Source organism: Streptomyces sp. LZ34 (genome assembly GCF_053890475.1).
The window spans coordinates 8,099,826-8,211,884 of sequence record NZ_CM132680.1; the positions used below are offsets into that span (position 1 = coordinate 8,099,826).

Annotated in this window: 99 protein-coding genes, 2 tRNA genes and 2 pseudogenes (1 of these 103 cut by a window edge); 45 read left to right on the forward strand and 58 right to left on the reverse strand. The window is 72.4% G+C overall.

The genetic code is table 11. From position 1 onward, the window contains the following. Both ACWY4P_RS34105 and ACWY4P_RS34110 read left to right on the forward strand, forming a co-directional pair. Positions 1-619, forward strand: partial view of a 4'-phosphopantetheinyl transferase family protein gene (locus tag ACWY4P_RS34105; RefSeq protein ID WP_456204390.1) — the 3' portion only. 86 nt of this gene lie to the left of the window's left edge; the window shows 619 of its 705 coding nt (coding positions 87-705); its start codon lies off the left edge, out of view; it ends in the stop codon at positions 617-619. 21 nt (positions 620-640) lie between these two features. Further along, the gene (locus ACWY4P_RS34110) at positions 641-1,246 is read left to right on the forward strand and encodes a response regulator transcription factor (RefSeq protein WP_404746610.1); all 606 of its coding nucleotides are present in this window, start codon (positions 641-643) and stop codon (positions 1,244-1,246) included. 37 nt (positions 1,247-1,283) lie between these two features. Here ACWY4P_RS34110 and ACWY4P_RS34115 read toward each other — a convergent pair whose 3' ends face one another. From ACWY4P_RS34115 to ACWY4P_RS34125, 3 genes are all read right to left on the reverse strand, one after another. Then, positions 1,284-2,525: a sensor histidine kinase gene (locus ACWY4P_RS34115; RefSeq protein WP_456204391.1), complete on the reverse strand. Its 1,242-nt coding sequence runs from the start codon at positions 2,523-2,525 to the stop codon at positions 1,284-1,286. A 218-nt stretch (positions 2,526-2,743) separates the two neighbouring features. Continuing rightward, complete coding sequence (locus ACWY4P_RS34120; protein ID WP_456204392.1) at positions 2,744-5,164, reverse strand: TOMM precursor leader peptide-binding protein; 2,421 nt, start codon at positions 5,162-5,164, stop codon at positions 2,744-2,746. Further along, positions 5,113-5,277 (reverse strand): hypothetical protein, encoded by a 165-nt coding sequence (locus ACWY4P_RS34125; RefSeq protein WP_456204393.1) that lies wholly within the window; start codon positions 5,275-5,277, stop codon positions 5,113-5,115. The genes ACWY4P_RS34120 and ACWY4P_RS34125 overlap by 52 nt, the downstream gene beginning before the upstream one ends. A 253-nt stretch (positions 5,278-5,530) precedes the next feature. Here ACWY4P_RS34125 and ACWY4P_RS34130 point away from each other — a divergent pair, with 253 nt between their 5' ends. The 6 genes from ACWY4P_RS34130 to ACWY4P_RS34155 all read left to right on the forward strand — a co-directional run bounded on the left by ACWY4P_RS34130 (position 5,531) and on the right by ACWY4P_RS34155 (position 11,681). After that, a complete protein-coding gene (locus ACWY4P_RS34130) occupies positions 5,531-6,355 on the forward strand; it encodes an AfsR/SARP family transcriptional regulator (RefSeq protein WP_456204394.1) in 825 nt (274 codons plus the stop codon). Between the two features lie 257 nt (positions 6,356-6,612). Continuing rightward, positions 6,613-7,389, forward strand: coding sequence for a cyclase family protein (locus tag ACWY4P_RS34135; protein ID WP_456204395.1), 777 nt, complete (start codon positions 6,613-6,615; stop codon positions 7,387-7,389). A 133-nt stretch (positions 7,390-7,522) separates the two neighbouring features. Next, a complete protein-coding gene (locus ACWY4P_RS34140) occupies positions 7,523-8,842 on the forward strand; it encodes a beta-ketoacyl-[acyl-carrier-protein] synthase family protein (RefSeq protein WP_456204396.1) in 1,320 nt (439 codons plus the stop codon). Further along, a complete protein-coding gene (locus ACWY4P_RS34145) occupies positions 8,839-10,068 on the forward strand; it encodes a ketosynthase chain-length factor (RefSeq protein WP_456204397.1) in 1,230 nt (409 codons plus the stop codon). Before ACWY4P_RS34140 ends, ACWY4P_RS34145 begins: the two co-directional genes overlap by 4 nt. A gap of 114 nt (positions 10,069-10,182) precedes the next feature. Next, positions 10,183-10,467: an acyl carrier protein gene (locus ACWY4P_RS34150; RefSeq protein ID WP_319694271.1), complete on the forward strand. Its 285-nt coding sequence runs from the start codon at positions 10,183-10,185 to the stop codon at positions 10,465-10,467. Between the two features lie 11 nt (positions 10,468-10,478). After that, positions 10,479-11,681 carry a nucleotide disphospho-sugar-binding domain-containing protein gene (locus ACWY4P_RS34155; protein ID WP_456204398.1) on the forward strand — a complete coding sequence of 401 codons (1,203 nt, stop codon included), beginning with the start codon at positions 10,479-10,481 and terminating at the stop codon, positions 11,679-11,681. A 37-nt stretch (positions 11,682-11,718) separates the two neighbouring features. On the opposite strand, the gene ACWY4P_RS34160 is transcribed toward ACWY4P_RS34155, so the two are convergent. Then, positions 11,719-12,615, reverse strand: a complete 897-nt coding sequence (locus ACWY4P_RS34160) for a helix-turn-helix transcriptional regulator (protein WP_456204399.1) — start codon at positions 12,613-12,615, stop codon at positions 11,719-11,721. Between the two features lie 99 nt (positions 12,616-12,714). Between ACWY4P_RS34160 and ACWY4P_RS34165 the strand changes: the two genes are divergently transcribed. Further along, a complete protein-coding gene (locus ACWY4P_RS34165) occupies positions 12,715-13,509 on the forward strand; it encodes an NAD(P)H-dependent oxidoreductase (protein WP_456204400.1) in 795 nt (264 codons plus the stop codon). Positions 13,510-13,521: 12 nt separating this feature from the next. Here the strand turns inward: ACWY4P_RS34165 and ACWY4P_RS34170 are convergent, their stop codons facing one another. Both ACWY4P_RS34170 and ACWY4P_RS34175 read right to left on the reverse strand, forming a co-directional pair. Continuing rightward, on the reverse strand, positions 13,522-14,736 hold the full coding sequence (locus ACWY4P_RS34170) for a nucleotide disphospho-sugar-binding domain-containing protein (protein ID WP_456204401.1): 1,215 nt from the start codon (positions 14,734-14,736) through the stop codon (positions 13,522-13,524). A 4-nt stretch (positions 14,737-14,740) separates the two neighbouring features. Then, positions 14,741-15,208, reverse strand: coding sequence for a nuclear transport factor 2 family protein (locus ACWY4P_RS34175; RefSeq protein WP_456204402.1), 468 nt, complete (start codon positions 15,206-15,208; stop codon positions 14,741-14,743). 211 nt (positions 15,209-15,419) lie between these two features. On the opposite strand from ACWY4P_RS34175, the gene ACWY4P_RS34180 reads away from it, so the two are divergent. Genes ACWY4P_RS34180 through ACWY4P_RS34205 form a run of 6 tightly spaced genes read left to right on the forward strand, consistent with a single transcriptional unit; the run spans position 15,420 to position 22,121 of the window. Then, positions 15,420-16,205, forward strand: a complete 786-nt coding sequence (locus ACWY4P_RS34180) for an SDR family NAD(P)-dependent oxidoreductase (RefSeq protein WP_456204403.1) — start codon at positions 15,420-15,422, stop codon at positions 16,203-16,205. 12 nt (positions 16,206-16,217) lie between these two features. Beyond that, positions 16,218-17,189: an aromatase/cyclase gene (locus tag ACWY4P_RS34185; protein ID WP_456204404.1), complete on the forward strand. Its 972-nt coding sequence runs from the start codon at positions 16,218-16,220 to the stop codon at positions 17,187-17,189. Further along, positions 17,182-19,437 (forward strand): AMP-binding protein, encoded by a 2,256-nt coding sequence (locus ACWY4P_RS34190; RefSeq protein ID WP_456204405.1) that lies wholly within the window; start codon positions 17,182-17,184, stop codon positions 19,435-19,437. Before ACWY4P_RS34185 ends, ACWY4P_RS34190 begins: the two co-directional genes overlap by 8 nt. Beyond that, positions 19,427-20,200 (forward strand): SDR family oxidoreductase, encoded by a 774-nt coding sequence (locus tag ACWY4P_RS34195; protein WP_456204406.1) that lies wholly within the window; start codon positions 19,427-19,429, stop codon positions 20,198-20,200. The genes ACWY4P_RS34190 and ACWY4P_RS34195 overlap by 11 nt, the downstream gene beginning before the upstream one ends. A gap of 32 nt (positions 20,201-20,232) precedes the next feature. Next, positions 20,233-21,513 carry an FAD-dependent monooxygenase gene (locus ACWY4P_RS34200; protein ID WP_456204407.1) on the forward strand — a complete coding sequence of 427 codons (1,281 nt, stop codon included), beginning with the start codon at positions 20,233-20,235 and terminating at the stop codon, positions 21,511-21,513. After that, complete coding sequence (locus ACWY4P_RS34205) at positions 21,480-22,121, forward strand: antibiotic biosynthesis monooxygenase family protein (RefSeq protein WP_456204408.1); 642 nt, start codon at positions 21,480-21,482, stop codon at positions 22,119-22,121. Before ACWY4P_RS34200 ends, ACWY4P_RS34205 begins: the two co-directional genes overlap by 34 nt. Positions 22,122-22,190: 69 nt before the next feature. Here the strand turns inward: ACWY4P_RS34205 and ACWY4P_RS34210 are convergent, their stop codons facing one another. Genes ACWY4P_RS34210 through ACWY4P_RS34235 form a run of 6 tightly spaced genes read right to left on the reverse strand, consistent with a single transcriptional unit; the run spans position 22,191 to position 29,086 of the window. After that, positions 22,191-23,378 carry a nucleotide disphospho-sugar-binding domain-containing protein gene (locus tag ACWY4P_RS34210; RefSeq protein ID WP_456204409.1) on the reverse strand — a complete coding sequence of 396 codons (1,188 nt, stop codon included), beginning with the start codon at positions 23,376-23,378 and terminating at the stop codon, positions 22,191-22,193. Positions 23,379-23,387: 9 nt separating this feature from the next. Continuing rightward, positions 23,388-24,971, reverse strand: a complete 1,584-nt coding sequence (locus tag ACWY4P_RS34215; protein WP_456204410.1) for an MFS transporter — start codon at positions 24,969-24,971, stop codon at positions 23,388-23,390. Then, positions 24,968-26,191, reverse strand: a complete 1,224-nt coding sequence (locus ACWY4P_RS34220) for a nucleotide disphospho-sugar-binding domain-containing protein (protein WP_456204411.1) — start codon at positions 26,189-26,191, stop codon at positions 24,968-24,970. Before ACWY4P_RS34220 ends, ACWY4P_RS34215 begins: the two co-directional genes overlap by 4 nt. Beyond that, positions 26,179-26,490, reverse strand: a complete 312-nt coding sequence (locus tag ACWY4P_RS34225) for a phosphopantetheine-binding protein (RefSeq protein ID WP_456204412.1) — start codon at positions 26,488-26,490, stop codon at positions 26,179-26,181. Before ACWY4P_RS34225 ends, ACWY4P_RS34220 begins: the two co-directional genes overlap by 13 nt. 23 nt (positions 26,491-26,513) lie before the next feature. Beyond that, positions 26,514-28,064 carry a class I adenylate-forming enzyme family protein gene (locus tag ACWY4P_RS34230; RefSeq protein WP_456204413.1) on the reverse strand — a complete coding sequence of 517 codons (1,551 nt, stop codon included), beginning with the start codon at positions 28,062-28,064 and terminating at the stop codon, positions 26,514-26,516. After that, positions 28,055-29,086, reverse strand: a complete 1,032-nt coding sequence (locus ACWY4P_RS34235; RefSeq protein ID WP_456204414.1) for a ketoacyl-ACP synthase III family protein — start codon at positions 29,084-29,086, stop codon at positions 28,055-28,057. The genes ACWY4P_RS34230 and ACWY4P_RS34235 overlap by 10 nt, the downstream gene beginning before the upstream one ends. 178 nt (positions 29,087-29,264) lie before the next feature. On the opposite strand from ACWY4P_RS34235, the gene ACWY4P_RS34240 reads away from it, so the two are divergent. The 5 genes from ACWY4P_RS34240 (at position 29,265) to ACWY4P_RS34260 (ending at position 35,254) form a co-directional block, all read left to right on the forward strand. Further along, positions 29,265-30,377 (forward strand): glucose-1-phosphate thymidylyltransferase, encoded by a 1,113-nt coding sequence (locus tag ACWY4P_RS34240; RefSeq protein WP_456204415.1) that lies wholly within the window; start codon positions 29,265-29,267, stop codon positions 30,375-30,377. Then, positions 30,374-31,342, forward strand: coding sequence for a dTDP-glucose 4,6-dehydratase (gene rfbB, locus ACWY4P_RS34245; protein ID WP_456204416.1), 969 nt, complete (start codon positions 30,374-30,376; stop codon positions 31,340-31,342). Before ACWY4P_RS34240 ends, rfbB begins: the two co-directional genes overlap by 4 nt. Next, a complete protein-coding gene (locus tag ACWY4P_RS34250) occupies positions 31,339-33,108 on the forward strand; it encodes an FAD-dependent oxidoreductase (RefSeq protein WP_456204417.1) in 1,770 nt (589 codons plus the stop codon). Before rfbB ends, ACWY4P_RS34250 begins: the two co-directional genes overlap by 4 nt. After that, positions 33,108-34,385 (forward strand): nucleotide disphospho-sugar-binding domain-containing protein, encoded by a 1,278-nt coding sequence (locus tag ACWY4P_RS34255; RefSeq protein WP_456204418.1) that lies wholly within the window; start codon positions 33,108-33,110, stop codon positions 34,383-34,385. Before ACWY4P_RS34250 ends, ACWY4P_RS34255 begins: the two co-directional genes overlap by 1 nt. Positions 34,386-34,474: 89 nt before the next feature. Beyond that, complete coding sequence (locus ACWY4P_RS34260; protein WP_456204419.1) at positions 34,475-35,254, forward strand: NAD-dependent epimerase/dehydratase family protein; 780 nt, start codon at positions 34,475-34,477, stop codon at positions 35,252-35,254. Here the strand turns inward: ACWY4P_RS34260 and ACWY4P_RS34265 are convergent. Beyond that, positions 35,173-35,838 (reverse strand): dTDP-4-dehydrorhamnose 3,5-epimerase family protein, encoded by a 666-nt coding sequence (locus tag ACWY4P_RS34265; RefSeq protein WP_456204420.1) that lies wholly within the window; start codon positions 35,836-35,838, stop codon positions 35,173-35,175. The two genes, ACWY4P_RS34260 and ACWY4P_RS34265, sit on opposite strands and share 82 nt — an antisense overlap. A gap of 101 nt (positions 35,839-35,939) precedes the next feature. On the opposite strand from ACWY4P_RS34265, the gene ACWY4P_RS34270 reads away from it, so the two are divergent. The 6 genes from ACWY4P_RS34270 to ACWY4P_RS34295 all read left to right on the forward strand — a co-directional run bounded on the left by ACWY4P_RS34270 (position 35,940) and on the right by ACWY4P_RS34295 (position 42,922). Beyond that, the gene (locus tag ACWY4P_RS34270; protein ID WP_456204421.1) at positions 35,940-37,019 is read left to right on the forward strand and encodes an NAD-dependent epimerase/dehydratase family protein; all 1,080 of its coding nucleotides are present in this window, start codon (positions 35,940-35,942) and stop codon (positions 37,017-37,019) included. Between the two features lie 52 nt (positions 37,020-37,071). After that, complete coding sequence (gene rfbH / locus ACWY4P_RS34275) at positions 37,072-38,448, forward strand: lipopolysaccharide biosynthesis protein RfbH (protein WP_456204422.1); 1,377 nt, start codon at positions 37,072-37,074, stop codon at positions 38,446-38,448. After that, positions 38,448-39,215: an SDR family NAD(P)-dependent oxidoreductase gene (locus ACWY4P_RS34280; protein WP_456213155.1), complete on the forward strand. Its 768-nt coding sequence runs from the start codon at positions 38,448-38,450 to the stop codon at positions 39,213-39,215. The genes rfbH and ACWY4P_RS34280 overlap by 1 nt, the downstream gene beginning before the upstream one ends. Before the next feature lie 44 nt (positions 39,216-39,259). After that, positions 39,260-40,426, forward strand: coding sequence for a nucleotide disphospho-sugar-binding domain-containing protein (locus tag ACWY4P_RS34285; RefSeq protein WP_456204423.1), 1,167 nt, complete (start codon positions 39,260-39,262; stop codon positions 40,424-40,426). 73 nt (positions 40,427-40,499) lie between these two features. Then, a complete protein-coding gene (locus ACWY4P_RS34290) occupies positions 40,500-41,924 on the forward strand; it encodes an NDP-hexose 2,3-dehydratase family protein (RefSeq protein ID WP_456204424.1) in 1,425 nt (474 codons plus the stop codon). Beyond that, positions 41,921-42,922, forward strand: coding sequence for a Gfo/Idh/MocA family protein (locus ACWY4P_RS34295; protein WP_456204425.1), 1,002 nt, complete (start codon positions 41,921-41,923; stop codon positions 42,920-42,922). The genes ACWY4P_RS34290 and ACWY4P_RS34295 overlap by 4 nt, the downstream gene beginning before the upstream one ends. Positions 42,923-42,968: 46 nt before the next feature. Here ACWY4P_RS34295 and ACWY4P_RS34300 read toward each other — a convergent pair. The 7 genes from ACWY4P_RS34300 to ACWY4P_RS34330 form a co-directional block, all read right to left on the reverse strand. Further along, positions 42,969-43,042 (reverse strand) — tRNA-Lys (locus ACWY4P_RS34300). Between the two features lie 56 nt (positions 43,043-43,098). Beyond that, complete coding sequence (locus ACWY4P_RS34305; protein ID WP_456204426.1) at positions 43,099-43,665, reverse strand: bifunctional DNA primase/polymerase; 567 nt, start codon at positions 43,663-43,665, stop codon at positions 43,099-43,101. A gap of 151 nt (positions 43,666-43,816) precedes the next feature. Further along, a complete protein-coding gene (locus tag ACWY4P_RS34310; protein WP_456204427.1) occupies positions 43,817-44,182 on the reverse strand; it encodes a hypothetical protein in 366 nt (121 codons plus the stop codon). Positions 44,183-44,632: 450 nt separating this feature from the next. Beyond that, complete coding sequence (locus ACWY4P_RS34315; protein ID WP_456213156.1) at positions 44,633-46,000, reverse strand: AAA domain-containing protein; 1,368 nt, start codon at positions 45,998-46,000, stop codon at positions 44,633-44,635. A gap of 35 nt (positions 46,001-46,035) precedes the next feature. Next, complete coding sequence (locus ACWY4P_RS34320; RefSeq protein ID WP_456204428.1) at positions 46,036-47,664, reverse strand: hypothetical protein; 1,629 nt, start codon at positions 47,662-47,664, stop codon at positions 46,036-46,038. Beyond that, positions 47,655-48,833: a hypothetical protein gene (locus ACWY4P_RS34325; protein ID WP_456213157.1), complete on the reverse strand. Its 1,179-nt coding sequence runs from the start codon at positions 48,831-48,833 to the stop codon at positions 47,655-47,657. The genes ACWY4P_RS34320 and ACWY4P_RS34325 overlap by 10 nt, the downstream gene beginning before the upstream one ends. Positions 48,834-48,855: 22 nt before the next feature. After that, positions 48,856-49,851, reverse strand: coding sequence for a phosphatase PAP2 family protein (locus tag ACWY4P_RS34330; protein WP_456204429.1), 996 nt, complete (start codon positions 49,849-49,851; stop codon positions 48,856-48,858). Positions 49,852-50,140: 289 nt separating this feature from the next. On the opposite strand from ACWY4P_RS34330, the gene ACWY4P_RS34335 reads away from it, so the two are divergent. Next, the gene (locus ACWY4P_RS34335; RefSeq protein ID WP_456204430.1) at positions 50,141-50,734 is read left to right on the forward strand and encodes a histidine phosphatase family protein; all 594 of its coding nucleotides are present in this window, start codon (positions 50,141-50,143) and stop codon (positions 50,732-50,734) included. Between the two features lie 137 nt (positions 50,735-50,871). Here the strand turns inward: ACWY4P_RS34335 and ACWY4P_RS34340 are convergent, their stop codons facing one another. Then, entirely contained in the window at positions 50,872-52,281 is a 1,410-nt protein-coding gene (locus tag ACWY4P_RS34340; protein WP_456204431.1) for a hypothetical protein, read from the reverse strand. Positions 52,282-52,548: 267 nt separating this feature from the next. Between ACWY4P_RS34340 and ACWY4P_RS34345 the strand changes: the two genes are divergently transcribed. Together ACWY4P_RS34345 and ACWY4P_RS34350 are read left to right on the forward strand one after the other, a co-directional pair. Then, positions 52,549-52,935: a hypothetical protein gene (locus tag ACWY4P_RS34345; protein WP_456204432.1), complete on the forward strand. Its 387-nt coding sequence runs from the start codon at positions 52,549-52,551 to the stop codon at positions 52,933-52,935. 80 nt (positions 52,936-53,015) lie between these two features. Further along, the gene (locus tag ACWY4P_RS34350) at positions 53,016-53,912 is read left to right on the forward strand and encodes a spermidine synthase (RefSeq protein ID WP_456213158.1); all 897 of its coding nucleotides are present in this window, start codon (positions 53,016-53,018) and stop codon (positions 53,910-53,912) included. A gap of 31 nt (positions 53,913-53,943) precedes the next feature. Here ACWY4P_RS34350 and ACWY4P_RS34355 read toward each other — a convergent pair whose 3' ends face one another. After that, a complete protein-coding gene (locus ACWY4P_RS34355) occupies positions 53,944-54,816 on the reverse strand; it encodes an NAD(P)-dependent oxidoreductase (RefSeq protein ID WP_456204433.1) in 873 nt (290 codons plus the stop codon). Between the two features lie 176 nt (positions 54,817-54,992). On the opposite strand from ACWY4P_RS34355, the gene ACWY4P_RS34360 reads away from it, so the two are divergent. Next, positions 54,993-55,871, forward strand: a complete 879-nt coding sequence (locus tag ACWY4P_RS34360) for a helix-turn-helix transcriptional regulator (RefSeq protein WP_456204434.1) — start codon at positions 54,993-54,995, stop codon at positions 55,869-55,871. Here ACWY4P_RS34360 and qcrB read toward each other — a convergent pair. Continuing rightward, positions 55,865-57,535 carry a cytochrome bc1 complex cytochrome b subunit gene (gene qcrB / locus ACWY4P_RS34365; RefSeq protein ID WP_456204435.1) on the reverse strand — a complete coding sequence of 557 codons (1,671 nt, stop codon included), beginning with the start codon at positions 57,533-57,535 and terminating at the stop codon, positions 55,865-55,867. The genes ACWY4P_RS34360 and qcrB overlap by 7 nt on opposite strands. Positions 57,536-57,741: 206 nt before the next feature. On the opposite strand from qcrB, the gene ACWY4P_RS34370 reads away from it, so the two are divergent. From ACWY4P_RS34370 to ACWY4P_RS34385, 4 genes are read left to right on the forward strand one after another with little or no spacing between them, the layout of a single operon-like run. After that, positions 57,742-58,746 (forward strand): ABC transporter ATP-binding protein, encoded by a 1,005-nt coding sequence (locus tag ACWY4P_RS34370; RefSeq protein ID WP_456204436.1) that lies wholly within the window; start codon positions 57,742-57,744, stop codon positions 58,744-58,746. 1 nt (position 58,747) lies between these two features. Beyond that, positions 58,748-59,494: an ABC transporter permease gene (locus ACWY4P_RS34375; RefSeq protein WP_456204437.1), complete on the forward strand. Its 747-nt coding sequence runs from the start codon at positions 58,748-58,750 to the stop codon at positions 59,492-59,494. Between the two features lie 41 nt (positions 59,495-59,535). After that, positions 59,536-60,828 (forward strand): sensor histidine kinase, encoded by a 1,293-nt coding sequence (locus ACWY4P_RS34380; protein WP_456204438.1) that lies wholly within the window; start codon positions 59,536-59,538, stop codon positions 60,826-60,828. Beyond that, positions 60,821-61,462 (forward strand): response regulator, encoded by a 642-nt coding sequence (locus ACWY4P_RS34385; protein ID WP_456204439.1) that lies wholly within the window; start codon positions 60,821-60,823, stop codon positions 61,460-61,462. The genes ACWY4P_RS34380 and ACWY4P_RS34385 overlap by 8 nt, the downstream gene beginning before the upstream one ends. 22 nt (positions 61,463-61,484) lie before the next feature. On the opposite strand, the gene ACWY4P_RS34390 is transcribed toward ACWY4P_RS34385, so the two are convergent. The 4 genes from ACWY4P_RS34390 to ACWY4P_RS34405 all read right to left on the reverse strand — a co-directional run bounded on the left by ACWY4P_RS34390 (position 61,485) and on the right by ACWY4P_RS34405 (position 66,285). Continuing rightward, positions 61,485-62,891: a GH1 family beta-glucosidase gene (locus tag ACWY4P_RS34390; protein WP_456204440.1), complete on the reverse strand. Its 1,407-nt coding sequence runs from the start codon at positions 62,889-62,891 to the stop codon at positions 61,485-61,487. A gap of 87 nt (positions 62,892-62,978) precedes the next feature. Further along, the gene (locus ACWY4P_RS34395; RefSeq protein ID WP_456204441.1) at positions 62,979-63,896 is read right to left on the reverse strand and encodes a carbohydrate ABC transporter permease; all 918 of its coding nucleotides are present in this window, start codon (positions 63,894-63,896) and stop codon (positions 62,979-62,981) included. A gap of 18 nt (positions 63,897-63,914) precedes the next feature. Beyond that, positions 63,915-64,940 (reverse strand): carbohydrate ABC transporter permease, encoded by a 1,026-nt coding sequence (locus ACWY4P_RS34400; protein ID WP_456204442.1) that lies wholly within the window; start codon positions 64,938-64,940, stop codon positions 63,915-63,917. Positions 64,941-64,947: 7 nt separating this feature from the next. Then, positions 64,948-66,285, reverse strand: coding sequence for an ABC transporter substrate-binding protein (locus ACWY4P_RS34405; protein WP_456204443.1), 1,338 nt, complete (start codon positions 66,283-66,285; stop codon positions 64,948-64,950). Positions 66,286-66,565: 280 nt separating this feature from the next. Here ACWY4P_RS34405 and ACWY4P_RS34410 point away from each other — a divergent pair, with 280 nt between their 5' ends. After that, complete coding sequence (locus tag ACWY4P_RS34410) at positions 66,566-67,612, forward strand: LacI family DNA-binding transcriptional regulator (RefSeq protein WP_456204444.1); 1,047 nt, start codon at positions 66,566-66,568, stop codon at positions 67,610-67,612. An 803-nt stretch (positions 67,613-68,415) separates the two neighbouring features. Here ACWY4P_RS34410 and ACWY4P_RS34415 read toward each other — a convergent pair. The 4 genes and pseudogenes from ACWY4P_RS34415 to ACWY4P_RS34430 form a co-directional block, all read right to left on the reverse strand. Continuing rightward, entirely contained in the window at positions 68,416-68,733 is a 318-nt protein-coding gene (locus ACWY4P_RS34415; protein WP_456204445.1) for a hypothetical protein, read from the reverse strand. Positions 68,734-68,821: 88 nt separating this feature from the next. Beyond that, positions 68,822-69,274: pseudogene (locus tag ACWY4P_RS34420) on the reverse strand (hydroxymethylbilane synthase); the annotation flags it as partial. Positions 69,275-69,441: 167 nt separating this feature from the next. Beyond that, on the reverse strand, positions 69,442-70,842 hold the full coding sequence (locus tag ACWY4P_RS34425; protein ID WP_456204446.1) for a glycoside hydrolase family 6 protein: 1,401 nt from the start codon (positions 70,840-70,842) through the stop codon (positions 69,442-69,444). Then, complete coding sequence (locus ACWY4P_RS34430) at positions 70,839-71,981, reverse strand: glycoside hydrolase family 5 protein (RefSeq protein ID WP_456204447.1); 1,143 nt, start codon at positions 71,979-71,981, stop codon at positions 70,839-70,841. Before ACWY4P_RS34430 ends, ACWY4P_RS34425 begins: the two co-directional genes overlap by 4 nt. Before the next feature lie 372 nt (positions 71,982-72,353). Here ACWY4P_RS34430 and ACWY4P_RS34435 point away from each other — a divergent pair, with 372 nt between their 5' ends. Beyond that, positions 72,354-75,245 (forward strand): glycoside hydrolase family 48 protein, encoded by a 2,892-nt coding sequence (locus ACWY4P_RS34435; protein WP_456204448.1) that lies wholly within the window; start codon positions 72,354-72,356, stop codon positions 75,243-75,245. A 51-nt stretch (positions 75,246-75,296) separates the two neighbouring features. On the opposite strand, the gene ACWY4P_RS34440 is transcribed toward ACWY4P_RS34435, so the two are convergent. From ACWY4P_RS34440 to ACWY4P_RS34460, 5 genes and pseudogenes are all read right to left on the reverse strand, one after another. Next, entirely contained in the window at positions 75,297-76,301 is a 1,005-nt protein-coding gene (locus ACWY4P_RS34440; RefSeq protein WP_456204449.1) for a glycosyltransferase family 2 protein, read from the reverse strand. After that, on the reverse strand, positions 76,298-76,687 hold the full coding sequence (locus ACWY4P_RS34445) for a hypothetical protein (protein WP_456204450.1): 390 nt from the start codon (positions 76,685-76,687) through the stop codon (positions 76,298-76,300). Before ACWY4P_RS34445 ends, ACWY4P_RS34440 begins: the two co-directional genes overlap by 4 nt. A gap of 100 nt (positions 76,688-76,787) precedes the next feature. Further along, positions 76,788-79,226, reverse strand: coding sequence for a glycosyltransferase (locus tag ACWY4P_RS34450; protein ID WP_456204451.1), 2,439 nt, complete (start codon positions 79,224-79,226; stop codon positions 76,788-76,790). 125 nt (positions 79,227-79,351) lie between these two features. Further along, positions 79,352-80,788 (reverse strand): hypothetical protein, encoded by a 1,437-nt coding sequence (locus tag ACWY4P_RS34455; protein WP_456204452.1) that lies wholly within the window; start codon positions 80,786-80,788, stop codon positions 79,352-79,354. A 78-nt stretch (positions 80,789-80,866) separates the two neighbouring features. Further along, positions 80,867-81,652: pseudogene (locus ACWY4P_RS34460) on the reverse strand (N,N-dimethylformamidase beta subunit family domain-containing protein); the annotation flags it as partial. Positions 81,653-82,008: 356 nt separating this feature from the next. On the opposite strand from ACWY4P_RS34460, the gene ACWY4P_RS34465 reads away from it, so the two are divergent. Next, positions 82,009-82,332, forward strand: a complete 324-nt coding sequence (locus tag ACWY4P_RS34465; RefSeq protein WP_456204453.1) for a hypothetical protein — start codon at positions 82,009-82,011, stop codon at positions 82,330-82,332. Between the two features lie 58 nt (positions 82,333-82,390). On the opposite strand, the gene ACWY4P_RS34470 is transcribed toward ACWY4P_RS34465, so the two are convergent. Further along, positions 82,391-83,368, reverse strand: a complete 978-nt coding sequence (locus ACWY4P_RS34470; protein ID WP_456204454.1) for a hypothetical protein — start codon at positions 83,366-83,368, stop codon at positions 82,391-82,393. A gap of 445 nt (positions 83,369-83,813) precedes the next feature. Here ACWY4P_RS34470 and ACWY4P_RS34475 point away from each other — a divergent pair, with 445 nt between their 5' ends. Further along, positions 83,814-83,954, forward strand: coding sequence for a helix-turn-helix domain-containing protein (locus tag ACWY4P_RS34475; protein WP_456204455.1), 141 nt, complete (start codon positions 83,814-83,816; stop codon positions 83,952-83,954). Between the two features lie 51 nt (positions 83,955-84,005). On the opposite strand, the gene ACWY4P_RS34480 is transcribed toward ACWY4P_RS34475, so the two are convergent. From ACWY4P_RS34480 to ACWY4P_RS34500, 5 genes are all read right to left on the reverse strand, one after another. Continuing rightward, the gene (locus tag ACWY4P_RS34480; protein WP_456204456.1) at positions 84,006-84,179 is read right to left on the reverse strand and encodes a hypothetical protein; all 174 of its coding nucleotides are present in this window, start codon (positions 84,177-84,179) and stop codon (positions 84,006-84,008) included. A gap of 126 nt (positions 84,180-84,305) precedes the next feature. Continuing rightward, positions 84,306-85,082, reverse strand: a complete 777-nt coding sequence (locus ACWY4P_RS34485) for a methyltransferase domain-containing protein (protein WP_456204457.1) — start codon at positions 85,080-85,082, stop codon at positions 84,306-84,308. Positions 85,083-85,403: 321 nt separating this feature from the next. Continuing rightward, entirely contained in the window at positions 85,404-85,598 is a 195-nt protein-coding gene (locus ACWY4P_RS34490) for a hypothetical protein (RefSeq protein ID WP_456204458.1), read from the reverse strand. Continuing rightward, positions 85,595-86,011 carry a hypothetical protein gene (locus ACWY4P_RS34495; protein WP_456204459.1) on the reverse strand — a complete coding sequence of 139 codons (417 nt, stop codon included), beginning with the start codon at positions 86,009-86,011 and terminating at the stop codon, positions 85,595-85,597. The genes ACWY4P_RS34490 and ACWY4P_RS34495 overlap by 4 nt, the downstream gene beginning before the upstream one ends. Beyond that, a complete protein-coding gene (locus ACWY4P_RS34500; RefSeq protein ID WP_456204460.1) occupies positions 86,008-86,253 on the reverse strand; it encodes a hypothetical protein in 246 nt (81 codons plus the stop codon). The genes ACWY4P_RS34495 and ACWY4P_RS34500 overlap by 4 nt, the downstream gene beginning before the upstream one ends. 36 nt (positions 86,254-86,289) lie before the next feature. Between ACWY4P_RS34500 and ACWY4P_RS34505 the strand changes: the two genes are divergently transcribed. Further along, entirely contained in the window at positions 86,290-86,775 is a 486-nt protein-coding gene (locus ACWY4P_RS34505; RefSeq protein ID WP_456204461.1) for a hypothetical protein, read from the forward strand. A gap of 24 nt (positions 86,776-86,799) precedes the next feature. Next, positions 86,800-88,143: a hypothetical protein gene (locus ACWY4P_RS34510; RefSeq protein ID WP_456204462.1), complete on the forward strand. Its 1,344-nt coding sequence runs from the start codon at positions 86,800-86,802 to the stop codon at positions 88,141-88,143. A gap of 39 nt (positions 88,144-88,182) precedes the next feature. Here the strand turns inward: ACWY4P_RS34510 and ACWY4P_RS34515 are convergent, their stop codons facing one another. From ACWY4P_RS34515 to ACWY4P_RS34535, 5 genes are all read right to left on the reverse strand, one after another. Beyond that, positions 88,183-89,112 carry a tetratricopeptide repeat protein gene (locus ACWY4P_RS34515; protein ID WP_456204463.1) on the reverse strand — a complete coding sequence of 310 codons (930 nt, stop codon included), beginning with the start codon at positions 89,110-89,112 and terminating at the stop codon, positions 88,183-88,185. A gap of 156 nt (positions 89,113-89,268) precedes the next feature. After that, positions 89,269-89,341 (reverse strand) — tRNA-His (locus ACWY4P_RS34520). A 97-nt stretch (positions 89,342-89,438) separates the two neighbouring features. Next, positions 89,439-90,047: an oligoribonuclease gene (gene orn, locus ACWY4P_RS34525; RefSeq protein ID WP_456204464.1), complete on the reverse strand. Its 609-nt coding sequence runs from the start codon at positions 90,045-90,047 to the stop codon at positions 89,439-89,441. 5 nt (positions 90,048-90,052) lie between these two features. After that, positions 90,053-91,369 (reverse strand): helix-turn-helix domain-containing protein, encoded by a 1,317-nt coding sequence (locus ACWY4P_RS34530; protein ID WP_456204465.1) that lies wholly within the window; start codon positions 91,367-91,369, stop codon positions 90,053-90,055. 438 nt (positions 91,370-91,807) lie between these two features. Continuing rightward, positions 91,808-92,134 (reverse strand): hypothetical protein, encoded by a 327-nt coding sequence (locus tag ACWY4P_RS34535; RefSeq protein ID WP_456204466.1) that lies wholly within the window; start codon positions 92,132-92,134, stop codon positions 91,808-91,810. A 450-nt stretch (positions 92,135-92,584) separates the two neighbouring features. On the opposite strand from ACWY4P_RS34535, the gene ACWY4P_RS34540 reads away from it, so the two are divergent. Beyond that, the gene (locus ACWY4P_RS34540; protein ID WP_456204467.1) at positions 92,585-93,106 is read left to right on the forward strand and encodes a universal stress protein; all 522 of its coding nucleotides are present in this window, start codon (positions 92,585-92,587) and stop codon (positions 93,104-93,106) included. 371 nt (positions 93,107-93,477) lie between these two features. Here ACWY4P_RS34540 and glmS read toward each other — a convergent pair whose 3' ends face one another. The 3 genes from glmS to ACWY4P_RS34555 form a co-directional block, all read right to left on the reverse strand. Beyond that, positions 93,478-95,319 (reverse strand): glutamine--fructose-6-phosphate transaminase (isomerizing), encoded by a 1,842-nt coding sequence (glmS, locus tag ACWY4P_RS34545; RefSeq protein WP_456204468.1) that lies wholly within the window; start codon positions 95,317-95,319, stop codon positions 93,478-93,480. A gap of 42 nt (positions 95,320-95,361) precedes the next feature. Continuing rightward, entirely contained in the window at positions 95,362-95,637 is a 276-nt protein-coding gene (locus ACWY4P_RS34550) for a hypothetical protein (protein ID WP_319694380.1), read from the reverse strand. Positions 95,638-95,712: 75 nt separating this feature from the next. Next, positions 95,713-96,663 (reverse strand): DUF4429 domain-containing protein, encoded by a 951-nt coding sequence (locus ACWY4P_RS34555; protein ID WP_456204469.1) that lies wholly within the window; start codon positions 96,661-96,663, stop codon positions 95,713-95,715. Positions 96,664-96,772: 109 nt separating this feature from the next. Between ACWY4P_RS34555 and ACWY4P_RS34560 the strand changes: the two genes are divergently transcribed. After that, positions 96,773-98,419 (forward strand): beta-N-acetylhexosaminidase, encoded by a 1,647-nt coding sequence (locus ACWY4P_RS34560; protein ID WP_456204470.1) that lies wholly within the window; start codon positions 96,773-96,775, stop codon positions 98,417-98,419. Between the two features lie 66 nt (positions 98,420-98,485). Here ACWY4P_RS34560 and ACWY4P_RS34565 read toward each other — a convergent pair whose 3' ends face one another. The 5 genes from ACWY4P_RS34565 to ACWY4P_RS34585 form a co-directional block, all read right to left on the reverse strand. Further along, a complete protein-coding gene (locus tag ACWY4P_RS34565) occupies positions 98,486-99,652 on the reverse strand; it encodes an acyl-CoA dehydrogenase family protein (RefSeq protein ID WP_456204471.1) in 1,167 nt (388 codons plus the stop codon). Further along, positions 99,649-101,073 carry an RNA-guided endonuclease IscB gene (gene iscB / locus ACWY4P_RS34570; protein ID WP_456204472.1) on the reverse strand — a complete coding sequence of 475 codons (1,425 nt, stop codon included), beginning with the start codon at positions 101,071-101,073 and terminating at the stop codon, positions 99,649-99,651. The genes ACWY4P_RS34565 and iscB overlap by 4 nt, the downstream gene beginning before the upstream one ends. 293 nt (positions 101,074-101,366) lie before the next feature. Further along, positions 101,367-102,311, reverse strand: a complete 945-nt coding sequence (locus ACWY4P_RS34575; protein WP_456204473.1) for a hydroxymethylglutaryl-CoA lyase — start codon at positions 102,309-102,311, stop codon at positions 101,367-101,369. Continuing rightward, positions 102,311-104,437 carry an ATP-binding protein gene (locus ACWY4P_RS34580; protein ID WP_456204474.1) on the reverse strand — a complete coding sequence of 709 codons (2,127 nt, stop codon included), beginning with the start codon at positions 104,435-104,437 and terminating at the stop codon, positions 102,311-102,313. Before ACWY4P_RS34580 ends, ACWY4P_RS34575 begins: the two co-directional genes overlap by 1 nt. A gap of 30 nt (positions 104,438-104,467) precedes the next feature. Beyond that, a complete protein-coding gene (locus ACWY4P_RS34585) occupies positions 104,468-106,120 on the reverse strand; it encodes a carboxyl transferase domain-containing protein (protein WP_456204475.1) in 1,653 nt (550 codons plus the stop codon). A gap of 133 nt (positions 106,121-106,253) precedes the next feature. Between ACWY4P_RS34585 and ACWY4P_RS34590 the strand changes: the two genes are divergently transcribed. The 3 genes from ACWY4P_RS34590 to ACWY4P_RS34600 all read left to right on the forward strand — a co-directional run bounded on the left by ACWY4P_RS34590 (position 106,254) and on the right by ACWY4P_RS34600 (position 109,095). Beyond that, a complete protein-coding gene (locus tag ACWY4P_RS34590; RefSeq protein WP_456204476.1) occupies positions 106,254-106,868 on the forward strand; it encodes an SACE_7040 family transcriptional regulator in 615 nt (204 codons plus the stop codon). Positions 106,869-106,957: 89 nt separating this feature from the next. Continuing rightward, positions 106,958-108,115, forward strand: a complete 1,158-nt coding sequence (locus ACWY4P_RS34595; protein ID WP_456204477.1) for an acyl-CoA dehydrogenase family protein — start codon at positions 106,958-106,960, stop codon at positions 108,113-108,115. A 56-nt stretch (positions 108,116-108,171) separates the two neighbouring features. Then, a complete protein-coding gene (locus ACWY4P_RS34600) occupies positions 108,172-109,095 on the forward strand; it encodes an acyl-CoA thioesterase (protein WP_456204478.1) in 924 nt (307 codons plus the stop codon). A 27-nt stretch (positions 109,096-109,122) separates the two neighbouring features. On the opposite strand, the gene ACWY4P_RS34605 is transcribed toward ACWY4P_RS34600, so the two are convergent. From ACWY4P_RS34605 to ACWY4P_RS34615, 3 genes are all read right to left on the reverse strand, one after another. Further along, the gene (locus ACWY4P_RS34605) at positions 109,123-109,932 is read right to left on the reverse strand and encodes a phosphatase (protein ID WP_456204479.1); all 810 of its coding nucleotides are present in this window, start codon (positions 109,930-109,932) and stop codon (positions 109,123-109,125) included. A gap of 57 nt (positions 109,933-109,989) precedes the next feature. Next, positions 109,990-111,417: a DEAD/DEAH box helicase gene (locus tag ACWY4P_RS34610; protein WP_456204480.1), complete on the reverse strand. Its 1,428-nt coding sequence runs from the start codon at positions 111,415-111,417 to the stop codon at positions 109,990-109,992. 259 nt (positions 111,418-111,676) lie between these two features. Continuing rightward, positions 111,677-111,880 carry a cold-shock protein gene (locus ACWY4P_RS34615; RefSeq protein ID WP_456204481.1) on the reverse strand — a complete coding sequence of 68 codons (204 nt, stop codon included), beginning with the start codon at positions 111,878-111,880 and terminating at the stop codon, positions 111,677-111,679. Between the last annotated feature and the right edge of the window lie 179 nt (positions 111,881-112,059).

Consider the following 112,059-nt stretch of genomic DNA (forward strand, 5'->3'; position numbering starts at 1 on the left):
ACGCTTCGTGGCCTCGCGGCTGCTGCTGAAACACCTCGTCGCGGCGGTGTCGGGCGCCACGCCCGAGGCGGTGTGCCTCGCGTACGAGCCGGGCGGGCGGCCGTACGCCAGCTGCGTGGGGACCGGCCGGGTGGAAGTGAGCCTCAGCCACACCGGGGAGCTGCTCGTCGCGGGCGTCAGCCGGCGCGGCCGCATCGGTGTGGACGTCGAGGCGGCTGGGCGGCCGATGCGGTACGCCGATGTGGGCCGGCGGCTGTGCGCCCCCGCCGAGCGCGCGGCGCTGGCCGGTCTCGCGGAACCGGAGCGCGAGCGGGCGTTGCTGCGGCTGTGGACATTGAAAGAGGCATATACGAAAGCGCTGGGGCGCGGAATGCGACTGGCATTCGCCGAATTCGAGTTCGGTGTCGTCGTATCGTCCGGCGTATCGGGCGGCGGATGGCGGTTCGCCGTTTCTGACGTGGGCAACGGTCATCCGACAAGCGGCCACCCGGCAGGAAGTCATCTTATAAGCTCGGTGTGGTGGCAGCACGAGTGTTCGGTGGGCGGATTCGGCCGAGAATTGGTGGAGCGGCCGAGAAGATTTGGGAATAATCGTATGCGGGCATACGACGGGGGTTGAGCAGGCAGGGGCAGGGGCGACGTGGTCAGAGTGCTGATAGCCGAAGACATGCACATGCTGCGCAAGGCACTTGTCGCACTGCTGGAATTCGAGCCGGACATCGAGGTCGTCGCCGAGTTCTCAAGCGGCGCCGAAATCCTGCCGCGTGCGAAGGAGCTCCGCCCTGATGTCGCGGTCCTCGACATCGACCTTCCCGGCATGGACGGCCTGACCGCCGCCGGCGAGCTGCACACCGCCGTGCCCGAGTGCCGGACGATGATGCTCACCAGCCTTGGCAGGCCCGGCAATCTGCGCCGCGCCCTGGCGGCCCATGTCTCGGGCTTTCTGCTCAAGGACAGCACCCCGGACAAGCTGTGCGACGCCATCCGCGCGGTCGCGAAGGGCGAGCGGGTCATCGACCCGCAGCTCGTCCTCGCCGCCCTGGACGACAAGCCGCAGCCGCTGACCCCGCGCGAGCTGGAAGTGCTGCTGCTGGCCTCGCAGGGGGAGGGCTCCGCGCAGATCGCGGCCCGGCTCTACCTGTCCGTGGGTACGGTGCGCAACTATCTGACGTCCGTCGTCACCAAGCTCAACGCGCGGAACCGGGTGGATGCCATCCGGATCGCCCGCGAGGCCGGCTGGCTGTGACGGCGACGCCACCGCGCAGGCTGTGACGGCGACGCCGCTACGCCGTCACAGCCGAGCCGTACTCGTCCTCCGTACCCCGCTCGCGCCCCTCCGGGGCTGAATCCACGGGCAGTTCGAGCTCGGCCCGGAGCTCGAACCAGCCATCGTCCCGTACGCCCGCGCGCAGCCGCCCGCCCAGATTCTCCAGCCGGACCCTGAGGTTGCCGATTCCGCTGCCGCCGTCCGACCTGTCGGAGCTGTCCGCGCGCAGAATGGTCGAGGGCTTGCCCACCCCGTCGTTGGCGAGCGTCAGCCGGACGGTCCGGTCGGTGCGCCGCGCCTCGATCGTGCAGTGCTCCGCCTTGCTGTGCCGCAGCACATTGGTCAGCCCTTCCCGCAACACGCTGGCCAGCACGGTGTCCACCAGGCCGGGCAGCTCCCCGCAGTCGACCTCGGCCGTGGTGCTGATGCCGACCGCGCCCAGCATGGACTTGGCCGTTCCGGCCTCCGCGGACAGCGACATGTTGCGGTATCCGCTGGCCACCGCCCGTACGTCCGCGAGTGCTTGGCGCGAGGTCTCCAGGATCTCGGAGAGCTCCTGCTGGGCGCGGGAGTCCTGCGGTGGCACCAGGCGGTGGACGAGTTCGCACTTGAGGGTGATGGTGGACAGGCTGTAGCCGAGCAGGTCATGCAGATCGCGGGCGAACCGCAGCCGCTCCTGGGCCACCGCCAGGCGGGCCAGCTCGGCCCGCGACCGGGACACCTCGGCGACCAGCCCGGACAGCCGCGAGAGGCCGAAGACCACCAGGCCGGTCAGGGCGGTGGAGACGGTGGTGTACGCGACCTCGCCCCACCCGAACCCCACCTGGAACAGCAGCACATCGGTGCACCCCATGATGGCGGCGAAGGCCACCCAGGACAGCGGGGGACCCAGCACCAGCAGCGAGGAACCCGCCAGGAACCCCGGCATGCCGAGCCAGGCGTGCTTGAACACCGCGAAGGGGAGGAAGGTCAGCAGCGCCTGTAGCCCCAGCGTCCAGTGCCGGGCCCCACTGAGCCTGGGCGCGAGCCCGGGGAAGGAGTGCGTCAGCTGAAGCCCCAACAGGGCGGCCAGTACGGGGAGCAGCGCCAGCATCAGCAGCGCGGCGTCCAGGGCCCGTCCCGACGGGCGCGCGTCGACCACGTAGGTGACCGCGACGCAGAAGTAGCCCACGAGCACCACCGCCGTGATCACCACGGCCAGGCGCGGCGCGAGATCGTCGCGGTAACGAGCCGAGTCGCTCCCGGCATCGTCGGGCAAGGGAGTGCCCTGCACTCGTCCTCCGGATGGTCGGGCCGGATTGGGTAACTTGCCCGAGAGTATCCGATCTTTTCCGGCCGTGGAGAGGTGACGTAGAACGCTGACAGTACACAGAGGGTTACTTGAGCTCACAGTCGATCACAGTCGATCAAAGTCGCCGGCAGAGGATGACAGGGGATGGCAGCGGATGGCAGGGGATGACAGGGCATGGCAAGGGATTACAGAAAAAGGGGGACGGGATTGAGACGGTGGTAGGGGGTCGGTTCGGCCAGCCGCCCCAGGGCCACCGGCGTATGGAAGAGCCGACCGGGCGCGAAGCGGGCCCAGTGCGGGCGCAGCCCGGGCACCAGCACCTTCGCGACGGGCAGCCCGACGTCCGGCCGCGTCTGGTCCAGTACGAGCAGCTCCATGCCCCGCCCGCGGACCGACTCGACTATGAGGTCCAGGGCGTCGGCGCCGTCCGGACCGGGTATGCCCGCGCCCTCCGCCACCGCCCCTGACGGGGCCAGATAGGGCTGGTTGGCGACGGTCGCGGTGCGGAACCAGCGCAGCGCCTCCGGGTCGGCCGTCACGCCGTACCCGCCGCCGTCCGCGCGGGCCTCGACCACGGGGGGCAGCATCTGGTTGAGCTCGGTCAGGGCGTGACGCAGCGCGGTGTGCCGGTCGAAGTGGGCGCCGAAGCCCAGGGTGATGTCCTCGGTGGGCTTGTCGGTGCGGCGGGAGACGGCCGCCACCACGGGGATGCCGAAGTCGGAGGTGAGGTCGAGCGCCCACACCTCGCGCCGCAGTCGGGCGTGGACGCGGCGCAGTTCGGCGATCCACGGGTCGTCGTAGGCGTCGAGGTCGAGCGCCGGCTGGCGCGTGCGGTTGTACCACCACAGGGCGACCGCGTCCCGCTCCACCAGCTCCAGGAAGCCCCGCAGCACCGCGTCGGCCAGACTGCCCCCGGCGGCCGCGCCGTTGGAGTCGGCCCGGCAGTAACGCCGCCCGGCCGGCTGGGGCGTGCCGTAGTACAGCAAGGCGGTGGGCAGCAGCCGGTGCCGCTGTGCGGTGAGCGACCACACCGGCGTCCAGTCGAGCTCCGCCCGCTCGTCGAACGGATCGCAGACCCGGTGGCGCGCGGAGGTGCCCCGGTCGCTGAACTGCCGTGGGTCGAAGAGCTGCACCGCGTCCGGGTGCACGGCGTCGTCGGGGTCCAGATCGCGGTAGCGGGCGCGCTGCCGGGGCTCGTCCCCCTGGAAGTGGCCGCTGTAGTGCTCCAGCGCCTCGCACAGCGCGCTCGCCTGGGCCTGCTCGGAGGTCATGCCCTTGCCGTGGGCGGCGGTGCGCAGCCCGGCCCGTACGGCGTCGAGGCCGGGGGACGCCCCAGGGCCGGCGGTGGCGGCGGGGCGGCCGGGGCCGGCGGTGGCGGCGGGGGTGAGGTCGACGGTGGCGTACGCGGGGTGCCTGGCGTGGAAGCAGTTGAGGAAGGCGGGCCCGCGCGGGTCTCGGTCGATCTCGCTCACCAGCCCGGTCACGGGGCTGATCAGATGCCCGTACGTCTCCATGATCCGCCACGGTGGGCTGTCGGCGATCTGCCACGGGGTGTCGCTGTCGCGCGCGGCCAGGGTCAGGGGCGCCCGTATCCGCGCCGCGACCAACCGCGGGTCGCCGCAGGCGGGGCACTGAGGGCGGCGGCTCACCGCGTGGTGTTCCAGGGCGGAGGTGAGGGTGTCCAGCGTGCACAGCGCCCGCTGCCCCGGATGGCGGTGCCCGGCCAGCCAGGTGGCCGCTTCCAGCGCGGCCAGCTGGAGCGCGGCGGCGCGGCTGGCGGCCAGCGACGCGGGCGGGCGCGGCACCGGGCCCTGACGGCCGAGTCTGTGCTGGAGGTGTGCTTCGGCCTGTCGTCGCCGCCACAGCCGGTCGGCCAGGCAGGACCAGCACGGGTCGTCCTGGGCGCCGAGGAACGGGCCGATCCACGCCGTCGTGCCGACCGGTTTGACCGGCAACCAGCGGCGGCCGGACGCCCGGTGCTCGGCGTCGAGCGCCGCGAGGCGTGGATCGAGGTAGTCGTCACACACCACAAGAGTGAGATAGGCGTCGTCGTGTTGACGCTTCTCGATTTGACATGCCCCGTGTCTCTCTCCGTCTCCCTCCACGGCGCGGATGCCCGCCGCCCGCAGCGCTTGGACGGCCTCGTCCCGCTCGGTGCAGCCGAGGGCCACGGGGGCCACCACGGCGGACTGGAGGCCGCCGGCGCAGGGCGCCCTCGGGATGGCGGCGGGGGCCGGGGCGGGGGCGGCGGTCACGCCGGCCAGCCCCCAGTACGCGTCCTCGGGGCGTGGGTGGCGTCCGCGCTCACACACCAGCCCCGCCTCGCACAGCCGGGCGATGACGCGGGCGACCAGCGCGGCGGCATCGGTGGGATCGGTGCGTACGTCGGCCTCGGCGAGGATGCGCTCCAGGTCCCTGGAGCCGTCGAGCAAGGGGGCGAGCGTCTCGGCCGTCCGTCCGTGCAGCGCCGTGACGCCGCGCTCCGAGACGAGGTAGACGGCCTCGCCCGGCACCTGCTCGACCCGTAGGTGCGGAGAGAAGCCCAATGTGCCCATCAGCCGGCGCTGATGGTGCAGATGCAGATTCCCGGCGCGGGCGCGGGCCATGCCTCGGCGGAGAGGTCCTCGATGACCAAGTCGTCGACGCCCAGGTCGGCGGGGCCGGGGCCCGCGGCGCACAGCGCCGAGGGACTCGCGGGGATGGGTGATGTGTCGGTCATTGGGGCTCTCCTCAGGGTGAGAGGCGGTCCTGGCAAGGAGTCTGCGATGACGGATCCACGGCTTGCCAGTGCTTTCCTCATAACCAGGGTGTGAACTTGTCATGACCTCCGCCTCACAGGACTCATGCACGGTTCGGGAGTCCGGCACTGGCCGTGCCCACCACCCACACGCGAGGCTCATATGTGCCTCACTGGCAGGGCCGCGCGGCCACAGAGGCACCTGATGGACCGTCTGACGGAGGTGTACAGGACCATGGAAATCAAGGTGTTGGGGCCGCTGAGCGTCGAGGCCTGCGGTCAGTCGATCGTGCCCAGCGCGGGCAAGCCGCGGCAGATCCTCGCACTGCTTTCCGTGTACGCCAACCAGATGCTTCCGGTGCCCACCCTTATGGAGGAAATCTGGGGCGCGCAGATGCCGCGCAGCGCGCTGACCACGCTACAGACGTACATCCTTCAGCTCCGGCGCAGACTGGCCGCGGCGTACGGCCCGCAGGCGCCCGAGGCCTCGAAGAACGTGCTGGCCACGCGGTACGGCGGATATGTGCTGGAGGCCCAGCCGGGCGCGGTGGACATCCACGAGTACGACCGGCTGGTGGCCGCCGGGCGGGACGCGCTCGACACCGGTGACGACGTCGAGGCCTCCTTTCTGTTCCGCGAGGCGCTGGCCGTCTGGCGCGGTCCCGCCCTCGTGGACGTGCGCGTCGGACCGATCCTGGAGATCGAGCTGGCCCGGCTGGAGGAGAGCCGGCTGGGGGTCCTGGAGCGTCGGATCGAGGCCGACCTACGCCTCGGCCGCCACGCGGAACTCCTCACCGAACTCACCGAACTGACGGCCCGACATCCGCTCCACGAAGGGCTGCACGCCCAGTGCATGGCCGCCCTGTACCGGTCCGGCCGTCCGTGGCAGGCGCTGGAGGTGTACCAGGGGCTGCGCGGCCGACTCGTCGAGGACCTGGGGCTCGAACCCTCCCCGCGGCTGCAGAAGCTACAGCAGGCGGTGCTCGCCTCGGACCCCGCACTGGACCTGGATCTGGGCGTGCAACTGCGCCGCCCCGTGCTCGACCTGTTCGCCGCGTAGGCCCCAGCCGCTCCCCCTCGTCCCTCAGCTCTCAGCCCTCAGTTCGTTTCCGCACCGCACCATCGCACCTCCCCTGGACGCCCGGCGCCGCCCTTCTTGCCGGGTCGGCTACGGCTCCGCTCCCCGACACCCCCCGCGCGGGAGAGCGGAGCCGTAGTGCTGTCCGCGCCCGTTTCCGGCCGTTCCAGCCGTATTCCAGGCGCTCCTGACACCGTCCCGGCGATGACCTCGCCCAACGCCAGTCATAGGGGGCCGCATTGCGCATCATCGACCTGTCGACACCGGTGGACGCCTCCGGCTGGGAGCCGGATCCGCTGGTCCACGAGATCATGACGCCGGCCGATGCGGCCCGCCACATGAGCGAGGAGATGCGCGAACACTTCGGCATCGAGTTCGACCCGTCCGAACTGCCGGGCCAGGAGCTGCTCTCCCTGGACACGCTCACCCTGACCAGCCACACCGGCACACACGTCGACGCCCCCGCGCACTACGGCTCCACCGGAGCGTACGGAGTGCCCCGCACCATCGACCAGATGCCCCTCGACTGGTTTCTGCGCCCGGCCCATGTCCTGGACATCACCGCCGCGGATCCGGAAACCCGCACCGTCGGCGTCCCGCACCTCGAGAAGGAACTGGCCCGCATCGGCTGCCGGCCGCAGCCGCTGGACATCGTCCTGCTGCGCACCGGCGCCTCCCGGTGGGTCGGCACATCCAGCTACTTCACGGAGTTCACCGGCCTCGACGGGCCCGCCACCGACTTTCTGCTCGACCTGGGTGTCCGCGTCATCGGCACCGACGCGTTCAGCCTCGATGCCCCGTTCTGCGACATGATCCGCCGCTACCACGCCACCGGCGACCAGTCGGTGCTGTGGCCCGCCCACTTCGCCGGCCGCCGTCGCGAGTACTGCCAGGTCGAGCGGCTGGCGCGGCTGGAAACCCTGCCGCCCACCGGGTTCCGGGTCGTCTGCTTCCCCGTGAAGATCGCGGGCGCGGGCGCCGGCTGGACCCGGGCGGTGGCATTGCTGGACGAGTGAGGCGCGCGCCACCCACCGTCGCGGCGCTCCGTCCCGAGTCGAGCGCGGGTTGAGAGCGGGGCGGCACTGTCGCAGCCGAAGGGCGCGCCGCTGTCGAAAAGGCGGCACCGAGCAGGAAGGTCGAACCGACGTGATGCATCAGCGCGTTATCGATCGACGGGGGAGGCGTCGGGTGGCGATCACCGGGATAGGCGTGGTGGCCCCGGGCGGCGTGGGGGCCAAGGAGTTCTGGTCGCTGCTGACCGAGGGCCGCACCGCCACCCGCGCCATCTCCCTCTTCGACGCCACCCGCTTCCGCTCCCGGATCGCCGCCGAGGCCGACTTCGATCCGCACCATGAGGGCCTGACCCCGCAAGAGGTACGCCGGATGGACCGCGCCACGCAGTTCGCGGTGGTCGCGGCCCGGGAGGCGGTGTCCGACAGCGGCCTCGAGGCGGCCGGGGCGCTGGCCACCGCCGGGCCCGATCCGTACCGCGCGGGTGTCACCGTCGGCAGTGCGGTCGGCGCCACCACCAGCCTGGACACCGAGTACCGGGTGGTCAGCGACGGCGGTGCGAAGTGGCTCGTCGACTACACCTACGCGGTGCCGCACCTCTTCGACCACTTCGTGCCCAGCTCCTTCGCCGCCGAGGTCGCCTGGGCCGTGGGAGCCCAGGGACCGGCGTCCGTGGTCTCCACCGGCTGCACCTCGGGCCTGGACGCGGTCGGCCACGCCGTCGAACTGATCAGGGAAGGCAGCGCCGACATCATGGTCGCGGGGGCCACCGACGCGCCCATCTCCCCGATCACGGTCGCCTGCTTCGACGCCATCAAGGCCACCTCGCCGCGCAACGACGACCCCGAGCACGCCTCGCGCCCCTTCGACCGCACCCGCAACGGCTTTGTGCTGGGCGAGGGTTCCGCGCTCTTCGTCCTCGAGGAGCTGGGTCTGGCGCGCCGCCGAGGCGCCCATGTCTACGCGGAGATCGTGGGCTTCGCGTCCCGCTGCAACGCGTACCACATGACCGGGCTGCGCCCCGACGGCCGGGAGATGGCCGAGGCCATCCGCGTCGCCCTCGACGAGGCCCGGCTGCCGGTGACGGCCGTCGACTACATCAACGCCCATGGCTCCGGCACCAAGCAGAACGACCGCCACGAGACCGCCGCCTTCAAGCGCGCCCTCGGCGAGCACGCCCGGGCCACGCCCATCAGCTCGATCAAGTCGATGGTCGGCCACTCGCTGGGCGCCATCGGCTCCCTGGAGATCGCCGCCAGCGCCCTGGCCATCGAGCACGGTGTCGTACCGCCCACCGCCAACCTCCACGAGCCCGACCCCGAGTGCGACCTCGACTACACCCCGCTCGTCGCCCGCGAGCAGCGCATCGACACGGTGCTGAGCGTGGGGAGCGGGTTCGGTGGTTTCCAGAGCGCGATGGTGCTGGCCCGCGAGGGGCTGGAGAGGGGTACGTGGTGAGCGCCGTGGCCGTGTTCACCGGCATCGGCGTCGCCGCGCCCAACGGCCTGTCGACCCCGGTGTGGTGGAAGGCCACCCTGAACGGCGAGAGCGGCATCCGCCCCGTCAGCCGCTTCGACGCCTCCGGCTACCCGGCCCGGCTCGCGGGCGAGGTGCCCGGCTTCGACGCCGCCGAACACATCCCGAACCGCCTGCTCCCGCAGACCGACCACATGACCCGCCTCGCTCTGGCCGCGGCCCAGGAGGCGTTCGACGACGCGGACACCGACCCCGCCCAGCTCCCCGAGTACGCTGCCGGGGTCGTCACCGCCAGCTCGGCCGGCGGCTTCGAGTTCGGCCAGCGCGAGCTGGAGGCGCTGTGGAGCAAGGGCGGGCAGTACGTCAGCGCGTATCAGTCCTTCGCCTGGTTCTACGCCGTCAACACCGGCCAGATCTCCATCCGGCACGGGCTGCGCGGGCCCAGCGGCGTCCTCGTCACCGAGCAGGCGGGCGGCCTCGACGCGGTGGCCCAGGCCCGCCGGCGGCTCCGCGGCGGCAGTCGGCTCATCGTCACCGGCGGTGTGGACGGGGCGATCTGCCCATGGGGCTGGACGGCGCAGCTCGCGGGCGGCCGGCTCAGCCTCGCCGACGACCCCACCCGCGCCTTTGTGCCCTTCGACGCCGCCGCCCGTGGCTATGTGCCGGGCGAGGGCGGGGCGATCCTGATCCTGGAGGAGGCCGCCGAGGCCCGCGCCCGCGGCGCCCGCGTGTACGGCGAACTGGCCGGTTACGCCGCCACCTTCGACGCGAAGCCCGGCCGCGACACCCGCGGTGTCCCCGGACTGCGCCGCGCCGTCGAACTCGCCCTCGCCGACGCCCGCCTCGCCCCCCACGACATCGACGTCGTCTTCGCCGACGCCTCCGGCGTACCCGACCTCGACCGGGCCGAGGCGGAGGCCATCACCGCCGTCTTCGGGCCCCGGCGGGTGCCGGTCACCGCGCCCAAGACCATGACGGGGCGGCTGTACGCGGGAGGGGCCGCCCTCGACCTCGCCGCCGCCCTGCTCGCGATCCGCGACGCGCTCATCCCGCCGACCGTGAACGTCACCCGGCTCGCCGAGGGTCTCGAGCTCGACCTGGTGACCGCGGAGCCGCGCCCCTGCCCCGTACGCGCCGCTCTGGTGCTGGCCCGCGGCCGCGGCGGCTTCAACGCCGCAGCGGTGGTCGTCGGGGCCCAACCCCACTGATCACAGCCCCCACCGAGCGCGGCCCACCGTTCGCAGCCCCCACTGTTCGCGGCCTGTTCGCGGCCCGCTGTTCGCAGCCCACTGATCGCAGCCCCAAGAGAGAGGCACCACGAGATGACCCAGATGACCCAGATGACGCTGTCCGAGCTGACCACCCTCCTGCGCGAGTGCGCCGGCGAGGACGAGACCGTCGACCTCGACGGAGACGTGCTCGACACCCCCTTCACCGACCTCAACTACGACTCCCTCGCGGTCCTCCAGACCGTGGGCCGCATCGAGCGGGAATACGGCGTTCTGCTGGCCGACGACACGGTCGCCGAAGCGTCCACGCCCCGGCTGCTCCTTCAGTACGTCAACGCGGGCCTGACCGAGGCGCGCACCCGCCCCGCCCAGGCCTAGGGGGCACTGTCATGCGCGTACTCATCGTCGTCACCCCGGTCAGCAGCCACCTTCAGCCGCTCGTCCCCCTGGCCTGGGCGCTCGCGGGCGCGGGCCATGAGGTGATGTGCGCCGGGGAGCCCGGGGCCGTGGAGGCGGCGCGCTCCGCCGGCCTGCACACCCTCGCCATCGAGACCAAGCCGCTGCCCGCCGACGCCCCGCCCCCGGCTCCGGCCCGGCCCACGGGCGGGGCGCCCGCGGCGGTGTGGGAACCCGACTGGGAGGCGCTCGCGGTCCGCTGGCGGGCCCGGGTCGGCCGGGTGCTCGACGGATATCTGAGGTTCGCCCGTGAATGGCGCCCCCACCTCGTGTTATCCGACCCGGTCGAGTTCTGCGGGCCGATCGTCGCCGGCGCCTTGGGCGTTCCGTCGGTGGTCCACCGCTGGGGCACCGACATCCTGACCACGCTGGCCCGCGGCCCCGCCCGTACCGCGCTGCGGTCCGTGTGCGAGCGGGCGGGGACCCCCGGGGGGCTGCTGCCCGACCCCGATCTGCTGCTCGACCCCTGTCCGCCGCTGCTGCGCCACCCCCGGGCGGCCCCGGCCAGGCCGGTGCGCTTCGTGCCGTACAACGGCCCGGGCAGCTACCCCGCCTGGGGGCTGCCGCACTCGCCGGAGCGGCGGACCATATGTGTGTCGTTCAGCACTCAGACGATCGAGCAGTCGGGGATGGCCACCCTGGAGGCCACGGCCTGGGCGTTCGAGGGGCTGGAGGGGGTACGGGGCGTGTTCACCCTGCCCCGGGCGCGCGCCGAGGAGCTGGGAACGCTGCCCGCCAACGTACGGGTGATCGAGCCCACCCCGCTGTCGCAGCTCCTGACGCGCTGTACGGCCCTGGTCCACCACGGCGGATCCGGCACCGGGCTGACGGCTCTGCACCACGGCCTGCCCCAGCTCGTCCTGGCCCCGCCGCTGCCCAGCCTCGGCGTCTACGCAGAACAGATCGCGGCCTGCGGCGCCGGCCGGTCGCTCGACCCCGGTGAGCAGCGGGACCCCGAGGTGATCCGTACGGCGCTCCGCGAGCTGCTGGACGACCGGTCCTACCGGGCGGCGGCGGGCCGGGTACGCGACGAGATGGCCGCCATGCCGGCCCCCGCCGAGGTGGTCGCCGAGCTGGAGGAGCTGGCCGGGGCGCGCGTCGCCGCGTCGCGGGTCGCCCGTTCGCGCGCGGCCTGAGGACGCACGGCATCCGGCGCGGGCCTGAGGGCGGGACTCACGTGGCCACCGGCACTTCACGTACGGCGGTGGCCAGCCGGGCGAGGGCGGTGGCCTCCCGGCTGCCTTCCTCGGCGCCGAAGACATGCACCATCAGGCCCGTCTCGCCGGGCGTGGCGGGCACGTGCAGCGTCTCGTAGTTCAGGGTGAGCAGCCCGGCCACGGGGTGCCGCAGCCGCTTGCGGCCCGCCCCGCACATCACGACCTCGCCGGTGGCCCAGACGCGCCGGAAGTCGGCGCTGTGCGTGGACAGGTCGGTGATGAGCGTGGCCAGGTCCGCGTCGTCGGGGTAGCGGCCCGCGGAGACCCGCAGCTGGCCCACGCTCTCCGCCGCCCGGTCCTCCCATTCGGGGAAGACGGTCCGGGACGCGGGGTCGAGGAAGAAGTACCTGGCCTGGTTCCGGTCGCGGCGGCCCTGGTCGGCCAGGCCGCCGATCAGTTCGCCGCCCAGGTCGTTCCAGGCGAGCACGTCGAGGCGGTGGTTCGTCACAAAGGCCGGGACGTGGGCCATGGCGTCGAGGACCTGCCGCAGCAGGGGGCTGACCCGGGCCTCGGGCGGGGGCCCGCCCCTCGTGCCGGCCAGGGTGGCGAGGTGCCTGCGCTCCGCCGCGTCGAGGCCGAGGGCCCTCGCGAGCGCGTCGAGCACCTCGGGGGACGGCTGGGTGGCGCGGCCCTGTTCGAGGCGGACGTAGTAGTCCACGCTGATCCCGGCGAGCTGCGCCAGCTCCTCGCGGCGCAGCCCGCGCACGCGCCGGCGCCCGCCGCCGGCGATTCCGACGTGCTCCGGCGCGACGCGCGCCCGGCGGGCGCGCAGAAAGCCGCCGAGCGCCCGCCGGGTGTCCCCGACCCCGTCGATGCGGTTGTCCACGCTGTCCCTGCCGCCCACGCTGTCCATGCGTTCCAGTATGGGTGGCCCTCGCAATACCAGGATTGCCGTTCCGCCGGTAACACAGGGTGCTGGCTACGGTGCCGCGCCCGGGAGAGCGTGGTGCGCATGACCGAAGCCACGCCGCAGCGGCGGAAGAAGATCCTGATCGTCAGCGCCCACCCGGAGCCCCGCTCGCTCAACGCCTCCCTGACCTCGTTCGCGGCCGAGGAGCTGCGGGCCGCGGGGCATGAGGTGCGGGTGTCCGACCTCTACGCGATGAAGTGGAAGGCGCAGGTGGACGCCGACGACTTCCCCGACCACACCGCGGACCGGCGGCTGGATGTGCTGACGGCGTCGGGGGAGGCCACGCTGGCGGGGCGGCTGTCGCCGGACATCGCGGCGGAGCAGGAGAAGGTGCGCTGGTCGGACGCGGTGATCCTGCAGTTCCCGATGTGGTGGTTCTCGGTGCCCGCGATCCTGAAGGGCTGGATCGACCGGGTGTTCACCTTCGAGTTCGCCCATGGCCCGGCCGTCCCCCCGCCGTACAGCGAGGGTGTCCTGGCGGGGCGGCGGGCGCTGGTGTCGGTGACGGTCGGTGCCCGGGAGTCGGCGTTCGCCGACCGGGGCATCCACGGGCAGCTGTCGGACGTTCTCTTCCCGCTCCAGCACGGCCTGTTCTGGTTCACGGGCATGGCGCCGCTCGAACCGTTCGCGCTGTACGACTCGCTCGACGTGTCGGAGGAGCGGTTCGAGGCGGTGAAGCGGGAGTACGGGCAGCGGCTGGACCGCCTCTTCACGGACGAGCCGGTCCCGTTCCGGACCCTCACCGGGGGCGACTACGGCCGCGACATGCGCCTGCTGCCGGGCGTGGAGGCGCCCGGGACGAGCGGTCTTGACATCCACGCCCGCCCGCGTGGCTGAGCGCGCCAGGGTCTAGGCCGCCGCTGCCTCCTCCAGGGCGGTGACGCGGTCGGCGGGGCTGGGCATGCGCAGCATGTCCGTACGGAGGCGGGCGGCGGCGCGGGCGTGGCGGGGGTCGTCCACCAGGGCCTCGACCGCCTCGCTGACGGCGACGGGGTCGGACTGTCGTGCGGGCGGCAGGATGAGCCCGGCGCCATGGCGGTGCAGGCGTTCGCCGATCTCGGCGGTGACCGGGATCTGGGGCAGCACCAGCTGTGGGGTTCCGGCCGCGGCCGCCGTGAGGCCGGTGCCCGAGCCGCCGTGGTGGACCACGGCCGCGCAGGTGGGCAGCAGCTCGGACATGGGGAGGCCCACCGCGACACGCGCCTTCTCCGGAGCCGCGGTCAGCTTCCGCGCCTGGTCGGCGCTGATCGCCAGCACCACCTCCAGGCCCCGGCCGGCCAGGGCGTCGGCGGTCCGGGTCAGCAAGGGGGACAGGGCGCCGGGGCGGACCTTGTGTCCGGAGACCCCCGCCGTGATGCACACCCGCGGCCGGGCGCGCTCCTCCAGCACCCAGCGCTCCACGTCCCCCGGGCCGTTGTACGGGACGTAGCGCACATCGAGCCGGGGGCGTGGCGCCGGGTCGGGGAGCCGCAGCACGGGCGGGAAGGGGTCGAACCAGGCGGTGGGGCCGGAGCGCGGGGGCACGCCATGGCGCTCGAAGAGACGCGGGTAGCCCGGCAGCGGGCGGGCGCCCAGCTCGTGGTGTTCCACGCGCATGACGGTGGCCGTGCCCCAGCCGTGCCCGTAGGCGGGGACACCGAGCGCGGCGGCGGCCACCGTGCCCGCGAAGCACAGCGCGTCGTGGACGACCACATCGGGCCGCCAGTGGCGGGCGAAGGCGAGGAGGTCCTCGGCCATCGCGTCCGCGACCATGAGCTGCTTGTCGGCCAGCGCGCGGAGCACCGCGTGCTGGGTGTCGTCCAGCAGCCCGGGCCGCGACGCCCAGCCCTCCGGCCAGCGGCCGGGGCTGCGCCAGGGCGCGAGGTCCGCGCGGCTCCTGATCTGCTCCACGGCGACGTCCCGGCCGACGGGCACCCCGGTCAGCCCGGCGCGCGCCGCCGACGCCATGCACGAGGGCGGGGCGGCGAGCCGTACCTCGTGCCCGGCGGCCCGGCAGGCCCAGGCCAGCGGCACCAGGCTGAACAGATGGCCCGGCTCGGCCCATGTGGCGAACAGCACCCGCATGTGATCAGTCCAGGTCGTCGCGGTGGACCCGGCGGTCGAGCACCAGCCATCGGCCGTTCCGCCGTACCAGCAGGTCCGCGCAGGTGGTGGACGCCCGCAGCACGGACTGCCCGGCGCGCGGGGTCTCGAGGACCTGGGCGTACGAGCGGACGAAGACGGTGTGCTCGTCCTTCGGTTCGAGCGAGAGCATGCCCAGCCAGTGGCGGCGCCGGACGCCTCGCGCGGCGAAGTCGTCGGTGGCCTGCCGGGCGCCGGCGGCGATGGCCGCCCGGCCGGTGAACGGCTCGGGGTGGGCGTTGGCGGCGAAGACGCCGTCCTCGGCGAAGGTCTCCGCCCAGGCCTCGGCCTCGCCGTCGTCGAGCAGCTGCATCTGGCGGGCGTAGAACTGCTGGATCTCCGCGTACAGCTCGGCGGGGCCGGCCGGGCTTGCGGGGCCTGCTGGTGCGGTGGCGGGGCGTGCCGCGACGGTCATGGCGGTCCCTCTCTCCCTCATGCGCTCGCTTCCGGTGTGCTTCCGGTGTGCTTCCCGGTGTGTCGCGCAGCAGCGTCGCCGCGGGCCCTCGTACGCCCCTTGACGGGCGGTCGAACGGCCCGCTCGACCGCCGTGCGATCGAGGATCGAGAGCCCCCGGTCACTCTTCGGTGCAGACAACGCAACCAAGGAGCCCGGGGAGGACGACGCGCATGACGAGCGACGAGCGGCGGGTGGCACTGGTCACGGGAGGCACGAGCGGAATCGGTCTCGCGGTGGCGCGGGGCCTGGCGGCGGCGGACTTCGCGGTCTTCATCTGCGCGCGGACCGCCGAGTCCCTGGAGATGACCGTCAAGGAGCTGCGGGCCGCGGGCCACGAGGCCGACGGCGTCCCCGCCGACGTGAGCAGGCGGAAGGACGTACGCGACCTGGTGGCGGCCGCGACCGGGCGGTACGGCCGGATCGACGTCCTGGTCAACAACGCCGGGCGCAGCGGCGGCGGCGAGACGGTCGGGCTGGCCGACGAGCTGTGGTACGACGTGATCGACACCAACCTCAACGGCGTCTTCCTCACCACGCGCGAGGTGCTGGCCGAGGGCGGGATGCGGGAGCGCGGCTGGGGGCGGATCGTCAACATCGCGTCCACCGGCGGCAAGCAGGGCGTCGTGCTCGGCGCCCCGTACTCGGCCTCCAAGCACGGCGTGGTCGGCTTCACCAAGGCGGTCGGCCTCGAGCTGGCCAAGACCGGCATCACGGTCAACGCGGTCTGCCCCGGGTATGTCGAGACGCCGATGGCCGAGCGCGTCCGCCAGGGGTACGCGGCGGTGTACGACACCACCGAGCAGGCCATCCTCGAACGCTTCCAGGCCAAGATCCCGCTCGGCCGCTACTCCACGCCACAGGAGGTGGCGGGCCTGGTCGGCTATCTGGTCACCGACACCGCCGCGTCCATCACCGCCCAGGCGCTCAACGTCTGCGGCGGGCTGGGGAATTACTGAGGAGCGCGTGCCGTGACCACCACCGAGACATACCTCACCACACACGCCATCACCGTGCTGGCGCCGGCCCGCACCGTGTACGGCATCGTCGCCGACGTCGCCGACTGGCCCCAGCGCTTCGCCCCCAATGTGCACGTCGAACACCTGGAGCGGACGCCCGGCGGCGAGCGGCTCCGGATCTGGGCCACCGCGGGCAGCGTGGTGAAGAACTGGACATCGCGCCGCGAGCTGGACCCGGACGGGCTGCGCGTCACCTTCCGGCAGGAGGTGTCCGCGCCGCCGGTGGCGGCCATGGGGGGCGAGTGGATCGTCACCGCCCATGGCGAGAACGTGTCCCGGCTGGAGCTGCGCCATGACTTCCGCGCGGTCGACGACGACCCGTCGGGTGTCCGCTGGATCACCGCGGCGGTGGACCGCAACAGTGAGTCCGAGCTGGCGGCGGTCAAGGTGCTGGCCGAACTCGGCGACCAGTTAGGGCAGTTGGAGTTCTCGTTCGAGGACACGGTGTTCACGTCGGGTGACGCCGCGCTGGTGTACGACTACCTGTACCGCGCCGATCTGTGGCCCGAGCGGCTGCCGCACGTGTCCCGGCTCGACCTCAAGGAGGACCCGGCTGACGACGCGGCCGAGCCACGTGTCCAGGTGATGGCGATGGACACCCGTACCGCGGACGGCTCGGTGCACACCACCGAGTCCGTACGGGTCTGCTTCGGGCCGGACCGCATCGTCTACAAGCAGACCACCGTGCCCGCGCTGATGACCGCGCACACCGGGAGCTGGACGATCACCCCGGCGGGTGACGGGGTGGCCGTCACCTCCCGGCACACCGTGATCCTCAACCCGGCGGCGGTGGAGCGGGTGCTCGGCCCGGACAAGACCGTCGCCGACGCCCGGACGTATGTGCAGCGCGCGCTGAGCACGAACAGCACCACGACGCTGCGCCACGCGCGGGCGTTCGCGGAGGCGGCGGCCACTCGTGGGTGAGGGGAGCGGCGGGGCCGGGGCGGTCGGCGGGACCGAGCGGCTCGACGGGCTGCCGGCCGAGGCGGCCCGGGCCCATCCCGCGCGGACCGCGCTGGTGTGGGGCGGAGACGCCCCGGGCCGCGGGGCGGCGGCGCTGGACTTCGCGGGTCTCGACCTGCGGGTGTCGCGCGCCGCGTACGCCATGCGCCGGCTGCTGCCGGGGCGGCAGAGCGCGTCGGTGGCGGTCGCCTCCGTCCTGCACCCGGACTTCGCCGTGGCCTACTACGCGGCCGCGCGCAGCGGAAACGTGGTGGCGGTCGTCAATCCGCTGCTGCGCGAGGAGGCGCTGCTGCACACCCTGTCGGTGAGCGAGGCGCGGCTGGCGTTCGTGGACGCCGGGCTGTACGCGCGGCTCGCCCCGGTGCGCGACCGGCTGCGCGCGCTGCGGGAGGTGGTGCTGATCGGCCCGGTCGCGCCGGGGGCCCACTCGGACGTACCGCGCCTGGACGATGTACTGGAGAGGCGGACGCTCGCCGGGCCGCCCGGCGCGGTGGGCCCGGACGACGTGGTGTGTGTCCAGTTCACCAGCGGGACGACGGGACTGCCCAAGGCCGTCCGGCTCACCCATCGCAACCTGGTCGTCAACGCGGCGCAGGTCGCCGAGGCACACCGCGTCGGCCACGGCTCGGTCGCCCTCAACCACCTGCCCACCTACCACCCCATGCACCTCAACTCGGCCGTGTTCGCGGGCGCCACGCAGGTGTTGTGCGCCGCGCCGGACCCGATCGACGCGGTCGAGGCGGCCAACCGGCACTCCGCCACGCACTTCTACAGCCTCCCGGTCCGCCTCGCCCGGCTCGCCGCCGACCCCGCCAGCAGCGCGGCCGGGATGGAGCTCGCGACCGTGCGGCAGATCGCGTCCGGCGGGTCGGCGCTGCCGGTGCGGGACGCGGCGCGGCTGGCCGAGCGGTTCGGGGTGCCGGTGTTCCAGGGATACGGGCTCGCCGAGACCTCCCCGCTGACCCACAGCGACGACCCCGGCCACCCGGTGCCCGGCTCGGTGGGCCGCCCGGTGGCGGGGACCGAGTGCCGGGTCGTGGACGTCGAGCGCCGTACGGTGTCGGCGCCCGGCGAGGCGGGAGAGGTGCAGGTGCGCGGCCCGCAGGTGATGAAGGGCTACCTCGGCGGCCCGGACGGCACCGGCCTGGAGGACGGCGGCTGGTTCTCCACCGGCGATGTCGGCCGGATCGACGGGGAGGGGCGGCTGTTCCTGGTCGACCGGCTCGGGGACACGTTCAAGTGCGACAACTTCCTCGTCGCGCCGACGGAGATCGAGCAGGTGCTGCTCGGCCACGAACTGGTCCGGGAGGCCGTGGTCTTCGGCCTGCCGGACGCGGCGCGGGGCGCGCTCGCCGCCGCGCTGGTGGTGCTCCGGCCGGGTGCGGACGAGCCGGCCGCCATCGCGGCGGCCGTGGCCGATCAGCTCCCGTACTACCAGCGGCTTCACCACATCGAGGCGGTGGACGCCATCCCGCGCAACGCGAACGGAAAGGTGCGGCGTCGCGCCCTGCGCGACGCCCTCCTCGCGCGCCTCCAGCCGCGAACCCCCGCCCACGCCACTGTCCGAACCCAGGAAGGCCGTACCGTGGACCACCCGACCGGTCTGTTCACCGTCATCAACACCTTCACGCTCAAGGACCACGGCCGAGCCGATGAGTTCGAGCGGCGCTTTCTCGACCATGTGGCGTGGATGCGCGCCCAGGAGGGCTTCGACTCGCACCAGGCGGTGCGGCTGGTGGAGCGGCCCGGGGTGTACGTCAACCTCGGCCGCTGGCGCTCGCCCGAGTTCTTCCAGCGGGTGCGGGGCAGCGAGGTGTTCCAGGCACACGCCAAGCAGTTCCACGAACTGGTGGAGGTGGACGCCGACCCGTCCCGCAACGTGCTGCGTACGGGCGGCGATGTCGCGGAGGGCGCGCCGGTGGTGGTCGTCGAACGGCTGGGCGTTGAGGGGGCTGGGCTCAGCCTGGACGCGTTCGACGACTCCTACCGGGAGTACGCCCGTGTCCTGACGGCACGGCCGGGCTTTCTGCACGCCGACTTCAGCCGGTCGCTGACGAGGCCCGGCAGCTACACCTTCGTCACCTGGTGGTCGGATGCGGACGCCTGGCGAGCGGCCCGCGCCGACGCCCCGGCCTTCGGCACGGCCGAGTGCGCCGTGCACCTCGCCGCGCGGGCCGCGGCCCCGAAAGCGGCAGACCGTGTTGGTTGAGGCGGCCGAACCGGCGACGCTGGGGCTTGACGGGAAGGTCGCGCTGGTGACGGGGGCGACGCGCGGCGTCGGGTTCGCGGTGGCCCACAAGCTGGCCGCCGCGGGCGCCCAGGTGATCCTCGACTACGCGCACAGCGAGGCGGACGCCGAGCGCGCGCTCCGCGACCTGTCGGGCCTCAAGGGCAGCGCGATCGCCCGGCGGGCGGATGTGACCAGCCCCGAGCAGCTGCACGCGCTGCTGGCCGCGGTGCGCGAGCGGTACGGCCGGCTGGACATCTTCGTGCACAGCGTCGCGTCCTGGCACCCGATGCCGGCGGTCGGGGCGCGCCCCGAGGACGTACGGGCCGACCTCTCGGCCGCCCTGGACCCGCTGCTGTACGGCGCCTCCGCGATCGCCGAGCTGATGGCGGGCGGGCCCGGGCGGATCGTCGCGGTGTCCAGCAGCGGGGCCCACCGGGCCGTGCCGCGCTATGTCGGCCCCGGCATCGCCAAGGCGGCGCTGGAGAGCCTGGTGGGCTATCTCGCCGTGGAGCTGGCGGGCCGCCACATCGCGGTCAACGCGGTCGCCACCGCGAAGCTCGACAAGGGTCCTGACACCCCCGACCCGGCGACCGCCGCGGCCCTGGCCGCGCGCACGCCCGGCGGCCGGCTGACCACGCCGCGGGACGTCGCCGATGTGGTGGCCCTGCTGTGCACGGCGGAGGCGGGCTGGATCCAGGGCCAGGTGATCACCGCGGACGGCGGCCTGGGGCTGCGCGCGTGAGCGCACCCGCGGTGGGTCAGAAGGGAGCGCAGGTGGCGGAGGAGGAGTTCGACACCGATGTGTGCGTGGTCGGCGGCGGCCCGGCGGGGCTGGTCCTGGCGCTGCTGATGCTGCGCTCGGGGGTGCGGGTGACGGTGGTGGAGCGCTCCCGTACGCACCACCGGGAGTTCCGCGGCGAGATCCTCCAGCCCGGCGCGATGGCGCTGCTGGACGACCTCGGCGTGCTGGCCGGGGCCCGGGCGCGCGGCGGACACGAGCACGACCGGTTCCGCCTGGTCGAGGGGGACCGCGTGCTGCTGGAGGCCGACTACCGGCTGCTGCCCGCTCCGTACGACCACCTGCTGTCCATCCCGCAGGCGCATGTGCTGGACGAACTGCTCGCGCACTGCCTTCGCTTCACCGGTTTCCGGTGGCTGGACGGGCGGCGGGTCGGCGGCCTGGTACGCCGCGAGGGGCGCGTCGCCGGCGTCACCTCCGCCGGCCCGGCGGGCCCGTGCACCGTACGGGCCCGGGTGGTCGTCGGCGCGGACGGCCGCTACTCGCGGATCCGGCGGCTGGCGGGCATCGGGGCGGGCCGCACGGAGGCGTTCGACCACGATGTGCTGTGGTTCAAGCTCAAGGAGAGCAAGAACGCAGGTATCGAGCCGCCCCTCCGCGATGTGCGGGTGTTCCGCGCCGACGGCAGCCCCGTGCTCGTCTACGCCTCGTGGCCCGACCGCATCCAGATCGGCTGGACCCTGCCGCACCAGGGCTATCGCGACATCGCCGGGCAGGGCCTGGACCACGTCAGGGACGAGCTGTGCCGCGCCGTGCCGCCGTACGCCCACCTCATCCGCGAACAGATCCGCTCGCAGCGCGACCTCAGCCTGCTGGACGTCTTCTCGTCGCGGGCCGAGCGCTGGGCCGCCGACGGGCTGGTGCTGATCGGCGACGCCGCCCACACCCACAGCCCGATCGGCGCCCAGGGCATCAACCTCGCCGTCCAGGACGCGGTGGTGCTGCACCCGGTCCTGGTCGGCGCGCTGGCCGCGGGCGACACCGGCGCGGCCCGCCTCGGGGCCTTCGAGGAGCGCCGGAGCCCCGACATCGCGGCCGTCATGCGGCTACAGGCCCTGCAGAGCAGGGCGATGCTCTCGCAGGGCGCCTTCGCCACCCGGGTGCGCCCCCGGCTCGCGCGGGTGCTGCGGCACACCCCGCTCTACCGCAAGGTCCTCCACCGCATCGCGTACGGCAATCCGTCGATCCGTATCTCGGACGGCTCGGAAGAAAGGGTTATGTCATGCCGGAGAAGAAGCACGGCCCCGCCCCTGTGACGGTGGTCGCCCGCTTTGTGCTGACGGACCGGCACAAGCAGGACACGGACGCCTTCGCGGAGGCATTCGACGGCTACCGCGAATACATGACGACCCAGCACGGTTTTCTGCGCACCTCGCTGCTGCGGTCGCCGGACCACTCCGACCGGCATGTCATCGTCACCGAGTGGCGGGACAACTCGGCCTACAAGGCCGCCGTCATGGTCCCGGACTTCCTGCTGCTCACGGCCGCGGGGCTGATGGAACTCGCCGACCTGGTCAACGACCACGGCCCGGTGCTGGCCTCGGCCTCCGCTACGGAGGCGGACGCGGCCGAGGCAGATGCGGCGGGGGTGGCCGGCGACGGGGCCGGGCAGTTCTGCGTGGTGACCTCCCATGAGCCGGGCGACGGGGACCCGCTGCCGGCCCGGCTCGACACCGCGTCCCGCCGCGCGGGCTTCGTCTCCGGCTCGGTCATCGCCTCCGACCGCCGCAAGGGCGGCCATGTGAGCCTGGTGCGCCTGCGGGACGCCGAGGCGGCGCGGGCCGCCGTGACGGGGCCGGACGCGGAGTTCTACGAGGTGATCGCGGAGGCCTCCATGGCCGGCGCGGCCGGCCGCGTGGCCTGAGCAGGGACCGCTGAGGGCCGGCCCCCCCCGCGGGGGCCGGCCCTCATCCGTCGTGCGGTCGCTGCCGCTTCAGACCGGCTGCAACTCGGCCAGCCGCTCCAGGTCGGCGACCACCCGCGACGGCACCGGCATCCGCTCCATGTCCTGCCGCAGCTCCCCGGCCGCCTTGCCGTAGCCGGGCTCGGACAGCAGCGTGGTCAGGGCCTCGCGCAGTACCTCGGGGTCGTCCTGGCGGGCCGCGTCGTCGATGGTGATGCCCGCGCCCACCGTCGCCAGCCGGTCGCCGGTGGCGAACATGCAGGCCAGTTGCGGCAGGACGAGCTGCGGCAGGCCGAAGGCCGAGGCGGTGAGCGCGGTGCCCGCCCCGCCGTGGTGGATCACCGCCGCACAGCTGCCGAGGAACAGATGCAGCGGGGTGGGGTCGATGATCCGTACGTTGTCCGGGACCGGGCCCAGCTCCGCGCGGTATTCCTCCTCGACGGTCGCGACGGCCTCGAGGTCGGGCAGCCCCTCGAAGGCGCGCAGCACCTGCCGCAGATGCGGGACGCCGTTGAGAACGAGGGTGCGCAGTCCCATGGAGACGGCCACCCGCCGGGGCCGGGAGCCCGCCCCGGCGATGTTCTCGTCGCGCAGCCAGTCCGGCATGACACCGCTGCCGTTGGCGGGTACGTAACGGATCGGGGTGCCCGGCTCCGCCGTCGGGAGCTGGAGCGCGGGCGGGCAGGGGTCCAGCAGCACGGTGGGGTCGGGCAGCCCGTCCAGGCCGAGGCGCTCGCACACCCCCTGGAGGGCCAGGCGCGCCGCCGGGCGGGCGGGGCGGGTGTACGGATCGACGCCCCAGCGGTAGTGCGCCACCGGCACGCCCAGCACCCCGCCGAGGATCGGCGCGGTGTACTCCAGCAGATCGGAGACGATTAGGTCCGGGCGGTAGGCGCGGGCGAAGTCGAGGTAGTCCGGCAGCAGGTACTTGGTGTGCACCATCCACATCCGGGCCGCGCCGGCCACCTGCTCCGACGCCGGGCGGCCGAGCGACTCGACGAGCCGCTTGCCCTCCGGGAGGCCGCCGAGCAGCAGGTCGTCGACGTGGAACCAGTCGCCGATGCTCACGGCGCTCAGCCCCGCCGAACGGGCCGGGCCCATCACATCCGGCTGCCCGGCCACCAGCACCTCGTGGCCCGCACTGCGCAGCGCCCACGCCAGGGGCACCAGGGGGGCGAAGTGGGAGGACACGGGAGTGGACATCATCAGGACGCGCATCTGGTCTCCTCAGGTGGACGGTTGCGGGGCGTCCGCGGTGGAGGTGGTGGAGGTGGGTGTGGGTGTGGGTGTGGTGGCGGGCCGGGGGCCGGGGGCGCTCAGCCGTACGTCCGGGATGAGGAGCGCGAGCACGAGACCGGCCAGCATCACGCCGGCGGCGCACCGGAACACCGTGTCGGTGGCCAGTACGTAGGCGTGCACCGTGTGCGCCGTCCCCGGGTTGCCGGAGTAGCGGTGCTCCAGGACCGCGCCGAGCACCGCGACGCCGCACGCCTTGCCCAGCATCAGGAAGAACCGGGTGCCGGTGGTGACGACGCCGAGGCTGCCGGGCGGCGCGGCCGCCTGGGCCGTCTGCAGGACGACCTGCACGACCCCGCCGAGCCCGATGCCGAGCAGCACCAGCAGCAGCCCGAGCGTCAGGCCCGAGGTGTGGGCGTCGACCGTGCCGAACAGGGCCAGGGCGAGCGCCGCGACGCCGGTGTTCACGACGAGCAGCGGCTTGTAGCGGCCGAGCCGGGTGATCACCATCCCGGACACGCCCATGACGACCATCACCCCCGCGGCCACCGGGGCCAGCCGCAGCCCCGCGTCACCCGCCGGCACGCCGCGGGCGATCTGCAGATAGGCGACGATGAACAAGGGGGAGGCCAGCACCGCGAAGCCGCCGATGAACTGCAGCGGGGCGGCGATCCGGAACACCGGGTCACGGAAGAGCGACATCGGCAGAATCGGTTCCGGCACCCGCGTCTCCCACCAGCAGAACAGGACGAGCAGCGCGGTGCTCGCCGCGCCCAGCGCGAGGATCGGCGCGGAGGACCAGGCGTAGTGCCCCCCGCCCCACTCGGCCACCAGCAGCAGCCCGGTGGCACCCGCCGTGACCAGCGCCGCGCCCGTCACGTCCACGCGGCGGCCGGTGGCGCGGTGCGGCAGCCGCAGGGTGGCCAGGGTGATGGCGACGGAGACGGCGCCCAGCGGCAGGTTGACGTAGAAGATCCAGCGCCAGGACAGATGCTGGGTCAGAAAGCCCCCGAGCAGCGGACCGGCGAGGATGCCGAGGGCCACCAGCCCGCCGCCCATGCCCATGCCCCCGCCGCCGCTGCCCTGCCGGGGCGGGTAGACGGTGGCGAGGATGATCAACGTCAGGCTCATCAGCCCGCCCCCGCCCAGGCCCTGTAGGGCGCGGAAGGCGATCAACTCGCCCATGTGGGTGGCGGTTCCGCACAGCGCCGAGCCGAGGAGGAAGACCAGGACGGAGAAGAGATAGACCCGCCGGGGGCCGAGCGTGTCGCTGAGCTTCCCGTACAGCGGCTGCGACGCGGTCGCGGCCAGGGCGTAGGCGGTGATCAGCCAGGGGATGGCGCCGACGCCGCCAGCCGGATCCAGGTCCTTTGCGATCGGCCAGGCGGCGGTGGCCACGATGTTCTCGTCGAGCAGCGACAGCAGCATGGTCAGCAGGGCACCCAGCGAGAAGAGCTGGATCTGCCCCTCGGTCATCGCGGGCCCCTCGGTCATCGCGGGCCCCTCGGTCATCGCGGACCGGTCGGGCTGCGGGGGTGGGTCGGGCTTCGCCAGCGGGTCGGGCCCCGTGCTCATGACGCGGCGGCCAGGGCCGGGGCTTGGGCAGGGGCCGGGCCGGTGGCTGTCGCGACGAGCTGTTCGAGGTCCGCGGCGACCTGTGCGGGCGAGGGCATGCTCCGTACCGCGTCGGCCAGTTCGGTGGCGGCCCGGCGGTGTCCGTCGTCCGTGAGCAGGGCGGTCACCGCGGCGCGCACCTGTTCCGGGTCGTCCTGCGCCGCCGCGGTGTCCAGGCTGATCCCGGCGCCCGCGGCGGCCAGCGCGTCACCCGCGGTGAACTGGTCCAGGAGCTGGGGCAGGACGAGCTGGGGCAGGCCGGCCGCGGTCGCCGTCAGCGCGCTGCCGCAGCCGCCGTGGTGGACGACCGCGTCACAGGTGTGGAGGAACAGGTTCAGCGGGGTGGGGTCGACGATGCGTACGGCGGAGGGCACCGCGCCCACCTGGTCCCGGAAGCGGGGATCGACGGTCACCACGGCCTCGACGTCTCCGTCCTGCGCCCCGTCCCACGTCTCGAACGCCTCGAGCACATGGCGCAGCAGCGGCAGCCCGTTGGTCACCAGGGTCTGCCGGCCCAGGGTGACGCAGACGCGCCGGGCGGCCCGCCGCTCGGTGACCCAATCCGGCCTGGTACCCACGCCGTTGAACGGCACGAACCGGATCGGTGTGCCGGGCGCGGCGTCCGGGTCCTGGAGCGCGGGCGGACACGGGTCGAGGACGGTGTGCGGCTCGGGCAGGCCGTCCATGCCGAGCCGGCGGCACAGCCCGTCCAGGAAGATGGCGGCGATCGGCCGGGCCGGGCCGGTCAGCGGGTCGACGCCCCAGCGGTGGTGCACCGCGGGTACGCCCAGGGCGCCGCCGATCATCAGCGAGGTGTAGTCGAACTGTTCCCCCACGACCAGGTCCGGCCGCCACTCGCGGGCCACGTCCAGATAGGCGCGGACCAGGTAACGGGCGTGGGTGGCGTACACCTTGGCGGCGCCGGGCAGGACCTCCTTGTTGTCCCGGCCCAGGGCCTGAAGCGGCCGGATGCCCGGGGGCAGGTAGGGCAGTACCGAGTCGTTCCCGAAGTACGGGGCGCCGACGCTCACGCTGCTCAGCCCGGCCGAGTGGGCCGTCTTCTGGATGTCGGGCTGGCCCATCACCAGCACCTCGTGGCCCGCGGCCCGCAGCGCCCAGGCGAGCGGGATCATCGGGGCGAGATGGGACGGCGAGGGCGTGGTCGTCATCAGGACGCGCATGTGGGCTCCTCGCTGGAAGCAGGGGCGGGGGTGGCGCGCTGCGCGGTGAGCACCCGCCACAGCGCGGCGGGGGTGGCGAAGGACTCCCCGCTCAGCGCGGCGTCGGGGAAGTCCACGTCGTAGGCCTCTTCCAGGCGGACCAGGAGTTCGACGGTGGCCATGGAGTCGAGCCCGGCCGTCTTCAGGTCGAGGGCGGGGTCGAGTGGCGCGTGGCGGGAGTGGGGCGGAAGGACACCGAGGACCAGGTCCTCGAAGCGCTGCTCCCAGGGGCCGGACCGGCCAGAACGATCCGCGTGCATGGCGGTGACCTCTTCCTTCTCTGCTAGTGAGGGGCTGTGCGGAGCATCTGCCGCAGCCGCTGCTTGTCCGTCTTGCCGTTCGGGGTGAGCGGGAGTTCGGGGACGACCCGGCAGTCGGCCGGGACCTTGGAGCCCTCCAGCCGTTCGCCGAGCGAGCCGAGCACACGCTCCGGCGTCAGATCGGTGACGGCGAAGAGCGTGAGGTCCGCGTCCGGGCCGGGAGGGAGCACGGCGGCGGCGGTGACCCCGTCGATGTCCAGCGCCGCCGCCTCGATCTCCAGCGCCCCGGTCAGCACGCCGCGCCGCTTGAACAGGTCGTCGCGGCGCCCGTGGAAGTAGAGGTGGCCGTCCTCGTCGAGGTGGCCGAAGTCGCCGGTGTGCAGGGTCACCTCGCCGGACACCGGATCCGTACGGAACCGGGCCGCGGTGAGCTCCGGCGCCCGCCAGTAGCCCCGCATGACGTGCGGACCGCGGACCGCGATCTGCCCGGTGCGCCCGGCGGGCAGCGGCTGCCCCGCGTCGTCCAGGATGACCACGTCGGTGCCCGGCAGGGCGGTGCCGACGGAGCCCGGCTTGGCGAGGTCGCCGTCGGGTTCGAGCACGGTGACCCGTTTGCACTCGGTGATGCCGAACATCGGTGCCACCGCCGCGCCCGGGAACGCCCGCCGCAGGCTCGCGATGAGCGGGGAGGTGAGCGCCGCGCCGGTGTTGGTGAACAGCCGGACGGGCGGGGCGGCGGCGGAGCGGTCGCGGCCGGCCAGCCGGAGCAGCATCTCGGCGAGCGAGGGCACCACCGGGACGACGGTGACGCCGTGTTCGCGCAGGGCGGCGTGCAGCCCGACGTGGTGGTCCGTCTCGGTCAGGACGACCTCGGCGCCCGCGAGCACGGACAGGAAGATCTGGTAGAGGCCGTAGTCGAAGGACAGCGGGAGGGCGGTCAGGACGACGTCGTCCGCGCGGTAGCGGAGCCGGGAGGCGATGGCCCGGGCCGCGAAGAGGACGGAGGCGTGCGGGCACATCACGGCCTTGGGCGCGGCGGTGGAGCCGGAGGTGTAGATGAGCAGCGCCAGCTCGTCGGGAGACACGCGCGGGGACACCTCGGTGGCGGTGTCCGGCAGCAGCCGCAGCGCTTCCACCCGCCGCCACACCGCGTCCAGTTCGTGGACGGGGCGGTCCGTCACCTCCCGCAGCCCGGGCAGCGTCGCGGGGTCGTCGGCGCGGGCGACGACGAGCGCGGGGTCGCAGTCGTCCGCCACCGTGGTCAGATGGAACGGCCGCATCGCCGGACTGACCGGGACGAAGACGGCCCCGTGGCGCACCGTGCCGAACAGCATGGCGGCGAACTCCCGGCGGTTGCCGACCCGGACCAGCACCCGCTCGCCGCGCCGGACGCCCCGCTCCCCCAGCCAGGCCGCGAACGCCCGCGCGTGTTCGGCGAGCCGGCGGTACGTCCATGCGCCCGTACGGTCCCGGATCGCCCAGGCGTCCGGCCGGGTGGCCGCGGCCGTCTCCAGCAGGGCGTGCACGGTGCCGGACACGGCCCGGGGCGGGCTCGGGGCGGCGGTCACGTCCACTGCGGGACCTCGGTGATCTCCAGGAGGGCGGTGGTGCAGGTGAACCCGGACCCGCCGCCGAACAGCAGCACGCGATCACCGGGCCGGACGCCCTCCGTCTCCACCAGGTGGGCCAGGCCGGCCGCCAGGTCCCCGCCGCCGATGTGGCCCGTGGTGCGCCCGTACTCCCAGGTGGTCTGCCGCTCCTCCATACCGAGCAGATGGTGCAGCTGGTACTCGCCCTTGCGCCGCCCGGTCGCCGGGATCACCACCCGGGCCAGGGCCGAGGAGGGCATACGGGCGGCGGCCAGCGCCTTGACCTTCGCCTGCAGCATCACCCGGGCGTGCCGCAGCGCTGCCTCGTCCTCGTCGTGTTCGGCCTTGTACTGGCGGGAGCGGCGGGTCAGGTCGAGCGGGGTGTGGGCGGCCGGGGACACCGGATGGAACGGCTCGTCGCCGCGCGCCAACGGCTCCAGCGAGTTGTCGGCGACGGTGGCCGTGGACAGCAGCCGGGCGAACCCGCCCTGGCGGGAGAGGACCATGGCGGTGGCGCCGTCCCCGTACACATGGTCCTCGTGCAGGGACCACCGGTTGACCCCCGGCCCGTCCCAGCGGTCCGCGGTGGTGAGCATCACCGCGGAGCCGCGCGCCCCGGCGGCCAGGTGGGTCGCGGCGAACTCGATGCCACCGACGCCGATGTTGCAGCGCTGCTGCACATCCAGCGCGGGGACGGTGCGCCCCACGGTGCGCTGCGCGATGTACGAGCCGACCGGCCAGACGTCCAGGCCCTGGAACCACAGGCTGCCGTGCAGCAGCAGCCCGAACTCCTTGGGGGCGATGCCGGAGCGCTTGAGCGCGGTCTCGGCGGCGTGTACGGCCATGTCCGGCGGGGCGATCCCGTCGGGGGCGACGAGCACCGACCGATACCCGAAGACCTCGCACCGCTCCGGGGTCAGCTCCCCCGACCGTACGGCGGCCTCCACGGTCACCGGTTCCGGAAGCCAGGTGCCGACCGCGGCGATGTGGATGTTCTCCCAGCGCATGGACTCTCTCTCCTCCGACGCCGCACACGATGTGCTGGACCCGGGAGATGGTCGGCAAGGTGGCTCAAGTCGGACTGGAAGTCCGGTACATGGCGGACCCGTGGCGGGGTTCACCGGTCTTCGAGGGGTCCTCGACCGGGCGCTCACATGCTCGCGCTGTCCGCTAAGGAGGACTTACATGAAGGCTCTCGTGCTGTCCGGCGGGTCGGGGACCCGTCTGCGCCCGTTCAGCTACTCGATGCCCAAGCAGCTCATCCCCATCGCCAACAAGCCGGTCCTCGAACACGTCCTGACGGCGATCCGCGACATCGGCGTCACGGACATCGGGATCGTCGTCGGCAACCAGCTCCGGGCGATCTCGGGGGCGTTGGGCGACGGTTCGGCCCTCGGCGTGCGGATCACCTACATCGAGCAGGCCGAGCCGCTCGGGCTGGCCCACTGCGTCGCCATCGCCCGCGACTTCCTGGGCGACGACGACTTCGTGATGTACCTCGGCGACAACATGCTTCCGGAAGGGGTGGCGGCGGTCGCCGCCGAGTTCCGCGACAGGCGGCCCGCCGCGCAGGTGGTGGTGCACAAGGTCCCCGACCCGCAGGCGTTCGGGGTGGCGGAGGTGGGGCGGGACGGCTCGGTGCTGCGGCTGGTCGAGAAGCCCGCGCGGCCGCGTTCGGATCTGGCGCTGATCGGCGTGTATTTCTTCACCCCCGTCATCCACGAGGCCGTCGCCGCGATCGCGCCGAGCGCGCGCGGCGAACTGGAGATCACCGACGCCATCCAGTGGCTGGTCGCCGAGGGCGAGAAGGTACGGGCCAGCGAGTACTCGGGCTACTGGAAGGACACCGGCCGCGTCGAGGACGTCCTGGACTGCAACCGCGAGCTGCTGCGCACCCTCACCCGCTCGGTGGCGGCGGACGTCGACGAGGCCAGCGAGATCACCGGCCCGGTCGTGGTCGAGCCCGGCGCCCGGGTGGTGCGCTCCCGGATCGAGGGCCCCGCGATCATCGGCGCGGGCACGCTGGTGGAGGACAGCCACGTGGGGCCGCACACCTCGGTGGGCAACGACTGCGTGCTGCGCGACACCCGGCTGGACGACTCGATCGTGCTGGACGGCGCCTCCCTCTCCCGGGTGCGCGGACTGTACGGCTCGGTCATCGGCCGCTCCGCCGCCATCGCCACCGTCCCGCCCCCGGAGGCCGGTCCGGACACGGGCATCGCCATCGGCAGGCGGATGGCCTCGAGCCGCCACCGGCTCGTCGTCGGCGATCACACCCGTATCGAGGTGGCCGCGTGAGGATCCTGGTCACCGGCGGTGCGGGCTTCATCGGCTCGACCTACGTCCGCACCCTGCTCGCCGACGGCTACCCCGGCTGCGCGGGCGCCCGGGTCACCGTCCTGGACAAGCTGACCTACGCCGGCCACCGGGACAGCCTCCCGGCCGCCGATCCGCGCCTGACCTTCGTCCGCGGCGACATCTGCGACCCCGCCCTGCTGAGCGACCTGCTGCCGGGCCACGACGCGGTGGTGCACTTCGCCGCCGAGTCGCATGTCGACCGCTCCCTGGAGGCCGCCGCCGACTTCGTGACCACCAACGCGTGCGGCACCCAGATCCTGCTCGACGCCTGCCTGCGCGCCCGCGTCCCCCGGGTGGTGCACGTGTCCACCGACGAGGTCTACGGCTCCATCGAGCACGGCTCGTGGACCGAGGAGTGGCCACTCGCGCCCAACACCCCGTACGCGGCGTCCAAGGCGGCCTCCGACCTGATCGCCCGCGCCTGCTGGCGCACCCACGGCCTCGATGTGTCGATCACCAGGTGCTCCAACAACTACGGCCCGTACCAGCACCCCGAGAAGCTCATACCGCTGTTCGTCACCAACCTCCTGGAGGGCAAGGAGGTCCCGCTCTACGGCGACGGCTCGAACATGCGCGAGTGGCTGCACGTCGAGGACCACTGCCGCGCCATCCACCTGGTGCTCACCGGCGGCCGGGCGGGCGAGATCTACAACGTGGGCGGGGGCAACGAGTACACCAACGCCGCCCTGACCCGGCGGCTGCTGGAGCTGTGCGGCGCCGAGCAGCGCATGGTGCGCCATGTCCCGGACCGCAAGGGGCACGACCTGCGCTACTCCCTGGACGAGACGAAGATCCGGGAGGAGCTGGGCTACGCGCCGCGCGTGCCGTTCGACACCGGCCTGGCCGCCACCGTCGCCTGGTACCGCGACAACCCGGGCTGGTGGAAGGGGGTGACGCGCGGATGACTCCGACGCGGCAGCACCTCCCGGGGGACGCCGCCCCGGGGCTGCGGGAAGCGCCGCTGGAAGACCGGCGGGAAGCCACGCCGGAAGACCGTCGGGAACCCCTGCGGGACCAAGGGGACACCCAGGTGCTCGTGGTCGGCGCCGGACCCGTGGGGCTCAGCATGGCGCATGAACTGGCCCGGCACGGGGTGCGGGTCCGCCTGGTCGACGGCGCCCAGGGCCCGGCCACCACCAGCCGCGCCCTGGCCACCCACGCGCGCACCCTGGAGACCTACGACCAGATGGGCGTGGCCGAGGACCTGCTCTCCCGCGGACAGCGGGTGGAGCACTTCACCCTGCACCAGAACGGCCGCCGCCTCATCCGCCTGGACACCGACTACAGCCGGCTGCCCACCCGCTTCCCCTTCACCCTCATGGTCGACCAGGTGATCACCGAGGAGGTGCTGCGCCGGGCCGCGGCCCGGCACGGGGTCGAGGTGGAGTGGGGCGTGCGGCTGACCGGATTCGAGGACCTGGGCACCGCCGTGCGCGCCCGGCTGCGCCACGCGGACGGCGGAGTGGAGGAGGCGCGCGCCGGGTGGCTGGTCGGCTGCGACGGCGGGCACAGCACGGTGCGGAAGAAGCTCGGGCTGCCGCTGCTCGGCGACTCCAGCGAAACCTGGCTGATCGCGGACGCCGTGGTGGACTGCGATCTGCCGCGCGACAGCATCCACTGGATGCGCACCCCGGCCGGGACGGTGATGATGGTGCCCTTCCCGGAGCCCGGCAAGTGGCGGCTGCTGGACACCACCGACGCCGAGTACGGCGGGGGCGAGGCGCAGGACGCGGCGGTGGCGCGGCGGTTCGCCGCCAAGATCCGGGCGGGCACCGGCCGCGCGGTGCGGGTGCGCACACCCACCTGGGTGTCGGTGTTCTCCATCCAGCAGCGCATGGTGCCGCGCATGGGCGCGGGGCGGGTGTTCGTCGCGGGCGACGCGGCCCATGTGCACAGCCCCGCCTCCGGGCAGGGCATGAACACCGGGGTCCAGGACGCGGTCAACCTCGCCTGGAAGCTCGCCGCCGTCATCCGCGGCGAGGCCGGCACCCGGCTGCTGGAGTCCTACGGCGCGGAGCGGGTCCCGGTCGGTGAGCGGCTGTTGCACTCCACGCGGTTCGCCACCGCGCTGGTGCAGCTCAAGAGCCGTACGGCCGCCTCGCTGCTGCGGGCGGCGTTCGGGGTCGTCCGCGCGCTGCCGCCGCTCAAGGCCCGCATCCAGCGCCGGATCATGGGCGGGATGACGGCGCTCGACCTGACGTACCGGGCCGGGCCCGCGGTCCTGGGGGAGGTGGCGGGCACCCGGGTGGCCACGGTCGGGCCGCGGCGGGCGGCGCGGAGCCCCGGGTGGCGGGAGCTGATCGCCGAACTGGGCCGGCCCGGCTGGACGCTGCTCGCCTTCGCCACCCCGGACCAGTACCCGTCGCTGTGCGCGCTCGCCGAGGCGTACGGGGGCTACTTGAGGGTCCGTACGGTCGTGACGGTCTCTTCCGAGGGCGCAGTGGAGGGCGCGCCGGGGCCGCTGGCCGACCCGGGCGCGCTGCTGCGGGCCGACCTGGGCGCGGCGCCCGGCGGCTGGCTGCTGATCCGGCCGGACGGCTATGCGGCGGCCCGCGGCACCGCCTCGGACCGCCCGCGCGACGCGCTCGCGGCGCTGGGGCTGCGGCCCGTGCTGCACCTGGTGGCGCGGTCGGCCGGGGAGCGGCCCGACGCGCGGGGAGGCGACTCCTGATGCGTGTTCTCTTCGTGGTGTCCAACTGGCCCGGCCACTGGTTCTCCATGGTGCCGCTGGGCTGGGCGCTCCAGGCGGCCGGGCACGAGGTGCGGGTGGTGTGCGCGCCCAGCCAGGCGGAGCCGGTGGGACGGGCCGGACTGACCCCGCTCGCCATCCTCGACGCGCCGGACCTGGCGTTCATGGCCCGGCTGCTCAACTACTCCGCCGCGCAGGGCGGGCGCTGGCCCTACCAGGAGCTTCCGCCGCACCCGGTCACCGGCCGTCCGGTCGCCTCGCTGGCGGAGTTCGAGCCGGGCGCCTGGCTGCGGGACCACCACGAGCAACTGGTCGACATGGCACACCGCTCCACCGACGCGGCGGTGGAATTCGGCCGCTGGTGGCGGCCCCACCTGGTGGTGCACGACCTGCTGAGCCTGGAGGGACCGCTGGTCGGGCGGGTGCTGGGGGTGCCCGCACCGCTCCACCTGTGGGGCCCGGTGGGGCCGGACGACCGGGTGCGCGGCGTGCCACTGGTGCCGTTGGACACCAGCCGCGCCTTCCAGCGCTACGAGGTCGGGGCGCTGCGGCGCGAGACGTACGAGTACGCGATCGACCCCTGCCCGGCCGGCGCCGCCCCGCCGCTGGCCGCCCACCGCATCCCCGTACGCCATGTGCCCTACAACGGGCCCGGGGCCATGCCGCCGTGGCTGCGAACGCTGCCCGCCGCGTCCGCCGGTCCCAAGGCGGGCGGGCGGTCCGGGCGGCCCCGGGTCTGCGTGGTGTGGGGCACCTCGGTGAGCGTCACCTTCGGGCCCGGCTCCTTCGCCGTGCCGAAGGTGGTCGAGGCGCTGGCCGAGCTGGACGCCGAGGTGCTGCTCACCGTGACCGGCGCCGACCGGGAGCGGATCGGCACCCTGCCGCCCGGGGTGCGGCTGCTGGAGCACACCCCGCTCCATCTGCTGCTGCCCTCCTGCGACCTGGTGGTCCACCACGCCGGCGGGGGCTGCGCCATGACCGGGCTCGCCGCCGGTGTCCCGCACCTGATGCTGCCGTGCGGTCTCGACCAGGAGACGATCGCCACCCGGATCGCGGCGGCGGGCGCGGGAATCGCCCTGCCCAACGCCACCGCGGACGTACCGGCCATCCGCGCGGCCGCCCGGACACTGCTGGGCGACCCGTCCTACGTGGCGGCGGCCGTCCGGCTCCAGGAGGAGATGGCGGGCAGCCCGCACCCCTCGGCGCTGGTGGCCCAGCTGGAAGAGCTGGCGGCGGGCGCACTGCTGGTACGCGGCTGAGCGCACGCGCACCTGCCCCCACCTACCGCACCACCCCTCACCTACCGGCCCCCGACCTACCGCACCGACTCTCATTTCAGGACGTGGCTATGGAGATTGTGGGAAACGGGTTCCTCGCCCGGAGCCTTGAGCCGATCGCCCATCAGCACCCGGACACCGTGGTCCTCGCGGCCGGTGTGTCCTGGGCGAGCGGCACCTCGGACGCGGACTTCGCGCGGGAGGCGGCGCTGCTGCGGGAGGTGGCGCGAGGGTGCCGGGCCACCGGGCGGCGGTTGCTGTTCTTCTCCACCGCCGCCACCGGGATGTACGGCGCGGTGGACGGCCCCGGGCGGGAGGACAGCGCGATCGCCCCCTGCACCCCGTACGGGGCGCACAAGCTGGGCCTGGAGCGGCAGTTGCACGCCTCAGGGGCCGACTGGCTGGTGCTGCGCCTCGGCCATCTGGTCGGCCCCGGGCAGCCGCCGCACCAGCTGCTGCCCGCGCTGGTGCGGCAGATGCGGGAGGGCCGGGTCCGTATCCACAAGGGGGCGGCGCGGGATCTGATCGACGTGGTGGACGTCGTGCGCGTCATCGACCTGCTGCTGGCCCAGGACCTGCGGGGCGAGACGGTGAACGTGGCCTCCGGGGAGGCGGTTCCGGTGGAGCGGATCGTCGACCACCTGGAGCGACGGCTGGGCCTGGTGGCGGACCGGGAGTACCGGGAGGCCGGGGCCCAGCACGTCATCTCCACCGAGAAGCTGCGGGCCCTGGTCCCCCAGACGGCCCGGATGGGCTTCGGCCCCGGCTACTACCGGCGGGTCCTCGACGCCTTCGCCACGACCTGCGTCACCGGCTCGGTTGTGCCCGCGGCGCGCAGCTGCCGTTCGTAGAGCTCGCGGCAGCTGTCGTAGGTGGCCAGCAGTCCCTGGTCGGCGGCCTCGGCCAGGGACGGGGCGCGGGCGTCCTTCTCCGAGATCAGGGGCTCGTCGGTGAGCCCGAGGTGCCACGGCAGCCCGAGGGCGGGGTCGAGCGGCTGGAGGTCGATCTGGGTGCCGGGGACGTACTGCGTCGAGCACAGATAGCTGATGCAGGTGTCGTCGGTGAGCGCCACGAAGCCGTGGCCGAGGCCCTCGGCGACGTACACCGCGGTGCCCTGGGCGGCGTCGAGCGTGTTCGTGTCGTACGCGCCGAAGGTGGGCGACCCCAGCCGCAGGTCCACCACGACATCGATCAGGGCCCCGCGCACACACGTCACGAACTTGGCCTGGCCGGGCGGCAGCCGCACACCGTGCAGGCCGCGCAGTGTATTGCGGGCCGACACCGAGTAGTTGACCTGCAACGGGACGAACACATGGCCGGTCTGACGGGCCAGCTCGCCGTACGCGTACGACTCGAAGAAGCTGCCGCGCTCGTCGGTGTGGAGGCGCGGCACCACGCGGTAGGCGTCCGGCACGGCGGTCTCATGGATCTCCATGGTCGCCGGACGGTAGGCGGTGCGGGTCGAGGAGGACTCGAGTCAGGTCGAGGACGATGGCGAGGCTGTCGAAGGAAATGAACTGCCGTGAGGAGACGCCGATGGTGTCGCAGGCCGCCGGGATGTCGGTCGTCGTACTCGGGGGCACCGGCTCGCTCGGGCGCCGCGTCAGCGAGGTCTTCGAGGCGGAGCGCGCGCGGGTGCTCACCGTCTCGCGCGCCGCGGCCGGCCGGCTCTCCGACGGTCGCCACATCCCCCTGGACCTGACCCGCACACCGCCCGCGCGCCTCGCCGGTGTGCTGGCCGGGGCGGGGGCGGACATCGTCGTCAACGCCGCAGGCCTGGCCTGGGGCGGTGCCGAGGAGGAACTGGGGGCGGCCAACGCCGGGCTGGTGCGCGGGGTGGTGGAGGCCATCTCCCAGCTGGCCCACCGGCCCCGGCTGGTCCAGCTGGGCACGGTCCACGAGTACGGCCCGGTGGCGCCGGGCACGGCGGTCACCGAGGGCCTGCCGCCCGCGCCGGTCTCCGCGTACGGGCGTACGAAGCTGCTCGGCGCACAGGAGGTCCTGCGCGCGGCGCGGGTCGGCGCGGTGGACGGGACGGTGCTGCGGATCGCCAACGTCTACGGCCCCGGCGCGCCCCGCACCAGCCTGCTGGGCGCAGTTGCTCACCACCTGGCCGAGACGGCGCGCGGCCGGTCGGCGGAGAGCGCTCTGCGGCTGGCCCCGCTGGACGCGCGGCGGGACTTCGTGGACATCAGGGACGTCGGGCAGGCGGTCCTGGCCGCGGCGACCGCGCCGAGGGCGGCGCGGGCCGACGCCACCCTCGGTGCGGTCGTCAACATCGGCTCGGGGCGGGCGACGGCGGTGCGTGAGCTCGTCGACCGGATGATCGAGCTCAGCGGGCTCGGCGTACCGGTGGTGGAGGAGCCCGGCAGCCGGCCGGAGAGCCCCGGGAGCCGGGGCGGCCTGGGCGGACCCGGGAGCCCGCGGGCTGCTCGGAGCGCCGACTGGCAGCTGTTGGACATCTCCGCGGCGCGGCGGCTGCTGGGTTGGCGGCCGAGGTACCGCGCCGACCGCTCGCTGCGGGACCAGCTGACCGCCGCGGGGCTGCCGCCCGACCGGGTGTCGAGAGCGGTTCGAGCCGGGGGCGGGAGTGTCCGGCCCGTACGGAACGGATGACGGGCACAGCGGTGGCCGGCGGTGAGCGGTTACGGACAGGAAGGACATGGCGATGAGCGACCACAGGGCGCTTGTTCTCGATGAGGTCCGCAAGTACCACCAGGAGCGGGAGCAGCAGCGGGAGCCCCGCCGGGCGTTCGTCCCCGGAGTCACCGAGATCTGGCCGTCCGGCGCGGTGCTGGACGAGGACGACCGGGTGTCGCTGGTGGAGGCCGCGCTGGAGATGCGGATCGCCGCGGGGCGCAGCTCGCGCAAGTTCGAGTCCGCGTTCGCCCGCAAACTGGGGCTGCGCAAGGCGCATCTGACGAACTCGGGCTCCTCGGCGAATCTGCTGGCCGTCGCCGCGCTGACCTCACCGCAGCTGGAGGACCGGCGGCTGCGGCCGGGGGATGAGGTGATCACCGTCGCGGCGGGCTTCCCCACCACTGTCAACCCGATCCTCCAGAACGGCCTGGTGCCGGTCTTCGTCGATGTCGACCTCGGCACGTACAACACCACCGCCGAGCGGGTCGCCGCCGCCATCGGCCCGCGCACCCGCGCCATCGCCGTCGCCCACGCGCTGGGCAACCCGTTCCCGGCGACCGAGCTGGCCGAACTGGCCGAGCAGCGCGAGCTGTTCCTCATCGAGGACAACTGCGACGCGGTGGGCTCCCGCTACGACGGCCGACTCACCGGCACCTTCGGCGATCTGACCACCGTGAGCTTCTATCCCGCGCACCACATCACGATGGGGGAGGGCGGCTGTGTGCTGACCTCGAACCTGGCGCTGGCGCGGATCGTGGAGTCGCTGCGGGACTGGGGCCGGGACTGCTGGTGCGAGCCGGGCGAGTCCAACAAGTGCCTCAAGCGCTTCGACTACCAGATGGGGACGCTGCCCGCGGGCTACGACCACAAGTACATCTTCTCCCACGTCGGTTACAACCTGAAGGCCACCGATCTACAGGCGGCGCTCGGGCTGACCCAGCTGGCCAAGCTCGACGACTTCGGCGCGGCGCGCCGCCGCAACTGGCGGCGGCTGCGCGAGGGCCTGGACGGTGTGCCACACCTGCTGCTGCCCGAGGCCACCCCGCGCAGCGACCCCAGCTGGTTCGGGTTCGTCCTCACGGTGGCGCCGGGGGCCCCGTTCGGCCGCGCCGAGCTGGTGGACTTCCTGGAGTCCCGGCGGATCGGCACGCGCCTGCTGTTCGCGGGCAACCTCACCCGGCACCCGGCGTACAGCGGGCTGCCGCACCGGGTGTCCGGGGACCTCGGCAACAGCGATCTGATCACCGAGCGGACCTTCTGGGTCGGGGTCTATCCCGGCCTGACCGAGGAGATGCTCGACTACGTCGTGGCGTCCATCCGCGAGTTCGTGGCGGCCCGCGCGACGCCGGGCGCGGTCGGGGCGCGAGCGCGGTCGGCGCCCGGACACCAGGCGGCCAGAGCGTGATGGACCTCGGCCTGGAGGGACGTACGGTCCTGGTCACCGGCGCCACCGGCGGCATCGGGCGGGCCACCGCGCGCGCCTTCGCCGAGCAGGGCGCGCGGGTCGCGGTGGCCTACCGCCATCAGCGCGAGGCGGCCGAGGCGTTCGCCGCCGAGCTCGCCGGGGAGGCCGGCGGGAGCCGGGCGTTCGCCGTGCCGTACGCGCTGGACGACTCCGCCTCGCCGCGATGGGTGGTGGCCGCGGTGGAGCGGCGCTGGGGCCGCCTGGACGTGCTGGTGGCGAACGCGTGGCGGTGGGGGCTGCGGCGAGGGCCGCGCGAGCGGTTCGAGGACGTACCGGAAGAGGAGTGGCTGCCGGTCGTCTCGGACAACCTGGCGCCCGCGATCCGTACGGTCCAGTGCGCCGTCGCCGGGATGCGCGAGCGCGGCTGGGGCCGGATCGCGCTGGTCTCCTCGCACAACGCGCTGGACGGCGCCCGCGGCCAGGAGTTCTACGGCGCGGCGAAGGCCGGGCTGCACGGCCTGGCCCGGAGCCTGATGTGGGACCTGGGCGGCGACGGGGTGCTGGTCAACGTCGTGTGCCCGGGCCTGACCACGACCGAGCGGGTGCGCGCCGGGCTGCCGGGCGCGGTCCGGGAGCGGGAGCTCGCCGCCACGCCCACCGGGCGGCTGAGCACCCCCGAGGACATCGCCCGGGCGCTGTTGTTCCTGTGCTCGGCCGCCAACGGCAACATCACCGGCGAGGTGTTGACGGTGTCCGGCGGGCGTTGAGCGGCCCCCAGGTCATCGCTCTCTCGAACCTCCGGAGGAGTCCCGTGCGTGTTCTGTTCACCACCTGGTCCTCGGGCGGGCACCTCGCCCCGATGGTGCCGCTCGCGCGGGCGTTCGCGGCGGCCGGCCACCAGGTGCGGGTCGCGGTGCCGTCCGGCTGTGCGGCGGCCGTCGCGCATGCCGGTCTGGTCCCCGTCCCGGTCGGCACCCTGCCCAAGGCGTCCGGGGCCGCCGGCGCGGTGCCCCGCCGCATCGGAAGCTGGCCCGCCGACTGGCCGGTGCGGCCCGCGGGGCTCGGCGCGGAGCAGCGTGGCCTGCTCCGTGCGCTCGGCGACAAGCAGGTGCGGATCGCCGAGGCGATGGCGCAGGGCCTGGTGGCCTTCGCCCGCTGCTGGCAGCCCGGCCTGGTGGTGCACGACGCGAGCGCGTACGCGGGCACGGTGGCCGCGGCGGTGCTGGGGGTGCCCGCGGTCGGCCAGATGTGGGGGAGCGCGGCCGTACTCCGGCTGGACCGGCAGGATCTGCACGGCCCGCCGCTGCCCGGCTACGCCCGCCTGATGCGGCGTTACGGCGTGGACCCGGCGCACGAGCCCGACCTGTGGCTGGACCCGTGCCCGCCGAGCCTGACCCTGCCCTCGCCGGCGCGGCGGATGGCGGTGCGCTGTGTGCCGGACGAACAGGGAGCGCCGGGCGAGCAGGGAGTGCCGGGCGAGCAGGGCGGGGCCGCGCCGCGGGTCTGTGTCGCCTGGGACGACGCCGGGGGCCCGCCGGAGGCCGTACGCGCCGCCCTGCGGCACGCCGGGGCGCGCGGCGCGGAGGTGGTGACGTGGTCGGGCGCGGGCGCGGGCGCGGGGGCGCGGGGCGCGGCCGGGCCGCCGTACCGGCTGCCGGCAGGCTGTCGGGCGGTGCTCCACCAGGGCGGCGGTACGGCCGTCGTGGCCGCCGCCGCGGCGGGGGTGCCGCAGCTGGTCGTCGCGCCGCGCCCGGAGCAGCAGCTCAACGGGGCGCGGCTCGCCCACGCGGGCGCCGGGCGCCTCGCTCCCGTGGGCGCCTCGCCCGCCCGCCTCTTCGCCGAGCTGTCGGCGCTGCTGGAGCAGCCCTCGTACGCCGCCGCCGCGCGCGAACTGCGCGCCGAGGTGCTGTCGATGCCGGGGCCGGACGAGGCGGTGACCTGGCTGGTAAGCCCGGCACAAGCCTCGCATGCACCATAGGCACACGACACAAGGCCACACCGGCACCGCCGCCACCCACACCCACACGTTCTCCAGCCCAAGGAGCCGCCCCGTGTCGACCACCAGCCTGCCGACCCGCCCCGTACTGCGGTCCCGGGAGGACCCCGGGCTGCCCTCCCGGCTGGCCCGGTCGGCCGCCGCGGGCCAGGGGGTCCAGCTGCGTACAGAGGACTTCGGCGGCTGGCTCGCCGCCCGCGGGCGCGCCCACGACTTCAGCGTGGACCGGATTCCGTTCGCCGAGCTGGACGGCTGGTCGTTCGAGTCCGGCACCGGCAATCTGGTGCACCGCAGCGGGCGCTTCTTCACCGTGGAGGGGCTGTCCGCCGGCACCGACGAGGGCCCGTACCGCAACTGGCACCAGCCGATCATCGTCCAGCCCGAGGTGGGCATTCTCGGCATCCTGGCCAAGGAGTTCGACGGGGTGCTGCACTTCCTCATGCAGGCCAAGATGGAGCCGGGCAACCCCAACCTGCTACAGCTGTCGCCCACCGTGCAGGCGACCCGCAGCAACTACACCAAGGTGCACAAGGGCCTGGACGTGAAGTACCTGGACTACTTCGTCCGGCCCGGGCGCGGCCGGGTCATGGCCGACGCCCTCCAGTCCGAGCACGGCTCGTGGTTCTACCGCAAGAGCAACCGCAACATGATCGTCGAGGCGTTGGACGACGTCCCGTTGGACGACGACTTCTGCTGGCTGACCCTGGGGCAGATCAATGAACTGCTGCACCGGGACCTGGTCATCAACATGGACGCGCGCACGGTGCTGTCCTGCATGCCGGAGTACGGACCGGAGCTGGGGACCGGGCACGGACCCGGCGACGGGGAGCGCGCGCTGCACACCGACACCGAGCTGCTGTCCTGGTTCACCGGCGAGCGCTCCCGGCGCGATCTGCGGGCCGAGCGCATCCCGCTGGCCTCGGTGCCCGGCTGGGTGCGCGGCGAGCGGTCCGTCGACCACGAGGAAGGCAGGTACTTCAAGGTGGTGGCGGTGTCGGTGCGGGCCGGCAGCCGCGAGGTGAGCAGCTGGACCCAGCCGCTGTTCGAGCCGGTGGGGCCCGGGGTCACGGCGTTCGTGGCGCGGCGGATCGGCGGCGTCCTGCATGTGCTCGCGCACGCGCGCGTCGAGGGCGGCTTCCTCGACACGGTGGAGCTCGGCCCCACCGTCCAGTGCACCCCCGGGAACTGGGACCATCTGCCGTCCGCGGACCGGCCGCCCTTCCTCGACCTGGTCCTCGCCCCGCGCAGCGGCCGGGTGCGGTACGAGGCGGTGCACTCGGAGGAGGGCGGGAGGTTTCTGAACGCGGAGAGCCGCACCCTGGTCGTGGAGTCCGACGACGCCCCGCTGGACCCGCCACCGGGATACCGCTGGGTCACCCCGGCCCAGCTGCGCTCGCTGGTCCGGCACGGCCACTACGTCAACGTCCAGGCACGTACGCTGCTGGCTTGTTTGGGAGCGATGGGAGGGGACGGCCGATGAGCGACGCCGAGCTGCGCGTCGGGGTGCTGGGCTGTGCCGGCTTCGCGCGCCGCCGGATGCTGCCGGCCATGATGGCCGCGCCCGGCGCCGAGGTCGTGGCGGTGGCCAGCCGGGACGCGGCCAAGGCCGTGGAGACGGCGCGGATGTACGGCTGCCGCCCGGTGACCGGGTACGCGGAGCTGCTGGCGCTGGAGGAGGTGGAGGCGGTGTACGTACCGCTGCCCGCCGCCCTGCACGCGCGGTGGGTGGAGGCGGCGCTGCGCGCGGGCAAGCATGTGCTGGCGGAGAAGCCGCTCACCACCGACCGGGCACGCACCGCCGAGCTGCTGGCCCTCGCCCGCGAGCTCGGCCTGGTGCTGATGGAGAACGTGATGTTCGTCCACCACGGCCAGCACGCGGCCGTGCGCACCGCGCTCGCCGAGGGCGCGATCGGTGAACTGCGCGCGATGCACGCGGCGTTCGCCATCCCCCGGCTCCAGGACACGGACATCCGCTACAGCCCCGACCTGGGCGGTGGCGCGCTGTGGGACGTCGGCGTGTACCCGGTGCGCGCGGCGCTGCACTTCCTGGGCCCGGAGCTGCGGGTCGCGGGCGCGGTGCTCACCCACGGCGAGGGACGGCGGGTCGACACCTCCGGGGCCGCCGTGCTGCACACGCCCGAGGGGGTCACCGCCCAGCTGACCTTCGGCCTCGACCACCCCTACGTGGCCAGGTACGAGCTGTGGGGCACCGAGGGGCGGCTGAGCGTGGAGCGCGCCTACACCCCGCCCGCCGACTTCGACCCCAAGGTCCGGCTGCGGCGCGCGGACGGCGACGAGGAGCTGCGGGTGGCGCGTGACGACCAGGTGGCGAACACCCTCGCCGCCTTCGTACGGGCCGTCCGGGACGCCCAGGGCGGCCGGGAGGCACGGGACGGCCGGGCCGCCGTGCTGCGCCAGGCGGAGCTGCTCCACGAGATCCGGGAGGCGGCGGCACAGACTGTCACCCACGAGCACTGAACGTGAAGGCCCCCTCGTCGAAACGAGGGGGCCTTCACGCTGTCTGTGCGCCGCCAGGGACTCGAACCCCGGACCCGCTGATTAAGAGTCAGCTGCTCTAACCAACTGAGCTAGCGGCGCCTGCTGACGTAGAAGACCTTAGCACCCGGATCCGGCGGAGTGAAAATCGATATCCGTCACCCCGGAAAAACGGCGGGTGCGCTGGTCACAGGGGTGCGGCCGAGGAGCTGGGAGGCCGCGCGAGCAGCCCGTACGCACGCCCATAACAGCGCCTCGGGGCCGGGCAGCCAGGGGCGCCGGACGTCGGGGGCGACCAGCCAGCGGCCGGTGGCGGCGGCGGGCGTCTCCTCGGGGTACGGCGGCGGAACGGTCACCGCGTCGCCCCAGCTGTAACAGAGCAGCGGCGGGGCGGACGCCGCCCACTCCTCCCAGCCGAGCAGCGCGGCAAGCCGCCGGGCCGCGCCCGGAGCGGCGAACAGCATGACGCGCCCGCGCTGGGTCGCCACCGGGCCGGTGCCCGGCCCGTCGGTCCATAACCGGCTCACCACCCTGCGGCCGAAGAGGGCGTCCATGCTGACCACGTCGAAGGCGGTGCCGCACGGCAGGGTGACGGGCATGGTGGGGCGCTGCGCCCACAGCGCGTGCACGCTACGGGGGCAGGCGCTGGCCGAAGCGAGCCAGTCCGCTCCGGCGGGGGTGACATAGGCGGCGGCGTGATGTGAGTCCCGAGGCCATCTGCTCATGTTTCTACACTTACCGGTGGAGGAGGTTACGTAGGGGGATGAGATAAAACCGGTACGTGACGATGGGGGGTGCGGTATCTTCCGCCCGCATATGCCAACGGCCACTTAGCGGCTAGTAACAGCGGCTATGTATAGCGGAAGATCGTCGCGATCAGTCCGTCGCGTCGCCGCCCCGCATCAGCTCGCGGCCGAATTCGACCATCTTCTTGGCGTAGTCCTCGGTCCACTCCGCCCGCTCCGCGATCACGGCCGGGGTCAGCCGGTCGAACCGCCGCGGATCGGCGAGTTGGGCCGCCGCCATCGCCTGGAACTCCATGGCGCGGTCGGTCGCCGCGCGGAAGGCGAGTACGAGTTCCGTGGAGCGGGACAGCAGCTCACGCGGGTCCTCGATGGACTCCAGGTCGAAGAAGTGCGCCTCGTCCGCGGCGGCCGCGGTGGGTTCGAACAGCAGGGGTGCGGGTTTCAGCCGCCGGGGCGCGGTGCCGTGTGGGCCTTGAGCCGGATGCGGCTCGGGCATGTGATCTCTCCTCGTGCGTCGTCGGACCCATGGGCCTTATCGGCCGAGCTGTCTTGTTCTCTCCCCCCATTGTCGCGCGTGGGGCAAGAGCGCCTCAGGACATACCCGATGGCCGCCAGCTGACACGGTGTTCCGCCAGGTGAGCCAGGACCGCGTGGTTGGCCTCCCACCCATCCGGGCTGTATCCGTTGGCCGCCTCCGGCGGCGTGCCGGCCTCCGTCCGGCGGATGGGGCGCGTCGTGCTGATCGTCTGCCGGGCAGGTGCCCTGAGCGGGGGGTCACGGCCGCCAGCTCACACGGTGTTCCGCCAGGTGAGCCAGGACCGCGTGGTTGGCCTCCCACCCATCCGGGCTGTATCCGTTGGCCGCCTCCGGCGGCGTGCCGGCCTCCGTCCGGCGGATGGGGCGCGTCGTGCTGATCGTCTGCCGGGCAGGTGCCCTGAGCGGGGGGTCACGGCCGCCAGCTCACACGGTGTTCCGCCAGGTGAGCCAGGACCGCGTGGTTGGCCTCCCACCCATCCGGGAACTTCACCGTGACCCCCAGCTGCACCGGCTCCGTCGACGGGTGCTCGTCCAGCAGCTCGGCCACGCCCGCCCGGCACACCACCACGCACGCGTGCCGGTGCCGGGATGCCAGCACGCACAGCCGACCGGTCTCCAGGTGGAACTCCGTCGCGTCCGGCCGCCCCGACAGCGGATGCAGCACCACCGTCACATCGAACTCACGCCCCTGGAGCCGGTTGGCAGTGTCGACCGTGACCCCGGTCACCCCCAGGTCGGCCAGGGCGACCCGGACGGCCGCCGCCTGGTCCCGGTGGGCGGTGCCCACCGCGATCCGGTCCGCCGTCAGCGGCACCGGGTCGGCCGACCGCTCGCTGACCGCGGCCCCGCCCCGGTCCAGCAGCCGCCGCACCACCAGGGCCACGGCGCCGATCGCCTCCGGGTCCGTACGCGGCGTCCGCCGGGCGGGCAGCTCCAGCAGCCCCCACCCCGACTCGGCGGCCTCGTCCAGCACCCGGTCCGGGCCCGAGCCGTCGGAGGGGACGCCGAAGCGCAGCCGCCGGTCGCCGTGGCTCGTGCCGCTGCGGAAGGGCGTGTACGGGTAGAAGGCGTCCGAGACCAGCGGCGCGGCGGAGGCGGGCAGCCGCCAGGACACCGGCAGCCGGTGCTGCGGAAGCTGGGGGTTGTGCGCGAGCAGCGTGGTCACCGCGCTCGCCGACGGGTCGTACGACAGGCCCGCCCACTGCTCCGCGCCCACCACGCTGAACGGGTCCAGCTGCCCGGGGTCGCCGACGAACAGCGCCCGTTCGAAGAGGCCCGCGACGGCCAGCAGCGCGTCCGACCGCATCTGGTACGCCTCGTCGACGATCGCGTGGCGCCACGGCTCGACGTTCTTCACATGCGCCCACTTCGCGGCCGTGGAGACCACGATGTCGAGCCCGGCGAGGTCCGCGACCTTGGCCGAGGCGCGGACGGCCGGGTGCCCGTCGAGCACCGGGTCGTACGGGTGCGGCTCGCTGCTGTGCAGCCGGCCCACGGGCAGCTCCGGGTCCTCCCGGGCCAGCCGGTCCACCAGGTCGTCCACCTGGGCGTTGGTCTGCGCGACCACCATCAGCGGCCGTCCGGCCGCCGCGAGCTCGCGGGCCGCGCGCACCACCAGCGTCGACTTGCCCGCGCCGGGCGGGGAGTCCACGACCACACCGCGGTGCGGGCCGTGCAGCGTGTCGTGCAGGATCGCGTCCGTCGCGCGCGCGGCGGACGCCGCCGGGTCGAACGCCTCGGCGGCGGCGCCCGCCCGCGTGACGGACGCGCCTCCCACGGCCGGGGCGCCTTCCGCGGCCGGGTTCGGGGCGGTCACAGGAAATCCTCCTCGGTCACCGGATCGGGGGCCTGCGCGGCGGCCGCGTCGGGCGGGCCGCCGTGGGTCCAGGGCGTGCTCTCCGCGTCAGGCAGTTCGGGGCCGCCGCGCGGGGCGTGCTCGAACAGGGTCCAGCACACGCGGTCGCCCGCCTCCGGCACCGACCCCTGCTCGGGGGTCTTGCCCCGCCCCATGCCGCCGGTCAACCGCACGACCAGCGCGCCTTCATCGTCCTCCGGCATGTCCGTGTCTGTGTCGTGGAGGGCGGCGTGGCCCGCGAACTCCCCGGTCTGCGTCCTGCCGTCGGCCAGCACGCGGTACAGCTTCACGCCCTCGCCCAGGTGCGGGCGGTCCCCGGTGCGGACCGTGACCAGCGGGCGCGGGCGGGGGACCTTCGCCTCCGACCAGGCCATGACCACCTCGGCGACCTCCCCGGCGAACGCCTCCCCGGCCAGCCGCCGCCCCGCCATCACCAGCGGGTCGTCCAGCGCCTCCTGCGCCTCCAGCTGCGCCTGCGCGGTCTCGCGGGCGGCCAGTTTCTGCGCGGCGGTCACCGCGTCGTCCCGCTTGGGCTGCGGCGGCTCGCCGGCGGCCACCCGGTCCCGGTGGCCGGTGTACGACCAGCGGTCCCGCTTCCACCGGTCGGCCACCCGCGCCCCCTCCGGGAGGGCGCGCAGCAGGTCGAGGCCCCGCCACACCGCGTCCCAGGTGGGCCGCAGCTGCGCGGCGATCAGCTCCCGGATCTCGGCCTCGGCGCGGTGCAGCTCGGCGTGGTGCCGCTCCGCGCGGGCCCCGTCCACGGCCCCGGCGGCCGCCATACGGGCCGCGTCGTAGCGGGCCATCGCGGGCGCCAGCAGCTTGTTGTCGAAGGCCGGGTCGGTGGCGGGGCCCGCGGGCGGGCAGAGCAGCTGTCCGGCCGCGTCCCGCTCCGACTCGGCCCGCAGCGCCGCCCGGTCCCCGGGCTCCCCCTCCGGCGGGTCGATCCAGGCCAGCAGCGCGCCCAGGTGCTGGTCCTCCAGATTGGACTGCCCGGTCGCCCAGTGACGGGTCAGCAGGTCCGTCATCGCCTGAAGCAGGCACGAGCCGGGCACCCGGGACCGCTCCCCGTAGTGCGTCAGCCACCGCCCGAGCAGCGGCACCCGCGCGGGTGCGGGGAAGGGCGTCTCCGGGTCCTGCTCGGCCGTCCGCCGAAACCGCATCGACCGGCCCAGCAGCCGTACGAACTCGCGCGCCGCGCCGCTGGGCACCAGCAGCTGCGGGGCGTCCGCGCACAGCTCGACCTGGACCGGCACCTTCTTCCCGGTCTCCGGGTCGGTCTCCTTGCGCTCCTCCAGGTCGACCTCGTCCGCGTACGAGTCCAGGTACGGCAGCACCACCTCCGCCAGCTCGGCGAGGAAGGCGAACCGCAGGTCGCGGTCGCGCGGCTGCGCCACGGCCAGCAGCCGCGGGGCGTCCCGCTCGGTCCCCACCAGCGCGCCCAGGGGGGCGCCGGCCTCGCCCGCGGTGGTCAGCGGCACGAAGACCAGCGGCCGGTCGGACAGATGGCGATGGCGGACCGTCGCGACAGGCCGCGCCCGCCCGTCCCGGACGGCTTCCATCCGGGCCAGGGTGGTGATCAGCGACACACCGCCTCCACTGCCTCCGCAGCCTCCTTGCTGGGCGTCCGCGCGGCGCGCAGCGCCTCGGCGCGCAGGGCGGCCGCGCGGCGCAGGGCGTCGACCGCGGGGTCGCCGGTGGGCGGGGCCGGGTGCTCGGCACCGTCGGCTTCGCCGAGGGCGGCGGCGAGCACCGCCTCGACGGTCGTCAGCCCGCCCAGCTCGCCCCGTACGCCACGGCCCAGCGACTCGACGCCGCCCGCCGCACGGCACCGCGCCCGGCAGTGGACGGCCAGCTCACACGCGGACAGGCACTCCGGGGCGTAGGCGGCGTCCACCACGTCCACGGCGGCCATCAGCTCGTCGACCGGCCGGGTCACGGTGCGGCCGTCGTCCGCGAGCCGCAGGTCGAAGGTGAGGCCTTCGGGGAGCGCGGCGGCGATCTCCTCGATCCGGGTGAGGCGGGCCAGCTGCCGCCGGGTGACGGCCAGCTGCTTGCGCACATCGACGAGTTCCGCGGTGGGGAGGTTGGAGAAGTCCTTGGGGCACACCAGCAGCACCTCATGCCGCACCCGGGCGCGCGCCTGGGCAGCCACCCGCCCCAGGGCCAGCGCGTACACCGCGGCCTGCCGGGCCGCCGCGCCCACCTTGGCCGGGTCCGCCGAGCCGTCCACCATGGGGAAGGACTTGATCTCGATGACCGTCCAGGAGCCGTCGGGGTGCACCACGACCGCGTCCGGCTCCAGGAAGGCGGGGGAGCCGGCGATGTCCAGGCTCACCATGGGGTGGTCGAGCAGCGCCCAGCCCTTGGCCTCCGTGGCCTCCCGCAGGGCCAGCGCCGTACGCGCCGTGCGGCCCTGCGGGCCGGCCGCGGTCAGGTCGGGGACCGCGGTGGTGCCCGGCTCGGGCGCGGGCGAGCCGTCCCGCAGGCGCTCGTGCAGCAGCCGCATCAGCGCCTCGCCGCCGTCCGCCTTGGCCCGGGCCTCGAAGGTGTTGCCCCGCTGGTGGGCGAACTGGGACTGCCCGAAGGACCCGGGCGCCCCCAGCGCCTCGGCCAGGGCGAGCTTGTCGACCCCCGCGCCGTCCAGCAGCGCGCGGCGGCGGCAGCCGGGGTTGGCGGCCAGCGCGGCCAGCGCGCGGGCGTCCAGGGGGTGCGGGGTGGTGGCCGGGCCGCGCAGCTCGGCGAGCCGCTGCCGCAGCGCCGTCCCCGGCTGCGGCGGTCTAGCCGCCGCTGCCGCTTCGGACCGCCGCGCCGGCCTCCCTGCCGCTGCTGTCGCCGCCCGTGCTTCTGTCCGCGTCCCTGCCCTGCTGCCGAGGGATCCGTTCCCGTTCACGCGCCGAAGTCTCGCACTTGTCACTGACATTCGAGGCGAGATTGACGTTTGAGACGCTGTTCACGGCCGGAACAGCGATTCCGGCGGCCTGGTCGGAGGAGGGGCGGGCCGAGGCGAAGCGGGCCCGGATCCGGCCGGTGAGCCGCAGCGCGGGCTTGGCCAGCAGCAGCCCGACCCCCATGGCGGCCGCCCCGGCGACCGCGTCGAGGAAGTAGTGGTTCGCGGTGCCCATCACCACGAGGGCGATGCTCAGCGGATAGCCGATTCCGAGGGCCTTGATCCACGCCGAGCGCCCGTGCCGCCACAGCACCACGCCGCACCACAGCGCCCACCCCACATGGAGGCTGGGCATGGCCGCGTACTGGTTGGTGAGCCCGCCGAGCCCGCGCGGCGCGCTCGCCTCGCCGCCCCACCAGCCGTACGAGCTGTACTGCGCCATGGTGTCGACGAAGCCGTGGCTCGCCTCCAGCAGCCGGGGCGGGCAGGTCGGCATCAGCGTGAAGCCGACCAGCCCGATGAGCGTGGAGACCAGCAGCCAGGTGCGCAGCAGCCGGTAGTCGGCGGCCCGGCGGCGCTTCCACAGCCAGGCCAGGATCGCGGGGGTGACCACGTAGTGCAGCGAGGCGTACGCGAAGTCGGCCGGTATGCCTATCAGCTTGTGGGTGGTGAATATGTTGTTGAGCGGGGTCTCGAAGTCGATGTTCAACCGCTGCTCGAGGTGGAGAATCCCCAAGCCGTGGTCGACGGCGGTGCTCACGTCGCCCCGGGCCAGCAGCCGGCCGGCCGAGTACGCCGCGTAGACCACAGCTATCAGGGGCAGCTCGGTCCACCAACGTGGCCGACTGCCCTGCCATGTTCGGGCACGGGGCGCGGTCTGGGGCATCCGGACGCTCTCCAAAAAGATCAGGCGGCCAAGAAATGGCGCGCGGTCAACCGTACGGTGTAGGCCAAGCGGCTCGCGCACCGCCCCCGAGATGCGTCCGGAAAACGCGGGTCGCCGCTGGTGGAATCCCTTCGACATCCCCCGGCATCCCCCCGACGGACGGGTGCGCGATCAGGAAGACGCCGAGATCGCCCCCTGGGTTGCGTCCTGAACGGGTGAGCGATGATGGGACGGTACGGCGCTACCGCCCCGGTGAGGCGCTCCCGATCCGGTGAAAGGCACCCCCCTCATGGCACCACGCATCCTCTTGGCCAGGCACGGACAGACGGAGTGGTCGCTGTCCGGGAAGCACACCGGCCGCACCGACATCCCGCTCCTGGAGGAGGGCCGGCGCGGCGCCAAGCTGCTCGGCGAGCGGCTGCACCACGCGCCGTGGGCGGGCCTGCCGGGGGTCGAGGTGCGCACCAGCCCGCTGGCGCGGGCCAAGGAGACCTGCGAACTGGCGGGCTTCGGGGACCGGGCGCGGGACTGGGACGCCTTGCTGGAGTGGGACTACGGCGCGTACGAGGGGATGACCCCCGCCGAGATCAACGCGATCCGGCCCGGCTGGCTGATATGGCGCGACGGCGTCCCGGAGGGCGAGACGCTCGACGGGATCGCGGCGCGGGCGGACGCGGTGGTGGAGTGGGCGCGCTCGGCCGACCGGGACGTGCTGGTCTTCGCGCACGGGCACATCCTGCGGACGCTGGGCGCGCGCTGGCTGGGCCTCGAGGTGTCCTTCGCGGCCCGGATCCGCCTGGAGCCGACCTCTCTGTCGGTCCTGGGCTGGGCGTACGGCGAACCGGCCATCGAGCGCTGGAACGACACGGGCCACTTGGGCTGACGCGCGGTCCGCGAGCTCAGGGGCGTCGCGCAGCGGCGCCCCCCTTTTTTCGGCCCCCCTCCGGGGCGCCTTAGCCCCTGTCGACGGCTCACCGTGCTCGGCCGCCCACGCGGCGGAGCCGCAAATCAACTGCGGCCTCAGGGCCTGCGCGCGCTCTCCCTTTCGACAGGGTCGCGCCCCTTCGGCTCGTAGCGGGCGAGGAAATCGGCCACCTGCGCGTTGCGGGCGTGCGGGCGCAGCACGCGGGCGGTCTCGTCGAGCATCCGCCGGATGCGGGCGGACTTGACCTGGTCCATCAGCTCCAGGGCGCGGCCCGCCGCGACGGCCGCCGCGTCCGGGGCGCCGTCCGCGAGCAGGTCGCTGGCCAGCTCCGTGGTGAACAGCGCGATATTGCGGGTGAAGTGCGGGTTCTGGAGGGCGACCGCGCGGCGGGCGTGTTCGACGGCCCGCCCCCAGTCGCCGAGCGCCGACCAGCACTGGGCCTCCAGGCCCTCCAACTCGGCTTCTCCGTAGAAGGTCATCCACTCGGGGTCGGCGTCGGACGGGCCGCGGCAGAAGAGCGCCTGGGCGCGCAGCAGAGCGCGCTCGCAGCCGGCCCGGTCGGTGAGCCAGGCCCAGCCGCCCGCCTCGCGCAGCGCGATCAGCGACAACAGCCGGGGCGAGGCGAGGCGGTTGGCGGCCCGCTGCGCCGCCTGGGCGGCACGCACGGCCTCGCGTGGGCGGCCCGCGTCGCGGGCGAGGAAGGCGGCGTTGCAGAAGGCGTGTGCCTCCAGGGCGGGGTCGCCCGTGACGCGGGCGGTGGCCAGGGCCTCCGCGTAGTGTGCGCGGGCGTCGGCCAGGCGGCCCGAGTCATGGGCCAGCCAGCCCACCGAGATGGCCAGTTCCCCGGCGCCCGCGTACAGCCGGTCGGCGATCGAGCGGCGTCGCGCGCCCGCGTCGAGCAGGGCGTACGCGGCGTTCAGCGGCTGGGCGGTGTGCGGGTAGATGCTGTCCGCGCCGTGCCGGTCGTCCAGCAGCCGGATCCGGCGGACGGCGTCTTCGACGGCCGCGGCCTCCGGTTCGCCGACCCGGCCGCCGGTCGCGCCGACCGGTTCTTGGAACAGGAAGGCGCGGCGCAGTGGGTCGCCGTCCTCGGCGGGGGCCGTCCGGTGGCCGGGGCCTGGCGCGGGGCCGGGGGGCGGCGCGGGGCCAGGGGGCGGCGCGGGGCTCGCTGCGGGGATCGTCTGGGCGGCGGGCCAGGCCTGGCGGCCGCGTACCGCCTCGCGGGGCGAGAAGCCCAGGTCCGTCAGCGCGCGGCCGGGGAACATATGCCGGAAGACGCGCTCGTACGCGTAGTTGGGGCAGCGGATCGCCCCGGACTCGACGCGGCCGATGTAGCGGGCGTCGCAGGAGACCTGCTCGCCGATCTCCCGCGCGGCTCTCCGTACGGCCGCCGCGAACTCGGCCGGGGAAAGCTGTCCGCGCAGTCGCCGGAAGGCGGTGTTCGGCCGCGGTGACGACGACTGTGACGACGACTGTGGCGGCGAAGACGCTGGAGGTGGCGTCATGGCGGCCCCTCCCTGACGGTGCTCCCGTGTGGGCGAGAGGAGAACCGTACCGGCTGTGGTGCGCCCGGCACTCGGACGATATGGGTAAAACGGTGCATCTCGCCCGCGATTTGCCATGAACTGCCATCCTTTATGGCGGCATTCGGCCGTAGCCGTTGACACTGTCATGCGTTGAGGTCTTTGCAACCCGTCGAGAGGGAGGCCGGAGTGAACATCAGTGGCTCACGGACGGCTGCTCAGCATCTCCCGTGCCAGGACTGTGACCTTGTGACCGTGCCCGCCCGCCAGGGGCTGGAGGCGGTGGATCTCCTGCGCCGCGCACGCGACGGAGTCGGCCCCGTGCTGCACGACAACGCCTGCGACACGCTCGGCTTCGTGGTGCCCGCCGGCACGGCGGCCGGCTGGGACATGCCGGGCAGCGAGTGTGCCGAGACGCCCGGGTGCGGGGTCCGGCTGAGCACGGGCGGCACTGCCGGGAACGGCGCTGGGGCGGGCACCGAGGACGCTGTCGGCGCGGTGTCACCACCGCTGACCGGCACCGGCTGGCTGGTGACGCCGGGCGACGCGTACACCGGCGCGACCGACCCCGCGGAGCTGCGCGCCGCGCTCGGGGAGGCCGCCCGCATGATCGAGGCCGTCGACCGCTGCCAGTGACCGGCGGTCGCCGGTGACCAGCCGCTGCCGGTGATCAACCCTTGCCGGTGACCCGTACCGCTCACCGCATACTGGAGCGCATGGCGAAGGGCGTACGGAAGCGAGCGGCGGCGGCGCGGGGGCGCGAGTCGGCGCGGGCGCGCGCCCTGGAGCCGGTCGCCGCGCCGGTGGACGGCGGGCTGGCCGAGCTGGTGCCCGACCGGGACCGCCCGCGCGCCTGGACCCTCCTGGTGGACGGCAAGCCGCAGTCGCATGTGGACCTCGACGACCCGTCGTACCTCGACTTCGAGTACCAGCGCCGGCTCGGCCACATCGCCGACCTCACCGCCCCGCCCGGCCGCCCGGTCCACGCCGTCCACCTCGGCGGCGGTGCCTTCACGCTCGCCCGCTACATCGCGGCGACCCGCCCCCGCTCCACCCAGCAGGTGGTCGAGATCGACGCCCCGCTCGTCCAGTTCGTACGGCGTGAGGCGCCGCTGAACCCCGCCGACCGGATCCGGGTGCGCGGGGCGGACGCCCGGGCGGGTCTGGGCAAGGTGCCCGACGGCTGGGCCGACCTGGTCATCGCCGATGTCTTCAGCGGGGCCCGCACCCCGGCCCACCTCACCAGCGTGGAGTTCCTCGCCGAGGTGCGGCGGGCGCTGCGCCCCGACGGGCTGTACGCCGCCAATGTCGCGGACGGCCCGCCGCTCGCCCACCTACGGGCCCAGGTCGCCACCGCGCGTGCGGCGTTCGCCCAGGTGTGTCTGGTCGCCGACCCCGCCGTGCTGCGCGGCCGCCGCTTCGGCAACGCCGTCCTGCTGGCCGCCGACCGCGAGCTGCCCCTCGCCGAACTCACCCGCCGCGCCGCCGGGGACCCCCACCCGGCGCGGACCGAACACGGCCGTGCGCTCGCGGACTTCACCGGTGGCGCGGCCCCGGTCACCGACGTGACCGCCGCGCCCTCCCCGGCGCCGCCGCCGAAGGTCTTCGAGTGACTCGCCGCCCTCCTCCGCCGTGCCGGACCGCTCAGCCGGCGGGCTCCGGCGCGACCGGGTTGACCGTGCTCCAGTCCTCCTGGCCCCGGCCTTCGGCGAGCGCGCCGGCGAACAGGGACAGCACGCCGTCGAGCAGCGGGTGCCGCTCCTGCCCGGCGTCCTCGGCCATGCGCGCCGCGTAGGTGAGGTCCTTGTGGGCCCACTCCGCCGAGAAGTTGACGGGCTCGGGCGGGGTCAGGTAGCTGTCCCAGGCGAGCTGGGTGACGACACCGCCGGGGCGGTCCAGCAGCGCGGCGCCGACCTGGCGCGGGTCGAGCCCGATGGCCTGCGCCAGACGCAGAGCCTCGCCGAATCCGGCCAGGTGGATGGCCTGGAGAGCATTGAGGACGAGCTTGAAGCGGGTGCCGGCGCCGGCCGGGCCGAAGTGCTTGACCTCCTTGGCGATGGCGTCGAACACCGGCCGCAGGGCGGGCAGCCGCCCGGCGTCACCGCCGGCCAGCAGCACCAGGGTGCCGGCCCTGGCCGCGGCGGATCCCCCGGTCAGCGGCATGTCGAAGAAGACCGAGCCGCGCCGCTCGCACAGGGTGGCCAGCTCCCGCACCCAGGCGACGGAGAGCGTCGCGGAGGCGATGAGCACCGCGCCCTCGCGGGCCCCGGCCAGGATGCCGTCCGGCCCCTGCCACACCCGGCGGGAGGAGTCGTCGTCGGCGGTCACCTCGAAGACGACGTCCGCGCGGGCGGCCGCCTCGGCGGGGCTGCCGGCCACCACCACGCCCGCCTCGGCGAATGCCCGGGCCCGCTGCGGGTTCCGGTTCCAGACCACGACGGTGTGCCCGTGCTTCAGCAGGTTCTCCGCCATCCCCCGGCCCATGATGCCCAGACCCACCACGGCGACGTTCGCCATCTTCGGCTCCTTCCCGTCGTACGGCTCGTACGACCGCTCGTATGACGGTCCGTACGACCGCCTGTTCGCGACTGCCCTCGAAGTCTGCACGGCGGGCCGTGGCAGAGGGACACCCGCCGAAGGGGGGCCCTGGGAGGGCCCTCCAAGGCCGCCGGTCCCGCGGTCATACTCGAGGGGTGGACATCGACAAGGGACCGGGGCTGGGAGAGTTCCTGCGGACGCGGCGGGCGAGGGTCACGACCGAGGAGGCGGGGCTGCCCGCCACGACGGGCCGCCGCCGCACCGCGGGGCTGCGCCGCGAGGAGGTGGCGATGCTCGCGGGCGTGAGCATCGAGTACTACCGGCGCCTGGAGCAGGGCAAGCAGCACCGCCCGGGCCCGGCGGTGCTGGAAGCGGTCGCCCGGGTGCTGCGGCTGGACGAGGACGAGCGCCGCCACCTGTACGAGCTGACCCGCGCCGCCGACGCCCCGGCGGCCCCCGCGAAGATGCCGCCGCCCTCCCGCACCCTGCGCCCCGACGTGCTGCGCATGCTCGACATCGTCGACCCCTGCCCCGCGTACGTCCTCAGCCGCGCCAACGACCTCCTGGCGGCCAACCGCCGTGGCCTGCGCCTGCTGCCCGGCCTCGAGGAGTGGCCCGAGCGGCAGCGCAACACCGCGCGTTACACCTTCCTCCACCCGGCCGCGCGCCGGCTGTACGGCAACTGGGACGAGGTCGCCGCGGCCACCGTGGCCCATCTGCGGGCGGCCGCGGGCTGCCACGCCGACGCGCCGGACGTGACCGGCGTCATCGGCGAACTGGTGGTGAAGAGCGAGGAGTTCGCCGCCCTGTGGCAGCGTTACGACGTCCGCAGCCGCACCAACGGCCGTAAACACTTCACCCACCCGTCCACCGGCACCATGACGCTCGGCTACGAGGTGTACGAGGTGGCCCGTACCGAGGGCCACCGCCTGGTCGTCTACCAGGCCGAGCCGGGCAGCCCGGACCACGACGCGATGGTGCTGCTCGGACTGGCGGAGGTGCGGGAGGGCATGGAGCCGGCCGCGGGTCAGTGAGCCGGTTCGCGCTCCTCGGGCTCCTGGTGGTGTTCCCGGTACTCCTCCACCGTCGCCTTGGGGATCTGCCCCCGCTCGCCGAAGTAGCTGCGGGAGAGCCTGGCGCGCAGCTTCTCCTTCCGGGACACCTTCCGGGGGATCCCGGCCTCGTCGACCTCCGCCGGCGGCTCGATGGGGATGGGCTGGTCGTGGGCGGTCAGGATGTACCGCTCGGCCTGGGTCAACGGTTCGTGGAGCTCGACGTACTCGCCGTGCGAGAGGCGCTTGATGATGCCGCTTTCGCGGCCGTGCAGCACCTTCTCCCGGTCCCGCCGCTGGAGGCCGATGCACCACCGCTTGGTGACGATGAACACGATCACCGGCACCGCGAAGAAGGCGATCCGGGCGGCCCAGGTGACCGCGTTCAGCGACAGGTCGAAATGGGTGGCGATGAGGTCGTTGCCGCCCTCGCCCAGCAGGACCATGTACAGGCCGATCCAGGCGGCGCCGAAGGCGGTGCGGGTCGGGGCGTTGCGGGGGCGTTCGCCCAGGTGGTGTTCGCGCCGGTCGCCGGTGACCCACGCCTCGATGAACGGATAGAGCCAGATGGCCAGCAGCACCATCGGGAAGACCATCAGGGGGATGAAGACCCCGAGGACCAAGGTGTGGCCCCACAGATTGATCTCCCAGCCGGGCATCACACGGATCAGGCCCTCGGAGAATCCCATGTACCAGTCGGGCTGGGCGTCGGTGGACACCTGGTCGGGGCGGTAGGGGCCGTAGAGCCAGACCGGGTTGACGCTGGCGATGGCCGACATGACGGCGGTGACGCCAAAGACGAGGAAGAAGAAACCACCGGACTTGGCGACATAGATGGGCCACAGGGGCGGCCCGACGATGTTCATGTCCCTTCTTCCCGGCCCGATGTTGTGGGTGTGCTTGTGGTAGACGAGCAGGATCATATGGACCGCGAGCAGACCGAGCATGATGCCGGGGAGCAGCAGGACGTGGAAGGTGAACAGCCGCGGAATGATGATCTCGCCGGGGAACTGCCCGCCGAAAATGAAGAATGTGAGGTAGGTGCCGACCAGTGGCACCGACAGGACCGCACCCTCCAGAAAGCGCATGCCCGTGCCCGAGAGCAGGTCGTCGGGGAGGGAGTAGCCCAGGAATCCGTCGAACATGCCGAGGATCAGCAGGCCGGCGCCGGAGAGCCAGTTGATTTCGCGCGGCTTGCGGAAGACACCGTTGAAGAAGGTGCGCATCATGTGGATGAGCATGCTCGCCACGAAGAGGATGGCCGCCCAGTGGTGGATCTGCCGCATGAGCAGCCCGCCGCGCACATCGAAGCTGATGTTCAGGGTGGACTCGTACGCCTCCGACATGCGGATGCCGTTCAGCGGCCGGTAGGAGCCGTGATAAACGACCTCGCGCATGCTGGGCTCGAAGAACATGGTGAGGTAGACGCCGGTCAGAATGATGATGATGAAGGTGTAGAGGGCGACTTCACCGATCAGATAGGACCAGTGGTCCGGGAACACCTTTCTCAGCTGGGCCTTGCCCATCTTGAAGAGGCCGATTCGCCCGTCGAACCAGTCGGCGAGAGCCTCCCCCTTGCCGGCCCGTTCGGTCCGGCTGGGCCCGTCTTGGTGTGCGGTCGGTCGGCGCCCCGGTTCTGCTCTCATGCCTCACCCTCGTCACCGAGTCTGGATATACCCAGATTTACCAGCACATTCCAGTCGGCGACCATGCGCGGCGGGCCCGCGTAGGCCGTTCGGAGGAAAGGCACGCCCGTATGCCGGTGAGCGCGCCCGCATCAACCGATCGGTTGATGCCGCTTCGAGCGCGATGGGCGATGCCCCGGCGGGCCGGCGGCCGGGATGCTCGGGGCATGCCAATGATCGAAGTCAGCGGGGTGCGCAAGGCGTACGGGGGTCGGCTTGCCGTGGACGGTGTGTCCTTCACCGTCGACGAGGGCGAGATCTTCGGCGTCCTCGGGCCGAACGGCGCGGGCAAGACGACGACCGTCGAGTGTGTGGAGGGGCTGCGGGTCCCCGACGCGGGAACGGTCCGGGTGGCCGGGCTCGACCCGGTGGCCGACCACGACCGGGTCACCCGGATCCTCGGCGCCCAGCTTCAGCAGAGCGAGCTGCAGCCCAAACTGACCGTGCGCGAGGCACTGGAGCTCTACAGCGCCTGCTACCCGCGGCCGGCCGACTGGCGGACCCTCGCCGAGCGGCTGCGCCTCACGGACCTGCTGGACTCCCGGTTCGGCAAGCTCTCCGGCGGCCAGCAGCAGCGCCTTTTCATCGGGCTCGCTCTCATCGGCAACCCCAGGGTCGTCGTGCTCGACGAGCTCACCACGGGCCTCGACCCGCGCGCCCGGCGCGATACGTGGCGACTGATCGAGGACGTGCGGGCCGCCGGGACGACCGTCCTGCTGGTCACCCACTTCATGGAGGAGGCGCAGCGGCTGTGCGACCGGGTCGCCGTGATCAACGCCGGCCGGGTCGCCGCCCTCGACACCCCGGCGGGCCTCGTCGGCCGCACCGCGGGCTCGACCGTCATCTCCTTCACCCCCTCGCGACCGCTCGACGACCGGGAACTGGCCGCGCTGCCCGCGGTCGCCCGCGTGGAGCGTGAGGACGGGCGGCTGGTCATCAACGGGACCGACGAGACCGTCAACGCGGTGGTCACGCTGCTCGCCAGACTCCGCGTCACCGGGCACCGGCTCCGCGTCGTGGACGCGACCTTGGACGACGCCTACCTCGATCTCACCGAAGACCGCGCCGAAGATCTCACCGCAGACCGCACCGCAGACCGCACCGCAGACCGCACCGCAGACCGCACCGCAGACCGCACCGCAGAACTCACCGCGACCGAACAGGGAGCCTGACATGGCCGCATCGGCATCCGCCGCGGTATTGAGGACCGAGGCCCGGCTCTTCGGCCGTGAGCCCGGCGGCCTGTTCTGGATCGGCGTCTTCCCGACCGTACTGCTGACGATCCTCGGGCTGATCCCCTCCTTCCGGGACACCGACCAGGCACTCGGCGGCCTGCGGACCATCGATCTGTACGTCCCGGTCGTCGTGCTGCTCGCCATGCTCATGGCCGGGGTGCAGGCCATGCCGCCCGTGCTCACCGGCTACCGGGAGCGCGGCATCCTGCGCCGCATGTCGACCACCCCCGTCCGGCCCGGTTCCCTGCTGACGGCCCAGCTCGTGCTGCACGGCGCCGCCGCCCTCTGCTCGGCGGCGCTCGCCATCGCCGTCGGGCGGGTCGTGTTCGGCGTCGCGCTCCCCGAGCAGCTCCTCGGCTACGCCGTGGCGCTGGTCCTCGCCACCCTGGGCGCGCTCGCGACGGGCGCCACGATCGCCGCGCTCTCGCCCACCACGAAGATCGCGGGCGCCGTGGGCGCGGCCGTCCAGTTCCCGATGATGTTCACCGCGGGTGTGTGGCTGCCGGTCCAGGCCATGCCGGACACCTTGCGGCTCATCGTGGGGTGCTCCCCGGTCGGGGCCGCCGCGCAGGCGCTGGACGAGGCGGCGGCCGGTGACTGGCCGAGCTGGTCGCACCTGGGTGTGCCCGCGCTGTGGGCGGTGGCTCTGGTCGGCGCGGCGTCGCGCTGGTTCCGGTGGGAGTGACGGAAGCGGGCGGCGGGTGGCGGGGCTGGGAGACTGCCCGTATGGCGAGCGAGGGCGAGGACGGCGGCCGGGAGGCGGGTGCCGGCCGCTTCGGCGCGAGGACGGTCGAGGAGCGGTGGGACCGTTTCTTCCGCTGGGGTCCGTGCGCCCTGCTCGGCCTCGCCGTCCTCCTCTCGGCCATCACCATGGACGAGCTGATGAGCCCCGGCCGACGGCACGTGGCCTCGGTGCTGGTCCCGGCTGTGCTCGCTCTCCAGGTGTGGTGGGGCAGGGCCATGCCGGGTCTTGCCGAGTACTCCACGACGGGCCGGGTCTACTACGCCGCACGGACAGTGCTCGCCTCCGTTCTCACCTGGCTGAACCCCTTCTTCTGCGTCTACGCGGTGATCGGCTACTTCGACGCGGAGCGGCTGCTGCCGCGCCCCGTGGCGCGCGTGGGGCTCCTGGTCACCGCCGTGATCATGGCGGGCGCGGAGGCCGGCGGGCTGCCGCCGGCCTCGGCCGTGGTCTGGGCCGTCTTCGGCGCGCTCCTCGCGCTCAACGGGTCGCTCGTCCTCCTCTTCGGCCACCTGTCCGCGCAGGAGGCCGAGAACGCCCGGGTGAAGGCCGCCACCATCGCCGAGCTGGAACGCACCAACACCCGCCTCGAGGCGGCCCTGGCGGAGAACGCCGGGCTGCACGCCCAACTCCTGGTCCAGGCCCGCGAGGCGGGCGTGGACGAGGAGCGCCGCCGGCTCGCCGCCGAGATCCACGACACCATCGCCCAGGGCCTGGCCGGGATCGTCACCCAGCTGCAGGCGGCCGCCGACACCACTTCCCCGGCGACCACCCGCGGCCATGTCGAGCGTGCCGCGGCGCTGGCCCGGCGGAGCCTGGGGGAGGCCCGCCGCTCGGTCCAGAACCTCGGACCGGCCGCCCTGGAACACGACACGCTCCCCGAGGCGCTGCGGCGGATGGCCGGGGAGTGGGCGGCAGCGACCGGCGTACGGGCCGAGTTCACCGTCACCGGCACCGTCGAGCCGCTGCACGACGAGGTGTCCGCCGCCGTGGTCCGGATCGCCCAGGAGGCGCTCACCAACGCCGGGCGGCACGCCCGGGCCACGCGCGTCGGCGTCACCCTCTCCTACATGGGCGACGAGGTGACCCTGGACGTCCGCGACGACGGCCGTGGCTTCGACCCGCTCGCGCTGCCGCCGCGCGAGCGCACCCGAGGCTTCGGCCTCGGCGGGATGCGCGCCCGCGCCGAGCGGATCGCCGGGGTCGTGGACATCGAGTCGGATCCCGGGCGGGGCACCGCCGTCTCCGCCCGCGTACCGTTGGTGCGCCATGGCTGAGCACACCGACCGGAAGATCACCCTGCTGATCGTGGACGATCACCCCGTCGTACGGGACGGGCTGCGCGGCATGTTCGCCTCCTCGCCCGGGTTCGAGGTGCTCGGCGAGGCGTCCGACGGGGTCGAGGGCGTCCGATTGGCTGTCCGGCTCGACCCGGACGTGGTCCTGATGGACCTGCGGATGCCGGGCGGCGGCGGGGTCGACGCGATCGCCGAGCTGGCCCGGCTCGGCGCGCGCTGCGCGGTGCTCGTGCTGACGACGTACGACACCGACTCCGACACCCTCCCGGCCATCGAGGCGGGCGCGACCGGCTATCTGCTCAAGGACGCGCCGCGCGACGAGCTCTTCGCCGCCGTACGGGCCGCCGCCGAGGGCCGGACGGTGCTCTCGCCGGCCGTCGCCTCCCGCCTGGTCTCCCGGGTCCGGGCGCCGGTCAACGACCAGCTCAGCGGCCGCGAGCGCGAGGTGCTGCGGCTGGTCGCCAAGGGCACCTCGAACCGCGGGATCGCCGCCGTGCTGTTCATCAGCGAGGCCACCGTCAAGACCCACCTCACCCACATCTACGGCAAGCTGGGCGTCAAGGACAGGGCCGCGGCCGTCGCCGTGGGGTACGACCGCGGCATCCTGGGCTGAGCGGCGAGAAGCCCGCGAAACCCTACGCGTCCGCTACTTCACCCGTACGGGCCACCTGCCCGTACCAGCGGGCGCTGGACTTGGGCACGCGGGCCATGGTCGCGTAGTCGACGTAGACCGCGCCGAACCGCTTGCTGTAGCCGTACGCCCACTCGAAGTTGTCCATCAGCGACCACAGGAAGTAGCCGCGCAGATCGGCGCCGTCCGCGATGGCGCGGTGGGCGGCGGCGAGGTGGGCGCGCAGATAGTCGATGCGCTCCGGGTCGTGGACCGCGCCGTCCGCGTCCGGCTTGTCGTCGTAGGCGGCGCCGTTCTCGGTGATGTACAGCGGCACGCCCGGCGCCTCGCGGGTGTAGCGCATCAGCAGCTCGTGCAGTCCGGTCGGGTCGACCGTCCAGCCCATCTCGGTGCGCTCGCCCGGCGACTGGTGGAACGCCACCCGCTCCGAGCCGGGCCAGGGGGAGTGCTCGCTGGCGCCGTGGCCGTCGTGGCGGGCCGTGCGCTTGCCGTCGTCGGCGGGGGCCGACACCAGGGAGGGCGTGTAGTAGTTGATGCCCAGCGCGTCGAGGGGGTGCTTGATGACGGCGAGGTCGCCGTCGCGTACGAAGGACCAGTCGGTGATGGCCGCGGTGTCCGCGATCAGGTCGCTCGGGTAGGCGCCGCGCAGCAGCGGGCCGGAGAAGACCCGGTTGGCGAGCGCGTCGATGCGCCGCTGGGCGTCCAGGTCCTGGGGCTGCTGGGTGAGCGGCCTGACCACCGCCGGGTTGAGGCTGATGGCGATCTGGGCGCGGGCGGGCAGCGCGGCGCGGAGCGCCTGGGCGCCGAGGCCATGGGCGAGGTTGAGGTGGTGGGCGGCGCGCAGCGGGGCGAGCCGCTCGGTGCGGCCCGGGGCGTGCACCCCGGAGCCATAGCCGAGGAACGCGCTGCACCACGGCTCGTTGAGGGTGATCCAGAACTCGACGCGGTCGCCGAGCGCCTCGGCCACGATCCCGGCGTACTCGGCGAACCGCTCGGCGGTCTCGCGTTCGGGCCAGCCGCCGGTGTTCTCCAGCTCCTGGGGCAGGTCCCAGTGGTAGAGGGTCAGCGCCGGCTGGATCCCGGCCTCCAGCAGCTCGTCGACCAGCGAGCGGTAGAAGTCGAGCCCGCGCTGCACGGCGGGCCCGCGGCCGGTGGGCTGGACGCGGGACCAGGAGACCGAGAAGCGGTACGCGCCCATGCCCAGCTCGGACATCAGGCGGACGTCGTCGCGGAAGCGGTGGTAGTGGTCGATGGCGAGGTCGCCGGTGTCGCCGCCGAGTGTCTTGCCTGGCGTATGGCTGAAGGTGTCCCAGATGGACGGGGTGCGGCCGTCCTCCTGTGCGGCGCCTTCGACCTGATAGGAGGCGGCGGCCGAGCCCCACAGGAAGCCGGGGGGGAAGGTCAGACTCATGGAAGCGCTCCCATTCGATGTTGTGGTGCGGGGCGGAAGGGAGGGAGGGAGGGAGGAGGAGGGGATTGGAGCCGGGGTCCTGGCCGGTCAGCCCTTGACCGCGCCCTGCATGATGCCTCCGACGATCTGCTTGCCGAAGAGCACGAAGGCGATCAGCAGCGGCAGGGTGCCGAGCAGCGCCCCCGCCATGATCAGCGACTGGTCGATGGTGTAGCCACGGCCGAGCCCCGTCAGGGCCACCTGCACGGTCGGGTTGCCGTTCTGGGTGAGGGCGATGATGGGCCAGAAGAAGTCGTTCCACGCCTGGACGAAGGTGAGCATACCCAGGACGGCCATGGCCGGACGCGCCACCGGGAAGACGATGTGCCAGATGATCCGCAGGCTGCTGGCGCCGTCCACGCGCGCGGCCTCGATCAGCTCGCTGGGCAGCGCCTGGGTCAGGTACTGCCGCATGAAGAACACCCCGAAGGCGCTGACCAGCGTGGGCAGGATGACGGCCTGCAACTGGTCGGTCCACTCCAGCTTGGCGATGGCCATGTACAGCGGTACCACGCTCAGCTGGGGCGGCACCATCATCGTCCCGATGGTCAGCATCAACAGCAGGTTCTTGAACCGGAAGCGCAGCTTGGCGAAGGCGAAGCCGGCGATCGTCGAGAACAGCACGGTGCCGGCCGCGATGCTCCCCGCCACCATGGTGGTGTTGAGCAGCGCGGAGCCCATGTTGGCGTCGTTCCACGCCGTGTCCAGGTTTTTGAAGAGGTTGCCGCCGAACCAGAAGGGCGGTGGCGTCTCGGCGAGCCGGGTGTTGGTGCGGGAGGCGGCGATGGCCGTCCACACCAGGGGGAAGAGCGAGCCGATGGTGAACAGGATCAGCACGGCATAGGTGATCTTGCCGCCGTGCAGATGCCGGCCGGCGCCCTTGGCCCCCTTGGCCGCCTTGCCGCCCGGGCTCTCGTCGCCCTCGGTGGCCTTGGCGGCCCTACCGGAAGAGATAACAGCGCTCATGGTTCTCCCTCGGGCAACTCACTGGCTCTTGCGCAGCCGGCGGGCCACGATCGCGTTGATGGCGGCGATCAGCAGCAGGATCAGGAACATCGTCCAGGCGATCGCGGAGGCCCGGCCGAGGTGGAGGTTCACCCAGCCCTGCTCGTACAGGTACAGGCCGAGCGTCTGGTACTGGTGGTCGGGGCCCCCGGAGGCCCCGGCGGCGCCGTTGAACAGCAGCGGCTCGCCGAAGAGCTGGGTGGCCCCGATCGTCGAGACCACGACCGTGAAGAGGATCGTGGGCCGCAGCGAGGGGATGGTGACGTTGATGAACTGCTGCCAGCGCGAGGCGCCGTCCAGCGCCGCCGACTCGTACAGGTCGTTCGGCACGGCCTGCATGGCGGCCAGGTAGATCAGCGCGTTGTAGCCGGTCCACCGCCAGATGACGATGCTGGACACCGCGAGCTGCGAGGTCCAGGTGCCGTTCTGCCAGTCGATGTTGTCGATCCCGACGAGCCCCAGCGCCCAGTTGATCATGCCGTAGTCGCGCCCGAAGAGCAGCACGAACACCAGCGTCGCGGCGGCCACCGAGGTGGCGTACGGGGTGAGGATCGCCACCCGGAAGAACATCGAGCCGCGCAGCTTGTAGTTCAGCAGATGCGCGAGGCCGAGGGCCATCAGCAGCTGCGGAACGGTCGAGATCAGCCCGATGGTGAAGGTGTTCTGCAGCGCGTTCCAGAAGAACTCGTCGTCCCACAGGCGGGAGTAGTTGTGCCACCCCGCCCACTCCATATGGGTGGGGTCGGTGAGCTCCACCCGGTGCAGCGAGGCCCAGCCCGTGTAGAGCAGCGGGAAGAGCCCGAAGGCCGCGAAGAAGAGGAAGAAGGGGGCGACGAAGGCGTACGGGGAGTACTTGATGTCCCAGCGGTAGCGGCGGCTGCGCCGGGCGCGCCGCCGCTCCTCGCCGGGGTCGGGGGCCTTGGCGGCCGCGGCGCGCGGGGCCGCGCCCCCCTGCCCTGTGGGGGGCGCGGCCGTACCAGCAGTGAAGCCGGAAGAGGGTGTCATCCCGGAATCACTGGTCCAGTGCGTTGTCGATCGTCTTGGTCGCGGCCTTCCAGGCGTCCTTGGGGGACTTCCCCTGCTGGTCGACCTGGAGCAGCCCGATGTCGGTGATGTTCTGCCCGATGATCTGGTCCTTCGGGCCGAGGATCTGCGTCGGGATGCCCTTCGCGGCCTCGGCGAAGATCTTGCCGGTGGGCGCGTTGCCGAAGTACGGGTGCTTGGCGTCGCCCACCTGGGGCAGGCTGTACGCGGCCTGGGCGCTCGGCCAGCTGGCCTGCTTCTCGAAGACCTTGGCCTGCTGCTCGGGCGCGGTCAGCCAGACGGCGAGCTTCATCGCCTCTTCCTGGTGCTTGGACGCCTTCGGCACACCGATGAAGGACCCGCCCCAGTTGCCGGGCTTGGGCGCCGCGGCCACGTCCCACTTGTCCTTGGCCTTGTCGCCGGCCTTCTCCTTGATGTGGCCGAGCATCCACGGCGGGCAGGAGACGGTGGCGAACTTGCCGTTCGAGTACGCCTGGTCCCAGGACTTCTGGAACTGCTGGAGCTTGGCGGTCAGCTTCTCCTCGGACGCGGTGGTCGCGAGGTCCCACGCCTCCTTCACGGAGGGGCTGTCCTTGTAGATGACCTTGCCGCTCTCGTCGTAGTAACGCTTCGCGTTGCTGGAGATCACGGCGTTGTAGACGCCGCCGGCGGAGTCCACGAAGGTGGTGTCGCCCGGCGCCTTCTTCATGTACTTCTTGCCGGTCTCGATGTACTTGTTCCAGTCGCCCGCCCACAGCTTGGCGACCTTGTCGCGCTCGGTGGGCAGCCCGGCCTGCTCGAAGAGGTCCTTGCGGTAGCAGATGGCCATCGGGCCGATGTCGGTGCCCAGGCCGATCGTCTGGCCGTCCTTGGTGGTGCCCTGGGCCCACTTCCAGGAGAGCCAGTTGTCCTTCTTGACCCCGGGCGCCTTCGAGAGGTCGACGAACTTGCCGGCCTGGGTGGTGGTGATCTCGTTGATATTGGCGATCTCGATGGCCTGGATGTCGGCCAGACCGCTGCCGGCGCCCAGGTGGGTCAGCAGCTGCGGATAGTAGTTCTCGTTCCGCTCGATCGACGTTTCCTCGATGTTGATATCGGGGTGGAGCTTCATGTACTCGTCATAAAGCCCGGCCTGCTTGTAGCCGAAGACACCGAAGGTGCCGATCGTGATGGTCGTTCCGCCCTTGTTTCCGCCCTTGCCGCCGCCGGACGAGCTGCTCGAGTCGTCGCCGTCGTCGGCGCAGCCCGCGAGTAACCCGGCGCCCAGCGCCGCCACGGCCGCGAGGGTCACCGCTCGCCGTCGGTACGCACCAGAACTTCTGAACATTCGCGTCCTCCTTGACGCCCTGACGTACCGGTCCCGGCCAAAAGGTGGCACTGCGTGGGGGTTTGTTGTGCATCGGCGCGGGCGGGCAACGTGCGGGTTATGTATGGCTCAGGTACTGTGGGAGCGCTCCCAGGTTGATGTGTTGAAGGGTTGCGGCTCCCCGCTGGGGTGTCAAGGGAGCGTGCGGAAACTTTTCGGTCCCACTCCTGCTGTTGAATGTCCCAACAGCTCCCCACGCGGGGTGGTTCTGCTCGGTGTACCGGACGGCTGGAGGCGCGAAATGGCAGGAACCCGACGGCGCGGGGTGGGGCGGGCAAGGCCCACACTCGAAGAGGTCGCGGCCCGCGCGGGGGTTGGCCGCGGCACCGTGTCCCGGGTGATCAACGGCTCGCCGAGGGTCAGCGACCGCACGCGCACGGCGGTCGAGCAGGCGGTCGCGGAGCTGGGGTACGTGCCCAACCGGGTGGCCCGGGCGCTGGCCGCCAACCGCGCCGACGCGGTCGCGCTGGTGATCCCCGAAGCCGAGACCCGGGTCTTCGCCGAGCCCTACTTCTCGGACATCATCCGCGGCGTGGGCGCCGAGCTCGCCGAGACCGATCTCCAGCTGCTGCTGACCCTGATCCGCACCCCCAAGGAGCGCCAGCGCTTCGCCGAGTACCTCTCGGCACACCGCGTCGACGGTGTGCTGCTGGTGTCGGTGCACGCGGACGACCCGCTGCCGGACCTGCTGGAGCGGATAGAGATGCCCGCGGTGCTCAGCGGCCGCCGCTCCGCGCACGAGTCGGTGCCGTACGTCGACTCGGACAACGCGGGCGGCGCTCGCTCCGCGGTCGAGCACCTCATCGGGCGCGGCCGCTCCACCGTCGCCACGATCACCGGGCCGCTGGACATGTACGTGGCGCAGTGCCGCCTCGACGGCTATCGCGCGGCGATCCAGGCGGCGGGCCAGGAGGTGGACCCGGAGCTGATCGCGGCCGCCGACTTCACCGAGGAGGGCGGCCGCCGGGCGATGCGCGAGCTGCTGGAGCGCCGCCCCGGCCTGGACGCCGTCTTCGCGGCCTCCGACGTGATGGCCGCGGGCGCCCGCCAGGTGCTGCGCGAGCGGGGCCGCCGGGTGCCGGACGACGTGGCGCTCGTCGGCTTCGAGGACTCGGCCGTCGCCCGCCACATGGACCCGCCGCTGACCAGCGTCCGGCAGACCACGGAGGAGATGGGGCGGGCCATGGTCCGGGTGCTGCTGGAGGAGATCGAGGCCCAGGGCGAGCGCACGTCGAAGCGGCCGCAGCTGGTGCTGCCGACCGAGCTGGTGCGGCGGGGGTCGTCGTAGGTGACGTGGCCGACCACATCTGCGGTGGCGGCAATTCGATGGTGGTCCTCGGCCGGGCTGAACAGCAAGGCCGGACCGCTCGGGTCCTTGGAGTCGCAAACGCCGACCTAAGCTCCTGTGGTTCGAACTCACCTCGCGCCGCGATGCGTTCGACATCGCGGCTTCAGCGCTGCGCTGTGCTTCGCGGGTGGGTGCGCTCCGCTGCGCTGCGCGTTGGCTGCGCTTCACTCCGCCTGTGCGCCTTCTCGCGGCATTCGGCTCACGCGGGTGCGGCTTTGCTGCCGCGCGGTGGCGAGCCGGTCAGTCGGCTCTCCCCCCACCCCCTCTTAAAAAAATGCTTGCTCTGCATCAAGCACTTTTTTGAGAGGGGTGGGGGGAGGGGCCCAAACCGGACCGGCGTCCACCGCTCCGGGCGACCCTCCGCCGTTCCGCCGCCCGCCAGCCGGTGACGGCCCCTTGGGTTGGACGGCGACGATACCTCCGGTGCCCCCTCGCCTTCCCGCTGCTGGCGGCTTTGCGCCGAAGGCGCGAGACGATGCCCGCTGTCGGCGACCGGACCATGCCGTTCAACGGCGACGGCCTGTTCGTCGCGCTCCCGTGCCCCTGGACGAGCGCACCGCTGGTCCCTTCGCTCATGCATCGCGCGGCAGCAGTTGCGGTGGAGCGCAGCGGAGCCTGTTCTGAGCTCAGCTGTCCGCCGGGCCGAGGAATCTCGACACCGGGCCTGCCGTCCCCCTTCCCCTTGAAGCGGGCGGGCGCTGACCGGGTCATCACTTACGGCGCCCTGGAAATCGCCCGCGAGCTCAGGGCTTCCTGATCTCGGCCAAAATGCCCGACGCACCCTGAGTGAGGAGATCGGCGGCAACGCAGGAGCCGAGCTTCTCCGGACTGTCCACCGGCCCACTGCCGACCGCAGTGACCTGTGTGGCTCCGTCCAGGGAGGTCACGGCGGCGTTCAGATGCAGCAGACCGTCGGGCCCGATCCTTCCCCACGCCCCGACCGGAACGGAGCAGCCTCCGTGAAGCTCGGCCAGCAAGGCGCGTTCGGCGCGGACGCATGCGTCGACCTGCGGGTCTCCGGTTCCGGCCAGGAGCCGGGCGGCCAGGGAGCCGGTGCGCACCTGAATGCCGAGCGCGCCCTGTCCGGGAGACGGGGGGGCAGACGGCGGGGTCGAGACTCTGGTGAACCTCGGGCATCAGACCGAGCCGGTTCAACCCCGCAGCTGCCAGCACGACCGCGTCGAGGGGGCCCTTGGTGGTGCGAGCCAGCCGTCCGGGCACGTTGCCACGAATGGGGACGACCTCCAGGTCCTGGCGCAGCGCGAGGAGTTGAGCGACGCGACGCGGGGCTCCCGTCCCCACCCGGGCGCCCTGGGGAAGGTCGTCGAGGGTGGCTCCGCACAGCACATCTCGAACGTCCTCGCGGGGTCCGGGGGTCGTCGACAGGGTCGTGCCTTCGTAGACCGTCGTGGGCAGGTCCTTGAGTGAGTGCACGATCACGTCGACACTACCGGTGACCAGGGCCTCTTCCTGGTTGGTGGAGAACGCGGACCCGCGAGCGGTCTTCGCCACTCCGGCGAGGGTGGGCGTGACGCGGTCCTGATCGCCGCTTTCGAGGACGATCTCCCGCTTGAAGCGGACACCGGGAAACCCTCGCCGCAGGCTTCGACAGCCGCCTTCTCAAGCCCTGACCTTCCGCCGCCGGGCGGGCTGTGCGCGACAGACGATGTCGTACGCCGACGGGGCCGGCGGAGCGCGCGAGCGCGTCCACCGGCCTCGTCGTGTGCGGGTGCCTGGTGCGGTCTAGCGGTTGCCGCCCGTGCGGGTCGTCACAGCGCGGGGTAGGCGTTCTTCAGCAGCTCCTGGAACTGGGCCGAGAACCAGTGGCCCGACAAGGGCGAGTTCGGCAGCGAGCCCGGCTTGTTGTTGCCGTTGCGCGGGTTGCCCTCGTACGTCGGGTCGCACATCCGGTCGAAGCCCTTGCCCTCGTTGTTCGGGATGGCGGAGCTGGAGCCGTCGGACTCGCCCGGGGGCTTCATCCACACATACGCGTCGATCCCGGCCGCGGGTGCCGCCTTGGGCCGCTCGCCGAGCCCGGCGCCGGACTGGTTGCACCAGTTGCCGATGTGGATCCGGCGGTCATAGCGCCCGCCGTTGACGAAGGTGTCCACGTCCGTCCTGGCACCGGGGGCGCTCGGGCGGGCCGTGCCGCCCCAGCCGTTGCGGGAGGTGTCGATCAGCGCGCCGATGTTGGACGGGAAGCCGACGCCCACCAGCTGCTGGCGGAAGGCCTGGGCGAAGGACAGCTCGTCGACGTAGCGGTTCCAGTCCACCCACTTCGACTCGCGCACGGACTTGCCGTTGATGTTGTCGTTGATGGTGTAGTTATTCTCTTTCAGCGCGCTGTAGTTGGCCGTGTTGACGATGATCCCGGCCACCTTGTCGACCGTGCTGCCCTCGGCCGTCGCGGCCTCCTTGAGGACCTGGGCGGTGGCGTTGAAGTTGTCGTCCCAGCCGATCCAGCCGTGGTGGCCGGCGTCTATGTAGTTGTAGACGTTGCCGATGGCGCCCAGCTTGTTCAGGGCGTAGCCGACGCCCTTCACATAGTTGCCGTTGTTCTTCATGGTGTCGCACTGCGGGGTCGCGGTGGGACGGCCGTTGGTGTTGGTGACCAGGTTGGGCAGCGAGTCGATCTCGATCGTGGTGACGATCCGCAGGTTGGAGTTGGCGTACTTCGACTCCGAGAGGATCGCCGCGATCGGGTCGATGAACTGCGTCTTGTACTTGTCGATGTCGTTCGGGCCGAGCTCGCCGTTGGACGCCAGCGCGGCGCAGTCGCGGCCGGGCAGGTCGTAGACGACTAACTGGACGACCGTGGGGCTGCCGCCCGACTGGGACAGCGCCGTGTCCAGGTGGGCGCGCAGGCCGCGGGCGCCGGTGGTGCCGTTGATGGCGGCGATGCGGTCCAGCCAGACGCCGGTCGGCTGGTTGGAGATCTTGCTGCCGCCGGGCTCGGCGGCGGCCTTGGCGGACCAGTCCGGGTTCACGTACACCTTGGCGCCCGCGTACGGGTTGTCCACCTTGGCGGCGGCCGCTCTGGCGCCGTCCACCTGGGCGGCGGCGGTGCCGCTCAAGGAGGAGACGGTCAGTGCGGTGGCGGCGAGCAGTGCGGAGCCGGCCAGTGCGGCGGCCCTGCGGTGGCGGGTGGGGGGTGAGGTAGTGCGGCTCATGACAATCCCTTCAGGTGATCACGGAGGCCCACGCCGAAGCCGGTCGGCGTGCCGTTGAAATCGCTGATCAAGGACGGGCCGGAGGAGCAGTCCCAGGTGTTCCAGGTCCAGCCCAGATACGAGGCGCCCTTGGCGTCGAGCCAGGCCATGACCCGGTCGATATAGCCGTGTGAGCAGGTGTTCTCACCGATCTCACCCGCCACGAAGGGCACCTTGCCGATGACCGGGGCCAGTTGCCCGTTCCAGCAGCTCTCGTTGGAGCAGGTGTTGAAGTTGTAGGTGTGCCAGGCGGCGGCGAGGTTGCCCGCCGGGTCGCTCGGCTTGTACGTCAGCCATTGGCGCATGTCGTTGGAGTAGGCGACTCCCGGGATCAGGACGAGATTCTTGGCGCCGGCGCCCCGTACCGCGTCCAGCAGGTCCTGCATCCCGGCGACCTCGAAGTCGATGCCGGGGCACTTCCCGCCGTCGCGCCAGCAGGTCCACGCCGCCGTCGGGTCGGAGGTGGCGCGGTCCGGGAACGGCTCGTTGAACAGGTCGAACACCACGGCCTGGTCGCCCTTGAAGGTCTGGGCGACCGAGCTCCAGAAGGCCGGGGTGTACTGCGCGTTCGGCATCGGCTTCTGGCAGGTGGCGTACTCGGTGTCGGGGCAGTGGTTGTCGCCGCCCGTGTACTTGCCGTGGGTCCAGTGCAGCTCGACGATCGGGGTGATGCCATGGGCTTCGAGCCGGGCCACGAGGCCCTTGACCGCCGAGATGTAGTTGGCGCCCCGGTAGGCGGCGTTGATGTGCGAAAGGCCGAGCCAGCACTCCTCGTTGAGCGGGATGCGGACGGCGTTCACCTTCCAGTCCGCGATGGCCTTGACGGACGCGTCGTCGACCGGGCCGTCGAAGATGCCGCGTCCCTGTACGCACATGAACTCAGCCCCGGAGCGGTTGACGCCGAGCAGCCTGCGGGTGGCCCCGTTCTCGTCGACCAGCTTGTTGCCGGAAGCGTGCAGCTTCGGCGGTGCGGCGGCGGTCGTGGTGGTCGTGGTGGCCGTGGTGGCCGCCCCCGACGCATGGGCGACGGGGAGCAGAGCGGCCGCGAGGGTCAGTGCCGCGGTGGCCGCCAAGGCATAAAGACGCGGTGGTGCTCGCATGGAGCGACTCCTCGATGTCCACGCGCCTCCCGGGGTGGACCGGAGGTGGCGCTGACTGCTGGAACCGCTCCCACTGGTTGGAGTGACCGTAACGCCTGTGCGGCACATGTCAACAGAGGCGTTCACAGAATTATCGGTCGAACACGTTCGACAGGCGCATCTTGTTCAAAGCCTTGACACCTCTTCGGACCCGCCCGAACCTTGGGAGCGCTCCCACTGGTTCGCACCGCCCCCCACCCGCACGGACCCGCGAGGAGGACCTCCCCGATGCGCCTACAGCGAGGCTCGCCGTTATCCGGGGCACGACCCAACATCGGTCGGCCGGGGATGAGACGGCCGAAGACGCGCCTTCCAGGGACGAGAAGGCCGAGGATGAGACGACTGGTGACCGCCCTGGCCGCCGCGCTCTCGCTCCCGGTGGCCATGACCGCCGCCGGCGGGGCGGCCCCCGCGCACGCCGCCGCCGTTCAGTGCGGGGTCGACTACAAGGCCAACGACTGGGGTTCGGGCTTCACCGCGGACCTCACCATCTCCAACCCCGGCACGGACGCCATCGACGGCTGGACCCTGACGTACGACTACGCGGGCGACCAGAAGCTCACAGGCGGCTGGAACGGCACCTGGACCCAGTCCGGAAAGACCGTCACCGTCAAGAACGCCGCCCACAACGCGAAGATCGCGGCGGGCGGCAACGTCACGACCGGCGCCCAGTTCAGCTACAGCGGCACCAACGCCGCGCCCACCACCTTCGCCGTCAACGGCATCAGCTGCAAGGGCGCCCACCAGCCGCCCCTCGCCGTGCTGAGCAGCCCGGCCCCCGGCGCGACCTTCAGCGCCGGCGGCACCGTCCCGATGGCCGCCACCGCCGCGGCCGCCGACGGCGCGACCGTCACCAAGGTCGAGTTCTACAGCGACACCAAGCTCCTCGGCACCGACACCACCTCCCCGTTCACCTTCGATTACACGGGCGTGCCCGCGGGCGACTACTCGCTCTACGCCAAGGCCTACGACAGCCAGGGCGCCTCCGCCGAGTCCACCCCCGTCGGCATCCGCGTGGCGGCCGGGCCCGCGCTCGTCGCCACCCCCGGCCAGCTCGGGGTGCAGCAGGGCAAGACCGGCACGTTCGGCGTGAAGCTGTCCACCAAGCCGTCCGCGAACGTCACGGTCTCCGTCGCCCGCACCTCCGGCAACACCGGGCTGACCGTCTCCTCGGGCGCCACCCTCACCTTCACGCCCACCAACTGGGACACCGCCCAGCAGGTGACCGTCTCCGCCGCGAACAGCGGCACCGGCACGGCGACCTTCACCGCCACCGCCACCGGCCACACCAAGGCCGAGGTCACCGTCACCCAGCTGGCCGCCTCCAAGGTGTACGACGCCCGCTTCCTGGACCTCTACAACAAGATCACCGCACCGGCGGCGGGCTACTTCTCGCCCGAGGGCATCCCGTACCACTCGGTGGAGACCCTGATCGTCGAGGCCCCGGACCACGGCCATGAGACGACCTCCGAGGCGTACAGCTATCTGATCTGGCTCCAGGCGATGTACGGCAAGGTCACCGGCGACTGGTCCAAGTTCAACAGCGCGTGGGACACCATGGAGAAGTACATGATCCCCACCCACGCCGACCAGCCCACCAACAGCTTCTACAACGCCTCCAAGCCGGCCACCTACGCGCCCGAATGGGATCTGCCCTCCCAGTACCCCGCACAGCTCAACGGCAATGTCTCGGTCGGCAACGACCCCATCGCCGCCGAGCTGAAGAGCGCGTACGGCACCGATGACATCTATGGCATGCACTGGATCCAGGACGTCGACAACGTCTACGGCTACGGCAACTCTCCCGGCAAGTGCGAGGCGGGCCCGAGCGACACCGGACCGAGCTATGTCAACACCTTCCAGCGCGGGCCCCAGGAGTCGGTCTGGGAGACCGTGACCCAGCCCACCTGCGACAGCTTCAAGTACGGTGGCAAGAACGGCTATCTGGACCTGTTCACCGGCGACGCCTCGTACGCCAAGCAGTGGAAGTTCACCAACGCCCCGGACGCCGACGCCCGCGTGGTCCAGGCCGCCTACTGGGCCGCCGAGTGGGCCAAGGCACAGGGCAAGGGCAGCCAGGTGTCGGGCAACGTGGCCAAGGCCGCCAAGATGGGCGACTACCTGCGCTACGCGATGTACGACAAGTACTTCAAGAAGGTCGGCAACTGCGTCGGTGAGACCTCCTGCGCGGCGGGCAGCGGCAAGAACAGCTCCCACTACCTGCTGTCCTGGTACTACGCCTGGGGCGGCGCCACCGACACCTCCGCGGGCTGGGCCTGGCGCATCGGCTCCAGCCACGCCCACGGCGGCTACCAGAACCCCATGGCGGCCTGGGCGCTGGCCAACTACGCCGACCTGAAGCCCAAGTCGGCCACCGGCGCGGCCGACTGGTCCACCAGCCTCAAGCGGCAGCTGGAGTTCTACCGCTGGCTGCAGTCCAGCGAGGGCGCCATCGCGGGCGGTGCCACCAACAGCTGGCAAGGCCGCTACGCCACGCCGCCGTCGGGGGCCGCAACGTTCTATGGCATGTATTACGACGAGAAGCCGGTCTACCACGACCCGCCGTCCAACCAGTGGTTCGGCTTCCAGGCCTGGTCCATGGAGCGCGTCGCGGAGTACTACAACCGCACCGGTGACGCCTCCGCGAAGACGGTCCTGGACAAGTGGGTCAAGTGGGCGCTGTCCAAGACCACGGTCAACCCGGACGGTACCTACCGGATCCCGTCCACCCTCCAGTGGTCCGGCCAGCCGGACACCTGGAACGCCTCCAGCCCCGGCGCCAACGCGAGCCTGCACGTCACCGTCGCGGACTACACCAACGACGTCGGCGTGGCGGCCGCGTACGCCAAGACCCTGTCCTACTACGCCGCCAAGTCGGGCGACACCCAGGCCAGGGACACCGCGAAGGCGCTGCTGGACGGCATGTGGACCAACTACTCGGACGCGCTGGGCATCGCGGTCCCCGAGACCCGCGCCGACTACAACCGCTTCGACGACCCGGTCTATGTGCCCAGCGGCTGGACCGGCACCATGCCGAACGGTGACAAGGTCGACTCCAGCTCCACCTTCGAGTCGATCCGGTCCTTCTACAAGAACGACCCGGCCTGGTCCAAGGTCGAGGCGTATCTGAAGGGCGGGGCGGTCCCGAGCTTTACGTACCACCGGTTCTGGGCGCAGGCCGACATCGCGCTCGCGATGGGGTCGTACGCGGACCTCTTCGAGTAGTTCCCGGCACGCGGGGCGGGGCTCCCAAGCGGAGCCCCGCTCTCGCCGCTCTCAGACCGGGAGGGGAATGTCCCGTTCGGCCAGGGCCCGTTCCAGCCGCTGGATGTGACGGTGCTGGAGCCGCGCGGTGCGCTGTAGCGACAGGACCGCCCGCAGAAACTGGTCCATGTCGGCCGCCCGGGTGAGGATGTCGTCGGGCACCCGCTCGTCGGCGAGCCACTCCCGCTCGTCCTGGGCGAGCACGGCCCGCGCCCAGGCCCGGGTGACCGGTTTGAACATCCCGGGGTGGCCCGCCACGATCCTGGCCCGGACCGCCAGGTCGTTCTCGGCCGCCTCCACATGCAGGCCGTCGTCCTTGTTGCGCGCCCCGAACAGCGGCTCGTGGAGGTGATGGGCCGTGAAGCCGTGTTCGGCGCAGGCGATCCAGAAGTCCCAGTCCTCCCCGGCGCGCATGTCCTCGGCGTAGCCGCCCACCGTCTGCCACACCTCGCGGCGGTAGAGCGAGCAGTAGAACATGATCAGCCGCCGCAGCAGCAGGTCCTTGTCGTAGGCCGGGAGCTCCAGCGCCTGCGCGGGCAGGCCGTCGTCGGTGAAGACGGACACGTCGGTGGAGGCGATGGCGATGTCCGGGTTCTCGTCCAGCACCGCGACCGTCCGCTCCAGCATGGTCGGGGCGATCACGTCGTCGGCGTCCAGCGGCAGGACGTAGCGGCCGGTGGTGGCCGCGATGCCCGCGTTACGGGCGGCCGAGACACCCGCGTTGGCCTGGCACAGCAGCCGGATGCGCCGATCGGGGTGGTCGGCGATCAGCGACCGGGCCACCGCCGCGGTGTCGTCGGTGCTGCCGTCGTCGACCACGACGAGTTCCCAGTCCGGACAGGTCTGGGCCAGCACGCTCCCGACCGCCTGCGGCAGATAGTGGGCGTAGTCGTGACAGGGGATGACCACCGAGACCAGGGGAGGCGAGCCGGGCCCCTCGGACGGCACGGCCGCGGCCCCCGGGAGGACTCCAGCCTCCAGGGGGCCGCGTTCCGGTCGGGTCGGTGCCGAGGTCATCGGAGCCCGTCGCCGTAGCCGCCCTCGCCGTACATGCCGCGGTGGGGCGCCGTGAAGTTCGGCTGCTCGGAGATGGCGATGTTGGCGCACTGCGAGCCCGTCCCGCCGCCGCCGGCAGGGTTGATGACGGTCACGTTGGCCGTGCTGCCGACGCTGGAGTCGCAGTGGTTCTGCTGCACCACGCCGTGCGGGTCGCCGAAGATCTGCGCGAAGTTGAGACAGTCCGACCGCGCCCCCGCCCCCGAGACGCCCACGCCGCTCTTGGAGTCGCAGTCGTTGACCTGTTGGGTGGGGTTGTCCCAGGGGAGTGCGCCGGCGTTGGACCCGCCGAAGACCACCGCCCCGGCCGCCACTGTCACCAGCGCGGCCGTCTTGCCGATGTTCATGTGATTCTCCTAATTCTTCGCCGCAGAGGCCCGCGGACAATCGGCTAACGACGCCCGACGTCACGGGCTTCGCAACCGGCGGCGGCTTCACCTGCCCGGCTCAGCGGGCCACCACCCCAATGGCGGGGTGCACCACCTCCACCCCGGGCAGCGCCCAGCACTCGACGCCCATGTCCTGCGCCAGCGCGGCCAGCCCCTCGGTCTCGATGAGCCGCCGGTAGGGGACGGTCGGGAACACCAGGCCGTCGCGGTGCAGATCGGCGTGGACCAGCAGGGCCGTACCGCCGACCGCGTCGACGCGGACCCTCTCGTGCCCGCGCAGCTCGTCGAGATAGCTCCGGCCGAACCCCTTGGGCGGCTGAAGGATTCCGTCCCGGAGCCAGCGGTCCCAGTCCAGCGTGGCGGCGTCCGGGTGCAGGACGAAGGTGTTGAGGTCGAAGCTGGGCCCGCCGGGCTCGGTGACGCAGTGCGGGACGACGATCTCCTCGCGCGCGCCGAGCAGCCGCTGGACGAGGTCGGCCGGACAGTCCGTCACATCCACGTCGAGCCACAGCACCCACCGCTCGTCGGCGAGGGCGCGCGACAGGAGGTGGTTACGGGCCATGGCCAGGGCCGACCGCCGCTGCCGCTGGACGTCCGGCTCCCAGCGCGGCCCGGTGAGCCGGACGCCGAAGTGGCGCCGTACGAGGGTGACCCGCCGGAAGTCCGCCTCCAGCGCGGGCAGGGCGTCCTGGAGGGCCTGCCAGGTGCCGTCACGGCTGTCACCCTCCAGCAGGCCGAGAGAGAGCGCGTCGCGGGGGTAGTCGAGGGCGCGCAGGTTGTCGAGGTAGCGGGGGAGGAAGGCGGCGGCGTCCTTGACGGGGGTGAGGACGAGCAGCGGGGGGTGCTCCTCCGCGTCCGCGCCTGCGTCCACGGGGGCGGGCCGCCGGGCGTGCGGGACGCGCGCCGACGGGTCGGCGGTGTTTTTCGCGCTGCTTTCGGAGGTGTTCCCGGCAGTGTCTACGGCGGCGTTGGCTGGGGTGTCCTCCGCCTCGAGGACATCCGCCGGGTCGAGGGGCAGCCGCGCCGCCATCGCGTGCACCTGGTCCGTGTAGGCGCTGCCGGTGGGCCACAGCTGGGTCGCGGCGTCGAAGAGACTCGTGAAGTGCGGCTCGTCGAAGGTGTTGTCCCCGTGGAACACATAGGTGTAGAGCTCGGGCGCGTCCAGGGACACCGTCCGTCCGCCGCGCACCACGGCCTCCGCGACCGGGGAGTCCTCGCCGCATCGCTGCTCCGGATAGCGGGGAAGCGCCTCCTTCGCGCAGAGCATGGCGCCCTCCCACACCCGTACCCCGGAGATCGCGAACTTGCGGCGCGCGGGCCACCACAGCCGTTCGCGGGCCAGGAAGCAGGCCGTGGCGTCCAGCGCGAGGACCGCCACCAGCTGCACCTCGAGCCGCTCCGGGTCGTACAGGTCGTCGTCGTCCCACTGGCATACGTAGGCCCCGGTGGCCAGGTCCACCGCGATGTTGCGCAGCTCGCCCAGCGTCCGCCCCTCCGGCGGCAGCCGGTGCAGCCGGATCCGCGGGTCGGCGAGGCCGCGTACGTGTTCCTCGAGGGCGCCGTCCGCGCCGTCGTCGACCACGACCAGCTCCGCGCGGGTGTAGGTCTGAGCGAGGAAGCACCGGATCGCCCGCTTGGCCAACGGGAACCGGTCCTTGGTCACCATCAGACAGGACACCGTCGGCGCGGGGGAGCCCGCGGCCCACCGTCGGCGCTGCGCGTCGAGGTCGATCACGCCGATGGCACAGGGTTCCAGGTCCTGGCTCGTCCAGAACCTGACCTTGCGGCCGGTCGAGGTCCCCGGTGCGCCGGAGTCGTCCTGGGTCCAACTGCTCGACCAGTGGTGCACGGCGTGGGCTCGGTCCAGATCGACGTCCCGCGGCCCGAACAGCTCTGCCGCGAACGGGCTCATCTTGGGATACACGGATTCGGCCCCCAGGATCGTGAGGGAGCAGTCCTGGGGGGCGCTGTCGACCGCGCGCGTGAGCAGGAACGGGCCCGTCGCGTCCATCGGGCCGGGCATGGTGTGGGCGCCCACCAACTGCCGGTGCACATGCGACCAGAAGGGATGGCCCGGCCGCGATGCCATGAACGCGTTACAGACGATGCGCCGCAGACCGCTCCGGCGGTTCCACGGCAGTTGGACGTGCTGCTCCGGCTCGAGACCGAGTAGGAGCTCCTCCCCGGCGAAGAGATCGGTCATGGGGCGCAGGCACTCGAAGTCCATGTCGACGTACAGTCCGCCGAAGTGGTCGAGGAGGAAGTAGCGGATCGCGTCGGCCCGCTTGATCGGCTCGAGGTAGCCGTCATAGATGGGCAGAAACCATGCGTAGTGCTCCTGGAGGAACGCGCGGTTGTCCGTGTCCGTCCACAGCCGGTACTCCCAGTCGGGGTTGTACCGGCGCCAGGACGCGGACCATTCCCGCCACTCGTGCGGTACATCCGCGGTCTTCCATGTCTGGTGGATGATGGGTGGAATTCCACGCTTCTCGGGCATCCGCGCAGTATGTCCGGGTGGTGCGTCCGTCAGGCGACTGCGCGAGGGGGAAGATCACCCGCCCGGCCCAGCGCCACGCGCCGGACCGGGCGGGAAAGGCCCTGCTGGCAGGGCCGGCGCAGGGGTCAGCCGAGCGAGGACAACGGCACGGAGAACAGCACCCGTTCGGGGACGACCCGGTCCTGCCACCCGCTGGACGTCGGGTCCTGCCAGTGCCCCTTGGCATCGGCGGCCCACTCGGTGACCGACCACACCGTCTTGGTGCTCCACCACAGCGACATGGACTCGGAGTGCTTGGCCCAGCAGGCGCTTGCCAGATCGGTGCCCGAGCAGCTCGCCGCGGTCGTCTTGGTGGTGTCCTGGCGCCACATGATGCCGTGCTGGCCGGGCCCGCCCCGGGCGCTGGGCACGTACCAGCGCTTGTCGCCCGAGCCGTCCTGGTAGGACAGCGCGCCCTGGACACCCACGGCTTTGGTCTCGTAGGCGTCGGCGGCCCCGGCCTTCCCGGAGCCGTTCACGGCCAGCGGCATGGCGCCGCCTGTCGGGCCGAGGTCGTAGCGGAACAGCCGCGCGGGCTGGGTCCCGCCCGAGGAGAACCACTCGCCTGCGACCAGGCGGTGGGGGGTGGCGGAGCGGTCGAGCGAGATGGACGCGAAGCAGGGGACGCCGTCGTCGTTGGCCGAGGAGCACTTTCCGCTCAGGCTGTACGAGCCGATGGCCGGCATCAGGTACTGGTAGCCGTGTGCCGAGTAGCCGCCGCTCACTCTGCCGATCGCGGTGGTGTTCTTCGTCGCCTGGAGGATGTGTTTCATCGAGAACACGTACAGGGCGTTGTGGCTGGCGTCGCCGTTGGACGCGGTGACGATGAGCTTGTCGCCGTACCAGACCATGCCGCCCAGGTGCGAGCCCAGCTTCGCGAAGTTCGCGCCGCCCTCGGTGGGCACGGTCAGCAGCACCCAGCGGTACTTGAAGGCACCGGGCGTGTTCGCGTCGATGAAGGCGACCCGGGCCAGGCCCCGGTCGGCCGCGGGCTCCGCGCCCGGGTACTCGTCGTACAGGTGGTCGTTGTGCGTCCAGCCGGAGAGGATGACCTTGTTCTCTCCCCAGGCGCCGTCGTCGTCCGCGTCCCCGGAGGAGGTGACCGACTGCGGCAGCCACGCTTGCGTCAGCGCGTCACCGGTGGTGAAGCAGTACGCCGCGGTGGCCGTCGGCTTCACCGGCAGCGCGGCCTTCTCCGAGGCGCGGCAGGCCGGGCTCGAGGTGGGGGTGGGCATGGTGTGGTTGGCGCTCTGCAGGACGGTGTCCACGCCCACGTTGGGCAGCCGCCGGTCGAGTTCGGCGATCGTGGAGTCGGCGACCTTGCGCTGGGTGAGCGCGAGCTTCGATAACTCCGCCGAGGACGTCAATGGTCTGAGCGCGCCGGGGTTGTCGGCCACGGCGGCCTGGGACGTGGCGTTGGTGAACAGTAGCGCGCCGGCCCCGAGTGCCGCCGCCACCGCCGTGCCGATCCATGGCGCCCGGCGGCGCAGCGCGCCGTGCCGGGCCTTGTGTGTTCTCCGCATGGGAGCCTCCCGTTGGCAAGTCCCGGGCACCATACGGGGGTTGGGGAGCGGGTCGAGGGCTTTCGGGGAGAACTCGCCTCACGCGCGCAACCGCGACACCCCGGGATACACGGCGGCCACATTGTCGATGGGCTTCGGCCGGTGCTCCGCGCAGGGGCCGGAGGCGAAGGCGCGCAGCAGATTCTCGGTGGTGCGGCCGACGAAGGCGGCGGTCCGCCCGTCCAGGCCGTGGTCGCGCCCGTTCTCACGGGTCCCCGCCATGAGCCCCTCGACCCACCGCATCGTCCCGGTGGCGAACACGCCCGCCCCGCTCGGGGCGGTGTAGTACGCGGAGTCGGCGTGGCTGTGCCGGCCGTTGCAGACCAAGGGGGAGTGGGCGATGATCTCCAGCGGCTCCGGGGTGGGCTCGCCGGGGGTCACCCGGTCGTACTCCACCCCGACGAGGTGGGCGAAGGAGTCGCCCCGCCTGACCCCGGTGCCGGCGAAGAGCCAGTGGCCGGGTGTGTGCACGACGTACGGGGCGTCGGTCGGGTAGCCCTCGTAGAAGACACCGGTCAGGGAGGACTCGGGGTCGGCGGCGGGCGGCTGCCGGAAGTCGGTGGTGACCAGGTCGCGGCGGCTCGCGAGATACGGGTCGTCGTGGTACGCGGTCTTGTAGCAGACCACCGTGCGGTCCGCGCCGCCCGGACCGCGCTCCAGCCTGATCCGGCGGAAACAGGTGTTGGCGCCGAGGAACGCCACGTTGGTCCCGGCGTCGCGGGCGCGGGTGACGTACTGGCGCTGCTGCGGGGTCCAGTACTCGTCGTGGCCGAGCGAGACCACCGCCGCGGCGCCGCGCAGCACGCCGGGATCGCGGTGCACATCCGCGTCCACGGCCCGCCGCGGGGCCCTGGAGGCGCGGGCCGCCCCGCCGTGCTCCTCACGGCCCGACGACTCGCACCCGGCCACCGCCACCCCGGCGGCGGCCCCCACCGCCCCGAGGAAGCGCCTGCGCCCCAGGGCGCAGCCCAGGGCGCGCCCCTGGTCCGGGCCGCCCTCGGGCTCCTGACCGCCGCCGCGTATCGCCTCGTCGTCCATCGCACCCGTCCCGGCCGCCGTGCTCCTGCGGCCATCCTGAGCGGGGCCCCGGGGCCCGGGCGACCGCAAGGCACCCGAACCGGCGACGGCCGACGGGGGCGGTTCGAGGTGCGGAGGCGCGGCGGGGGCCGCAGCGTGGACATATGACCGAGAGCGAGAGCCCGCGCGTCCACCTGCCGCCGATCGTGGTGCTCGGGGTACAGCCGAACAACCCTCCGTTCCGTCTGATCGAGGTCGCCGGGGAAGTGATCGGCAAGGCGCACTCGGTCCTGGACGTGATCGAGCTCGCCCGCACGATCGGCATGGAGGACGCCGACCTCGACGACCCGGACGTCGTCCGCTGGGTGGGCGGCGACAAGTTCACCTGGACGCCGTGGTGGCCGCCCAGACGGAAGCGGCGGCGGGGTCACGGGGAGAGGAACGAGATGGGAGAAGGGCACGGCGAGACCGACCGCCGGCACCCCTAGAGGGCCACACCCCCGACGCGCGATGACCGGCCATCCGAATCGGTTCGCGCTCGGCCTTTCAGGTCGTATTCGGCGATGCGGCAGCCGGGCCGGTGGATGTGCAGGACAATCCCGTCATTCTCCGCAGCGTGCCAACGCCCGCGGCGATGGCAGCGAGGTGCAGCACCGTGGCCACGGCGAGGTTTTCCGGCTGGGTGACGTCGGACGGGTCGGCCGGCGACACGGCCAGTGTGAGCGGCAGTTTCCAACTACTCCATGCGAACAGCGAACCCGAGCCGAGCCAGCAGAGGGCCAACGGGAGCCGGCGGGGGAGTCGGGCGGGGCGCGCCCGGGTGAGTGTCCAGAGGGCGGCGGCGCCGACGAGTGCCCACAGCGCGCCCAGGCCGGTCAGCAGGTAGCCATCGGTGTTCCGTTCGGCGGGGTGCGCGATTCCGAGCGTGCCACCGGCTGCCCAGTACAGCCAGACCAGACCGACCACGGCCGCTGTGGCGGCCGGCCATGGCGTGCCGGCAGGGGCACTGTCCCCGACCCGGCCGGTGAACGCGGCGGGCCAGCGTCGTCTCAGATAGGCGGGAAGGGCGAGGGCCAGGCCCAGGCCCATTCCCACGAAGCCGAACTGGACCAGCGCGGCCTCCCAGCCCGGCATGGCGGGGTCATGGCTCCCGTCCGAACCCTCCGAGTCGCCGGAAGCGGGATCCAGGAGGGCGCTGAGCACGGAGTAGGGCAGGACGGATACGAGGAACCCCGCACCCGTCCAGGCGCAGAACGCCACCAGCCACCCGGGTATCCGCATCCCCCAGGGCCGCACCAGGGCGAGTGCCGGCGCGATTCCGGTCGCCGCCATGCCGATGGTCGCCGTGTTGAAGAGCGCCCACCCGGCGAGGTTGAAGCCCTCTCCGACCGGAGCCAGCCCCATCAGCGAGCCGGCCACCCACGACACCTTGATCAGTAAGTATGGCGACAGCGCCAGCGCCGCCCCATAGGCCGCGCACCGCCCGACCCGATCCCAGCGTTCCACCCGGACTTCCTCCTCCATCGGCAGGAACTCCAGGCTCGGACGTCACTCCACCCGTCCGCGTCCACCGGCGGAACTATCCGCCTCCCCCGCCGGACGGAGCGCGCTCTCGTCATTCGAAACGACAAAAAGATCGGCCGGTGACCAAGCGCTGAATCCGGGTCCCCGTTCCCGTGGGAACAGGGTGCGGTGGGCGGTGCCCAGCGTTCCCGGTGGTGAGTAGCAAATGCTGCTACTGCGCTGGTCTGCGTCTACTCGCTGGTATCTGTGACCATGATCGAGGAATGTACGGTCAGCGATACAGACAGGTGATCACGCAGCCCCGAGCATTGACGGGTGCCGCCGTCCGCCCCACTGCCCGACTGGATCCTCGCTCGTCGCCGGGCCGTCGGCGACCGCATTCGCGAGCTGCGGCGGTGGCGCAACTTGACTCAGGAGAAAGGAGAAGCTCAGCGAGAAGGCCGGCATGGGCCGGCAGGCCATGAACCGCATCGAGAACGGTCACCAGTCTCCGGGGCTCGACACCCTCATCCGGATCTCCGACGCCCTGGCCGTGCCCCTCCACGACCTGGTGCGCGACGTGGGGGCACCGCTGCCTCGGGAGTGAGCCCCGTCCGCGCGCTACGGGGGCGACGCACGGACGGGGCGGCCGGGATCATCACACGATCGGTGCCTCTGGTGACCGCAGCCACACACGCTGTCCAGCGCCGTCGACCGTCACACCGAACTCGTCAGCCGACGGACTGCCCTCGCCGACGTAGGCGGCGTGTGCCTCAGTGGCTTCCTTCCACAGGCTCCGAGGGCCGTACTGCCACACCTCCTCGTCGGTCACGGTGGCCGCCGACCCTCCCGGTCCCACAGCCAGATCTGGTACGTCCCCTCGTGGCGGCCGTCCGTCATCGCGACCCCGGGCAGTCGCGCGCTGGTGTAAAGAGCAAACCCAAGGCTCGCCACCGTGTCAGGGACAGCACTCCCGGACGTGCGCCGCCCGGTGGAACCGTCCACGGGGGGCATCCACCGCCGGGCGGTGCGAACGCATGGGCATGAACTGTGCATCGCCGACAGGTCGCCCCTGTGCCATGCCCTCAGTGACATTCAGGCGGAGGAGCGCGCCGGACCAGAAGTCCAGCGCGAGCGGGACGACGATCGCGCCGCCGGGAGCGGTCTGTTCGATCCAGGCCTGCGGGACCTGGCGCACGGAGCAGGTGGCGATCAGCCGCTCGTATGGCGCCCCGGGCGCCCATCCCAGGACTCCGTCGCCGTGGATGACGCGGGGGCTGTATCCGGCCTCGCGGATCGTCTTCTCGGCCTGTTCGGCCAGGCGCCCGTCAACCTCGACGGTGGTGACGTTCTCGCTGCCCAGGCGTGCGGAGAGCAGAGCGGCGTTCCAGCCGGTGCCGGTGCCGAGCTCCAGCACCTGGTGCCCATCGGTGACATCGAGCGCGCCGAGCATCCGGGCGACCAGGGACGGCTTGGAGCTGGACGACGTGGCTACCCCGGGTCCGCCGCTGCGGCCGTCGTCCAGCTGCGTCACGATCGGCTCATCGGTGTACACCAGATCCCACCACGCGGCCTCAGCGACGGGGACGCAGGTCGACTCCTGCTTCCAGACCTCCCGGGGGATGAACTGGTGGCGCGGCACCGCCTCGAAGTCGGGGCGCCAGGTGGGGGCCAGCGCCCCGGACGCCGTGAGGGCGTCCAGGAGCGCGGCCTGGCGCTGCGGCCAGTCAGTCACAGCGCCTCACTTCTGCTTCGGTGGCTGGTTGCCGTCCGGGGGCGGCGGGGGCGGTGGAGTCCACGGCTTGATCGGGGCGGGATCTCCCTTGTGCTTACCTTGGCGGATCACTGCGCACCTCCTGATTCTCGGCGCATGGGTCCTTCCCGCTGCGCCATCGTGCCTTGCGGGCCCGCTCGCCTCCGAAGAGCGGAACGGAGGCTGGCGGACGTTGGGGAGGTGGGCCGCTGGCTATGCGGTAGGGGCCAGGCACGGGGAACCGGGCCGCCAGCGGCCCACCGGTCTACGGGGCTGCGCTGAACAGGGTCATCCGGGCAGTCATCAGGCCCTGCCGTGTTGTCGGGCGCGGCGGAGGGCGGCGAGCTCCGTGAGCGGGTCTCGTTGTGCCGGGAAGCGGGCGGCGTGCTTGGGGCAGGCGTAGATGGTGCGGCCGCCGCCGCTGGCGGAGTGCACCTGGCCGACGATGACCGGGGTGGTGGTCGGCTTGTCGCAGCGCGCGCAGATCTGGGACGTCATCGGTCAGCCTCCTCGGCCGGGCCGAGCTCGGCGAGGATGGCGAGGACGAGCGCGCCGTGAAGCAGCTTGGCGTCGGTGAGGTACCGGCCTGGGCCGACGGGGATACGCCAATGCGTTCCCGGGCGGCTCGTCCAGTGCGCGGGCGGTACGCCGACGTAGCTGGCCGTGGCGGTGGATGCGCCGAGCACCTGCACTTGCCGCACGTTCCAGCCGTCGGCCGCGCCCGGCCGCACCAGCCAGTACAAGGGCCCGTGCTTGTCCTGAATGACTGCCCCCGACTCCGCGCCCAGCAGCCCCAGCGCGTGCTCACCTACCGACGCGGACGATCTGACGGCGTCCCACCACTTCCCCGTTTTGACCACGTTGACGTCGTGTCCGCTCGGCGGTGTCCACTTCAGGGCTCTGGTCCTCATGCCGCGCCGCCCGCGGACGCGCCGAGAAGAAAGGCGAGGCGTTCCACGGTGCCGCTCTCATCGCCACGCTCTCCGACTTCGTGTCCCCAGGTGGTGGCATACCGCCCACCCTGGCTGAAGATCCCCTCCACCAAGCCGGCGTTAAGGGGATTCGCCACACACAGGCGGGCGCCCTTCGCCACTATCGAAAGTCCGTAGGCTTTCACCCGATCGGCGAGGTCACGGTGACTGGATGCGTCCATGTATCGATGTCACCGCACTGGCGGACGCAGCGGGATATGACAACCTACGACACGGAGTGGATCATGACTCGGGCTGTGGCCATCACCGGCACGCGGTCGACGGCGCACCGCGATCCCGCCGACTACGCCGAGCTGTTTGCCGGCTACCTTCGCCCGTTCGCGGACCCCGAGGCACGATTCCACATCGGCGGGGCCAAGGGCATCGACAGCCTGTCCCTCCGGTGGCTGGCCGAGAACACCGAAGCACAGATCACGATCGTCGTCCCCGGCACCGTCCAGCAGCAGCCCGCCGAAGCACGGCAAGCCATCACCCGCAGCCGCGACCGCATCACGGAAATCGTCGAGCTGCGCGCCGGGGAGCTGGGCAGCGCGGCGTTTCACGCCCGGAACAGGTGGATGGTCGACCGCTCCGACATGGTTATCGGGTTTCCCCTCGCTGGTCCGCAGGGGGCGTCCGGAACATGGCAGACCCTCAACTACGGTGCCGAACAGGGGAAACCCCGCCTTATCGTCCCTCTGTGACGTGAGTCACGGCATGATGAGGGCATGAGCAAGAGCGACCCTCTCGTTGGCGCCGCCACACTCAAGGCTCTCCGACGGACGCGGGGCTGGTCCCTGGCCGACGCTGCGCGTGCGCTCGTCGGCACAGCGCGCCGCATCGGCCAGCCCTTCGACTTACCCGTTCTGAGCGTGCAGCGTTCCGTCGCCCGGTGGGAGAGCGCGACGCGGCCGGTCCTGCCCGGTGATCGGTACCAGCTGCTCCTGGCGCATACCTACGCCCGAGGGCCTGACGGCAATGTCGTGCTCGGGCCTGGCAGCGACTTCGCCGAGCTGCTCGACGCCCTCGCCCACCTCGGTGAGGCAGAGACACGGCTATGCGAGCTGCGTTCCTTTCTCGTACGCACAGCGACAGAGGGCGGGACCGGACTGCTCGCCCTGCTCGGGCCCACGACCCGGCTGTCGATGGCGGCCGCGCTCGCCGATCCGGCACGCGCCGACGACGCGCTGCTCGACGGACTGCGGACGGCCGTCGGGGACGTCAACGCGCAGGTCGGGACGTTGCCTTTCGCCCGGCTGCAACTGCTCCTGGCGCCCGTGATCGAATCGTGCCGACGGCTCCTGGCCGGAGGCGTCCCCGAGCTCCTGCTGCCCGAGCTGCGTACAGTCGCGGCCCAGGCGTACACCCTCGCCGGGCGACTCGCCTTCGAGACCCGCGACGACCAGGCGTCCCGCGCCCTCTACGCAGCCGCCACTTCCACGGCCGGGCGGCTCGACGCCCAGTGGCGACGTGCCGTCGTCCACATGAGCCACGCCCTGGTCACGCTCTACTCGCCCTCCGGGGTCGAGGCCGCCAGAGTGCTGGTCGACGCGGCCGTGCGAGATGCGCGGGCGGGCGACAGCGTCCGCGTACGGGCCCGAGCACATGCACTGCAGGCTGAGATCGCCGCCCGGTCGGGTGCCGAGCGGCAGGCGCGGAGCGCGCTGTCGCTCGCCTGGTACGACCTCGACCGCGACATCGACTTCGACTCTGCGGCGTCGAGTTTCAGCACGGACCACCTGCGCGGCTTCGAGGGCCTGTGCGAGCTGTACGTCGGAGACGCGGCGGTCGCTCATGACTTCTTCGCCGGTAGCGCGGCGGCCCTGGGATCGCCACGCGAGCGGGTACAGCGGGCCATCGTCTCCACCGATCAGGCGCTGTCCTGCATCCGGCTGGATGAGCCGGAGAGGGCGGCGGACCTCCTGCACAGCTGCATCGACTCAGCTGTCAGTACGGGCGGGCGTGTACCTGTGCTGCGGTTGCGCCAGGCTCGCGGGGAACTGCGGCCCTGGCGGCGCGAGGGCTTCGTCGCGGACCTGGACGATCACCTCATCGATGCGCTCGGAAGCTGACCGATCCTCGGCCGCTCAGCGCGAAACGTGTGCCCGTATTCACCCGCTGCCGCCGTAGAAGCAGGTTCTGCTGTTTATCCGGAGTGGGCGCCCAGGCGGGAGCGGTGATTCCAGCGGTTCGCACACCGGAATGTCCGACCAATCGACGCGCGATGACCGGCCACCCGAATCGGTTCGCACTCGGCCTTTCAGGTCGTACTCGGCGACGCGGCGGCCGGGCCGGTGGATGTGCAGGACAATCCCGTCGTCCTCGTCGTCCTCCGGGTCACTCTCCGCCATTTTCCGAGCATCGCCATCGAGCCACCTGTCGGTGTAGGCGCGCGCATCGGGGACAGAACCGAACAGCAGAAACCCGTGGTCCCAGTCGTTGTTGTTGATCCAGAAGAAGAAACGCAGCAGGGCGAATCCATGGCGGCCGTGACTCATCCTGTTCGGCGACGGCCGACGGCCGGGCGCGGCCTTGAGGTATCGCAGACAGGACCGGGCGCAGCGGTCGCCCGGGTCCCGCCGCAGCGCCTCCTCGTATGCTGCGACGGCGCCGTCGCGGTCGCCGGACCAGGTGAGCGCATGGCCCAGTTGCAGCGGTACGAGGGCGTCTTCCGGGTCCTCGTGCAGGGCTGTGCGCGCCACTCGGACGGCCTGCTCCGTGAGCGGCCGGCTCAGACCTTCCTCGTCGTACTTTCCCATTCCATTGAGCAGAGTTCCGTCGTTGTCATCGAAATCACACCTCACCTGGAAAAGGGCGCAGTGTCGCAGCGTGAACGCCGCCACCGTGGAGCGAAGGATGGCAATGGTGGCAGCGGTCTCGGTGTCGCCGGAGGACATCTTCTGCTCGGCCTGGTCGCAGTAGCGGTGCGCATTGGCAAGCAGGCCGAGAGTCGCGTTCTCGCCATGCCTGAGGAGGTACTCGCACTCGCCGAGTGAGCGGCTCGCGCTGGCCAAAAGGCCACTCGCGGTGTCATCAGCCATGCCACCGTAATGTACATCCCGAGCCGAGCCGGCCGAGGGCCATGCGTACCGGCAGGGGCGCTGTCCCCGTCAGGGCTGTCAGGCCCATGTGCGGCCCGAAACGACAAAAAGATCGGCCGGTGACCTGTTCTCCCAGGCCACCGGCCGATCATCAAGGGTGAGTAACGGGACTCGAACCCGCGACATCCTGGACCACAACCAGGTGCTCTACCAGCTGAGCTATACCCACCATGACCGGCGCTTTCCGCTGCCGCACCGGCCGAGAAAAAGTGTACAGGGTCCGCGGGGGTGCTCGCTCCCGGCTTTTCCGGGCCGGGAGCGAGGGGTCACGGCTGCCGGGCCGGGAGGACGTGCTTCGCGGCGATCGACTTGGCCGTGTCCGAGTCCGGGCCGGGCTGCGGGACGAAGACCGCCTCCCGGTAGTAGCGCAGCTCCGCGATGCTCTCGTGGATGTCCGCGAGGGCGCGGTGGTTGCCGTTCTTCTTCGGGCTGTTGAAGTAGGCCCGCGGGTACCAGCGGCGGGCCAGCTCCTTGATCGACGAGACGTCGACGATGCGGTAGTGGAGATAGCTCTCGAGCTCGGGCATGTCCCGGAGCAGGAAGCCGCGGTCGGTGCCGACCGAGTTTCCGCACAGCGGGGCCTTGCCGGGCTCCGGGACGTGCTCGCGGATGTACGCCAGGACCTGCTGCTGGGCGTCGTCCAGCGTGGTCCCGCCGTCCAGCTCCGCGAGCAGTCCGGAGGCCGTGTGCATCTCGCGCACCACCTCGGGCATGGTGGTCAGCGCTTTCGCGGGCGGCCGGACAACGATGTCCACCCCATCGCCCAGGATGTTCAGCTCGGAGTCCGTGACCAGCGCGGCCACCTCGATAAGCGCGTCGTCCGACAGCGAGAGCCCGGTCATCTCGCAGTCGATCCACACCATGCGATCGTTCATACGTCTCACCCTACGGGGCGTTCCCGCTGGCCGGGCAGGGTCGGGCGGCCAGGCGCGCGACCGGTGGCCTGCTCGGGCAGGCGCGGGGCGTAGGCGTCGGACTCCGGCTTACCCGGGTCGGCTCCGCCGTGCGAGTGCGGAGCGTGATGGGGGTGGGCCGGGTGGGTGATGGGCCCGCCGGGGCGCCGCAGCGGCATGGAGTGCTCGCCGGACCGCTGCTCGCCCAGCTCGGACCGGTCGAGCCGGTCGCCCCGCTCCAGGCGCTCGGGGCGGTCCGGGCGCTCCGTACGGTCGGGGACGCCGCCCTGGGGCCTGCGGGCGCGGTACGCGGCCCGGTAGGCGGCCGGGGAGGACCCCAGCTGCCGCCGGAAGTGTCCGCGCAGCGCGACCGGGGAGCGGAAGCCGCAGCGTCCGGCGACCTCGTCGACGGAGTAGTCGGAGGTCTCCAGGAGACGCTGGGCCTGAAGCACCCGCTGGGTGATCAGCCACTGAAGTGGAGCGCTCCCAGTGAGCGAGCGGAACCGCCGGTCGAAGGTGCGGCGGCTCATATAGGCGCGGGCGGCCAGGGCCTCGACGTCGAACTGCTCGTGCAGATGCTCGAGCGCCCACGCCACGACCTCGGCGAGCGGATCCGCGCCGATCTCCTCCGGTAATGACCTGTCCAGATAGCGCTCCTGCCCTCCGCTGCGGCGCGGCGGGACGACCAGGCGGCGGGCCAGGGCGCCCGCGGCGTCCGCGCCGTGGTCGGTGCGCACGATGTGCAGGCACAGGTCAATGCCCGCGGCGGTGCCCGCCGAGGTCAGGATGTCGCCGTCGTCCACGAACAGCTCGCGCGGGTCGACGTGGACGGACGGATAGCGCTTGGCGAGCGTCGGCGCGTACATCCAGTGGGTGGTCGCCGGGCGGCCGTCCAGCAGCCCCGCGGCGGCGAGTACGAAGGCCCCGGTGCACAGGCCCACGATCCGCGCGCCCTCCTCGTGCGCGCGGCGCAGCGCGTCGAGCGCTGCGGCCGGTGGCGGCTGGGTTATCGACCGCCAGGCCGGTACGACGACGGTGCCGGCCCGGGACAGCGCCTCCAGGCCGTATGGTGCGGTCAGTTCCAGTCCGCCGGTCGTTCGCAGTGGCACATCTTCGCCCGCGCACACCAGCAGTCGATACCGCGGGACTCCGGCGTCCTGGCGGTCGATGCCGAAGACGGAGAGCGGGATGGAGCTTTCGAAGATAGGGCCGCCGCTGAAGAGCAGCACCGCGACGATTTCTCGTCGCCGGCGTCCGGAGAGCTTGCGCGAGGTCTCCGGTACGGTCGTGGAGTCCTGGCTCATCGAACTAAGCCCCCCTCGGTGGTCGCGTCCTCTCGGTCCTGCACGTTTCCCCTCGGTCCTGAACGGTTCCCCCGCCGGTCATGGCCAAGATCGAATCTACTGTGTCGCGTGTGGTCGCCGTGACCAGTTCACCACCCGCCACTATGTCGACATGACAACTTGGCGGGAAGCATTCGATCACGAAGCGTTGCACTCGTGGGCCTCCCTGTGAAGTACGCCTAGCCCTCGTACCCACTTCGCGTAGGGGGTAGGGGCCGTTCATACCCCTTTCCTCGCTGGTCGGAGGGGGTTGGGGCGGGCGTTTGCCAAGGAAAGAACTTCGGCGGGAAGTTGGCCGAAAAGGAGTGGGCGCAGACGTACGGAAGGGTCCTCCGCCGGGCGTACGACCCGCCCGGTGACTCTCACCACTGTGTACCCGAAGCGCTACGGAGTGCGCTCTCAGCCGCGTCGGCCGCCCCTGTGCGCCCCGATTCCGGTGCGCCCATGTCGTCCACGATGTGGACTGATGACCGTGCCCGCGAGCCTGGCGGCGGTGCGCTCGGAGCGGCGCAGCAGGGTCCGGCTGACGGCCGTGACCGCGGCCAGCCCGACGGCGGCGCCCGCCGCCGCGCCGAGCGGCGAGCCGCACACCAGCAGGACGACGGGCACCAGGGCGCAGCTGAACGCACCCCAGCGGATCACCTCGCCCGCCGCCTCGCCGGCCGGGGTCCGGACGGGGTGGCCGTGGCCTTCGTGGGGTGCGTCGTACTCGAGGGTGGCGGGCACGTATCTGCTCCTCGGAGGGCGGCGGACGGGGGGCCGGGGCGGGCGCGATCACCGCGCGGCTACTACAACGCAGGGCGGGCCTTTGGGTCACTGCGAACCGTCCGCGCGGTGTACGCGGCACGACGGCTCGGGGTTCGCTGGAGGTCCACTCGGGCCACGCGGCACAGCCGCACATCGGCCCTGTCGGGACCACTTGGGGCATTGCGTTACGGGCCGCCCTCCGGCATGCTCCGTGGAACGCCTCGGGCGGTTCGCCGTCCAAGAGCTCTCTGGGCAGGAGGGGAGTGGCGCCGTACCCTTAGGGGTAAGGGCTTGGAAAGATGAATCCCGGACGGATTCCGTTCGTTCGATACGCTCCCCCGAGCGCCAGCGAGCTGCCGTCCCCGACAACTGCAACCTTTGAGCCCCCGCCGTTCCCTCCTCACGAGGACTTCCTTCGCCGAGACACCGATGGCCGGTCACGAAATCCCCGAACCCGCGGACCGCAAGCGGGTCGCCGATCACATGGCGCACCCCGAAGCGGCGGAAGAATCACGTCATTCCTGCGATCCGGCGTTCCAGCACGGCGTCGTGGTGGGATTCGACGGCTCGACATCGAGTGAGCGCGCCCTCGCGTACTCGATCGGCATGGCCCGGCGCTCCGGCTCCGGGCTGATCATCGTCCATGTGGCCAACCGGCTGCCGACGACCGTATGGGCCGGGTGTGAGCCCCCGGTCTTCGTCGATGTGCCCGATCACCGTACCGAGGTGCTGGGCCTGGAGCTGGCCTGCGCGGACCATCTCTCCGAGGTGCCCTGGATCCTGGTGGAGCGGGGCGGGGACATCTGCCATGAGCTGGAGGAGGTCGGCCGGGAGTACGCGGCCGACGCGATCGTGGTCGGCTCCACGCACGGGTTGGTGGGGCGCATTTTCGGCTCGGTCGCGGGGCGGCTGGCGCGCCGGGCGCAGCGGCCCGTGGTGGTCATTCCCTGACGTCCCCGCGCCGACGTCCCCGCGCCCCGGCCGGTTCCCGGCTGGTTCCCCGCCGCAGGGGCGAGCGTTGAGAATCGGACACTCTCAACTCCCTTTGGGTGCTGGCGAGATGGCGCCAAGTCCGGCTTGACAACCGGCAAATCTACCCGTGCGTAGAGGTGGATTGTGCGTTTGTGACGGGTACAAACCGAGCGAAGGGGCGTGCGCTACGTGCCGTCGGCCGGGAAGTGACGGTTCCCGCCGGCGGCTCACCTGCCGGCGTAAGGGCGACGCCGGCACAGGGGAGGCGGCCCCCGCGTGCGTGGTGGCACACGCGGGGGACCGCCGAGCAGTCACCTGGCGGGCTGGCGGGCTGGCGGGCTGGCGGGCGATCATTCCACCGTGACGGACTTCGCCAGATTGCGCGGCTTGTCGATGTCGCGGCCGAGCGCCAGCGCCGTGTGGTACGCGAGGAGTTGCAGCGGAATCCCCATCAGGATCGGGTCAAGCTCCACCTCGTTGCGCGGCACCACGATCGTGTGGTCCGCCTTCTCCTGCTCCCGGTGCGCCACGGCCAGGATCCGGCCGCTGCGGGCCTTGATCTCCTCCAGCGTCGCGCGGTTCTTTTCCAGCAGATCGTCGTCCGGGAGCACGGCGACGGTCGGCACCTCGGGCTCGATGAGCGCCAGCGGGCCGTGCTTGAGCTCGGAGGCCGGGTACGCCTCGGCGTGGACGTAGGAGACCTCCTTGAGCTTCAGGGAGGCCTCGCGGGCCACCGGGTAGCCGCGCACCCGGCCGATGAACATCATGCTCTTCGCATTCGCATATTCCGCGGCGAGCTTCTTGATCTCCTCCTCGCCGCGCAGCACCTCCGCGATCTGCTCGGGCAGCCGCCGCAGCCCGGCGATGATCCGCTTGCCGTCGGCGACGGACAGGTCGCGGATCCGGCCGAGGTGGAGGGCCAGCAGGGCGAAGGCGACGGCCGTGTTGGTGAAGCACTTGGTGGACACGACGCAGACCTCCGGGCCCGCGTGGACGTACACCCCGCCGTCCGTCTCGCGGGCGATCGCGCTGCCGACGACGTTGACGACGCCCAGCACGCGCGCGCCCTTGCGCTTGAGCTCCTGGACGGCGGCCAGGGTGTCGTAGGTCTCGCCGGACTGGCTGACCGCGATGTAGAGGGTGTCCGGGTCGACGACCGCGTTGCGGTAGCGGAACTCGCTCGCGGGCTCGGCGTCCGCGGGGATACGGGCCAGCTCTTCGATCAGCTGGGCGCCGATCAGGCCGGTGTGGTAGGCCGAGCCGCAGCCGAGGATCTTCACCCGGCGCACTCCGCGCGCCTCGCGGGCGTCCAGGTTGAGCCCGCCGAGGCGGACGGTGGCGAAGCGGTCGTCGATGCGTCCGCGCAGCACCCGGTCCACGGCGTCGACCTGCTCGTGGATCTCCTTGTGCATGTACGTGTCGTGGCCGCCCATGTCGTACGACTCGGCCTCCCACTCCACCGTGGTCGGCGTGGCGGAGGTGCGGGAGCCCTCGGTGGTGTACGTGCGGAAGTCGTCGGCCTTGAGGGTGGCCATCTCGCCGTCGTCGAGGGTGACCACCTGGCGGGTGTGGCTGACCAGGGCGGCGACGTCCGAGGCGACGAACATCTCCTTCTCGCCGATGCCCAGCACCACGGGGGAGCCGTTGCGGGCGACGACGATCCGGTCGGGGAAGTCCGCGTGCAGCACGGCGATGCCGTAGGTGCCCTCGACCAGGGTGAGGGCCTGGCGGACCTTCTCCTCCAGGGTGTCGGCCTGCGAGCGGCCGATCAGATGGGCCAGGGTCTCGGAGTCGGTCTCGGAGGCGAGTTCAACGCCGTCGGCGGTGAGCTTGGCGCGCAGCTCGGCGGCGTTGTCGATGATGCCGTTGTGGACGATGGCGACCTTGCCGTCCGCGTCCAGGTGCGGATGCGCGTTGACGTCGTTCGGCGCGCCGTGGGTGGCCCAGCGGGTGTGCGCGATGCCGACGGAGCCCGCGAAGCGCTTGGGGAGCCTGGCCTCCAGGTCGCGGACCCGGCCCTTGGCCTTGGCGGTCTTCAGACCGGCGGGATGCGTCGCTTGCCCCGATTTGGCGGGCTTGGCGTGGATCGCGATTCCGGCCGAGTCGTAGCCGCGGTACTCCAGGCGCTGCAGACCCTCCAGCAGCAGCGGTGCCACATCGCGTTTCCCGATATATCCAACGATTCCGCACATGGTGTCAGGCCCTCCCTGTTGGGTAGCTCATGGGTGCTCGGCTCAGCCGTAGACGATGCGGCGCAGCTGGCGCAGCGAGAGGTCGGGCGGCGCCACCGCGCGGTGCGGCAGCTCGGCCGTGATCCGCTCGAAGATGTCCGCGTTCGTCAGCCCGCCGGACTGGAGCTCCCGGTGGCGGCGGCGGACGAACTCCTCGGTCGTCTCGTCGAAGTACGCCAGCACGTCCAGCACCACCCGGGCGGCCTCGCCGCGGCTGAGCGGCGTGCTGCGCACCAGGTGGTCGATGAGGTCGTCGTGGGACATGCGGCGATCGAGCACCCGTAGATACTGCGGTGAGCCGCCCCGTTTCGCAAGAATCCTGCCCGATATCGGGCAGGAGGGAGGTGTACGTGACTAGAAACGGCGGAGCACGGCCTGTTTGACGGTGGTGAACTCCTCCTCCGTGAGCACCCCGTCGCGGCGCAGCTCGCCGAGTTCACGCAGCCGGCGCAGCAGCGCGTCGTGATCCGCCGCACTGTCGCCGTCGCGGTCACCGCGGCCGCCACCGCCACCGCCGCCCTCGCGCCCGGCCTTGCTCCCGATCGCGGCGGGAGCGGGGCCCTTGGTCAGCGGCACCGGGGCGGCGTCGGCGGGCTCCGGCGCCCCGGCGGGGTGCGGCAGCCGGGCCGTGACCGCGGCCGCGACCAGGGCCATCAGCGGGTCCCTCTTGAGGCCGTACGTCACGATGGCGTACGGGTCGTACTTGGGCGGGGCCGAGGTCGGGACCTTGACCAGGGCGAAGCGGAGGTAGCCGTTCTCCAGGCCCTTGGCGGGGGTCCACTTCACCGCCTCGACGTCCGACACCGGGAAGGCGCGCGGCCCGCCCGACTTCTTCGCCTGCTCGGTCTTCCAGTTCCACTCCAGGCGGATCTGCTCGCCGTCGAACGAGACCGTGCCGTCGCCCGCCGACGCCGACAGCGGCACCGAGGGGCCCGGCAGCAGATAGCGGTCGCAGGACCCGAGGTCCACCTGCTCCAGCAGCAGCGCCTGGCGCACCTCGTCGACCAGGTACTCGGCGACACCCGCGCGCTCGGACTCCACCGGCAACTGGTACGGGTCGGCGGCGTCCGGCAGCTCGCCGCCCGCCGCCTGTAGCAGCGGGTCCGCGCCCTCGCGCAGCTTCAGCCGCAGCCGCCCGGTCCGGCGCCCCGGCTCGTACGCGATGCCGGCCAACGCCTCCAGCGGCACCGCGAGTTCGCCGAGCGCCTGGCGCACCGGATTCACTCGCTTGTCCCGGCCGGGGACGATCCGCACGGTGTCGCCGTCGAAGCTCCATGCTCCGTCGCGCTGGGTGATTTCCGTCATGGCGGAAATTCTGACAGGTGAACAGATGTGTATTGGTCTGGACCTTGACCTCGACTGGGTCCCGCGGTACCCAGGATGAAGGCCTGGTCCGCCCGACGAAGGGGATGCCGTGGGACGACGCCGGATCCGCCTCAGCCTCCTGTGCTCCCTGCTGCTCTCCGTGGCGGGGGCGGGGGCCGCCGCCACGGCGAGCCCCTCCGACCCGGCCGCCGGAGCCGCGGCGCCCGGCTCCGCCGCCGGGGCGCGGCCGGTGCCGCTGGACCGGGTCGTGCCCGCCCCCGCCTCCGTACGGCCCGCGGGGACCCCGTACACGCTCGGCCCGCACACGCGGATCCAGGTGGCCCCGGGCTCCAGCGCGGCGCGCCAGGTGGGCGACTATCTGGCGGGCGTGCTGCGCCCCTCCACCGGGTACCGGCTGCCGGTCACCGCGGGCGGGGGCAGGGCGGGCCGGGGCGGCGACGCCATCCGGCTGCGGCTCGTCGGCACGGCGCCCGACGGGCGCGGCCTCGGGACGGAGGGCTACCGGCTGGAGGTGAACCGGCGCGCGATCACCATCAGCGCCCGTGGGCCCGCTGGTCTGTTCCACGGTGTGCAGACCCTGCGGCAGCTGCTGCCCGCCGCGGTCGAGCGGAAGAGCCCGCAGCCCGGCCCCTGGACCGTCTCCGGCGGCACCGTCACCGATGTGCCGCGCTACGCCTACCGGGGCGCGATGCTGGATGTGTCCCGCCACTTCTTCACCGTCCGCCAGGTCAAGGCGTACATCGACCAGCTCGCGCTGTACAAGATCAACACGCTGCATCTGCATCTGTCGGACGACCAGGGGTGGCGGCTCGCCATCGACTCCTGGCCACGGCTCGCGACGTACGGCGGCAGCACCCAGGTCGGCGGCGGGCGCGGCGGCTTCTACAGCAAGGCGGACTACCGCGAGATCGTGCGGTACGCGGCGAGCCGCTATCTGACCGTCGTCCCCGAGATCGACATGCCGGGCCACACCAATGCCGCGCTCGCCTCCTACGCCGAGCTGAACTGCGACGGCGTCGCGCCCCCGCTCTACACCGGCACCGAGGTCGGCTTCAGCTCGCTGTGCGCGTCCAAGGAGGTGACGTACGACTTCGCGGACGACGTCATCCGGGAACTCGCCGCGCTCACCCCCGGCCGCTACCTCCACATCGGCGGCGACGAGGCGCACTCCACCAGCCACGAGGACTTCGTGGCCTTCATGGACCGGGTCCAGCCGATCGTCGCCAAGTACGGCAAGACGGTGATCGGCTGGCATCAGCTGACCGGCGCGCGGCCCGCCAAGGGGGCCATCGCCCAGTACTGGGGGCAGGACGGCAGCGAGAAGGAGGTCGCGGACGCGGCCAGGGCGGGCACCCGGCTGATCCTCTCGCCCGCCAACCGCGCCTACTTGGACATGAAGTACGACAAGGACACGCCGCTGGGGCAGGACTGGGCCGGGCTGGTGGACGCCCGGCAGTCCTACGACTGGGACCCGGGCGCCTATGTCCAGGGAGCGCCGGCCTCCTCGATCTTCGGGGTCGAGGCGCCGCTGTGGACGGAGACCCTCTCGACGAGCGCGCACCTCGAGTACATGGCCTTCCCCCGGCTCCCGGGCATCGCCGAACTCGGCTGGTCCCCGTCCGCCACGCACGACTGGGCCGCGTACCGGGTGCGGCTGGCCGCGCAGGGGCCGCGGTGGGACGCGCTCGGCATCGACTACTACCGCTCGCCCCAGGTGCCGTGGCCCACGCGCTGAGCGGCGCGGGCCACAGCCGGATGACGCGGAGCCGCGCGGGCCACGGCCGTACGGGCACCCGCGCGGTCAGCCCGCGAGGCCGAGCTCGCGGGCGATCAGCATCCGCTGGACCTCGCTGGTGCCCTCGCCGATCTCCAGGATCTTGGAGTCCCGCCACATCCGGGCCACCGGATACTCGTTCATGAAGCCGTATCCGCCGTGCACCTGCGTGGCCTCCCGCGCGTTGGTCACCGCGACCTCGGAGGAGTAGAGCTTGGCGATCGACGCCTCCTTCTTGAACGGCTCCCCGCGCACCAGCCGCGAGGCCGCGTCCCGCCAGGCCACCCGGGCCATATGCGCCCGCATCTCCATGTCCGCGATCTTGAACTGGATGGCCTGGTTGGCGCCGATGGGGCGGCCGAACGCCTCGCGGGTCCTCGCGTACGTCACCGACTCGTCCACACAGCCCTGGGCCAGTCCGGTGGCCATCGCGGAGATCGCGATCCTGCCCTCGTCCAGGATCCGCAGGAACTGGGCGTAGCCGCGGCCCTCCTCGCCGAGCAGATGGTCCGCCGGGACGCGGCAGTCGGAGAAGGACAGCTCGCGGGTGTCCGACGCGTTCCACCCGACCTTGGAGTAGGGGGCGGCGACGGTGAGGCCGGGGGTGCCCGAGGGCACGATGACCGTGGAGATCTCGGGGCTGCCGTCGGGCTTGCGGCCGGTGACCGCGGTGACCGTGATCAGCGCGGTGATGTCCGTGCCGGAGTTGGTGATGAAGCACTTGGTCCCGTTGATCACCAACTCGCCCGTGGCCTCGTCCAGCCGGGCGGTGGTGCGCGTGGCGCCCGCGTCCGAGCCGCCGCCGGGCTCCGTCAGGCCGAACGCGCCCAGGGACTCGCCCGAGCACAGGCCGGGCAGCCAGCGGCGCTTCTGCTCCTCCGTGCCGTAGCGGAAGATCGGCATCGCGCCCAGCGAGACCCCCGCCTCCAGGGTGACCGCCACGGAGGAGTCCACCCGGGCCAGCTCCTCGATGGCCAGACAGAGCGCGAAGTAGTCGCCACCCATGCCGCCGTACTCCTCGGGGAAGGGCAGCCCGAACAGGCCCATCCGGCCCATCTCGCGGATGATCGCGTACGGGAACTCGTGGTGCTCCCAGAACTCCCCGATCTTCGGGGCGACCACGTCGTGCGCGAACGCCTCGACGGTACGGCGCAGTTCCTCGTGCTCGGGAGAGAGACGGTGGTCGGTCGTCATCGCGGACTCCTTGCGTGGGAACTCCCGCCTTCAGGCGAGGGAGGAAGCGCATCCCGTGCTTCCGGCGTGGGGCGCCGGAGCAGTGGGTGGGAAGGCTCCTCGGGGTGGGTGGTGTAGGCGTATCCGTCCGCGCGCTGCAGCAGGCGGACGTGCGGGTGCCGGGCGGTGACGAGGCCGTGGGCGGTGCGGACGGCGAAGCTGCCGGACGCGCGGACAGCGACGCGGCCCGTGTGGGTGCCGGCGTACTTGCCGGTGGGGACGACGGCGCGGACCAGGTCGCCGGTCTGGAAGCCGAAGAACTGCTTACGTCGGCGGAGGCGCAGCCGGGGGAAGCCGTACTTGTCGGGGCGGGTGCGTGTGTAGGCGCCTCGCCCGGTGCACCCGGCGACGAGGACGTGGGTGACGGTCTGGGTGATGGTGTCGAGCTTGCCGACCGCCAGGGCGTCGAGGGTGTGGGTTTTGGGCAGGTGGTTGCGGGTGCGGTTCCACTTCGTTCGGCCGCCCGACGCCACGTGTGTGGGCAGCCGTTGTTCCAGGGCGCGCCACAGCGCCCAGCGGACGCTCTGGACGGCGGCGGCCTCCCTCAGCGGCGCCTTCGCCCGGGCCTTGACGCGGGCGGCGACGGCCGGGGCTGCGAACTCCTCCACTGGCCGGTCGCCCTTGGCCTGATTGCACGGCACACAGGCCAGGACGAGATTGGAGACCCGGTCGCTGCCGCCACGGGAGCGGGGATGGACGTGGTCGATGTTCAACGGCACCCCGGTGGCACCGCAGTACACGCAGGCCCGGCCGAACTTCGCAAGCAGGTACTCACGCACCTCCGCGCCGTGCAGGGTGCCGTGCTGGTACTCCGCCCCCTCCAGTGGGCGATCGGCGCTGATGGCATGCGTGTCGAACGCAACCCGCTCCACATGCAACGCCTTGACCGGTGCCCACCGTGAGAGGCGGTCCACCCACAAGACGGTGGTCTCCACCCGGTGCCGCAGGCTCGGCGCGAGCCAGCCCTTGGGGCGGCGTCGGTTGAGAAACCGCGGCGCCCGGTAGCGCAGGTTACGGGACCGGCGCCCGCGCCGGTACGCGGCCCGCTGCTCCAGCTTCCTGCGGATCTGCGCGCCGCGATGGTCGAGCTGGACCGCGTACCGGCCTCGCCGCTGTCCGCCTTGCGCGGTGAACACCGCCAGGCCGGTGTGTCTGCTGCCGGGATCGATGCCCAGCTCCACCCCGTCGACCTCGCTTGCGGTCGCGGTGCGGTCCTTCAAGCGGATGACGAACGGGGTGTGCCGGGCCACTACCGCCCGCCCGGACTTCAGCAGCTTCCGTGCCCTGGCGGGTGTGGTGGGCTGCAGCGGTGTGCCGTGCTGGTCGAGGACGAACACGTGTGGGTGGGCCTCACGGCCCTCCTCCCGGACCTGACGGTCCAAGGTGAGGCCACCGTGCCCAGGTGAGGGCGTGGTGGTCTCCCCTCGCACATGTCCCGTACCGGGTACCGCATCGCGGTCTTCGGCCCCCGTTTCGTCCCTGATCCCGGGGTTGTCTGCTGGGCCGAATTCCAGAGCAGGCTGCTGAGGAAGCACAGCCTGGTGGGTCTTCCGTCCTGTACGGAACGTAGCCAACTTGGGTCACCTCCAGTGCAGTTGGCTGGTGCTGGTAACACACGGGCCTCAGCCACACGGGCTGAAAGCCCCCGTCTTCAGACGGGGGATCCGGTTACGGCTCAGATCTCCTTCGGGGAGAGCGCGCGGACGGTACGGGACGGGCTCGGGCGGCCCAGGTGCCGGGCCATCCAGGCGCTGGTCGTGGCGAGCCGGTTCAGGTCGACCCCGGTCTCGATGCCGAGGCCGTTGAGCATCCACACCAGGTCTTCGGTGGCGAGGTTTCCGGTCGCGCTCTTCGCGTACGGGCAGCCGCCGAGGCCGCCCGCGGAGGCGTCGACGCAGGTGATGCCGTACTGCAGCGCCGCGAGGGTGTTGGCGAGTGCCTGGCCGTAGGTGTCGTGGAAGTGGACCGCCAGCTTCTGCGCCGGGATGCCCGCCTCGCCCAGGGCGGCCAGCAGCTCCAGCACATGGCCGGGGGTGGCCACGCCGATGGTGTCGCCCAGGCTCAGCTCCTCGCACCCCATGTCGATGAGGTGGCGGGCTACCGAGACCGTCTGCGAGACGGGGACCGCGCCCTCCCACGGGTCGCCGAAGCACATCGACAGATAGCCGCGCACCTCGGCGCCCGCGGTACGGGCCTCGGCGACGACGGGCTCGAACATCTCCAGCACCTCGTCCACCGAGCGGTTGAGGTTGGCGCGGGCGAAGGACTCGGTGACGCTGGCGAAGACGGCGACGTCGCGCGCGCCGAGCGCCAGCGCGCGCTCTAGGCCGCGCTTGTTCGGCACCAGCACGGGCAGCCGGGCCGGGGTGCCCTCCAGCAGCGGCATCAGCTCCTCGGCGTCGGCCAGCTGGGGCACCCACTTGGGGTGGACGAAGCTCGTCGCCTCGACGGTGGTCAGCCCCGCCTCCGCGAGCCGCCGGATGAACTCGGCCTTCACCGCCACCGGGACCAGCGTCTTCTCGTTCTGGAGCCCGTCCCGGGGGCCCACTTCATGGATGCGGACCCGGGCGGGCAGCCCGCGGGCCGTGAAGGTCATGGGCAGGGTGTCGGGGAGGGCCATCACTCACGCTCCTCGCTCTTACGGTCTTCGGTCTCGTGCGGGGTGACGACGGTCTCGTGCGGGGCGACGACCGCCAGCAGCTGGTCCATGGCGACCGTGCTGCCGGGGGTCACATCGAGCTCGGTGACGGTGCCGTCGTGCGGGGCGGAGATGACGTGCTCCATCTTCATGGCCTCGACCACCACTAGCCCCTGACCGGCGGTGACCTCGTCGCCGACGGCCGCCTTGACCACCGTGACCGTGCCGGGCATCGGCGCGGTGAGCTCCCCGGCGTGGGCGCCGACGGCCCCGCCGCGCAGGGCCGCCTCCACCGGGTCGTGGCCGGCCACCTGCCAGGCGTCGCCGTCCCGGCCCAGCCAGTGGCCGGCGCCCTGCGTGGCGTACGCGAAGGTGTGGGTGACGCCGTCCCAGTCCAGGACGGCCCGGGAAGCGGCGCCGTCCGTCGGCGGCAGGGTGAGCCGCGCGCGGACCGTCGCCTCGGCGGCGGGCGTCGCCGGCGTCTCGGGGGTGTCCGGGCCCGCCACCCACACCTCCGTGCCCTGGGCCCGGACGCGCACCCGGACGGTCACCGGGGCGTGGCCGGGCACCCGCAGATGGTGGACGGTCCAGGCGGGCTCGCCGCCCAGCCGCCAGCCGGTCGGCACGGAGAACGGGTCGACCCAGCCCGAACCGTCCATGGTGGAGGGCCCGCCCGGCTCCAGCGCCGCCTGGCGCAGCAGGGCCGCCGCCGCGTACACCTCGTCCGGTACGACGGCGGGCACCAGGCCGGGGGCCTCGCGGTCGACGAGGCCGGTGTCCAGGTCGCCGGAGACGACGGCCGGGTGGGCGGCGAGGCGGCGCAGAAAGCCGGTGTTGGTGTCCAGGCCCAGGGTGGTGGTGCGGGCCAGCGCGGCGCGCAGCCGACGCAGGGCGGTGGGGCGGTCGGGGCCGTGGGCGATGACCTTGGCGAGCATCGGGTCGTACACCGTGCCGACCTCGGTGCCGACGGCCAGCCCGGAGTCGACCCGCACCCCCTCCCCGTCCGGCTCGGACAGGGCGAGCACCGTGCCCGCCGAGGGGAGGAAGTCGACCCTGTCGCCGCTGACCCGGGCGGTCTCCGCGCAGATACGGGCCTCGACCGCGTGTCCGGTGAGGGAGATGTCGTCCTGGGCGAGGGGCAGCTGCTCGCCGGCCGCGATCCGCAGCTGCCACTCCACCAGGTCCAGTCCGGTGATGAGCTCGGTCACCGGGTGCTCGACCTGAAGGCGGGTGTTCATCTCCATGAAGCAGTACGCCGCCGGGTCGGCGCCCGGGACGATGAACTCCACCGTGCCCGCGCCCACATAGCCGCAGGAGCGCGCCGCCTGGACCGCGGCCTCGCCCATGAGCGCCCGGGTGTCGGGGTCGAGCAGGGGGCTCGGCGCCTCTTCGATGATCTTCTGATGGCGGCGCTGGAGCGAGCACTCGCGCTCGCCGAGGTGGATGACGTGACCATGGCCGTCGGCCAGCACCTGGATCTCGATATGCCGGGGGCGGTCGATCCAGCGCTCGACCAGCAGCGTGTCATCGCCGAACGCGCCACGGGCCTCGCGCCGCGCGGCCGCGATCTCGTCGGCGAGCCGCGCCTCGTCCCGCACCAGCCGCATGCCCTTGCCCCCGCCGCCCGCCGAGGGCTTGAGCAGCACGGGCATGCCGATCTCCCGGGCGGCCTCCGCGAGATCGGCGTCGGTCAGGGCGCTGCCCGTGGAGCCGGGCACCACGGGCACGCCCGCCGCCCGCACGCTCTCCTTGGCGCGGATCTTGTCGCCCATCAGCTCGATCGCCGCGGCGGGCGGGCCGATGAAGGCGAGCCCGGCGCCGGTGCAGGCGCGGGCGAAGGCCGCGTTCTCCGCGAGGAAGCCATAGCCGGGGTGCACGGCCTGGGCGCCGGCCCGGTCGGCCGCGTCCAGCAGCCGCTTGACCGACAGATAGCTCTCGGCGGGGCTCGCCGGGCCGAGCCGGACCGCCGTGTCCGCCTCGCGCACATGCGGCGCGTCCGCGTCGGCGTCGCTGAACACGGCGACCGAGCGCACACCGAGCCGCCGCAGCGTGCGGATCACCCGGACGGCGATCTCGCCGCGGTTGGCCACCAGAACTGTCTCGAACATCGGGCTCACACTCTTCAGCTCCACGGTCCCTCACATCCGGAAGACGCCGAAGCCGCGCGTCACGGGATTCTGGCCGGGCTTGCCGGGAAGCGGCGCGTTCGCACAGGCGGTGAGGGCGAGGCCCAGCACCGCGCGGGTCTCCAGGGGGTCGATCACGCCGTCGTCCCACAGCCGCGCCGTCGCGTAATAGGCGTTTCCCTCGGTCTCGTACTGCGCGCGGATCGGCGCCCGGAACGCCTCCTCCTCGTCCGCCGGCCACTCCTCGCCGCGCGCCTCCATCTGGTCGCGCCTGACGGTCGCGAGCACGGAGGCCGCCTGCTCGCCGCCCATCACCGAGATCTTCGCGTTGGGCCACATCCACAGGAAGCGCGGCGAATAGGCGCGCCCGCACATCGAGTAGTTGCCCGCGCCGTACGAGCCGCCGATGACGACCGTGAGCTTCGGCACGCGCGTGCAGGCCACGGCGGTGACCATCTTGGCGCCGTGCTTGGCGATGCCGCCCGCCTCATAGCTGCGGCCGACCATGAACCCCGAGATGTTCTGAAGGAACACCAGAGGGATGCCGCGCTGGTCGCACAGCTCGATGAAATGGGCGCCCTTCTGGGCCGATTCGGAGAACAGGATGCCGTTGTTGGCGACGATGCCCACCGGGTGGCCCATGATGTGCGCGAAGCCCGTGACCAGGGTCGTGCCGAACTCGGCCTTGAACTCGGCGAACCGCGAGCCGTCCACGAGACGCGCGATCACCTCGCGCACGTCGTACGGCGTGCGCGAGTCGACCGGCACCGCCCCGTAGAGCCCCGCCGGGTCGACCGCGGGCTCCTCGGAGGGCTCCACCGGCCACGGCAGCGGCCCGCGCCTCGGCAGGGGCGCCGGGAGCGTCGAGACGACCGTACGGACGATGCGCAGGGCGTGGGCGTCGCTCTCCGCGAGGTGGTCGGTGACGCCGGAGACCCTGGAATGGACCTCGCCACCGCCCAGCTCCTCGGCCGTGACGACCTCTCCCGTCGCCGCCTTCACCAGCGGCGGCCCGCCCAGGAAGATCGTGCCCTGTCCGCGCACGATGACGGCCTCGTCGCTCATCGCCGGGACATACGCCCCGCCCGCCGTGCAGGACCCGAGCACCGCCGCGATCTGCGGGATCCCGGCGCCCGACATCCGCGCCTGGTTGTAGAAGATCCGCCCGAAGTGGTCCCGGTCGGGGAAGACCTCGTCCTGCATGGGCAGGAAGGCGCCTCCGGAGTCGACCAGATACACGCACGGCAGCCCGTTCTCCAAGGCGACGTCCTGGGCGCGCAGATGCTTCTTGACCGTCATCGGGTAGTACGTGCCGCCCTTGACCGTGGCGTCATTGGCGATCACCATCACCTCGCGGCCCGTCACCCGCCCGATCCCCGCGATCACTCCCGCCGCCGGGGCCTGCCCCTCGTACATCCCGTCGGCCGCGAGCGGGGCCAGCTCCAGGAACGGCGAGCCCGCGTCCAGCAGGGTGTCGACCCGGTCGCGGGGCAGCAGCTTGCCGCGCGCGGTGTGCCGCGCCCGCGTCTTCTCGCCGCCGCCCAGCCGCGCCGCGGCCAGCTTCTCGCGCAGCCGCGTGGCCAGCTCGCGGTGCGCGGCCTCGTTGGCCGCCCAGGCGTCGGACGCCGGATCGGCGGCGCTGCCCAGCACCGGTGCCTGCTCCATGACTACGGGCCCCCTTGCCTCGCGTGCCTCGCACATGCCTCACGCATGCCTCGTGGTCCAGGCATGGTTAATGAGCGTTAACCCATCCCCGCCAGGTTAACGACCACTAACGCCGCTGTCTAGAATCAACTCCATGAGCACGCAAGCCCCTGCCCCCACCCGCCGCGAACAGATCCTGAAGGAGGCGGCGCGCCTGTTCGCCGAGCGCGGCTTCCACGGCGTCGGCGTCGACGAGATAGGCGCGGCGGTCGGCATCAGCGGACCGGGCCTCTACCGCCACTTCGCGGGCAAGGAGGCCATGCTGGCGGAGCTGCTGGTCGGCATCAGCGGCCGGCTTCTGACGGGCGGCAAGCAGCGCGCCGCCGAGGCCTCGGAGCGGGAGCGGGATCCGGATGCGGTGCTGGACTCGCTGGTCCGGGGCCATATCGACTTCGCCCTCGACGACCGCCCGCTGATCACCCTCCACGACCGCGAGCTGGACCGGCTCCGGGACACCGACCGCAAGCTGGTGCGCTCGCTCCAGCGGCAGTACGTCGAGCTGTGGGTCCAGGTGGTGTGCGAGGTCCATCCCCGGCTCGCCGAGCCCGAGGCGCGGGCGTGTGTCCACGCCGTCTTCGGGCTGCTCAACTCCACCCCGCACCTCAGCCGCCCCGGCTCCCTCCCGGGCCGCGCGGCCACCGCCGAGCTGCTGTACCGCCTGGCGCTCGGCGCCTTCCGCGCGGCGGCGGGCGGGGGTGCTCAGGGGTGAGGCGCGGACGGGTCTGGACAGCCCGCCAACCGGCCGGTAGCTTTCGCTGAGCAAGCGCTTAGCCAGCCGTACCGAGGAGGTCGCCGCAGATGCGTCGCACGGTGTTCAACGAGGACCACGAGGCGTTCCGGGAGACCATCCGCGACTTCATCGCCGCCGAGGTCGTGCCGTACTACGAGGAGTGGCGGGAGGCCGGCCAGGCCCCGCGCGAGTTCTACAAGAAACTCGGCGAGCTGGGCATCTTCGGCATCGAGGTGCCCGAGGAGTACGGCGGCGCGGGCGAGACCAGCTTCAAGTTCAACGCGATCATCACCGAGGAGACCGCCCGGGCCGGGGTCAGCTTCGGCGGCAGCGGCGTACACACCGCGCTGTGCCTGCCGTACCTGCTCAAGTACGCCAACGAGGAGCAGAAGCGGCGCTGGCTGCCCCCGTTCATCTCCGGCGACATGATGACCGCCATCGCCATGACCGAGCCGGGCACCGGCTCCGACCTGGCGGGCATGAAGACCACCGCCAAGCTGTCCGAGGACGGCACGCACTACGTCCTCAACGGCGCCAAGACCTTCATCACCGGCGGCGTCCTCGCCGACCGCGTCCTGGTCTGCGCCCGCACCGCCCCCGCCACCCCCGAGGACCGCCGCGGCGGCATATCCATCCTCGTCGTCGACACCAGGAGCGAGGGCTACGCGGTCGGCCGCAAGCTGGAGAAGCTGGGCCTGAAGACCTCCGACACCGCCGAGCTGTCCTTCACCGACGTCAAGGTGCCGGTCGAGGACCTGCTGGGCGTGGAGGGCCGGGCGTTCGAGTACCTCACCCACAACCTCCCGCAGGAGCGCCTGGGCATCGCCGTCAGCGCATACGCGCAGGCCGCCGCGGCCGTCGAGTTCGCCAAGGCCTATGTGGCGGACCGTACGATCTTCGGCAAGACGGTGGCGTCCTTCCAGAACACCAAGTTCGCGCTCGCCGACTGCAAGTCCGAGGTGGACGCGATGCAGGCGGTCGTCGACCGGGCCCTGGAGGCGCACGACGCGGGCGAGCTCACCGCGGCCGACGCGGCCTCCGCGAAGCTCTTCACCACCGAGCGCGCGGCCGTCGTGATCGACAAGTGCCTCCAGCTGCACGGCGGTTACGGCTACATGATGGAGTACCCCATCGCCCGCCTGTACGCGGACACCCGCGTCACCCGCATCTACGGCGGCACCAGCGAGGTCATGCGGTCCATCATCGCGAAGTCCATGGGCCTGTGAGACCGGATGAGACCCGTGAGACCTGCGCAAGCTTGGTCTGCAAAACTCCTTAAACCATGAACGAAGCACCACAAGGCGCGCCACACCACGCACCACAGGGCGCGCTACAGAACCTGCTCGATCTGCTCGACCTGGAACAGATAGACCTGGACATCTTCCGAGGCACCAGCAGCGCGGCACCCCTGGTGCCGCGCGTCTTCGGCGGCCAGGTCGCCGCCCAGGCCCTGGTCGCCGCCGGCCGCACCGTCCCGGCCGACCGCCCGGCGCACTCGCTGCACGCCTACTTCCTGCGCCCCGGCGACCCGAACGCGCCCATCGTCTACACCGTCGACCGCATCCGCGACGGCTTCTCCTTCACCACCCGCCGGGTGGTGGCGGTCCAGCACGGCCAGCCGATCTTCCACCTCTCGGCGTCCTTCCAGCGCCACGAGGAGGGCCTTGAGCACCAGGAGCCGATGCCCGCCGTGCCCGACCCGCTCTCCCTGCCGACGGGCGAGGAACTGCTGCCCCGGTACGCGCACCTCTTCAGCGGCCCGAGCGTGGTCGAGCGGATGCTGGAGGCGCGGGGCGCGATCGACCTGCGGTACGTGGACGCGCCGCCGTACGCGAGCGTCGGGCAGCCGCGCGAGCCGAAGTCGCAGGTTTGGTTCCGGACGAACGGCAAACTGGACGGCGCCGCCGACGACCCCCTGACGCACATCTGCCTGGTCACCTATGTCTCCGACATGACGCTGCTGGACTCGGTGCTCCTCGCCCACGGGCGCGGCGGCTGGACGGTCGGCGACATCGTCGGCGCCAGCCTGGACCACGCCATGTGGTTCCACCGCCCGTTCCGCGCGGACGAGTGGCTGCTGTACGACCAGGAGAGCCCCTCCGCGTCCGGCGGCCGGGGGCTGGCCAAGGGCCGTATCTTCACTGCCGACGGTCAGCTGGCGGTCTCGGTGATCCAGGAAGGCGTCATGCGCGTGCCCCGTTCTTAGGGCTCGCTTCTTAGCGCTCGGTTCGCGTCAGGACTCGGCCGTGAGGCCCGCCGCGTCCAGCAGATAGGCGACCATCGGGTCGTAGAACCGCGGGTTGGTGACATGGTCGTCCAGCGGCACCACCACCTGGAGCGTGCCCTCCGCCTCGCCGAGGAACAGCGCCGGGTCGTTGCAGTCCGCATACCCCACCGCGTCGATGCCCCGCTGCCCCGCGCACCCAGCCCAGCCGTGGTCGGCGACCACCAGATCGGGCAGCGGCCGCCCCTCCTGCTCAAGACCGTCCAGGATCGCGGCCATGGGGGCGGGGGAGTGGGTGTGCCACAGCGTCGCGCCGCGCTCCAGCATCGCCACGTCGCAGAACTGGAAGACGTACCCCTCGTCCGCCGTCAGCCCGCCCGGGATCTCCACGATCTCGCACCCCGCGGCCCGCAGCGCCGCCGCCGTGAAGCGGTGCACGTCCAGCAGCCCGCCCGGGTGTCCGGTCGCGAACAGCACCCGCTCCTGCGCCTCGGCCGCCTTGCGCAGCACCGAGGCCATCCGGTCCAGCGCCCCCACCGTGAGCTCCGGGTCGATGGTGTCCTGCCCGGCGCGGTGCTCCGGGTCGTCGACCACGCCGCAGCGCTCCGCCATGACCGCCAGCACGTCCTGTTCATCGGCCCAGCGGTCGCCCAGTTCCAGGCCCAGCCAGTAGTGGCGGTCGCCGTTCGCGAGCTTGCGGTAGTGGGAGAGGTTGTTGTCCCGGGGCGTGGCGACGTCGCCGGCGATGCGGGTGCGGACCAGGTGGTCGATCAGTTCGGCCCGGCTGGGCGCGGAGCTGGGTATCGGCATGCGATCCATTGTCGCCTCTGCCGCGAGGAAATGGGGGCATCCACTACGGTCCGGGCGCTGACAGGATCATGAAGCCAGTCCCCGCTGGGACCTGCCCGCCCGGCGGCCGCGCCGACGGCTTCGGTTCCGGGGGCGCCCGGCGGTGCCGGGGGCCGTCTGTTCCGGGACCGGTGCGTCGATGGTGACGGGGGTACCGGAGGGCGCTTGCGCGCCGGTGATACGGGCCAGCTCGGTGTCGTTGGAGTGCACCCGGGCGGTATGCGGAGTGATGCCCGCGTCCGTCATCAGACCGGCCATCGCACGGCGCTGATCGGGCAGGACGAGGGTGACGACGGTGCCGGAGCCACCCGCACGGGCGGTGCGGCCGCCGCGGTGCAGGTAATCCTTGTGGTCGGCCGGCGGATCGACGTTGACGACGAGATCGAGGTCGTCGACGTGGATGCCCCGGGCGGCGACATTCGTGGCGACCAGCACGCTGACATGGCCGGTCTTGAAGTAGTCCAGAGTCCGGGTGCGCTGCGGCTGGGACTTGCCGCCGTGCAGCGCCGCCGCCCGCACGCCGCTGGCCAGCAGGTGCTTGGTCAGCCGGTCGACCGCGCGCTTGGTGTCCAGGAACATGATGACGCGGCCGTCGCGGGCGGCCACCCGGGTGACGACGGTGCGCTTGTCGGTGTCCGCGATGTGCAGCACATGGTGCTCCATCGTGGTGACCGCGCCCGCGGAGGCGTCGACCGAGTGCACGGCCGGGTCGTCGAGGAACCGGCGCACCAACTGGCCGACGTTGTGGTCGAGGGTCGCCGAGAACAGCATGCGCTGGCCGTCGGCCGGAACCTGCCGCAGCAGCCGGGTCACCTGGGGGAGAAAGCCCATGTCGGCCATCTGGTCGGCCTCGTCGAGGACCGTGACGCGCACCTGGTCCAATCGGCAGTCGCCGCGTTCGATCAGATCGTGGAGCCGGCCCGGGGTCGCTATGACCACCTCGGCGCCGTCGCGCAACGCGCCCGCCTGGCGGCCGATCGACATCCCGCCGACCACGGTGGCCTGCCGCAGCCGCAGCGGCCGGGCGTAAGGGGCGAGGGCGTCGGTGACCTGCTGGGCCAGCTCCCGGGTGGGCACCAGGACCAGGGCGAGCGGGCGGCGGGGCTCGGCGCGCTGCCCGGCGGTACGGGCCAGCAGGGCCAGGCCGAAGGCCAGGGTCTTGCCGGAGCCGGTCCGCCCACGGCCCAGGACATCGCGCCCGGCGAGCGCGTTGGGCAGCGCGGCCGCCTGAATCGGAAAGGGTACGGTCACGCCCTGGCGCGCCAGCTCCGCGGCGAGCCCGTCCGGCAGGTCCAGCTCGGCGAAGGAGCCGACGGGAGGCAGGAGCGGGGTGGTGCTCGGCGACACGGCGAATTCGTTGCCGTCGGCGGGTATGGGGACGAGAGCGGGGGCGGGGCGGCGATTCTTGCGGGAGCGCGGTGCGGTACCGCGGGACGAGCGGACAGGGCGGTTCATGCGGGGCCTTCCTCGTACGGCGCGTTTCGAGGAGGACTCCTCAGCGGGGATGATCCCGGGGCGAGAGATTCGCAGAACGTGCCGGAGAGCGGGTGAGTGACGGGGCCACGTGCCGAGGCGTCGATCGGCCGTCGGCCGCGGGGGGAGGCCGCTGTCCTTGAGTCCGGTTTCTGCCTGCGATGGGGCGGGTGCGGCCAGACGCGAGCCGGGGCCCGCACCCCTTCGGGTGCGGGCCCCGGCTCTATGGCGCTGTGACGCGTCAGACGGGCACGATGTTCTCGGCCTGCGGGCCCTTCTGGCCCTGCGTGACGTCGAACGAGACCTTCTGACCTTCCTGGAGCTCGCGGTAGCCCTGGGTGGCGATGTTCGAGTAGTGGGCGAAGACGTCGGCGCCGCCGCCGTCCTGCTCGATGAAGCCGAAGCCCTTTTCCGCGTTGAACCACTTCACGGTGCCGGTAGCCATGTCATTCTCCTCTGAATTGGGGCAGAGCCGGAACCCGAACCTCACGGATTCCGCGTCGCCGCAATGACCCCATCCGGAAACCACCGGTAAAACAAAAATGCGCCTGATGGCTACATCCTGTCAGGCGCACATAAAAGTTTATGGGTACCAAAACTGCAACTGCTACCACGCTAGCACGT

What these genes read in the sequence shown, in the direction of transcription:
- ACWY4P_RS34600 (WP_456204478.1), top strand. Translation starts at nt 108,172, where the DNA reads ATGAACGAAGCACCACAAGGCGCGCCACACCACGCACCACAGGGCGCG.
- rfbH (WP_456204422.1), top strand. Translation starts at nt 37,072, where the DNA reads ATGAGCGACCACAGGGCGCTTGTTCTCGATGAGGTCCGCAAGTACCAC.
- ACWY4P_RS34510 (WP_456204462.1), top strand. Translation starts at nt 86,800, where the DNA reads ATGAGCAAGAGCGACCCTCTCGTTGGCGCCGCCACACTCAAGGCTCTC.
- ACWY4P_RS34210 (WP_456204409.1), bottom strand. Translation starts at nt 23,378, where the DNA reads ATGCGCGTCCTGATGATGTCCACTCCCGTGTCCTCCCACTTCGCCCCC.
- ACWY4P_RS34410 (WP_456204444.1), top strand. Translation starts at nt 66,566, where the DNA reads ATGGCAGGAACCCGACGGCGCGGGGTGGGGCGGGCAAGGCCCACACTC.
- ACWY4P_RS34215 (WP_456204410.1), bottom strand. Translation starts at nt 24,971, where the DNA reads ATGAGCACGGGGCCCGACCCGCTGGCGAAGCCCGACCCACCCCCGCAG.
- ACWY4P_RS34350 (WP_456213158.1), top strand. Translation starts at nt 53,016, where the DNA reads ATGGCGAAGGGCGTACGGAAGCGAGCGGCGGCGGCGCGGGGGCGCGAG.
- ACWY4P_RS34340 (WP_456204431.1), bottom strand. Translation starts at nt 52,281, where the DNA reads ATGACGCCACCTCCAGCGTCTTCGCCGCCACAGTCGTCGTCACAGTCG.
- ACWY4P_RS34515 (WP_456204463.1), bottom strand. Translation starts at nt 89,112, where the DNA reads ATGGCTGATGACACCGCGAGTGGCCTTTTGGCCAGCGCGAGCCGCTCA.
- ACWY4P_RS34385 (WP_456204439.1), top strand. Translation starts at nt 60,821, where the DNA reads ATGGCTGAGCACACCGACCGGAAGATCACCCTGCTGATCGTGGACGAT.
- ACWY4P_RS34205 (WP_456204408.1), top strand. Translation starts at nt 21,480, where the DNA reads ATGCCGGAGAAGAAGCACGGCCCCGCCCCTGTGACGGTGGTCGCCCGC.
- ACWY4P_RS34150 (WP_319694271.1), top strand. Translation starts at nt 10,183, where the DNA reads ATGACCCAGATGACCCAGATGACGCTGTCCGAGCTGACCACCCTCCTG.
- ACWY4P_RS34255 (WP_456204418.1), top strand. Translation starts at nt 33,108, where the DNA reads ATGCGTGTTCTCTTCGTGGTGTCCAACTGGCCCGGCCACTGGTTCTCC.
- ACWY4P_RS34170 (WP_456204401.1), bottom strand. Translation starts at nt 14,736, where the DNA reads ATGCGGGTGCTGTTCGCCACATGGGCCGAGCCGGGCCATCTGTTCAGC.
- ACWY4P_RS34490 (WP_456204458.1), bottom strand. Translation starts at nt 85,598, where the DNA reads ATGACGTCCCAGATCTGCGCGCGCTGCGACAAGCCGACCACCACCCCG.
- ACWY4P_RS34120 (WP_456204392.1), bottom strand. Translation starts at nt 5,164, where the DNA reads ATGGCCCGCGCCCGCGCCGGGAATCTGCATCTGCACCATCAGCGCCGG.
- ACWY4P_RS34180 (WP_456204403.1), top strand. Translation starts at nt 15,420, where the DNA reads ATGACGAGCGACGAGCGGCGGGTGGCACTGGTCACGGGAGGCACGAGC.
- ACWY4P_RS34540 (WP_456204467.1), top strand. Translation starts at nt 92,585, where the DNA reads ATGGCCGGTCACGAAATCCCCGAACCCGCGGACCGCAAGCGGGTCGCC.
- orn (WP_456204464.1), bottom strand. Translation starts at nt 90,047, where the DNA reads ATGAACGATCGCATGGTGTGGATCGACTGCGAGATGACCGGGCTCTCG.
- ACWY4P_RS34470 (WP_456204454.1), bottom strand. Translation starts at nt 83,368, where the DNA reads ATGGAGGAGGAAGTCCGGGTGGAACGCTGGGATCGGGTCGGGCGGTGC.
- ACWY4P_RS34505 (WP_456204461.1), top strand. Translation starts at nt 86,290, where the DNA reads ATGACAACCTACGACACGGAGTGGATCATGACTCGGGCTGTGGCCATC.
- ACWY4P_RS34405 (WP_456204443.1), bottom strand. Translation starts at nt 66,285, where the DNA reads ATGTTCAGAAGTTCTGGTGCGTACCGACGGCGAGCGGTGACCCTCGCG.
- ACWY4P_RS34220 (WP_456204411.1), bottom strand. Translation starts at nt 26,191, where the DNA reads ATGCGCGTCCTGATGACGACCACGCCCTCGCCGTCCCATCTCGCCCCG.
- ACWY4P_RS34465 (WP_456204453.1), top strand. Translation starts at nt 82,009, where the DNA reads ATGACCGAGAGCGAGAGCCCGCGCGTCCACCTGCCGCCGATCGTGGTG.
- ACWY4P_RS34270 (WP_456204421.1), top strand. Translation starts at nt 35,940, where the DNA reads ATGGTGTCGCAGGCCGCCGGGATGTCGGTCGTCGTACTCGGGGGCACC.
- ACWY4P_RS34370 (WP_456204436.1), top strand. Translation starts at nt 57,742, where the DNA reads ATGCCAATGATCGAAGTCAGCGGGGTGCGCAAGGCGTACGGGGGTCGG.
- ACWY4P_RS34310 (WP_456204427.1), bottom strand. Translation starts at nt 44,182, where the DNA reads ATGCCCGAGCCGCATCCGGCTCAAGGCCCACACGGCACCGCGCCCCGG.
- ACWY4P_RS34165 (WP_456204400.1), top strand. Translation starts at nt 12,715, where the DNA reads ATGACCGAAGCCACGCCGCAGCGGCGGAAGAAGATCCTGATCGTCAGC.
- ACWY4P_RS34395 (WP_456204441.1), bottom strand. Translation starts at nt 63,896, where the DNA reads ATGAGCGCTGTTATCTCTTCCGGTAGGGCCGCCAAGGCCACCGAGGGC.
- ACWY4P_RS34595 (WP_456204477.1), top strand. Translation starts at nt 106,958, where the DNA reads ATGCGTCGCACGGTGTTCAACGAGGACCACGAGGCGTTCCGGGAGACC.
- ACWY4P_RS34250 (WP_456204417.1), top strand. Translation starts at nt 31,339, where the DNA reads ATGACTCCGACGCGGCAGCACCTCCCGGGGGACGCCGCCCCGGGGCTG.
- ACWY4P_RS34610 (WP_456204480.1), bottom strand. Translation starts at nt 111,417, where the DNA reads ATGAACCGCCCTGTCCGCTCGTCCCGCGGTACCGCACCGCGCTCCCGC.
- ACWY4P_RS34495 (WP_456204459.1), bottom strand. Translation starts at nt 86,011, where the DNA reads ATGAGGACCAGAGCCCTGAAGTGGACACCGCCGAGCGGACACGACGTC.
- ACWY4P_RS34580 (WP_456204474.1), bottom strand. Translation starts at nt 104,437, where the DNA reads ATGTTCGAGACAGTTCTGGTGGCCAACCGCGGCGAGATCGCCGTCCGG.
- ACWY4P_RS34590 (WP_456204476.1), top strand. Translation starts at nt 106,254, where the DNA reads ATGAGCACGCAAGCCCCTGCCCCCACCCGCCGCGAACAGATCCTGAAG.
- ACWY4P_RS34155 (WP_456204398.1), top strand. Translation starts at nt 10,479, where the DNA reads ATGCGCGTACTCATCGTCGTCACCCCGGTCAGCAGCCACCTTCAGCCG.
- ACWY4P_RS34400 (WP_456204442.1), bottom strand. Translation starts at nt 64,940, where the DNA reads ATGACACCCTCTTCCGGCTTCACTGCTGGTACGGCCGCGCCCCCCACA.
- ACWY4P_RS34555 (WP_456204469.1), bottom strand. Translation starts at nt 96,663, where the DNA reads ATGACGGAAATCACCCAGCGCGACGGAGCATGGAGCTTCGACGGCGAC.
- ACWY4P_RS34140 (WP_456204396.1), top strand. Translation starts at nt 7,523, where the DNA reads ATGCATCAGCGCGTTATCGATCGACGGGGGAGGCGTCGGGTGGCGATC.
- ACWY4P_RS34390 (WP_456204440.1), bottom strand. Translation starts at nt 62,891, where the DNA reads ATGAGTCTGACCTTCCCCCCCGGCTTCCTGTGGGGCTCGGCCGCCGCC.
- ACWY4P_RS34265 (WP_456204420.1), bottom strand. Translation starts at nt 35,838, where the DNA reads ATGGAGATCCATGAGACCGCCGTGCCGGACGCCTACCGCGTGGTGCCG.
- ACWY4P_RS34330 (WP_456204429.1), bottom strand. Translation starts at nt 49,851, where the DNA reads ATGCCCCAGACCGCGCCCCGTGCCCGAACATGGCAGGGCAGTCGGCCA.
- ACWY4P_RS34565 (WP_456204471.1), bottom strand. Translation starts at nt 99,652, where the DNA reads ATGACGACCGACCACCGTCTCTCTCCCGAGCACGAGGAACTGCGCCGT.
- ACWY4P_RS34160 (WP_456204399.1), bottom strand. Translation starts at nt 12,615, where the DNA reads ATGGACAGCGTGGGCGGCAGGGACAGCGTGGACAACCGCATCGACGGG.
- ACWY4P_RS34175 (WP_456204402.1), bottom strand. Translation starts at nt 15,208, where the DNA reads ATGACCGTCGCGGCACGCCCCGCCACCGCACCAGCAGGCCCCGCAAGC.
- ACWY4P_RS34435 (WP_456204448.1), top strand. Translation starts at nt 72,354, where the DNA reads ATGAGACGACTGGTGACCGCCCTGGCCGCCGCGCTCTCGCTCCCGGTG.
- ACWY4P_RS34235 (WP_456204414.1), bottom strand. Translation starts at nt 29,086, where the DNA reads ATGCGCTGGGAGAACATCCACATCGCCGCGGTCGGCACCTGGCTTCCG.
- ACWY4P_RS34125 (WP_456204393.1), bottom strand. Translation starts at nt 5,277, where the DNA reads ATGACCGACACATCACCCATCCCCGCGAGTCCCTCGGCGCTGTGCGCC.
- ACWY4P_RS34280 (WP_456213155.1), top strand. Translation starts at nt 38,448, where the DNA reads ATGGACCTCGGCCTGGAGGGACGTACGGTCCTGGTCACCGGCGCCACC.
- ACWY4P_RS34530 (WP_456204465.1), bottom strand. Translation starts at nt 91,369, where the DNA reads ATGAGCCAGGACTCCACGACCGTACCGGAGACCTCGCGCAAGCTCTCC.
- ACWY4P_RS34440 (WP_456204449.1), bottom strand. Translation starts at nt 76,301, where the DNA reads ATGACCTCGGCACCGACCCGACCGGAACGCGGCCCCCTGGAGGCTGGA.
- ACWY4P_RS34240 (WP_456204415.1), top strand. Translation starts at nt 29,265, where the DNA reads ATGAAGGCTCTCGTGCTGTCCGGCGGGTCGGGGACCCGTCTGCGCCCG.
- ACWY4P_RS34475 (WP_456204455.1), top strand. Translation starts at nt 83,814, where the DNA reads ATGGGCCGGCAGGCCATGAACCGCATCGAGAACGGTCACCAGTCTCCG.
- ACWY4P_RS34375 (WP_456204437.1), top strand. Translation starts at nt 58,748, where the DNA reads ATGGCCGCATCGGCATCCGCCGCGGTATTGAGGACCGAGGCCCGGCTC.
- ACWY4P_RS34575 (WP_456204473.1), bottom strand. Translation starts at nt 102,311, where the DNA reads ATGGCCCTCCCCGACACCCTGCCCATGACCTTCACGGCCCGCGGGCTG.
- ACWY4P_RS34295 (WP_456204425.1), top strand. Translation starts at nt 41,921, where the DNA reads ATGAGCGACGCCGAGCTGCGCGTCGGGGTGCTGGGCTGTGCCGGCTTC.
- ACWY4P_RS34500 (WP_456204460.1), bottom strand. Translation starts at nt 86,253, where the DNA reads ATGGACGCATCCAGTCACCGTGACCTCGCCGATCGGGTGAAAGCCTAC.
- ACWY4P_RS34585 (WP_456204475.1), bottom strand. Translation starts at nt 106,120, where the DNA reads ATGGAGCAGGCACCGGTGCTGGGCAGCGCCGCCGATCCGGCGTCCGAC.
- ACWY4P_RS34445 (WP_456204450.1), bottom strand. Translation starts at nt 76,687, where the DNA reads ATGAACATCGGCAAGACGGCCGCGCTGGTGACAGTGGCGGCCGGGGCG.
- ACWY4P_RS34305 (WP_456204426.1), bottom strand. Translation starts at nt 43,665, where the DNA reads ATGAGCAGATGGCCTCGGGACTCACATCACGCCGCCGCCTATGTCACC.
- ACWY4P_RS34425 (WP_456204446.1), bottom strand. Translation starts at nt 70,842, where the DNA reads ATGAGCCGCACTACCTCACCCCCCACCCGCCACCGCAGGGCCGCCGCA.
- ACWY4P_RS34450 (WP_456204451.1), bottom strand. Translation starts at nt 79,226, where the DNA reads ATGCCCGAGAAGCGTGGAATTCCACCCATCATCCACCAGACATGGAAG.
- glmS (WP_456204468.1), bottom strand. Translation starts at nt 95,319, where the DNA reads ATGTGCGGAATCGTTGGATATATCGGGAAACGCGATGTGGCACCGCTG.
- ACWY4P_RS34260 (WP_456204419.1), top strand. Translation starts at nt 34,475, where the DNA reads ATGGAGATTGTGGGAAACGGGTTCCTCGCCCGGAGCCTTGAGCCGATC.
- ACWY4P_RS34605 (WP_456204479.1), bottom strand. Translation starts at nt 109,932, where the DNA reads ATGGATCGCATGCCGATACCCAGCTCCGCGCCCAGCCGGGCCGAACTG.
- ACWY4P_RS34225 (WP_456204412.1), bottom strand. Translation starts at nt 26,490, where the DNA reads ATGCACGCGGATCGTTCTGGCCGGTCCGGCCCCTGGGAGCAGCGCTTC.
- ACWY4P_RS34455 (WP_456204452.1), bottom strand. Translation starts at nt 80,788, where the DNA reads ATGCGGAGAACACACAAGGCCCGGCACGGCGCGCTGCGCCGCCGGGCG.
- ACWY4P_RS34615 (WP_456204481.1), bottom strand. Translation starts at nt 111,880, where the DNA reads ATGGCTACCGGCACCGTGAAGTGGTTCAACGCGGAAAAGGGCTTCGGC.
- qcrB (WP_456204435.1), bottom strand. Translation starts at nt 57,535, where the DNA reads ATGAGAGCAGAACCGGGGCGCCGACCGACCGCACACCAAGACGGGCCC.
- ACWY4P_RS34335 (WP_456204430.1), top strand. Translation starts at nt 50,141, where the DNA reads ATGGCACCACGCATCCTCTTGGCCAGGCACGGACAGACGGAGTGGTCG.
- ACWY4P_RS34380 (WP_456204438.1), top strand. Translation starts at nt 59,536, where the DNA reads ATGGCGAGCGAGGGCGAGGACGGCGGCCGGGAGGCGGGTGCCGGCCGC.
- ACWY4P_RS34130 (WP_456204394.1), top strand. Translation starts at nt 5,531, where the DNA reads ATGGAAATCAAGGTGTTGGGGCCGCTGAGCGTCGAGGCCTGCGGTCAG.
- ACWY4P_RS34355 (WP_456204433.1), bottom strand. Translation starts at nt 54,816, where the DNA reads ATGGCGAACGTCGCCGTGGTGGGTCTGGGCATCATGGGCCGGGGGATG.
- ACWY4P_RS34430 (WP_456204447.1), bottom strand. Translation starts at nt 71,981, where the DNA reads ATGCGAGCACCACCGCGTCTTTATGCCTTGGCGGCCACCGCGGCACTG.